This is a genomic window from Sphingomonas faeni (assembly GCF_024273235.1).
Classification (GTDB): domain Bacteria; phylum Pseudomonadota; class Alphaproteobacteria; order Sphingomonadales; family Sphingomonadaceae; genus Sphingomonas; species Sphingomonas faeni_A.
Genome location: NZ_JANBVH010000001.1, coordinates 1 through 113,124 on the forward strand (window position 1 = coordinate 1; position 113,124 = coordinate 113,124).

Below are 113,124 nucleotides of genomic sequence, written 5' to 3' on the forward strand. Positions count from 1 at the left end.
CACTTGCGGACGTTGGCAGCAGCAGTATCGGCACTGCGACGGGATCTTGCCGAGGTCCTGATCCTGCGGCAATAGGCGGGCCGATCGGCGGCCCCTGTTCGGGTTGCAGCGACGATCAGGGGCGGTGCCGTATCGCCTGCAGCGTCGACGATCCGTGAGTATGATCCGTGCAACGACGACTTTTATCGGCCTCGTTCGGCGCAATCTTCGCGATCCTCCCCGTAGAAGGCGCGCAGGCGCAGACGGTGCAGGAATTGCAGGCGCAGATCGATGAACTGAAGGCGACGATCGCCGAGATGAAAGCCGCGCAAAAGGGTAAGGCGTCGCCCGGCCCCGCGCCGACGACGCCCGCGAGTGTGGCCGTCGCAGCGGCGCCAACGACCGCGCCGACCGCGACGACCGCGCCGGCCGCGCCGCGTGCGGAACAACCGACGGTCGCGATCGCTGCCGTCGAGAAACCCGCCAAACAGCAATGGTACGACCGCATCGCCATTCGCGGCTATACGCAATTGCGCTTCAACGAGATCATCAGCGGCGACCGCCGCGCGCCGGACGGAATCTCGCGGTTGCGCTCGGTCGGGGACGGCGGGATCGGCGACGATACCAACTTCACCTTCCGCCGAATTCGCCTGATCCTGCAGGGCGATCTGAGCGACCGCGTCTCCTTCTACTTCCAGCCTGACTTCGCAAACAGCGTCGCCAATCAGTCGGGCGGTGAACGCCGCGAAGGGTTTGTCCAGCTCCGCGACGCGTACGTCGATACCTTCCTCGACCGCGACAAGCGGTTCCGGCTGCGCTTCGGTCAGTCGAAGGTGCCGTTCGGGTGGGAGAACATGCAATCCTCGTCCAACCGCCTGACGCTCGATCGCAGCGACGGCATCAATAGTGCGGTGCCGGGGGAGCGCGATATCGGCGTGATCGCCTATTACACCCCACGCCAGGTCGAACGCATCTGGCAGAGGCTGGAGGAGGACGGGCAGAAGCTGTTCGGCAATTACGGCGCGTTCGGCGTTGGCGTCTTCAACGGGCAAGGGATCAACCGGACCGAAACCAACGACGGCGTGATGACGGTCGCGATGGCGACCTGGCCGTTCGCGCTCGACGGGCTGGGCGGGGCGTTCGACGGGCAGGTGCTCGAACTGGGCGGTGCCCTGTTGCGCAATGGCGTACAGCCTGAAATCCGCAGCGGCGGGACGAGCGACACCGTCTACCGCGAGGAACGCGGCGGGATCCATGCGGTGCTCTACCCGCAACCGTTGGGCTTCCAGGCGGAATGGAACTGGGGGCGTGGTCCCGAATTCGACGTGTCCCGCCAGGCGATCCGCTCTCTTCCGCTGAACGGCGGCTACGTCCAGACGATGGCACGCGTGCGGCGCTCGCCGGTCGGGCCGTTCATGCCCTATGCGCGCTGGCAATATTACCGCGGCGGCTGGAAGGCACTGACCAACGCGCCCCGGCTCGAGACCGACGAGATCGAATTGGGGATTGAGTTCCAGCCGAACCCCGAGCTCGAGCTGACGCTTGCCTATGCCCATATGCAGCGGCGCGAAGGCGACGAACGGCTGGCGGGGCGCGCCGAAGGCGACGTGATCCGTACGCAATTGCAGTGGAATTACTGAGCCGGGGAGGCGCCGTGCGCCGCACCTGGAGCGCGGTGCCTTACCTTCCGTTCACTTGACCGCGCATAACGGCATTCGACACGGTCTATCGCAGGCTGCGGCTCGCTTGAGCCAAGGTTAGGCGGCGTGGCGCCATTGAGTTTGAACATCTGTTTCTCGCTTGCTGCTTGAAAGCGGGCCGGCCGCTATCCTTCCCATTCCGCTCACCGCCTTATTCCTCGTGCGAGGTTCCCAGCGTGGCGGCACCCACGAGTAGCAGCGCGGCGAGCGCCACTGCGATCCACAGCGCCTTCAGATCCAGAATGGGGAACACTGCGGCGCCCGCGGTCGCTCCCGCGATCAACCCCAGCCACAGGAGGAGATAGGGCACCCAGGCAAAGCGGGGACCGCCGGCGAACGCGGTCGTGAGGTGCTGGCCGATCTTGACGAGCGTGCCGGTCATGTAGGTGACGCCCACGCTGACCTCGCCGTCGCGCTGGAACACCGCGTTCGCCGATCCCATCGCCACCGCCATCAGCAGCGGCGCCAGAACGAGGTCGCCACCGCGCGTCGCCGTCGCAGAGGCGATCGCCAGCGCGACCAGCACGAACGCCAGTACCGCCTGCTTCCGCCGTCGTCCCGCCAGTCGCCCGACGGTTTCGCCAGCCATGACCCCGCCGACGAACGCCGCGATCAGCGCACCCGCGAACAGGCTGCCCGGCACGACGCCGGTGATACCTGCCGCCAGCCGCGTCGAATTGCCGCTCATGAACGAAACGAACAGGCCGCCGAGCTTCAGAAACCCCAGCGCATCGACGAATCCCGCCAGCGCGGCGAGCCCGATTGCCAGCAGCCGCTGGCGTTTTTCATAACGGCGCATGGCCCTTCATAGGCTTGGCGCGCTGAAATGGGAGATGGCGTCTCGTCGGTGGGTCGGCGACGGGTTCCGACTGCATTGCGCGCCCTTTCGGACTTGGCGAACGCGGCTTATCCTGTGGCGATGCAGGATATCAGAAACATCGTCGTTCTTACCGGGGCCGGGATTTCGGCGGAGAGCGGGATCGCGACGTTTCGGGGGCCGGGTGGGCTTTGGGAGGGACATCGCGTCGAAGATGTTTGCACGCCCGAGGCGCTCGCGGCGGATCCGGAGTTGGTGCACCGGTTTTACGATCTGCGGCGGGCGGCTTTAGCGGGGGTGGAGCCCAATGCGGCGCACCGGGCGCTGGCGCGGCTGGATGCGGGTTGGGACGGCGAGTTGCTGATCGTGACGCAGAATGTCGATGACCTGCATGAGCGCGCGGGGGCGCCAATCGGTGGGGGGCGGATGCTCCATATGCATGGGGAGTTGCTGTCGGCGCTGTGTGCTGTGTGTGGGGCGCGGGAGGCTACGACGGGGGCTTTGCCCGAGGGGTCGGTGTGTGGGGCTTGCGGTGCGGCGGCGTTGCGGCCCGACATCGTGTTCTTTGGGGAGATGCCATACCAGATGGAGCGGATCGAGGCGGCGTTGGCGAAGGCCGACCTGTTCGTTTCGGTGGGGACTTCGGGGGCGGTGTATCCGGCGGCGGGGTTCGTGCAGACTGCGGCGTATCACGGCGCGCGGACGCTGGAGTTGAACCTGGAGCCGTCGATGGGGAGCGTGTTTTTTGGGGAAACGCGGATCGGGGCGGCGGGGGTGCTGGTGCCGGATTGGGTAGAGGAGGTGCTTTCCTAGTTACCGCTGAGATTCCCTCTCAATCCACCCCGGCGGAGGCCGGGGCCCAATTGGGAAACGGTTCTAACGGCGGACTGCGCTCAGTCACTCCAACCTTTCCAATTGGGCCCCGGCCTTCGCCGGGGTGGTGTTGAGTGGGGGTGTGGTTGCGGCTTACTGCGGATAGCAAGCTTGTTCTCCCGCGAAGGCGGGAGCCCAGGCTGGGCCCCCGCCTTCGCGGGGGAACAAGTTGTTAAGGGTAGCGGGCTGGTGGGTCAGTCGACCCAGTCGAGGCCCATGTCGCGGTAGACTTCGCGGTCTTCGTCCCAGCCGGGTTTTACCTTGACGTGCAGATATAGGTGGACGGGCTTGCCGGTGATCGAGGCGAGTTCGATGCGGGAGCGGGCGCCGATTTCCTTGATGCGGACGCCGCCCTTGCCGAGGACGATCGCGCGCTGGGTGGGGCGCTCGACGAGGATCTGCTGGTGGATCTCCAACGACCCGTCCTGGCGTTCGATATACTGCTCGGTCTCGATCGTGCTGGCGTAGGGGAGTTCGGCGTGGAGCTGGAGATAGAGCTGTTCGCGCGTGACCTCCGACGCGAGCGCGCGTTCGGTCGAGTCGGAGACCTGGTCCTCGGGGTAGTGCCAGGGCCCCTCGGGCATCGCTTTCGCCAGCTCGGTCTTGAAGTGCGCGAGGCCGTCGCCGGTGCCGGCGCTGATGAAGAACGTCTCGGCGAACGGGAGCAGCGCGTTGAGTTTCTCGGCGTGGATCAGCAGCTTGGTCTTGTCGGCGAGGTCGACCTTGTTGAGGATCAGCCAGATCGGCTCGGTGCGGCCGACCAGCGATTCGACGATCGTGGTGACCTTGCCGCCGATCCCGCCCTTGGCATCGACCACCAGCGCGATGATGTCGGAACCCTCCGCGCCGCCCCAGGCGGCGGCAACCATCGCGCGGTCGAAGCGGCGCTTGGGCTCGAAAATGCCGGGGGTGTCGACGAGCAGGATCTGCGTGTCGCCCTCGATCGCGACGCCCATCAGCTTGGCGCGCGTGGTCTGCGCCTTGGGGCTGACGATCGCGACCTTCTGGCCGACGAGCGCGTTGACGAGCGTCGACTTGCCCGCGTTGGGCGCGCCGACGATGGCGACTAGGCCGCAATGCTTGGGGGCGGGCTTGGTGTCGGGCTGGGTATTCGTGTCAGTCATAGGCTCTTTTCGAACTGGTGTTGCTTGCGGCTGTACAGGGAAAACGGCTGTTCGTCATCGCGTCGTGCGAAGGCAGATTGGTTCACGCGAAGGCGCAAAGGCGCGAAGATGGTGTGGATGGGGCTCGCACACGCTTCAATTATACGCCGCCGAATATCTCGGAGCCGTTTGGGGCGAGACCTGATTAGCTGAGCGCATCACCTTCGCGCCTTTGCGCCTTCGCGTGAACGAAATTCTTCCTAGCCGAGCTTCTCCAGCAACGCCTTGGCGGCTGCGGTTTCGGCTTCTTGTTTGCTGGAGCCGGTGGCGGTCGCTTCGGCGAGTTTGCCGATCGAGACCAGCATCGTGAATTTAGGCGCGTGGCCGGGGCCAGTGCGTTCTACGATGGTGTATTCGGGGGGCTTGCGGTTGTGCGCGGCGGCCCATTCCTGGAGCGCGGACTTGGGGTGTTGCGGGGCTTTGGCGCCGGCCTGCACCCTGTCCCCCCAGGCGCCGCGGACGAACTTGCGGGCGGCGTCGAGGCCGGCTTCCTGGTACCAGGCGCCGATCAGCGCCTCCATCACGTCGCCGAGCACGTTGTCGCTGTCGCTGGCGCCGTCGTCGCGGGCCTGCTTGCCGAGCTTCAGGTGCGCGCGGACGCCGAGTTCTCGGGCGACGTCGGCGCAGACGGGGCCGGTGACCAGCGCGTTGAGGCGCTTCGAGAGCGAGCCCTCCGGGTCGGTCGCGAAGAGTTCGTAGAGCCATTCGGCGATGATGAGGCCGAGGACGCGGTCGCCGAGGAATTCGAGGCGCTCATAGTTCGCCGCGGCTTGGCTGCCGTGGGTCAGCGCGCGCTCATAGGGGGCGAGATCGGTGGGGACGCGGCCGAAGAGCGTCTTCAGCCAGCCGGCGAGGTCGCTCAAAAGCCTTCCCCGATGCGGCTCCAGCGCGCGGCACTGACCCAGGTCCAGGGCTTGAGCCATTCGGCGTCGCCGTCGGTCGAGAAGAAGTTGACGACTGCCTTGCCCTCAACGTTTTCGAGCGGGACGTAGCCCATGCCGTTCGGTGCGGGGAACCGGCTGTCGCCGCTGTCGTCGCGGTTGTCGCCCATCACGAAGATGTGGCCGGCGGGGATGGTGTAGAGCCCGGTGTCGTCGCGGTCGGGGAGTTGAGCCTGATCGAGCACTTCGTAGCTGCGGCCGTTGGGCAGCGTTTCGCGGAAGCGGGGGTAGCGGCAGATCTGGACGTTGGCGACGACATCGACGAACGGCGCGCCGCATTTCTCGGCGTTGAAATTGGCGGTCAGCGGGATCGTGAAGTCGGCGATGCGCTGCTTCGGGATCGCCTTGCCATTGAGGTAGACGGTTCCCTGGCGCATCTGGATCGTCTCCCCGGGCAGGCCGATGACGCGCTTGATGACGTCGTGGTCGAGCACTTCGGGCGCGCGGAAGACGACGACGTCGCCGCGGGTCGGCGTGCTGCCGAAGATGCGGCCGGGGATCAGCGGGATGCCGCCGGGGAGCGACCAGCGTGAGTACCCGTAGTTCCACTTCGAGACGAAGAGATAGTCGCCGATCAGGAGGCGGGGCAGCATCGATTCGGACGGGATGCTGAACGGCGCGAAGATGAAGCTGCGCAGGATCAGCACGACCAGCGCGAGCTTCAGCAGGAAGCGGAAGGTCTCGCTCGTTTCGGAACGAGGCGCCTTGGACCGCGCGGGTGTCTTCACGTCATTTGCCATGCTCGCGGGTTTGCTCAACCTGCGCGCGTCGTCAAGCGTATGCGGGATACCTGTCACCGAAAGAGCGTTGTCGCGGTCTCGCGCTTGCAGCATGACCGGCGCGCACGTCTATTCGGAGAAGAAGCATGACCGCCGACTGGTCCAGACTCGAAGCCCTGCCCGCCACCAAGCTGACCGACCTGTTCGCACAGGATTCGGAGCGCCTCTCGAAGCTGAGCCTCGACGTCGCGGGCATTCATTTCGACTGGTCGAAGACGCATCTGACGACCGACATGATCGCGGCGTTTGAGGAGATGGCGAAGGCGCAGGATCTGGCGGGCAAGCGCCAGGCGATGTTCTCGGGCGAGATCGTCAACGTCACCGAGGGCCGCGCGGTCGAGCACACCGCCGAGCGCGGCGAGGGCAAGCCCGAGAGCGTCGCGATCGCGCAGGCGAGCCACGCGCGGATGCGGACGCTGATCGATGCGATCGAGGCGGATGCGCTGGGGCCGGTGCGCCATATCCTGCATGTCGGGATCGGCGGGTCGGCGCTGGGGCCGCAATTGCTGGTCGATTCGCTCGGGCGCGACGACAAGCGGTATGACGTCGGGATCGTCGCCAATGTCGACGGCGTGGCGCTGGAGGACGTGTTCGCCAAGTTCGATCCGGCGGCGACGTTGCTGGTGGTCGCGTCGAAGACCTTCACCACGACCGAGACGCTGATGAACGCCGAGGCGGTGCTGCAGTGGATGACCGAGCATAATGTCGAGGATCCTTACGGCCGGGTGATCGCGCTGACCGCGGCGCCCGAAAAGGCGATGGAATGGGGCGTCGACGAGACGCGCATCCTGCCGTTCTCCGAAAGCGTCGGCGGGCGCTATTCGCTGTGGTCGACGATCGGGTTTCCGGCGGCGATCGGGCTCGGTTGGGACCGGTTCGAGGAATTGCTGGAGGGCGCGGCCGAGATGGACCGGCATTTCCGCCTCGCCGCGCTGCACGAGAACGCGCCGGCGCTCGCGGCGTTCGCCGACCTGTATTACACGCAGATCCGCCATGCCGAGACGCGCGCGACCTTCGCGTATGACGAGCGACTGCGGTTGTTGCCGAGCTATCTCCAGCAGTTGGAGATGGAGTCGAACGGCAAGTCGGTGACCGCGGAAGGCGAGCCGCTCGGGCGGCCGTCGGCGGCGATCACTTGGGGTGGTGTCGGTACGGAAGCGCAGCATGCGGTGTTCCAGCTGCTCCACCAGGGCACGCATCTGGTGCCGGTCGAGTTCGTCGCGTCGATCGAACCGGGCGACACGTTGCCCGAGGAGCATCACAAGGCGCTGTTGCTCAATGCGTTCGCGCAGGGTGCGGCGTTGATGGCGGGCAAGCAGGTCGAGGATCCGGCGCGGAGCTATTCGGGTGACCGGCCGTCATCGACGCTGCTGCTCGACGACCTGGATGCGCGGACGCTGGGCGCGCTGATCGCGTTTTACGAGCACCGGGTGTTCGTGAACGGCGTTTTGCTGGGGATCAACTCGTTCGACCAGTTCGGGGTCGAGCTGGGGAAGGAAATGGCGAAGGCCGCGGAGAAGGGCGGGCAGACGTTCGATCCTTCGACGGACGATCTGATCACGCGCGCGTTTGGGTGATTTTTGGGTGGGGGCTTGCTGAGTGCGCTCCACCCCACTCCGCCACCCCGGCGAAGGCCGGGGTGGTAGTGAGGGAGCGGGCGTTTGGTTAACGTGACGCTATCTTCTGTTCCCTCGCGAACGCGGGGGCCCAGGATACCACGCGTGGCGCCCGTGACCCTGGGCTCCCGCTTGCGCGGGAGAACAAATAGCTCGCGGGAGAACAACAGAAGGTTGCGCGTTACTCTTATATGCCCCTTGTTCTTGCCGTAGCGCTCGCCGCCTCCCCCAACCTCGCGCAGATGAAGTGGGAACGGCGGGTTTTGATAGTGGCAGCGCCGTCTTCGCAAGACGCGGCGCTTGCTGAGCAGCGCCGCATCCTCGCCAACTGGAAGGCAAACAGCGACGACCGCGACCTCACCGTTGTCGAAGTGATCGGCGACCGGGTCCAAGGCGCCGGTGACACCGCTGCAACGATCCGCCGCAAATATCGCCTCCCCGCCACGTTCACCGCGATCCTCATTGGCAAGGATGGCGGCGCGAAACTACGCAGCGCCAAGCCCTTCGCCGCCGCCGTTCTCGAGCAGACGATCGACGCTATGCCGATGCGCAGGGCGGGTCAGCGATAGACCAAAGCGATCAACGTGATCGCTGCGCCGGGGTTGTCCGCGCATCCCCCCTGCCCCAGATGGCATCCAAAGCCGCTCCCCAGCGGCGCGCGACGCATGAGGACTGCCTGTGACCGATACCCAATTCGACTATGACCTCTTCGTCATCGGCGCAGGCTCGGGCGGCACGCGAGCCTCGCGCGTCGCCGCCGCGCATGGCGCGCGCGTCGCGGTTGCCGAGGAATACAGGGTCGGCGGGACCTGCGTGATCCGCGGCTGCGTGCCGAAGAAGCTGCTGATCTACGGCGCGCATTTCGCCGAGGATCTGAAGGACGCCAAGCGCTTCGGCTGGCAGGTCCCCGACGACTGCGCGTTCGACTGGCGCGTGTTGCGCGACAATGTGATGGAAGAGGTCGACCGGATCAACGGCGCCTATACCACCACGCTCCAGAACAACCATGTCGAGATCATCCACCAGCGCGCAGTTGTGTCCGGCCCGAACGAAGTGACGCTCGCCGACGGTAGCGTGAAGAGCGCCGCGAAGATCCTGATCGCGGTCGGTGCGCATCCGTTGACCCCCGAGTTCCCGGGCGCAGAGCACGGCATAACCTCGAACGAGGTGTTTCACCTCGACGACGTGCCGAAGCGCGTGCTGATCGCCGGCGCGGGGTATATCGCCAACGAGTTCGCCGGGATTTTCCACCAGTTCGGGGCGCACGTCACGCTGGTCAACCGGACCGACGTGATCCTGCGCGGCTATGACGAATCGATTCGCGACCGCCTGCTCCAGATCTCGATGAGCAAGGGCATCGACTTCCGCTTCAATGCCGCGTTCGAGAGCATCGAGAAGGACGAAGACGGGTGTCTCACTGTCCGCATGAGCGGGCACGAACCGATCGTCGTCGACCTCGTGATGTTCGCCACGGGTCGCCTGCCCAACACCAAGGGCCTCGGGCTCGAAACCGCGGGCGTCGAGATGGACGCGACGGGCGCGGTGATCGTCGACGAGGACAACAAGTCGAGCTGCGACTCGATCTTCGCGGTCGGCGACGTCACCAACCGGATCCAGCTGACCCCGGTCGCGATCCGCGAGGGCCAGGCGTTCGCGGACACGTTCTTCGGCAACAAGCCGACGCGGGTCGATTACGCCAACGTCCCCGCCGCGGTATTCAGCCACCCGCCGATGGCCGGCGTCGGCATGACCGAGTCGCAGGCGAAGCAGGCGCTGGGATCGGTGAAGGTCTATACGTCCGACTTCCGGCCAATGAAGAACGTGCTGGCCGGCCGCAACGAGCGCTCGCTGTACAAGATGATCTGCGACGGCGAGACCGACCGCGTCGTCGGCATCCACATGATCGGGCCGGACTGCCCCGAAATCCTGCAATCGGCCGCGGTGGCGGTGAAGGCCGGGCTGACCAAGGCCGATTTCGACGCGACGGTCGCACTGCATCCGACGATGGCCGAAGAGCTTGTCCTGATGAAGTGAGGCCTTCGGGCTTTGCGTTGCGGGAACGACGCGGTAGATCGGGCACATACCCGATCCTCGAAAGGTTCCAGCATGCGTGAAGCCGCCATCGTCTCGACTGCCCGTACCGCCATCGGCAAAGCGTATCGCGGCGCTTTCAATGCGACCGAGGCACCGGTGCTTGCCGGGCACGTGATGAACGCGGTGGTCGAGCGTGCAGGGGTCGATCCCGCGCGGATCGACGAGGTGTTCTGGGGCGTCGGCAATCAATGGGGTACGCAAGGGGGGAACGCCGGGCGGATGGCGATCTTCGCCGGCGGGCTGCCGGAGTCGGTGCCGGCGTTCACGCTAGATCGGAAGTGTGGGTCGGGCCTGACCGCGGTGGCGCTCGCCGCGCGGGCGATCATCTGCGACGAGGCCGATGTCGCGCTGGCGGGCGGGATGGAGTCGATCAGCTACACCGTGACCAAGGACGCGCCGCGCTACGTCAATGCGAGCGTCGTGGCGAAGGAGCCGGCGGCGTATATCCCGATGATCGAGACCGCGGAAATCGTCGCGGAGAAATACGGGATCAGCCGCGAGGCGCAGGATGCCTACGCGGCGATGAGCCAGCAGCGTGCTGCCGCTGGGCTTGCGAATGGGGCGTTCGCCGAGGAAATCGTGCCGATCACGGTGGAGAAGGCGCTGTTCGACAAGCAGGGCGCGCATGCCGGGATCGAGAGCGTCACCTTGTCGCAGGACGAGGGCATTCGCGCGGGCACGACGCTGGAGGGGCTGCGCGGGTTGAAAACGGTGTGGCCGGGTGGTGAGTTCTCCGGGCCGGGGGCGAACGTTACCGCCGGCAATGCGAGCCAGTTGTCGGACGGGGCTTCGGCGCAGTTGCTGATGGATCGCAGGACTGCGGAGGCCGAGGGGAAGGACATTCTCGGCATCTATCGCGGGTTCCAGGCGGCGGGGTGCAGCCCGGCGGAGATGGGGATCGGGCCGGTGTTCGCGATCCCGAAGCTGCTGGAGCGCGCGGGTCTGTCGGTGGCCGACATCGGGCTGTGGGAGTTGAACGAGGCGTTCGCGTCGCAATGCCTGTATTGCCGCGATTTTCTGGGGATCGATCCGGAGAAGTATAACGTCAATGGCGGCGCGATCGCGGTCGGTCATCCGTTCGGGATGACGGGGTCGCGGCTCGTCGGACATGCGCTGATCGAGGGGCGCAAGCGCGGCGTGCGCTATGTGGTGGTGTCGATGTGCACCGCTGGCGGGATGGGCGCGGCGGGGTTGTTCGAGATCGTTTGAGGTTCTGCGCCCCTCCCTGGAAAGGAGGGGTTGGGGTGGGTCGGCTTCCGTATCGTCGAACCGTCGCGACCAAGGCTGGCCGACCCACCCCCGGCCCCTCCCTTTCAGGGAGGGGGGAAGAAGCGTTTTCGGGCTTAGTCGGCGAAGAGCAGGACCGGGGTTTCGAGGTACTTCTTCAGGCCCTGGACGAAGCTTGCCGCATCCCAGCCGTCGACGACGCGGTGGTCGCAGCTGATCGACAGGTTCATCAGTTTCGCGCGCACCACTTCGTCACCCTTGAAGATGGGGCGTTCGACGATTTTGTTGGGGCCGATGATCGCGACTTCGGGGCGGTTGATGACCGGCGTGGTGGCGATGCCGCCGAGCGGGCCTAGCGAGGTTACGGTGATCGTGCCGCCGCCCATCTCGCTGGGGGCGAGCTTGCCGGCGCGGGCGGCTTCGGCGAGGCGCGTGATCTCGGTCGCGAGCTGCCAGACGTTGCGGTCCTGTGCGTCGCGGATCACGGGGACGGTGAGCCCGGCGTCGGTCTGCGCGGCCATGCCGAGGTGGATGGCGCCGTGGCGCGTGACCACGCCGGCTTCGTCGTCGTAGCGCGCGTTGAGCATCGGGAAGTCGGGGATCGTCTTGCAGATCGCGACGATCATCAGCGGGAGCATGGTGAGCTTGGGACGGCCGCCGCGGTTGGCGTTGAGGTCGGCGCGCATCGCCTCCAGCGCGGTGACGTCGATCTCGTCGACATAGGTGAAATGCGGGATCGCGCGCTTCGATGCGGCCATGTTCTCGGCGATGCGGCGGCGCATGCCGATGACCTTGATGGGCTGGTCTTCGCGGGCGCGGCTGGCGTGCGGGGGGTGATAGCCCTCGCCTGAGCCGTAGCGGAGATAGGCGTCGAGGTCGGCGTGGCGGACTCGGTCGGAGTCGGTCTTGACCAAGGCCAGGTCGATGCCGAGGTCGCGCGCGCGGGCTCGGACCGCCGGAGATGCAAGCGCGTGGGCCTTATGCTCGATGTCGGTCGCAGCGGCGTGCGCCTTCTGCTCCCTCTCCCCTGCGGGGAGAGCACGTCCTTGCTGCTCCCTCTCCCCATTGGGGAGAGGGCTGGGGTGAGGGGTTGGGGCAGTTGCCGGCGTTTCCGCCTGGGGCTGCCCCTCACCCCGACCCTCTCCCCGGCGGGGAGAGGGAGTTGCCTCGACCACCTCTTCGACGCCCGGGTTTTCGGCTTCGTATTGCTCGGCCGTCTCCGCCTGCGCCGACGTCAGCGGCGCGGCGACGACCTCGTCCGCAACCTCAACCGCATCCGTCTCGATCACCACCAGCGCGGCGCCGATCGAGACCTGGTCGCCGACCTCGCCCGCGAGTTCGACGACGACGCCGGTCACCGGCGATTCCATCTCGACGGTAGCCTTGTCGGTCATCATGTCGGCGATCGGCGAATCCTCCTCGACGCGGTCGCCGATGGCGACGTGCCACGCGACGATCTCGGCCTCGGAGATGCCTTCGCCGATGTCCGGCAGCTTGAAGGTGAAGCGGGCCATTATGCGTCCTTCATGATCTTTTTCAGGGCTTCGCCGATGCGGACCGGCCCCGGGAAATAGGCCCATTCGAGGCTATGCGGGTACGGCGTGTCGAACCCGGTCACGCGCTCGATCGGCGCCTCGAGATGGTAGAAACAGCGTTCCTGGACGATCGCCGACAGCTCCGCGCCGAAGCCGCTGGTGCGAGTCGCCTCGTGGACGATCATGCAACGCCCGGTCTTCTTCACCGATGCCTCGATCGTCTCGATGTCGAGCGGCACGAGCGTGCGCAGGTCGACGATCTCGGCGTCGATCCCGGCCTCGGCGACCACGGCGGTGCAGACATGAACCATCGTGCCGTAGGCGAGGATCGTCAGCGCCTCGCCCGCGCGGACGATCTTCGCCTTGCCGAGCTCGATCTTGTAATAGCCGGTCGGGACTTCGCCGGCCGGATGCTTCGACCAGTTCTGCGACGGGCGATCCCAATAGCCGTCGAACGGGCCGTTATAGATGCGCTTGGGCTCGAAGAAGAGCGTCGGGTCGTTGTCCTCGATCGCGGCGATCAGCAGGCCCTTTGCGTCATAGGGCGTCGACGGGATAACCGTCTTGATGCCGGACATATGGGTGAAGAGCCCTTCGGGCGACTGGCTGTGCGTTTGGCCGCCGAAGATGCCGCCGCCGAACGGCGAGCGGACCGTGATCGGTGAGGTGAACTCGCCGGCGGAGCGGTATCGGAGTCGCGCGGCTTCGGAGACGAGCTGGTCGAGCGCGGGGTAGATATAGTCGGCGAACTGGATCTCGGGGACGGGGCGCAGGCCGTACGCGCCCATCCCGACCGCGACGCCGATGATGCCGCATTCGGTGATCGGGGTGTCGAACACGCGGGTCTTGCCGTACTTGGCCTGGAGCCCGGCGGTCGCGCGGAAGACGCCGCCGAAATAGCCTACATCCTCGCCCATCACGATCACGTCGGGATCGCGCGCCATCATGATGTCCATGGCGGAATTGATCGCCTGGATCATGTTCATGCGAGTGGTGGGCTCGGTGCCCGCTTGGCTCGACGAGCCCGCAGCCGCAGCCGCTTCCTCGGTTGCGTCCGACCCACGTGCTTCTGTCACGTCGCTCATACAAACACCTTCGTCACCCCAGCGAAAGCTGGGGCCTCATGCCGCGAGGGCACGCTCGATAACCGGGATATCCCAGCTTTCGCTGGGATGACGGATGGGGGTGGGGCGACGAGAGGGAGCGATCCGGCGCTCACCACGCCAATGTGTGCGCTCATGCCTTGCGATCCCAGGGACGGCCGGATGCCGATTCCTCGTCGAGCATCTGCTGGCGTTGCTCCTTCAGATGCCAGGGCATCTCCTCGAACACGCCGTCGAACAGCGACTCGAGCGGCTGGTGGAGGCCGTGGCCGAGGATGCCGTTCTTCTCGGCTTCCTTCTGCGCGGCCTTGACCTGCTCGGCGAGTTCCTTGTCCTGCGCGGCGTGCCGTTCCTCGTCCCATTCGCCGATCTGGATGAGGTGGTCCTTGAGGCGCTTGATCGGGTCGCCGAGCGGCCAGGCGTTGGGCTCGCCTTCGCTGCGATACTGGCCGGGATCGTCGGAGGTCGAATGGCCTTCCGCGCGGTAGGTGAAGTGCTCGATCAGCGTCGGGCCCTGGTTGGTGCGTGCGCGCTCGGCGGCCCACTGCGTCGCGGCGTAGACCGCCAGCGCGTCGTTGCCGTCGACCCGGAGCCCGGCGATGCCGTAGCCGACCGCGCGCGCCGCGAACGTCGTCGCCTCAGCACCCGCGAACCCGGAGAAGCTCGAGATCGCCCACTGGTTGTTGACGATGTTGAAGATCACCGGAGCGCGGTAAACCGTCGCGAATGTCAGCGCCGAGTGGAAGTCGCCCTCCGCGGTCGAGCCTTCGCCGCACCACGTCGCGGCGATCCGCGTGTCGCCCTTGGCGGCGGACGCCATCGCCCAGCCTACTGCCTGCGGGTATTGCGTCGTGAGGTTGCCCGAGATCGAGAAGAACCCGGCTTCCTTGACCGAATACATGATCGGCAGCTGCTTGCCGCCGAGCCGGTCCGCCGTGTTCGAGTAGATCTGGTTCATCATGTCGACGAGGCTCCAGCCCCGCGCGATCAGCAGGCCCTGCTGGCGGTACGAGGGGAAGCACATGTCCTCGTAATCGAGCGCATAGGCCGCCGCGACCGCGACCGCCTCTTCGCCGAGCGCCTTCATGTAGAAGCTGGTCTTGCCCTGCCGCTGCGCGCGGAACATGCGTTCGTCGAATGCGCGGAGCAGCGCCATGCTGCGCAGCATGCGGCGCAGCACGTCGGGCGAGAGCTTGGGATCCCACGGGCCGACCGCGTTGCCGTCGTCGTCGAGCACGCGGACCAGCGTATAGGCGAGATCGGTGAAGCCGGACGCCTTGTCCGCGGTGTCGGGACGGCGTGCCTCGCCGGCGGGGGGCACGTCGACCTCCGCAAAGTCCACCGCGTCGCCGGGGCGGAACTTCGGCTCGGGGATATGCAGCGCCAATCTTGGTAGATTCTGGCCGGGCTGCAAATTGGCGCGCGGATGCTCGCTTGCCATCGTGATTCCATCTCCATGAGGCCGCTGTGACCGCGGAACACTCTTACCGAGGCTTGTTATTAAATTTCAACGGCGATTGCGAGGGGATTTTCGAGCGGGCCGGTTTTTCAGCCTAGGTCAGACACCTACATCAACTGCTCCGCTTCCTTGTTCTCCCGCGAAGGCGGGAGCCCAGTCTGGGTCCCCGCCTTCGCGGGGAAACAAGGAGGGGGCGTGACGCCTATTCTACGGTCTGTTCGATGACGCCGAAGATCGGATGGCGCTTGTCGTCCTCGGCCCAGATGCGGACGGTATCGCCCTTTTTCAGGAACGGCGTGACCGGCTTGCCGCCGGTGATCGTCTCGATCGTGCGGACTTCGGCGAGGCAGGAATAGCCGACGCCACCCTCGGCGATCGACTTGCCGGGGCCGCCATCGGGGCCGCGGTTCGATACGGTGCCCGAACCGACGATCGTGCCCGCGCCGAGTTTCCGCGTCTTGGCGGCATGCGCGACCAGCGTGCCGAAGTCGAACGTCATGTCCTCTCCGGCCTCGGCGCGACCGAGCGGCTGGCCGTTGAGATCGACCATGAGCTTGCGGTGCAGCTTGCCGCCCTGCCACCAGTCGCCGAGCGCATCGGGGGTCACGAACACGGGCGAAAAGGCACTCGCCGGCTTCGACTGGAAGAAGCCGAAGCCCTTGCCGAGTTCGCCGGGGATCAGGTTGCGCAAGGACACGTCGTTGGTCAGGCCGACCAGCAGGATCGCGGCCAGCGCCTCTTCGCGGGTCGCGCCCATCGGCACGTCGCCGGTAACGACCACCACCTCGGCTTCCATGTCGCACCCCCAAGCCTCGTCACCGAGCGGGATCGGGTCGCGCGGCCCCAGGAAGCCGTCCGAGCCCCCCTGATACATCAGCGGATCGTGCCAGAAGCTGTCGGACATCTCCGCCGCCCGTGCCTGACGGACCAGCGCCACATGATTCACATAGGCCGACCCGTCCGCCCATTGATACGCACGCGGCAACGGCGACTCGGCGTCATGCTCGTGGAAGCGCCGCATCGGGATCATCTCGTGTTCGAGATCGGTCGACAGATTCTTGAGATCGAGCGACAGCCGGTCCCAGTCGTCGAGCGCGGCCTGCAGCGTCGGCGCGATGTGGCTCGCATCGGCATACCAGGCGAGATCGTTCGACACGACGACGAGCTTGCCGTCTCGTCCGCGCGCTCGTCCCTTGATGGCATCGGGGCGCTTAAGGCTGGCCAGTTTCATGCGGCGGATCCTCTATTGTTTGCACGCATCCTACGCTCGCGACGCAGTTCAAGTCGAGCACGCAGCGCGCGCAGAAACTGATTTTGGTAAGAGCGGAGCGATTGTCGGCCTGTTATCGTCGGGCTTGCGTAACGGTTGAGGAAGTCGAGCATGCCCAGATACTTCTTCGACATCGACAACCACAAACACGTCAATGACGACGACGGCACCGATCTGGCGGACGACGAGGAAGCGCGCGTCCAGGCGGTCATCTTCGCGGGCGATTACCTTAGCGACCATCCGGCCATCGCACGCCACGGCGCACGCTTCCGCGTCACGGTGCGAAACGACCAGGGGAACGTGCTGCTCGCGGTTGCCGTAACGATCGACGAGCCGGGCGACGAACCGGCCGACGAACCCGGCGACACGCCCGCCGGCGCACCCGGATCGCCGCATCTCTGAGCCGATATGGCCAAGCATCGTCGATCGGCGAGCATGCCGGAACGTTCCCGTTGTAATATAACATGGGTTTTGTCAGTCCGCTCAATCCTGGGATAAGGTGCGTTCCGCGCCGACGCGCTATCCAAGAAGGGGTGACAGCGAGAAACGAGTGCTCCTGCACTGGATGCGGAGAGTGCACGTGGATATGTCCACCGTGACTGAACAAGTTATACGAAAGTTCGAGTCGCGGATGGCGATGAGTGCGGACGACCGCGCCCAGATCGCAGCGTTGCCATTCAAAATGCGGACGATCGACGCGTCCACCTATATGCTGCGCGAGGGCCAGCGCCCGACACGGTGCGCGTTCATCCTCGACGGGCTCGCCTATCGACAGAAGCTGACTCCTAACGGCGAGCGCGAGATCGTGTCGATCCTGATGCCCGGCGAGTTCGTCGACCTGCAGAACCTGTTCCTCGACGAATCCGATCACGACATCCAGGCACTGACCCGGCTGACGCTGGCCGAGGTGCCGATCCTGGCATTGCGCCAGTTCATCGAGGCGTGTCCCGCCGCGGGTCAGGCGTTGTGGATCGATGCGCTGGTCGAGGCATCGATCCACCGCGAGTGGCTGCTCAACGTCGGCCGACGCAACGCGCGCAGCCGGCTGGCGCATCTGCTCTGCGAATTCTCGGTGCGGTTCAAGAAATCGACGCTCGGGGATGCGATGGCGTACGAGCTGCCGATGACGCAGGAGCAGCTCGGCGATGCGCTCGGGCTGACCCCCGTGCACGTCAACCGCGTGCTCAAATCGCTCGAAAACGACGGGCTGATCGCGCGCAAGAAGCGGCAGGTGAGCGTGACCGACTGGCCTCGGCTGCGCGACGCCGCGGAATTCAACGAGCGCTATCTGCACCTCGGCCAGATCCGGAGCTGAGGTCGTAAAGGGTGCCGAAACGAGTCGAACTTGACTTTTCGACCATGATACGCCAGATGGCCGTCATCGAGGCGTAATGCAGCGTGATTGGACCTTTACGGTCTTAGCTCCGCCTCGGTCGTTTCCAACGGGCTTCCCTTTTCACGCGGGGTGTCAAAACACCACCGCCCCTCGCGCATCCCTGTGTGGATTCGCGAGCCCGGCACATTTGAGAGACTCTACATGTCATTTGCAAACCTCGGCCTGGCCGAGCCGCTCGTCCGCGCGCTCGAAGCCAAGGGCTATACCGAACCGACGCCGATCCAGGCGCAGTCGATCCCGATCCTGCTCGAGGGCGGCGATCTGCTCGGCATCGCGCAGACCGGCACCGGCAAGACCGCGGCGTTCGTGCTGCCGTCGATCCAGCGCCTGACCGAGAACCAGAAGCGCGTCCTGCCGACGCATTGCCGCATGCTGGTGCTCGCACCGACGCGCGAACTGGCCAGCCAGATCGCCGACAGCGCCCGCGCCTACGGCCAGTTCAGCAAGATGTCGGTGACGACCGTGTTCGGCGGCACCAGCATCAACAAGAACCGCCAGGACATGAGCCGCGGCGTCGACATCCTCGTCGCGACGCCGGGCCGCCTGATCGACCTGATCGAGCAGGGCTTCGTGAACCTGTCGATGATCGAGATCCTCGTGCTGGACGAAGCCGACCAGATGATGGATCTCGGCTTCATCCATGCGCTGAAGAAGATCGTCCGCATGCTGCCGAAGAAGCGCCAGACCTTGTTCTTCTCGGCGACGATGCCGGTCGCGATCCGCGAGTTGGCCAGCCAGTTCCTGCTCGACCCGAAGACGGTGTCGGTGAAGCCGGCCGCGACCACCGCCGAGCGCGTCGACCAGTATGTCACCTTCTGCAACCAGTCGGAGAAGCAGGCGCTGCTGACGATCACGCTGGCCGATCCGGCAATCGACCGCGCGCTCGTCTTCACGCGCACCAAGCATGGCGCCGACCGCGTCGTGAAGCTGCTCGCGGGCAACGGCATCGCGTCGAACGCGATCCACGGCAACAAGAGCCAGGGCCAGCGCGAGCGGGCACTCGGCGAGTTCAAGCAGGGCAAGGTCAAGGTCCTGATCGCGACCGACATTGCCGCGCGAGGGATCGACGTCTCGGGCGTTTCGCACGTCATCAACTTCGAGCTGCCCAACGTCGCCGAGCAGTATGTCCACCGCATCGGCCGTACCGCGCGTGCGGGTGCCAGCGGCATCGCCGTCGCGTTCTGCGCGGATGACGAGAAGGCGTACCTGCGCGACATCGAGCGGATCACCCGCCAGAAGGTCCAGGTGCGCGCATTGCCTGAGGATTTCGTCAACCTGTCCAACCAGATCAAGCAGACGCGTGTGAAGACGATGGGCGCCGATCCCGAGGTCCGGATCGACCGTCCGCGCGATCCGGCACGTCCGCGCGCGACGCATTCGCCGAGGGCGACCGGGTCGACCGGCCGCAACTATGCGGGTGCCAGTCGTGGTGGCCAGGGTGGCGGCCAAGGCGGCGGCGGTCGTCCGCAGGGTGGCGGTCGTCCCGGCGGTCAGGGCGGTGGTCGTCCGGCTGGCGGCGGCAATGGCGGCGGCGGCCGTGGTCCTGCGCGTGGCGCGGGTTCGGGCCCGGCACGCTAAAAGGAGCATTCGTTCGCCTCGCGGGTTTGGTATAGACCAGTCCCGCGAGGAGAATGCTCATGGACGTTTCCACGACCCCCGTTGCCGAACGCGTCGCGCGCGTGCTGGCGGGACAGCGGATCAGCTGCAACGCAGGTGGCGATGCCGAGTCGGCGTCGCGGCTGATCGACGATGCGTGGCCGGATTATCTGCCGGATGCGCTGGCGGTGCTGAAGACGTTGCGCGAGCCTGACAAGGCGATGGCCGCGGCGGGTGACCCTGCGGTCTGGGAGGCGATGATCCTGGCTGGGATCAAGGGCGCGAAGCCGGTGACGGTGGTTCTCTAAAAAGCTTGTTTCCCCGCGAAGGCGGGGACCCGGTCGGGGTTCCCGCCTTCGCGGGTGAACAAACTTGTCGTATGCACACTTGGCACGCACACTCCACCCCGGCGGAGGCCGGGGCCCAATTGGCAAAGCCGGCGTGACCGTGCGCGGCTTCACCATAAGCGTTCCCCAATTGGGCCCCGGCCTTCGCCGGGGTGGTGTTTTGGTTGGCGACGATGGCCGATCTCAGCCAATTGTCGTCAACCAATTCGCTTCGTCTGCACGCCCCGTGCGCAACGCATTGGCAGGCGCGCTCTTGTCTTCGTGGCCGATCGCCATGCCGCAGAAGAGCATGCGGTCTTCCGGTATGCCGAGAAACGATCCGATCGTTTCCGGATACATCGCCCAGCATTCCTGCGGGCAGGTGGCGAGGCCGGCATCCACCGCGAGCAGCATCAGGTTTTGCAGGTACATGCCGAGGTCCGACCATTGCGGTGGGCCCATTCGCCTGTCGACCGTGCAGAAATAGGCGGCGGGCGCACCGAAGAATTCGAAGTTTCGGGCGAACCATTTCTGCCGCGCGGGCTTGTCGTCGCGGGGGATGCCGAGGTGCGCGTACATCGCTTCGCCGACGGCGTAGCGGCGGTCGCGGTAGGGGGCGACTAACTCCTTGGGATAGATGTCGTAGGCTGGTGTTTCGGTAATGCCGGTGGCGATCTTTTCGGCCATGATGGTCTTGAGGCGGGTCATGGGTTCGCCTTGGACTATGGCGATGTGCCAGGGCTGGAGGTTGCCGCCGGTTGCGGCCCGGGATGCTTTTGTGGCCAGGTCGTGGAGGAGAGTTGCGTCGACGGGGGTGTCGAGGAAGCCTCGGACGGAGCGGCGAGCGGCGATGGCTTCGGTCACGTCCATGGCATTCTCCGTCACGTTTCGGTTTTCCTGCGAACGCAGGAACCCAGGTTCACGCACGGAGCGCCTGGGATCCTGGATTCCTGCATTCGCAGGAAAACGTTAGGCTTGGCCTTTACAGCACGAAGCGGCTGAGGTCGGTGTTGCGGGCGATTTCCTTTAGCTGGCTGTCGACGTACGCCCCGTCGATGACGAGGTTCGAGCCGCCGCGGTCCTCCGCGTTGTAGCTCACCTCCTCCAGCAGCTTTTCCATCACCGTCTGCAAGCGCCGCGCGCCGATATTCTCGATCTCCGAATTCACCTCGGCGGCGATGCGGGCGATCGCGGCGATGCCGTCTTCGGTGAATTCGATGCCGACGCCTTCGGTGGCGATCAGCGCCTTGTATTGCAGCGGCAGCGACGCCTTGGTGTCCGACAGGATCGCGACGAAATCGGCTTCGGTGAGCCCCTTCAGTTCGACGCGGATCGGCAGGCGGCCCTGCAACTCGGGGAGCAGGTCGCTCGGCTTGGCGACGTGGAACGCGCCCGACGCGATGAAGAGGATGTGGTCGGTCTTCATCGGGCCGTATTTGGTCGCCACCGTCGTGCCTTCGATCAAGGGTAGCAGGTCGCGCTGCACGCCTTCGCGGCTGATCGAACCGCCGCGGCCGTCCGAGACGGCGATCTTGTCGATCTCGTCCAGGAATACGATGCCGTTGGCTTCCGCGTCCGCCAAGGCGGCGCGGCTGACCTCGTCCTGGTCGAGGCGCTTGTCGGCCTCTTCCTCGACGAGCTTGTCCCACGCAGCGTGGACCGTCAGTTTCCGCCGCTTGAGCTGCTGGCCGCCGCCGAACGACTTCATCATCTCGCCAAGGTTGATCATCTGCGGTGCGCCGCCGGGGATGTCGAACGGCATGGCCGGGGCCTGCTCGATCTCGATCTCGACTTCGGCATTGTTGAGATGACCGTCGAGGAAGCGCTGCTTGAAGCTTTCGCGCGTCGCTTCGCTGGCGTTCTTGCCGGTGAGCGCGTCGAGCAAGCGCGACATTGCCGCCTCCTCCGCCTTGTCCTTGACGGCGACGCGGCGGCGTTCCTTCTCTAGGCGGATCGCTTCCTCGACGAGGTCGCGGGCGATCTGTTCGACATCGCGGCCGACATAGCCGACCTCGGTGAACTTGGTCGCCTCGACCTTCACGAACGGCGCGTCGGCGAGCTTGGCGAGGCGGCGGCTGATCTCGGTCTTGCCGCAGCCGGTCGGTCCGATCATCAGGATGTTCTTGGGCGTGACCTCGTCGCGGAGGTCTTCGCTGAGCTGCTGGCGGCGCCAGCGGTTGCGCATCGCGACGGCGACCGCGCGCTTGGCGGCGGCCTGACCGATGATGTGGGCGTCGAGCGCGGCGACGATTTGTTTAGGCGTCAAGGCGGCCTTGGGGGTGAGCTGGTCGTTCATGGGGCTACTCTGCTCCCCTCCCTGGAAGGGAGGGGTTGGGGGTGGGTCGGTATGGGGCGCGGACGGCGTTTCCTCTCGGGCCGACCCACCCCCGGCCCCTCCCTTCCAGGGAGGGGTGAAGGCAGATCAGGTCGTGCTGTCCATCGTTTCGACCGTGAGGCGGTCGTTGGTGTAGACGCAGAGTTCGGACGCGATGTGCATTGCCTTGCGGCACAACACCTCGGCGTCGGTCTCGTATTCGACCAGCGCTCGGGCGGCGGCGAGCGCGTAGTTGCCGCCGGAGCCGATCGCGGCGACGCCGTTCTCGGGTTCGAGCACGTCGCCATTGCCGGTGAGGATCAGCGTCACGTCCTTGTCGGCGACGATCATCATCGCCTCGAGGTTGCGGAGGAACTTGTCGGTGCGCCAGTCCTTGGCGAGTTCGACCGCGGCGCGCAGCAGCTGCCCCTGGTGCGCCTCGAGTTTCCGCTCGAGGCGTTCGAACAGGGTGAAGGCGTCGGCGGTCGCGCCGGCGAACCCGCCGATTACGCTGCCGTCACCGAGGCGGCGGACTTTCCGCGCGTTGGGTTTCATGACGGTCTGGCCCATCGAGACCTGGCCGTCGCCGATGACGACGACCTTGCCGCCGCGGCGGACCGAGAGGATGGTGGTGCCGTGCCAGGTCGGCATGGCGTGGGGGTCGTTGCTCATGGCAGCGATGTAGGGTTTGGTTTTGGGGGTGCAACGGGGTCCGACCATGTCCGCTTACGCTACCTCCTGCCGTTCGTCCCGAGTAGCGATCGAGCTTGTCGAGAGTGCGTATCGAGGGATTGAGGTTGCGCGCGTCACCTGTACCTCGATACGCGCCCTCGATACGCCCAAGCGGGCTACTCGGTCGCTACTCGGCACGAACGGTTAGGGGGTGGCGGTAATGCGCGCGCGGTTATGGGAGTGGCGGTAAGGGCCGTGGCGGTAAGGGTGCGCGTCACCGCCCCTTCCCCCATTCCCGCGCGACCGTGTAGCCGAGATAGCCGGTGCCGAAGAGCGCGTAGAGCGGTTCGGGGATTGCGTTTAGATATGCCGCCATCCCGGCCGCGATCGCCTGCGCCATTTGCGGGCGGACGGCGGCGATCAGGCCGGCGGGGATCGCGCCGAGCAGCAATGTGTACATCACGTAGAGGAACGTGGGGCGGGCTCGGGTGATCCAGGGGTCTGGCGCTGGATCAAGGGGTTGCGGGGTCATTGGCTGCCTCCGGCAAAAGTGAAGTACAGGAAGTGTAGACGCTGGGAGCGTTTCGCCGGGGCGTCAGGTGCGGTTCGCTAGCCAGCCGTAGAGGAAGGCTTCGTTGGCGGGGCGGGTCTCGGCGAGGGCGACGTAGCGTTCGCCTTGCAGCGCCTCGATCGCTTTCAGGAGCACGGTTTCGCCGCCGGGTTTGCGGCGGGCGAGGAAGGCGTCGAGGGCGGTTAAAGTTGCCGGGCCGATGCGGCCGTCGAGGGTCATGTCGGAATAGTCGGTGGCACCTCGGTTGAGCGCGTTGAGCGCGCGTTGGAGGAAGGTGGCGGCCACCGCGGGGCCCATGTTGACGCCGGTGTCGAAGAGTTCTTCGGCGATTCTGGGCGCTCGGGAGGCGATCTGGTCGAAGGCGGGGCGGGTCCAGTAGAGGCGGCGGTAGATGGTTTCCGCCTGCTCGCGGGGGAAAGTGCGCATGTCGCCGGTGTAGCCGTTGGCGCGGGCTACGCCTTGCGTGATGCCGTAGCGGGTGGGGCCGCCTCGGTCTGCCGGGTGGTTGGTGTAGCCGCCTTCGCGGTCGATGACGGCGTCGATCAGGGTGTCGATGGTCATGGCTGGCTCCCGGTTTTGTCGGCGGGGAGCGAACCATATTGGTTCGTTGTAGGACAGGGATTTTTGGTGTTTGCCTCCCTCCTTGCTCCCCTCCCTGGAAGGGAGGGGTTGGGGGTGGATTGGCCTGCTTGGGTCCTCTTGCGTTCGTATGCGGAAGCCGACCCACCCCCTGCCCCTCCCTTCCAGGGAGGGGGGAAGGCAAAGTGCTTTCCCGACCCTCTCCATCCTCTGAACCGCCCCGGCGGAGGCCGGGGTCCAGTTGGGGGCGGTGCTGGCTGGGGGCGGCGCTTCGTTAGGTCCGACGTTCCAATTGGGCCCCGGCCTTCGCCGGGGTGGTGGCGTATGGTGCCCCCCCCAAACCGACGCTACGTCCGCGCGGGGTTGGCGGATCGCCTCCCCTGCGGCTATGCGCTGCCTTGAACAGTCGCCGCGAGCTTTGCCCGCGCGCTCAACCCGGTCGCCGCCGCGGCCGACAGGTTAGGAAGACCATGGAAGACGATTTCCGCAAGGCCGCGCTCGATTATCACCGCTATCCCAAGCCCGGTAAGCTCTCGGTCGAGGCGACCAAGCGGATGGCGACGCAGCGCGATCTGGCGCTCGCTTACTCGCCGGGCGTGGCGGCTGCGTGCGAGGAAATCGCCGCCGATCCGGACAAGGCGCGCGATTACACCGCACGCGGCAACCTCGTCGCCGTGATCACCAACGGGACCGCGGTGCTCGGGCTCGGCGCGATCGGCGCGCTGGCGTCGAAGCCGGTGATGGAGGGCAAGGCGGTGCTCTTCAAGAAATTCGCCGGCATCGATTGCTTCGACATCGAGATCGACCAGCTCGATCCGCAGGCGTTCATCGAGGCGGTCCGCGTGCTCGAGCCGACCTTCGGCGGGATCAATCTCGAGGACATCAAGGCGCCTGAGTGCTTCGAGATCGAGACGAAGCTGCGCGAGGTCATGAACATCCCGGTGTTCCACGACGACCAGCACGGCACCGCGATCGTGTGCGCCGCCGCGGTGCGCAACGTGCTCGAACTGCGCGGCAAGCGGCTCGACCAGATGAAGCTGGTGACGTCGGGTGCAGGCGCGGCGGCGCTGGCGACGGTCGATTTGCTGGTGTCGATGGGGCTCAACCCCGAGAACGTGACGCTGACCGATATCGCCGGCGTCGCGCATGCCGATCGCGGCGACGTGATGCCGCCGAACATGGCGCGCTATGCACGCAAGACGAATGCGCGGACCTTGCCGGACGTGCTGGAGGGAGCGGACATCTTCCTCGGCCTGTCGGCGCCGCGCGTGCTGAAACAGGAGTGGCTGCATCTGCTGGCGCCCGATCCGCTGATCCTGGCGCTGGCGAATCCCGAGCCGGAGATTCAGCCGGCGCTGGTGCATGCGACGCGGCCCGACGCGATCATCGCCACTGGCCGCTCGGATTTTCCAAACCAGGTCAACAACGTGCTGTGCTTCCCGTTCATTTTTCGCGGCGCGCTCGACGTCGGCGCGACCGAGATCAACGAGGCGATGAAGGTCGCGGCGGTCGATGCGATCGCGGCGCTCGCACGGGCCACTGCATCCGACGTGGTCGTTACCGCTTATGGCGGCGCGACGCCGGTGTTCGGGCCGACCTACATCATCCCCAAGCCATTCGATCCGCGGCTGATCCTGCATGTCGCGCCGGCGGTGGCCAAGGCAGCGATGGATTCGGGCGTGGCGACCCGGCCGATCGAGGATTTCGATGCGTATCTGCGCGATCTCGAAGTGTTCGTGTACCGTTCGGGCCAGCTGATGCGGCCGATCTTCGCGCGGGCCAAGCAGGCGGGGCGATCGATCGCGTATGGCGAGGGCGAGGACGACCGGACGCTGCGCGCGGTGCAGACGGTGATCGACGAGGGCATCGGGCGGCCGGTGCTGATCGGGCGGCGCGACGTGATCGGCCAGAAGATCGAGGCGAGCGGCCTGCGCATGACGATCGGCGGCGATGTCGAGGTGCTCGATCCGGGTACCGACCGCGAGGTGTTCGACCCGTTGCTCGCCGGCTATAATGCGCTGGTCGGCCGTCGCGGCACGCCGCCCGACAGCGCCGAGCGTGCACTGCGGACGCGGCCGAGCGTGGCGGCAGCGATGCTGCTGCGCGAGGGGCGCGTCGATGCGGCGCTGTGTGGCGGCATCGGCGACTGGTGGACGCAGATGACGTACATCATGCCGCTGATCCCGCGGATGCCGGGCGTCTCGCGACTGTACGCGATGTCGGCGGTGATCCTGCGGACCGGCAGTCTGTTCTTCTGCGATACGCACGTGACGGTTGATCCGACTGCCGAGCAGATCGCCGAGATGACGCTGCTGGCGGCCGAAGCGGTGCGCGCGTTCGCGATCGAGCCGAAGGCGGCGTTGCTGTCGCATTCGAGCTTCGGTGCGTCGCGGTCACCGTCGGCGCAGAAGATGCGCGCGGGACATGCGTTGCTGAAGGCGGCGGCGCCGGAGTTCGAGTTCGACGGCGAGATGCACGGCGATGCGGCGCTGTCGGAGGCGCTGCGGCGCCGGCTGGTGGCGGACAGCCCGCTGACGGGCTCGGCGAATTTGCTGGTGATGCCGAACATCGATGCGGCGAACATCGCGGTGTCGCTGCTGTCGGCGTCGACCGAGTCGCTGCCGCTGGGGCCGATGCTGCTGGGGCTTGCGAAACCGCTGCAGATGCTGGTGCCGAGCGTGACGGCGCGGGGGATCGTGAATCTGAGCGCGGTGGCGGTGGGCCATGCGGCGACGGTGAGCGAGACGGCGTAGGGACTTATACGGCTCCTTCCCTTCTTCTTTCGCCCCTCCCTGGAAGGGAGGGGTTGGGGGTGGGTCGGGTTCCGCATAGTCGAACGCTTGGGGCTCGAACCGGCCTACCCACCCCCAGCCCCTCCCTTTCAGGGAGGGGAGCGCGGTTGTGGACGCGGCGAGCGTGGCGCGCATCAACGGCTTGGCTGCCTTGAGCAGCGCCGCGTATTCTCATCAATGTAAGAAAATGGTCGGAGCGACAGGATTCGAACCTGCGACCCCCACACCCCCAGTGTGGTGCGCTACCAGGCTGCGCTACGCTCCGACCGAACGGGCCGCAAGGCGACCCGAGGGGGGCGCACTACGCGGGGTCCGCGCCGGATGCAAGTGCGAACACCGCGGCGATTTCAGCGGCGGGGTCAGCGGGGGAGCCAGATGCGCCCGGTCGCATGACGCCCACGTCTCATCCTGTGGCGATCTGTTGCGCGCGGTTCCAAGCGATGATAGCGGGCGGACCAATGCGGGCGCGATGCGCGACGTCCTGCCCGACCCATCCTTCAAGCCGGACTTGGCCCTCGGCCAGCGACGGCCAGCCAGATACGGAACTCGATGTTCATCTCACCAGCATATGCCCAGGCCGCAGACGGCGCCACAGCCGGGGGCGGGATCGCCTCGTTCCTGAGCCTCGCGCCGCTTTTCCTCGTGTTCGTCGTGTTCTATTTCCTGATGATCCGCCCGCAGCAAAAGCGCATGAAGGCGCTGCAGGCGTCGGTCGCCGCGGTGAGGAAGAACGACAGCGTCGTGACGTCGGGCGGGATCCTCGGCAAGGTGACCAAGGTCGAGGATAATATCGTCGAGGTCGAGATCGCGCCGAACGTTCGCGTGCGGGTCGTCAAGGCGACGCTGACCGACATCACCAGCCCGAACACGAAACCGGCCAACGACTGATGCTGGATTTTCCGCGCTGGAAGGTCGGGTCGATCATCGGGTTGCTGGTGGCATTGTGCCTGCTGGCGATCCCGAGTTTCCTCCCCGAGAGCACCACGAGCAAATGGGGCAACATTCCCCATCCGCACATCAATCTCGGGCTCGATCTCGCCGGCGGCAGCTACCTGCTGCTCGAGGCGGATACAGCCGACCTCGCCGCGACGCGGATCGAGGCGATGCGCGACAGCGTGGCGGGAACGATGCGCAACGGAAGCCCGCGGATCGAGATCGGCGACATTTCGACGCGCGGCGGCCAGCTGACCTTCCTGCTGCGTGACCCGTCGCAGGTCGACGCGGCGCGCGAGCGGCTGCTGGCGATCACCGGCGGTGGCGCCGGGATGAGCGGCCAGCGTGAGTGGGACATCAACGTCGTCGACACGAGCCGCTTCGTCCTCAAGCCGACCGAAGCCGGCCTGACACAGGCGATCGACACGGCGATGAACGATGCGACCGAAGTCGTCCGCCGCCGCATCGACGAACTCGGTACGAGGGAGCCGACGATCGTTCGCCAAGGCGCGACGCGGATCGTCGTCCAGGTGCCGGGGTTGAAGAACCCGCAGGCGCTGAAGGATCTGCTCGGCAAGACCGCCAAGCTCGAGTTCAAGCTGGTCGACGAGACCGCGAACCCGGCCGATCTGGTCAAGGGCATCGCGCCGGTCGGCAGCCAGGTCCTGCCCTACCCAGGCAATCCGCTGGGCGTGCCGTTCATCGCGGTCAAGCGCTCGGTGATCATCTCGGGCGACCAACTCGCCGATGCACGCCAGGAGTTCGAACCGCAGACCAACGCGCCGCAGGTGGCGATCACGTTCAACGCGGTCGGCGGGCGTCGCTTCGCCAAGGTCACGACGGACAATACGGGCAAGCCGTTCGCGATCATCCTCGACAACCAGGTGATCTCCGCACCGAACATCAATGAGCCGATCCTCGGCGGTCGCGCGTCGATCTCGGGCAACTTCACCGTCGAGTCGGCGAACGCGCTGGCGATCACGCTGCGATCAGGCAAGCTGCCGGTCGCGCTGAAGACGATCGCCGAGAGCACCGTCAGCCCCGATCTCGGCAAGGATTCGATCCGTGCCGGCGTGCTCGCGTCGATCGTCGCCGCGCTGCTCGTGATCGTATTCATGTTCGTCACCTATGGGCGGTTCGGCCTGTATGCGAACCTTGCGGTGGTCATCAACATCCTGGTCATCGTCGCCGTCATGGCGATGCTGAACGCGACGCTGACCTTGCCCGGTATCGCCGGGTTCGTGCTGACGATCGGGACCGCGGTGGATGCCAACGTGCTGATCAACGAGCGCATTCGCGAGGAGCGGCGACGCGGGCGTAGCGTCGTCCAGTCGGTCGAACTCGGCTACAAGGAAGCATCGCGCACGATCTTCGAGGCGAACGTGACCCACGCCATCACCGGCGTGATCATGCTGCTGCTCGGCTCGGGTCCGGTGAAGGGCTTCGCGGTCGTGCTGTTGATCGGGATCTGCACGTCGGTGTTCACCGCCGTCACGTTCACGCGGATGATGGTCGCCCTGTGGCTGCGGAAGAACCGCCCCACCACGATCAATATTTGAGGCGGGAGATAACCATGCGCCTGCTGAAACTCGTACCCGACAACACCAACCTCAAGTTCGTCTCGCTCCGTAAATGGGCGTTCGGGCTGACCCTGATCCTTTCGCTGCTCGCGGTCGGCCTCGTCGCATTCCGCGGCCTGAACATGGGCGTCGATTTCGTCGGTGGCGTGCTGATCGAACAGAACTTCGCGACGCCGCCGTCGATCGAGGCCGTCCGGACCGAGGTCGACCGGCTCGGCGTCGGCGAGGCGTCGATCCAGTCGTTCAGCGATCCCAAGACGCTGTCGATCCGGTTGCCCTTGCCCGAAAGCGGTGACGAAGGCGCCACCAACCGACTGGTGAAGAAGGTGTCGGACGACATCGTCACGAAATTCCCGGGCTCGACCTTCTCGAAATACGACACGATCTCGGGCAAGGTCTCCGACGAGCTGATCACCAAGGGGCTGCTTGCGGTGGGTCTCTCGATCCTGGGCATCGCGCTGTTCGCGGTGGTGCGGTTCGAATGGCAGTTCGGCGTGTCGACCATCGTCGCGATCGTCCATGATCTGCTGATGACGCTTGGCTTCTTCGCGCTCATGCGGGACTATTTCGAGGTCGACCTGAACATCGTCGCGGCGGTGCTGACGATCATCTCGTACTCGATCAACGACAAGATCGTGATCGACGACCGCATCCGTGAGAACATGCGCCGGTACCGCAAGATGGACATGCGCGAGATCATCGACCTGTCGGTGAACGAGACGCTGCCGCGCACGGTGATGACGTCCGTGACGATCCTGCTCGCGCTGTTCGCGATGCTGATCCTTGGTGGCCATGTGCTGCGCGGGTTCACCGCGGCGATGATCCTGGGTATCGTCGTCGGGACGTATTCGTCGATCTACGTGTCGTCGTCGCTGCTGATCACGCTGGGGCTGCGCGCCGATCCTGCACCGCGCAAGGGCGGCGTGCAGGACGGTGCCGAGCGGGTGGGTCCGAAGGTCGAGCGTTAAATGAGGATGGACCGCGAGAAGACCGATGGGCCGATGATCTCGGCGATCGGTCGGGCCGGGTTCAAGGTCGACGACGGCTATTATACCGCGTTGTCGATCAGTCCCGAGCGGGCGGATGGCTGGGAACCACCGGCGTTCGAGGCGCTCGGCGAGGCGGACGTGGCGGCGTTGCTGGCGCTCGATCCGCCGCCGGAGTTCCTGTTGCTGGGGACGGGTTCCGCGCTTCGCCAGCCGCCGCTTGCGTTCAAGCGCGCGGTCGAGGCTCGGGGGTTCGGGATCGAGGCGATGGACAGCCGCGCCGCGGCTCGGGCCTGGGCGGTTCTGCGCGGTGAAGGTCGCTGGATCGTGGCGGCGTTGTACCCGCTCGAGGGGTGAACTCCCTATCCTCCCCCGCAAGGGGGAGGTGGCACCGAAGGTGACGGAGGGGGAGGACACGGAACAGGCGTGCCTCTTACCTCCCCCTCCGTCAGGCAAGCGCCTGACACCTCCCCCTGGCGGGGGAGGATCGATTATTTATCGGTTATCGGCGACCAGCCTCGCGAGGTGCTCGTAGAGCGCGGCGGTGTTGGCTTCCCACGTGAAGGGGGCGGCGACGGCGCGCGTTGCTTGCTGGGTCGGCGGGTCTGCGAGCAGTGTGGCGATCGCGGCTGCGAACGCCAGGCCGTCGCGGATCGTGACCCTGCCGGCGTCGGGCGATGTCACCACCTCGTGCGCGCCGCCGGCATCGGTGATCACGATCGGCGTGCCGCAGGCGAGTGATTCGACCCAGGCGTTGGCGAGGCCTTCCGAATGGGAGGCGAGCGCGCTGACGTCTGCGGCGGCGATCAGCTCGGGCAGTTCGGCGTGCGGGACGGCGCCCAGCAGGCGGATGCGGTCGCCGACGCCGAGTCGCGCGATCAACGCCTCCAGGTCGGCGCGCGCGGGTCCGTGGCCGGCGATCAGGAGCGTGACTCCCGGCAATGCGGCGACCGCCTCGATGACGATGTCGTGGCCCTTGCGGGGCAGGAGTCCACCGATGGCGATGACCAACGGACCGCGGACGCCGAGCCTGGCCTTGGCCGCTATGCGGTCGGCTGCGGGGCGGAAGCGATCCTGGTCGACGCCGGTGTGATGCACCGTGATCCGCTCGGCCGGCATGCCGAGCGCTACCATGTCCTCCTTCATCGCCTTGCTGACCGCGAGCACGCCGGCGGCGCCCTGCCCTGCGTTGCGGACCTGCGCGGCGGTGGCGGGTGCCTCGCCCCAATGGTGGATGTCGGAGCCGCGCGCCTTGATCGAGACGGGGACGCCGTAGCGCTTGCCGAGCGCGATCGCGGCGGGGCCGTCGGGGAAGAAGAACGACGCGTCGATCACGTCGAAGGCAAAGTCCGCGCGGATCGCGTCGAGCAGGGGCACGAGCGCGCGTTCGAGGGCGGCGGCGTGGTAGCGGCCCCTGGTGAACGGGAGCGCGGTGAAACGCGGGCGGTGGACGTCGACGCCCTTCCAGGTTTCGCGCGTCGGCAGGGTGGCGAGGCTGGCATAGTGGCCGATGCGGCGGAGTGGGCCTGGGGGGAGGCCGACCGGTGCTATTGCCACCAGCGACACGTCGGGGTGCGCGGCGAGGCCGAGCGTCTGGCGTTCGACGAAGACGCCGAAATTGGGGCGGGTCGCGTCGGGGAACAGCGTGGAGAGGGTGAGAATGCGGAGCATGGTGGCGGGGGTATAGCGGGGCGCGGGTTAATTGGGCGTGAGTTTGGGGGCGTTCCCCCCTGGCTTTCCACCCCGGCGGAGGCCGGGGCCCAACTGGAAAGGTGGCAATAACAGCTTGCTGCCATCCTTTAGCGACGTCCCCAATGGGCCCCGGTCTTCGCCGGGGTGGTGGAGATGCTGGAGGGGTGGTGAGGTAGGGTCTGCGAGGGGACGTTACCCTCGAAAACCTTGTTTCCCCGCGAGGGCGGGGATCCAGACTGGGCTCCCGCCTTCGCGGGAGAACAAGGACGGGCGGCGTTTTGCTTTTGGCCGGCGGCTGCCGAAGGGGTCACCTCCCCGGCGGAGGCCGGGGTCCAGTCGGGGACCTGAATAACGGAACGCCGCGCGCCATTATGGCCACCTTTCCAACTGGGCCCCGGCCTCCGCCGGGGTGGTGCTCTCCCAGGAGCGGCGGAGCTTTCTTGCCCTGCCGCCGATCCTCAGTCAGATCCGCTTCGTGCCCGGGTATGCAAACAGCACGTCTGCGTCGGGGCTCGTCGAGACCGTCTCGCTGCCGGTCATCGTGGCGCATTCGCCGGCCTTGAATGCGACGCCGGCGACGTCGCCCGAGCCGGTGATCGGGATCACCCAGCCGGTCGTGCCCTCGGGCAGGTTGACGACGTGGTCGCCGCCCTTCCAGCGCTCCAGAACGAATTTCGGCCCCTCGACCATGATCGTGCGGCCGGTCTCGATCTCGATCGGCGGTGCAACGGGGACGTAGGGCGTGGGGTCCGCGACGTCGACACCGTCGTCGAGATGCAGTTCGCGGTCGCTGCCGTAGTCGTACAGGCGATAGGTGGTCTCGGAATTCTGCTGGACCTCGATCACGGTCAGGCCGCCGCCGATCGCGTGGATCGTGTCGGACGCGCAATACATGAAGTCGCCCGGCTTCACCGGCTTCCAGTCGAGCTTGTCCTCGATCGTGCCGTCAATCGCCGAGGCGCGCAGTTCGTCCTTGGACATCGGCTGCTTCGTGCCGACCGCGATCGTCGATGTGGGCTCGGCGGCGAGGATCGTCCAGCACTCGTCCTTGCCGCGCGGCAGGCCGCGCGCGTGCGCCTGGTTGTCGTCGGGATGGACCTGGACCGACAGCTTCTGCGACGTGAACAGGTATTTGATCAGCAGGTCGGGCGTGGTGTTGCCGGGCTCCTGGAACCAGACTTCGCCGATCGGCGGCGAGCCGGCGGCCGGGTCTTCGAAACCGGGCCAGAGCGTGTCGCGACCCCAAGGCTTCTCGACGCGGTGGGTGTGCAACAATGTGGCCGGCATGACATGATCCTCGACGTGAATGACGCAATGGGAATGGGGCGCCAACGCACGACTATTGCCGTGTGATCCGGCCGACGGAAAGGCCCAATGCGGGTATGGCGAAAGGGATTGTTCGCCAAGCCCCGCATACGCTAAGGACAACGCCAATGCGTATCCCCCAGTCTCGTGCCCTCGCGGTCACGCTCATCGCCGCGCTTGCGCTCCCCATGGCCGGTTGTGCGAGCGGTCGCGCGTCCAAGGGCGACCTGCCCTATGTCGCGCGTGACGTGGGCACGCTGTATTCGACCGCCAAGGCGCGGCTCGACCAGGGACGCTACAAGGAAGCAGCCCAGCTGTTCGACGAGGTCGAGCGCCAGCATCCCTATTCGATCTGGGCGCGCCGCGCGCAGATCATGTCGGCGTTCAGCTATTACCTCGCCAAGGATTACACCGCGTCGATCAGCTCGGCGCAGCGCTTCCTCGCGGTGCATCCGGGCAACCGCGATGCGCCCTATGCCTATTATCTGATCGCGCTCGGCTATTACGAGCAGATCACCGACGTGACGCGCGACCAGAAGATCACGCGCCAGGCGCTCGATTCGCTCGGCGAGCTGATGCGGCGCTATCCGAACACGCGCTATGCGTCGGATGCGCGGCTGAAGATCGATCTGGTCAACGACCATCTCGCGGGCAAGGAGATGGAGATCGGGCGGTTCTACGAGACGCGCGGCCAGTGGCTCGCCGCGAACGGTCGGTTCCGCACCGTTATCGACAAGTTCCAGCAGACGACGCACACGCCCGAGGCGCTGATGCGGCTGACCGAGACGTATCTGGCGCTCGGCGTGCCCGTCGAGGCCGAGAAGGCCGGTGCGGTGCTCGGGCGCAACTATCCCGGCACCGACTGGTATCAGCATGCGTACGACCTGCTGAAGAAGAACCAGGTGCCGGCCGTGCCGCCGCTGAAGCCTGGCGAGCAGGTGGTGCCGGTCGGAACCAAGGGTACGCCGTCGGTGATGGTCGAGCTGGACGAGCCGGGTTCGACCCCGACCGGCCCGGCCGAGCGCGCGCCGGCGCCGCGGTCGGCCGGGCAGCCGTCCAACACCGGAAGCTGACGCGCGTCGTCGGGCGATAAAGGCGCGGGTCGTCGGGTTGGAACATAGGGGGATCGCATTGCGCGCCCGTTCGTCTAAGGCGGACATACTATGCTGACCGAACTTTCCATTCGCGACGTGGTGCTGATCGAGGCGCTGGATCTGGGATTCGGCGAGGGACTCGGCGTGCTCACCGGCGAGACCGGCGCGGGGAAGTCGATCCTGCTCGATGCGCTGGGGCTGGCGCTCGGTGGTCGTGGCGACAGCGGGCTGGTGCGGCATGGGGCTGCGCAGGCGGTGGTGACCGCGACGTTCGATGCCCCTGCCCCCGAGTCGCCGCTCGCGCTGCTGTTCGACGAGAACGGGCTGGAGATCGAGCGCGGCGAGCCGCTGATCGTGCGGCGGATCGTCAAGGCGGACGGCGGCAGTCGCGGCTTCGTCAACGACCAGCCGGCGTCAGCGGGGCTGCTGCGTGAGATGGCGCCGCACCTGGTCGAGATCCACGGCCAGCATGACGAGCGCGGGCTGCTCAATGCGCGAGGGCATCGGGCGCTGCTGGATATTTTCGGGCGGACCGAGCCTGGGGCTACCGGGAAAGCGTATGCGGCGTTTCGCGCGGCCGAGGCTGAGTTGGCGGCGGCGCGCGCGGATATCGAGACGGCGGCGCGGGATCGCGAGTGGCTGGAGCATACCGTTGCCGAGCTGACCGCGCTGGCGCCGGTCGCGGGCGAGGAAGAGACGCTGGCGGATACGCGGCGCTCTATGCAGCGCGCGGAGAAGATCGCGGACGACCTGGCGGCGATCGACGACTTCCTTGAGGGGAAGGACGGCGGGATGGCGAAGTTGCGCCAGGCCGCGCGGGTGCTGGAGCGGATCGCGGAGGATCATGTCGCGCTGGGCAATGCGCTGGCGGCGGTCGATCGCGCGGTGATCGAGGCGTCGGTGGCGGAGGAAAGCCTGCGCGATGCGCGGGCGGACATGGCGTATGATCCGCGCGCGCTGGAGGATGACGAGGCGCGGTTGTTCGAGCTGCGGGCGATGGCGCGCAAGCACCGCGTGCAGCCGGATGACCTTGCCGCGCTGGCGGACGAGATGCGCGCGCGGCTGGAGCGGCTGGATGCGGGCGAAGGCGGGATTGCGGTGATCGAGGCTCGGGTCGCGGCGGCGCGGAAGGCGTTCGACGTTGCCTCGGATGCGCTGACGAAGCGGCGGCTGGCGGCGGCGAAACGTCTTGATGTGGCGGTGGCGGGCGAGTTGGCGCCGTTGAAGCTGGATGCGGCGCGGTTCCAGACCGTGGTCGCGCCGCTCGGTGAAGAGGGCTGGTCGGCGGCGGGCAAGGATCGCGTCGAGTTCGAGATCTCGACCAATCCGGGCGCGCCGTTTGCTGCGCTGACCAAGATCGCTAGCGGTGGCGAATTGTCGCGGTTCATCCTCGCGTTGAAGGTGGCGCTGGCGGAAGAGGGCGGCGCGTCGACGATGGTGTTCGACGAGATCGACCGCGGCGTCGGCGGCGCGGTGGCGAGTGCGATCGGCGAGCGACTCGCGCGGCTGGCGCAGAGCACGCAGCTGCTGGTGGTGACGCACAGCCCGCAGGTCGCGGCGCGCGGGGCGAAGCATCTGCTGATCGCGAAGAGCAGCGACGGGACGGTCACGCGGACTGGCGTGCGGGCGCTGTCGGAGGAGGAGCGGCGGGAAGAGATCGCACGGATGCTGTCGGGGGCGCAGATCACGGACGAGGCGCGGGCTCAGGCGGAGCGGTTGCTGGAGCGGGCTTGAAGTCGCTACGTTTCGACAACTTCTCCCCCCTCCCTGAAAGGGAGGGGGCGGGGGTGGGTCGGCTTCCGCATATTCGGACGTCTGCGGCACAAGCCGACCTACCCACCCCAACCCCTCCCTTCCAGGGAGGGGAGCTGACATTTCCCGGGGCGGGGTCAGCTATGTTTCGACTCGCTCTCGTTCGGCTCCCCTCTCAATCAGGGCATCGCCTCTCGCGGGTGGCCTAGGTGGATCTTCAGCACCGGCACGACGATGTAATCGCCGCCGGCCTTCCGCAGGCCGTGGAGCGCTCGACTGCCGAAATCGCCGTCTTCGTGGATCGCGGCGCGGACGGGTGCCTGTTCGGTGTGGATCATGTCGTCGAGCCCGGCCGCGCTGGCGTCGGAGCGGGGCCATAGCGATTGCTGGACACGGTCGTCTGCCGAGGAATCGTCGTTCCAGTCGTAGCCGATCGCCGGGGCCGGTGCGGGGGAGATGCGCTGCGCCGTGGCGGGGACCGAGCAGAGCATCACGAACAGTGTAACTGCTGTTTTCATCGCACCCTCCCCATATCCACCCCGGCGAAGGCCGGGGCCCAGTTGGGGAACAGCAATTGGTGAACGCGGTGCTCCGTTACAACAGCCTTGCCAATTGGGCCCCGGCCTTCGCCGGGGTGGCGCGAGGTGCCGGGCCGGGATGGATGCTGCCGGGCGCGTTACAGCACCCCGCTGCCGCCGGTCGCCGCGAAGGCGCTGCCACTGGTGAAGCTCGTGCCCGTCTCCGCGAGCGTGACGAACAGCGACGCCAGCTCGGCCGGCTGGCCCGCGCGGCCGAGCGGGGTGTCCTGGCCGAACTCGCCCATCTTGCCCGGCAGCTGCCCGCCGGCGACCTGGAGCGGCGTCCAGACCGGGCCCGGCGCGACCATGTTGACGCGAATGCCCTTCTTGCCGAGCTGCTTCGCCAGCCCCTTGGTGAAGATCAGGATCGCGCCCTTGGTGGTCGCATAATCGAGCAGTTCCTCGCCCGGATCGACGGAGTTGACCGACCCCGTGTTGATGATCGACGCGCCCGGCTTCATCAGCGGGATCGCCGCCTTGCACAGGTGGAACATCGCATAGACGTTGGTCTTCATCGTCCGGTCGAACTGCTCGAAGCTGATCTCGGCGATCGTCGCCTTCGACTGCTGGTACGCGGCGTTGTTGACGAGGATGTCGAGCCCGCCGAGTTCACGCGCGGCGCGCGCGATCAGGTCGGTGCAGAACTTGGCGTCGGTCAGGTCGCCGGGGATCAGGACGACCTTGCGCCCCTCCGCGCGGAGCAGCTTGGCGACGTCCTGCGCGTCGGGTTCCTCGGTCGGGTAATAATTGATCGCGACGTCGGCGCCCTCGCGCGAGAACGCGATCACCGCCGCGCGGCCGATCCCTGAGTCGCCGCCGGTGACCAGCGCCTTGCGACCCTGGAGACGACCGGAACCGCGGTAGCTGGTCTCGCCGCAATCGGGGACGGGGCGCATGTCGCGCTGGAGGGCGGGCCATTTCTGGCGCTGTTCGGGGAAGGGCGTCGAGACGAAGCGCGTCTGCGGATCGGCGAGTTGCGCCTGCCCCGCCCCCTGCCCTTGCGCGAAGGCGGGGGCGGCGGCGGCGGCGAGGCCGGTGACGGCGGCGCCCTTGAAGAGGTCTCGGCGGCTGGTGTCTGTCATGATCATGGGTCCTGCGAAAAATGTCTTGCGATGTCAGCGCGCAAGTCGGGCGAATGTTCACGCCATGTTGATCCAGGTCTTGTCGAAAGGTGGCGCCCTCCCCTAACCCGGCGCGATGCCCGACCTTCCCGCAACCGAGACCGAAGCCGCCGCCGAGCTGGAGACGCTCGCCGCGCAGATCGCGTATCATAACGCCCGCTATCATACCGACGACGCGCCCGAGATCAGCGATGCCGAGTATGACGCGCTGGTGCGGCGGAATGCGGCGATCGAGGCGGCGTTTCCGGGGGCGGTGCGGAGCGATTCGCCGAGTCGGACGGTGGGTGCGGCGCCTGCGGGGCATCTGGCGAAGGTCGCGCATGCCAAGGCGATGATGAGCCTCGACAATGCGTTCGCGGACGAGGAGGTCGAGGAGTTCGTCGCGCGCGTGCGCCGTTTTTTGAAGCTGGCGGACGATGCGCCGGTGGCGCTGACCGCGGAGCCGAAGATCGACGGGCTGTCATGTTCGCTGCGGTATGAGGACGGGCGACTGGTCCAGGCGCTGACGCGGGGTGATGGGCAGGTCGGCGAGGATGTTACCGCCAATGTTCGCACCATTAGCGACATTCCCCAGACCTTGTTCCCCCGCGAAGGCGGGGGTCCAGACTGGGCCCCCGCCTTCGCGGGGGAACACGAGAGAGGGAGCATCCCGGCGATCTTCGAGGTTCGCGGCGAGGTGTATATGGCGAAGGACGACTTTGCCGCGCTCAACGCGCGCCTGCTCGCCGAAGCCGAAGAGACGGGCAAGGAGGCGCGGCAGTTCGCCAATCCGCGCAACGCCGCCGCCGGGTCGTTGCGCCAGAAGGATGCGAGCGTCACCGCGAGCCGGACGCTGCGGTTCCTTGCGCACGGTTGGGGCGAGGCGAGCGTGGTGTCGGGGGAAACGCAGACCGACGTGGTCGATACGTTGCGCGGTTGGGGCTTCCCGATCGCCGACGGATTCGCGCGGGTCGAGGGGACCGAAGCCGCGCTCGACGTGTATCGGCGGATCGAAGCCGCGCGCGCCGACCTGCCGTTCGACATCGACGGCGTGGTCTACAAGGTCGACCGGCTCGACTGGCAGGCGCGACTCGGTCAGGTCGCCAAGGCGCCGCGCTGGGCGATCGCGCACAAGTTTCCCGCCGAGCGCGCGCAGACCCTGCTCGAACGGATCGACATCCAGGTCGGGCGGACCGGCGCGATGACCCCCGTGGCGCGGCTGTCGCCCGTCACCGTCGGCGGCGTCGTCGTGACCAACGCGACTTTGCACAATGCCGACGAGATCGAGCGGCTCGGCGTACGGCCGGGCGACCGCGTGCTGGTCCAGCGCGCCGGCGACGTGATCCCGCAGATCGTCGAGAACCTGACGCCCGACGCCGAGCGCGAGGCGTACGTCTTCCCCCACACTTGCCCCGAATGCGGGTCGGCCGCCGAGCGCGAGGAAGGCGAGGTCGTCTATCGCTGCACCGGCGGGCTGATCTGCCCGGCACAACGAGTCGAGCGGCTGATCCACTTCGCGTCGCGCCACGCGTTCGACATCGGCGGGCTCGGCCAGACGCTGATCGAGGCATTCTTCCGCGATGGGTTGATCGAGTCCCCCGCCGACATCTTCCGCCTGACCGAGGAGCAGCTCGCCGCGCGCAAGAAGGACGGGCGCGTCTGGGCGGCCAAGGTGATCGCGGCGATCGAGCAGAAGCGGACGATCCCGCTCGACCGCTTCCTGTTCTCGCTCGGCATCCGCCACCTCGGCGAGATTACCGCGCGAGACCTTGCGCGGCGCTATGTGTCGGCGCGCGCGCTAGGCTCGGTACTGCGTCACGCGGTGTTCCTGCGCGGCCGGATCGAACCGGTGATCGGCGAACCCGAGCGGAAGTTCGTCCTTCGTCGCGACAAGCTGCTGGTCGGTGCGATCGAGACCGCGGGGATCGGCCCCGAGGTCGCCAGCGCGCTGGTCGGCTTCTGCGCCGAGCCGCACAACCGCCGAGTCGTGTTCGACCTGTTGCGCGAAGTGAAGCCTGAGGACGTCGTCCACGAAACCCGCGAGTCGCCGGTGACCGGGCAGATCCTGGTCTTCACCGGCAGCCTGGAAACGCTCAGCCGTGACGAGGCCAAGGCGCAGGCGGAATCACTCGGCGCGCGCGTCGCGGCGTCGGTGTCGAGCAAGACCGGGCTGGTGATCGCGGGCCCCGGCGCGGGATCGAAACTGAAGAAGGCCACCGAACTCGGCATCCGCGTCATCACCGAAGCCGAGTGGGCGGAGATCGTCGCGAACAGCTGAAGCGCCGTCCGGTTCCGCGCCGGCAACACTACGGCCGAAACGGTTTCACTGCGTGGCTTTTTTGCAACGCAATATGACCGAGTGCATCTGTGACAATTCACGACTCGCCAATGTCACATAACCGAAATATCCCAAGTGCAGGGGCACGGGTGTGCGGTGGAAAAGCCGACATCCAGAGCTACGGGCTCTAAGGGGACATTATTCAGATGCGTACCATGCTTGCTTGCGGCGTTGCATTCGCCGCGCTCATGATTCCGGCCGCGGCCTTTGCTCAGTCGACCGGATCCCAGTCGTTCGATGAATCGAGCGAAATCGTCGTCAGCGGCAAGAAGGACAAAGCTGTCGGCGGCGTCGAGATTCCCGACTCGCCCAAGGCAAAGGTTGTCATCACGAGCGAGCTGATCCAGCGCCAGCGCGTCGGACAGTCGATCAACGAGGTCCTGAACCTCGTCCCCGGCGTCAGCTTTACCAACAACGATCCCTGGGGTTCGTCGGGCGGTTCGTTCTCGATCCGCGGCTTCAACTCGGACCGTATCTCGCAGACGTTCGACGGTGTCCCGCTCAACGATTCGGGTAACTATGCGGTCTATACGAACCAGCAGCTCGACAGCGAGCTGATCGAGAACGTCAACGTCAACCTGGGTTCGACCGACGTCGACAGCCCGACCGCATCGGCCGTCGGCGGCACCGTCAACATCAACTCGCTCAAGCCGAGCGACACGATGGGCGCACTGGTGACCGGTTCGTACGGCAACATCATCGCACCGGGCGCGGGCGATCGCCCCTATACGCGTGTCTTCGGCATGATCCAGACCGGCGACTTCACGGGCCGTGGCACGAAGGCCTGGCTCGCTGCGTCGAACCTGCATAACGAGCCGGCTTTCGCGAACTATGGCGGGGTCCAGAAGTCGCAGTTCAACGCCAAGCTCTGGCAGGACATCGGCAGCAACGGCGACTTCGTCTCGATTGCCGGCCACTACAACGTCAACCGCAACAACTTCGGTGGCTCGCCGCTGACCGCAGCCGGGTTCGTCGACGCAAACGGTAACATCGTAGTCGACAAGAGCCGTCGTTTCTATGACATCGGCTATGCCACCGGTGCAGGCGCAGCCACCGGCGGCGCTCCGTGCAACACGGCAGCAGCACGCCCGCGCGTTGCAGATTTGCCGAACGCTTGCGGCACTTCGTTCGAGCGCCGCTACAACCCGTCGAACACCGGCAACGCACGCTTCAACTCGCGCTTCACCTTGGCAGAGGGCCTGATCTTCTCGGTTGACGCCGCGTACCAGACCACCAAGGCCAATGGCGGCGGTGTTACGACCAGCGTCAATTCGACGACGGGTGCCATCACCGGCAACGCACGCGAAGGCGCGTATGTGCTGAACGGCCAGAACCTCTACGGTTTCTACAGCGGCGGCTATTATTTCGGTCGCGACCTGAACGGCGATGGCGACATTCTCGACCGCGTCACCCTGGCCAATCCCAGCCAGACGAAGACGGACCGCTACACGGCAGTCGCCAACCTGAGCTACCAGCTGAACGACCAGAACCGTGTCCGCCTGTCGTACACGTTCGATCGTGCCAAGCATCGCCAGACGGGTGAACTCGACTTCATCGACGCCGGTGGCGAGCCGTTCGACGTGTTCCCGGTCAACGAGCCGATCCTCGACGTGAACGGCGTCATCGTGCAGAAGCGCGACCGCAAGTCCTTCGCGACGCTGAACCAGGTCGCAGGCGAATATCGCGGCCAGTTCCTCGAAGAGAAGCTGACCGTGCTGCTCGGCGTGCGGGCGCCGTTCTTCAAGCGCGAGCTCAACCAGAACTGCTTTACCACTGCGTCGAACGGCAACGTGGACTGCCCTTCGAGCGGTTCGCTGGCGACGTACGTCGCGGCAAACCCCTATGTCGTCAACGCAACGACCGGTGCCATCACCGGCTATGCAGCACCACAGGTACGCAACTACAAGTATGACAAGCTGCTGCCGAACATCGGTGCGACCTTCCACCTGACGCCGACCACCAGCGTCGCCGCCAACTATGCCAAGAACATCTCGGTCCCCAGCACGGATACGCTGTACAATGCAGTGTACGTGCCGCTGAGCAGCGATGCCTCGCAGCCGAATGCGGAAACGTCGGACAGCTACGACCTGAGCCTCCGGTATCAGCGCAGCATCGTCCAGGCGGGTATCACCGGCTGGTATTCGAAGTACGTCAACCGCATCGTGTCGGCATTCAACGACGATTGCCAGTGCAGCGTCGACACCAACCTGGGTGCGGTCAAGAAGTACGGCATCGACGGCAGCGTGTCGGTCCGTCCGATCCCGCAGGTCCTGGCCTATGTCTTCGGTTCGTACATCCACTCCGAGATCGAGGACAATGTTGCCGGTGCCAATGGCGCGATCGTCGCCACGGCCGGCAAGCGTGAGCGCGCCACGCCGAAGTTCATGTATGGTGGGCGTCTGCAGGGTTCGATCGGCAACCTCGATGTCGGCGGTCAGGTCAAGTATACCGGTTCGCGCTTCCTGAACGACATCAACACCCAGAAGTTCGCCGGCTACACGGTCGTCGATCTCGACGTTCGCTACTCGCTGGCATCGTTCGGCCTGCCGAAGACGGCGATCCAGCTGAACCTGACGAACCTGTTCGACAAGTTCTACATCGGTTCGTTCAGCGGCGGCCTGACCACCGCAAACTCGACCAACGTGAACTTCGGTTCGCCGCGGGCAATCAGCGGGTCGCTCATCGTCGGCTTCTGAGCCTTCGATACCGCAGCTTGAAAGGCCGCCGTTCCCTTTCGGGGAGCGGCGGCCTTTTTCGTTTCTAGCGGGGGCGGAGGCGGTCGATGGCGAGGACCGTGAGGAGGGTGGCGCCGAACATCGGCATGGCCACGGCGAGCGTGGCGATGCTGCCGATCAGTACGGCCCCATAGCGGGGGCGGGTCAGTTTGAGCGGGGCGCCGAGCGTGCCGGGCTTGCGGCGGCGCCACCACATGACGGTGCCGGAGATTGCGAGGGTGGCGAGCAACGTCGTTACCAGCGTGCCGAGGATCTGGTTCGCGAGGCCGAAGAACGCGCCTTCGTGGATGGCTATGCCATAGCCTATCGCGCGGTCGATCCATTGGCGTTGGGCGAAGTCGCGGCGGTCGAGGATCTGGCCGGTCGTGCCGTCCAGGGTCAGGCGGGTGCGCTGGGGGCGGTTGGCGGATTCGGAGCCTATCGTCCAGTTCGCGGTGCCGGGCTTGGGGGCGATGAGGACCGGGGCGGCGAGCGGGAGGCGCTCGGCCACCGCGACCATGCGGTCGAGGTCGCCGGGGCGCGGCGTTGTCGATACGGCCGATGGCGGGGGCATTGCCATGCCGCGGTGCCCGGCGTGTTCGTCGGCATTGGCCCCGGAGCTTTCGGCGGGCTTGGCCCCGGATCTGGCGGCGGGCTTGCCGGCGATCATCCAGTCGACTGGGCCGTCGGTGGTGCCGGTCGCGGTGCGGACCGCGGCGAGGTAACTGCCCCAGGCATTCGCCCAGGGCAGGCCGGTGGCGATCAGGAACACCGCCGCGAGGCTTACCCAGATGCCGGCGACCGCGTGCGTGTCGCGCCAGAAGAGGCGCCGGCCGCTTCGCCAGCGGGGGTAGAGGACACCGGCGAGGCCCTTCCGCCCCCTCGGCCACCAGAGATAGAGGCCGGTGAGCAGCATCGTGATCGTCCAGCAGGCGGCGATCTCGACCAGCCAGCTGCCGGGTTTTCCGGCGAGCAGCGTGCCGTGGAGTGCGGAGATGGTCTTCATCAGGCGCGCGTCTTCGCGAACGCTGCCGAGGACACGCGAACGGTAGGGATCGACATAGACGCGCGTCTCGACGCCGTCCCTGGCGATCAGGACGCGGACCGCCTGGGCGGGCGTTTCGGGGCGTTCGTATTTGCTCAGGTGCGCGCCCGGTTGCGCGGCGAGTGCGGTGGCGACGATCTGCTCGGGGGTGGCTCGCGTGGCGGTTATCGGGAGGCTGTCATAGGCGCGCTCCTGCCAGGCCTCGATCTGTGGCTTCCATAGGTAGATCGTGCCGGTGACCGACAGCCACAGGATGAACGGCAGGCAGAACAGCCCGGCATAGAAATGCCAGCGCCAGACCGCGTTGTACCAGGAGGTGCCGGGCGCCTTGCGCGTCACAGTTTCCATGTGAGGTCCGCCTGGAAGCTGCGCTGTGGGAAGGGGTGGAACAGGAAATACCGGTCGTTGCCGACGTTATCGACGCCGAGCCCGAGCGTGTAGTGATCGCCGACGCGGAACTGCGCGCGGAGATCGACGACGAGGTATTTGTAGAAGCCCTGATAGGTGTTGCCGACGACGTCGCTGTTGTCGAGCGTGCCGTAGAAGCGGCTGGCGTAGCGGCCGGCGGCGGTGAGCGCGATGCCGTCGGCGGGGCGCCAGGTGCCGACCAGGGTCGCCTTCCATCGGGGGACCTGCGGCAAGCGCTTGCCGACCGAAGCGGGGAACGCAGGGTTCGCCCGCGTGGTCGCGTCGGCATAGGTGACGCTGGCGGAGAGGTCGAACCGGTCGACGATGTCGATGCGCTGGACGACGGCCTCGATCCCTCTCGCGCGGGTGCGGTCGACGTTCTGGACGAAGGTGGCGAGCGTGGTCGTGCCGTTGAGCGGACCGGTCTGCGAGATCAGCGCGTCCTTCACCGATTCGTTGAACAGCGAGACGCGGACGAGGCCATGGTCGTCGTGATGTTCGAGGCTGATCTCCTCCGAAAGCGCGCGTTCGGGGCGCAGGTTCGGGTTGGGGACCGCGGCGACGGGCGTGGTGACGATCTGGTAAAGCTCGCCGACGGTGGGGAAGCGCCATGCCGTTCCGAACGAGGCTCGGGCGGTCCAATTGGCGGTCGCGGTCCACGCCAGCGACGCCTTCGGCGAGAAGCGCGCGGCGGTCAGCTCGGGCTGGGTGGCGGCGATCGCGGGGGACAGCGAATAGTTGCGGCCGTCATAGGCGCGCCACCATTCGTAGCGGCCGCCGAGCGTCAGCGTGACGTCGGGAATCGGCGTCCAGGCATCCTGCGCCCATAAGGCGGCGGTGCGGGTCTTGCCCTTCGACTGGAGGTTGAGCGCGCCGTCGTCCCCGGTCATCCAGTCGGTGGTCGCATAGCGGTTGCTGTTCAGGACGAAGCGATCGAAGTGCGCGCCGGCGCTGACGACGTGGTTGCCGCCATGCCATGCGGCCTTGGCGTCGAGCGTCGTCCAGCCGGTGCCGTCGAGCCGGGCGATCGTCCCTGCCCCGCCAGCGCGTGCGGTCGGGAGCGCGGTGGTCGGGACGCGCTGGACGTCGTGGGCGTAGTCGTAGAGCGTGCCGATGACTTGCCAGTCGACCGCTTCGGACGCGCCGGTCGCGGAAAGCGAATGGCTCCAGTGGCGCTGGTCCTGCGCGTAGGTGCCGCCCGAGAAGGCGCTCGACGCGACCGTGTAGGCGCGGCCGTCGATGGTGAATGCCCCGGCATAAGCGGGCTGGCCGGTGGTCGTGTCGGTCAGATAGGTCTGTGCGACCGCGTCGGTGTCGTTGAGGAACAGCGCGCCGACATAGGTGAGGCGGATGCCGGAGGTGACGTCGAGCGCGGCCTTCAGCTTGAAGCGATCCTGTTGCTGGTGCTCGATGCCGCTCGCCCCGAGCACGCGGATCGGGGCGTTGGTGCGGTTGACGGCGTCATAACCGCCGGTGACGGGCGTCCCCGTGGCGCTGGTCGTGGTCGGGCGCGGGGCGGTGACGAACAGGGCCGGCTGGCTGTTGCTGGTGACGTGGTCGTAGCTCGCGAACAGGCTCAGCGGGCCGAAGCGATCGCCGAGCGTCGCGCCGACCTGGTAGGCGGGCAACGTGTCGTGCGTGCCGTATTGATCGTAGCGCTGGACGTTGGTGCCGGCAGTTATCGTGGCTTCGAGTTGGTCCGGCAGGCGCGTGGTGATGTTGACGACCGCGCCGATCGCGTTGCCGGGATAGGCCGCCGAAAACGGGCCGTAGAGGACATCGACGCGGGCGATCTCCTGCGGGCTGACGAGGCCCCAGCGCGGGGAGGCGTTGGTGTTGTTGTTGCCGATGAGTGCGGAGAGCAGCGCGCCGTCGGCGTAGACGAGGCTGCGGGCGCTGGCGCCGACCCCGGTGGTGCGGGTCGCAAGCGGGGCCTGCGTGTCGCCGATGTGGCGTTTGCGGACGAGCAGGCTCGGCAGGTATTTGAGGCTGTCCTCGGCGTTCATCGCGTTGGTGGTGGTGGCGATCGTCGCGGCATCGACGCTGGCCTGCGTGGCGGGGGCGTTCTCGATCGACTGCGCCTGTTTGCGCGCGAGGATCAGGATGTCGGTCTGTGGCGTGGGGTCGTCTTCGGCGGGTCTGGCGGCAGCCGGGGTGGCGGCGAGCGCAATCAGCGATGCGCAGGCGAACCCGCGGGCTCGCGCGCTGTGGAGCGTTGGCATGGAATGTCCTTCGATACTGGGCGTTGCGGCGTCGCTGGAGAGCGGCGCGCGGCGTCAGGCGAAGGTGGGCGGCCCGGTCTGTGGCGGCGGCGGGGCAGCAAGGCCGTGGCCGATCGTGACGAGCGCGCGAGCGAGCGCCGGCGTCGCGCGGATGCGGACGGGGGGCAGCGGGGCGGCGAGCGGCGGCGTGTCGATCGCGGGCGTGACGCCAGCGAACGCGCACGGATGTTCGGGACCCTGGCTGTGGTGATCGGACGATTTCTCGTGATGCATGCCGGCCATGGCATGATCCATCGGTGCCTTGGCCGAGGGCATCGCCGGGCCGGTGCCGGAGCAGAGCACGATGCGGAAGCCCTGCGCATCGGCGACCGGCATCCACCCGGTCGGGATCAGCGCGCGGACGAGCATGGCGCAGGCGAACAGCAGCAACAGCCAACGGCGATGCGTCGCGGTCAGGGTGCGAAGGGCGGCCATGCTTGCGGCGGTTTGCGCCGGGCGGCCGCGCGCGGCAAGTGGGCGTTTGGTCCGGGGGTGTGGGGGTTTGGTCCGGGGGTTTGGGGGTTTGGGGGTTTGGGGGTTTGGGGGTTTGGGGGTTTGGGGGTTTGGGGGTTTGGGGCGTGAGGCGATGCTGCGCTGCGCGTTCCATCCGTCGCGCATTCGGGGACGGGCCGCTCTTCTCCCCTCCCTGGAAGGGAGGGGTCGGGGGTGGGTCGGCCCGCTTGTGCCGCGTGGGATTGGATTTGCGGACGCCTACCCACCCCCGGCCCCTCCCTTTCAGGGAGGGGGGATAAAGTAGGAGAACGATGCGGATAATGGAGGCGAGCCGGGCGGGCTGACCTTCTCCCCTCCCTGGAAGGGAGGGGTCGGGGGTGGGTCGGCCCGCTTGAGCCGCGTGGGATCGGATTTGCGGAAGCCTACCCACCCCCGGCCCCTCCCTTTCAGGGAGGGGGGAATAAGGTTAGGCGACGATGCCGATGAGGGGGCGAGCCGGGCGGGCTCGCAGACCGATGTGCGGTTCGCGCGCTTTTGGGGCGGGCTGACCTTCTCCCCTCCCTGGAAGGGAGGGGTTGGGGGGTGGGTTGGCCCGCTTGAGCCGCGCGGGATCGGATTTGCGGACGCCTACCCACCCCCGGCCCCTCCCTTTCAGGGAGGGGGGAAGATTGGTGGCGGCTGGTGTTCTGGCGCATTCGTTCTTGTCTTCGCCTGAGAACGGCTGGGAGCCATGTTCCGAACCTCACGACCCCCAAACACCGCAGCTTTTGCGTGTCTCCGTCGCGGCGTGTAAGACCGCGGGCCAATGGCTACCCCTTCCGTCTCGTCTCCCGGCTCGTCCGCGGTCAACTCGTCCGCGCTGAACTCGGCCCGGCGCCTGCCCTTCACTGCGCGGCCGTTCTTCGAGAACAAGGCGCGGGCGTTCTGGATTTTGCAGGCGGTCGGGTGGAGCGGTTACCTACTGCTGCGCGGAGTCGTCTCGATCTCGAACGGGCTGTCGCTCGACGGGGTGATCCCGGTGATCGTCGAGGCGATCGTCGGATACTGCATCACGCTGCTGCTCTCGACGATGTACGGCCAGTATCGCCAGATGAACCGGCTGGTCGGCATCTTCCTGACGATCGCGACGCTCGCCGCGGCGACCTTCCTGTATGCGGTGCTCGATGCGTTCACCTTCTCGTTCATCGCGACGTCGACGCCGGGGGTGACGCTGACGCGGTTGCTGGGGTCGGTGTATGTCACCTTCACCGTGCTGTTCGGCTGGTCGGCGCTGTATTTCGGGATCAATTTCTACCTGATCGTCGAGGCGCAGATCGACCAGATGGAGCATCTGGAGAACCAGGCGTCGTCGGCGCAGCTGGCGATGCTGCGGTACCAGCTCAACCCGCATTTCCTGTTCAACACGCTGAACTCGATCTCGACGCTGGTGCTGCTCAAGCAGACCGAGCGGGCGAATGCGATGTTGTCGCGGCTGTCGTCGTTCCTGCGCTATACGCTGGCCAACGAACCGACCGCGCATGTCACCGTCGCGCAGGAGGTGGACCAGTTGAAGCTGTATCTGGAGATCGAGAAGATGCGCTTCGAGGATCGGATGCGGCCGAAGTTCGACATCGATCCGCGCGCCGAACGGGCGAGATTGCCCTCGCTGCTGCTGCAACCCCTCGTCGAAAACGCGATCAAATACGCCGTCACCCCGCAGGAAGAAGGCGCCGATATCCACGTCGAAGTGCGTCTTGCCGGGGAACGGGTGCAGATCGCCGTATCCGATACCGGTCCGGGCTTGATCGAGGGCCGGATCGGTTCAAGCCATTCGACCGGCGTGGGGCTCGCTAATATTAGAGACAGGTTGGTGCAGGCATATGGCCCCGACCACCGTTTCGAAACCCGCTCCACGCCGGCTGGAGGCTTCTCGGTGGAAATCGAGATCCCGTATCAGCTGGAAGACGTGAACAGAGAGGCCGCATGACCATCCGTACCATTCTCGTCGACGACGAGCCGCTGGCGATCCAGGGGCTGGAACTCCGACTCCAGGCCCATGAAGACGTCGAGATCATCGAAAAATGCTCGAACGGCCGCGAGGCCATCCGCGCGATCAAGACGCACAAGCCCGACCTCGTCTTCCTCGACATCCAGATGCCGGGCTTCGACGGGTTCTCCGTCGTGCAGGGCCTGATGGAGGTCGAGCCGCCGCTGTTCGTGTTCGTCACCGCCTATTCGGACCACGCCTTGCGCGCGTTCGAGGCGCAGGCGGTCGATTACCTGATGAAGCCGGTCGAGGAGTCGCGGCTGGCGGACACGATCGAGCGGGTTCGGCAGCGTCTGTCCGAAAAGCGCGGCGTCGAGGAAGTCGATCGGTTGCGCGAAGTGCTCGCCGATGTCGCGCCGGATGCGGCGGCCGACATGCCGGATGGCGACGCGGTGTCGGCGAACCGGTTCGAGAAGCTCATCAACATCAAGGATCGCGGGCAGATCTTCCGTGTCGATGTGGATACGATCGAGCGGATCGATGCCGCGGGCGATTACATGTGCATCTATACTGGCGATAATACGCTGATCCTGCGCGAGACGATGAAGGATCTGGAGAAGCGGCTCGATCCGCGCAGGTTCCAGCGGGTGCATCGGTCTACGATCGTGAATTTGGATCTGGTGAAGCAGGTCAAGCCGCATACCAACGGCGAATGCTTCCTGGTGCTGAATTCGGGCGCGAGCGTGAAGGTTTCGCGGTCGTATCGCGATGTGGTGGCGCGGTTCGTTCATTGATTTTGATCCTCCCCTGGAAGGGGAGGTGGATGCCGAAGCCAGACGCAGGGGTATCGACCTCTCGATAGCGTGATACCCCTCCGTCAGCCCTGCGGGCTGCCACCTCCCCTTGCAGGGGAGGATTGAGGGAGCGCATTAACCAGTCCCTAAACCCCCGCGTCCTAGGGCGGGGGAATGAAGAACTCGGGTTTCGGCCTTTACCGCCACGCGCTGATTAGCCTGCCCGCGTTGGTGATGGCGACATCGTGCGTGCCGGCCGAGCGGCCTGCGGCGGTCGCCCGGGTTCAGCCGGAGCGCAATTCACGCGCTCTGTTGCAACGGATGGCGCTGCATGTGCCGGATGATATTTCGGCGAAAATCGCGACCGCCGCGCCTGATGCTCCTTTTGCGGTCGCGGCGGCGTTCGTTGCGCCGCCCTTTGTGACTTCGACCTCCGTAGACGACGCAAGCCGGGCGGCGGAGTGCCTGACCGCGGCGGTGTATTATGAGGCGCGGTCGCAGTCGGTGGAGGGGCAGCGGGCGGTCGCGCAGGTCGTGTTGAACCGGGTGCGCGACCGGGCCTTTCCGAACAGCGTTTGCGGGGTCGTGTATCAGGGGGCCAAGCGGCGAACGGGGTGCCAGTTCAGCTTTACGTGCGATGGTTCGATGAACCGGCCGCGGGAATTGGGGGCTTGGGACCGCGCGCGCGCGGTTGCGGCGGCGGCGCTTGGCGGGAGCGTGTATGCGCCGGTCGGGGCGGCTACGTCGTTTCATACGACGAGCATTTTGCCGTGGTGGGCGTCGAGTCTGGCGCGGATCACGACAGTCGGGGCGCACGTGTTTTACCGCTGGCAGGGGGCGCTGGAGCAGGCGCTCACGTTTCGGCAGGCTTATGCTGGGGTGGAGCCTGGAGTTCGGAGTGGTTTTGCGGGTGGTGGCGTGGCGACGGTGGCGGCGCAGGTTGCCGGCGTTTCGGTGCATTATGGCAATCGGGAGATCGCCGCGGACTTGGGTGCGGGGCCGGACGATGCGGTGCATGGGGTGACGGTACACCGGGGGGTGCCGCGCGCTGGCTCGACGATGGCGGGTGCGGCGATTGTGCCTACGCGGCTGGTTTCGGGGGTCCGGGTTCACGTTGGTGGCCGGGCTTCGGCGCTGCTTGGCGGCGGTGAAGGCGCGGACGCGATCGTTTCTGACGAGACCTAACCTACCCACAGCACCACCCCGGCGGAGGCCGGGGCCCAGTTGGGGGACGGCGTCAACGGCGGACCGCGCCTCATCACGACGGCCTTTCCACTTGGGCCCCGGCCTTCGCCGGGGTGGTGGTAGGAGGGAAACTCTCCTTCTTGTTGCTCCCGCGCAAACGCTGCGCAACCCTCCGGAAGCCCGTTCAAGCTACGTCCGGCAGGGTGACACCCCGGTTGGCTGGAACGTCTTCTCCCCTCCCTGGAAGGGAGGGGCCGGGGGTGGGTCGGGTTCCGCGTGGTCCGTCCGTCGTGGCTCACACCGGCCTACCCACCCCCTACCCCTCCCTTTCAGGGAGGGGGGCGCGGCTCGACCTTGGCGGGCTTGCGCGCGCCCTTCCCCCGACCCTCGCAAAACCATGCTGCATCTGCTAACGGCTCGCGCATGCTGAACCTGAACAATATCACGGTGCGCCTGGGCGGACGCGTTATCCTCGATGGCGCCACCGCCGCGTTGCCGCCGGGCTCGCGCGTCGGGCTGATCGGGCGCAACGGCGCGGGCAAGTCGACGATGGTGCGCGTGATCGCAGGGCAATTGGAGCCAGACGACGGCTCGGCGGACATGCCGCGGGGCGCGCGGATCGGCTACCTCGCGCAGGAAGCGCCGCACGGTGTGAAGACGCCGTTCGAGACCGTGCTCGAAGCCGATCTGGAGCGCGCCGCGCTGATGATCGAGAGCGAGACGAGTGAGGATCCCGACCGGCTCGGCGACGTGTACGAGCGGCTGATCGCGATCGACGCCTATACCGCGCCCGCGCGCGCCGCGCAGATCCTGCTCGGGCTCGGGTTCGACGAGGATATGCAGGCGCGCACGCTCGACAGCTTTTCGGGTGGCTGGAAGATGCGCGTGGCGCTGGCCGCGCTGCTGTTCTCGCAGCCGGACCTGCTGCTGCTCGACGAGCCTTCGAACCATCTCGATCTCGAAGCGGTGATGTGGCTGGAGGACTTCCTCAAGGGCTACAAGGCGACGATCGTGGTGGTGAGCCACGAGCGCGATTTCCTCAACAACGTGGTCGATCACATCCTGCATCTGCAGGGCGGCAAGATCACGCTGTATCCCGGCGGCTACGACGCGTTCGAGCGGCAGCGTGCCGAGCGTCTCGCGCAGATCGAGGCGGCGCGGGCGAACCAAGCGGTGCAGCGCGAGAAGCTGCAGGAATATATCGCGAAGAATTCCGCGCGCGCTTCGACCGCGAAGCAGGCACAGTCGCGGCAGAAGATGCTGTCGAAGATGCAGCCGATCGCCGAGAGCTATAACGATCCGACGCTGTCGTTCGGCTTCCCCAACCCGACCGAGCTGCGTCCGCCGTTGATCACGCTGGACATGGCGACGGTTGGCTATGCCGACGTGCCGATTTTGAAGCGGCTCAACATGCGGCTCGATCCCGACGACCGGGTCGCGCTGCTCGGGCGCAACGGCAACGGCAAGACCACGCTTGCGCGGCTGCTGGCGGCGCAGCTGACGCCGATGGACGGCGAGATGTCGTCATCGGGCAAGATGAAGGTCGGGTATTTCACCCAGTATCAGGTCGAGGAACTCGATCCGACCGATTCGCCGATCGAGCACATGTCGCACCTGATGAAGGGCGCGACGCCGGCCGCAGTGCGGGCTCAGCTTGGGCGATTCGGCTTCTCGGGCGATAAGGCGACGACCAAGGTCGGCAAGCTGTCCGGCGGCGAGCGGGCACGCCTCGCGCTGGCGCTGATCACGCGCGATGCGCCGCATCTGCTGATCCTCGATGAGCCGACCAACCATCTGGACGTCGATGCCCGCGAGGCGCTGGTGCAGGCGCTCAACGCCTATACCGGCGCGGTCGTGCTGGTCAGCCATGACCGGCACATGCTGGAACTGACTGCGGACCGGCTGGTGCTGGTCGATGACGGGACGGCGAAGGAATTCGACGGCAGCCTCGACGATTACATCGCGTTCGTCCTGAAGGGCGACAGCGGCAAGGGCGATGCGGCGTCGAAGGCCGACAAGAAGGCGGGGAAGAAGGCTGCGGCGGATGCGAAGAGCAACGACGCGGCGTTGCGGAAGGCTTTGCGCGAGATCGAGGAGCAGACCGCGAAGTTCACCAAGGAGCGGAACGCGCTCGATCGTGCGATGGTCGATCCGGCGAATGCGGAGCCGCGGTTTTCGCGGATGACGATGGGGGATCTGAGCAAGCGTCGCGCAGAGGTGAACGCGAAGCTGGAGGCCAGCGAGGCGAAGTGGCTTGAGGCTAGCGAGGCGCTGGAGGGGGTGGAGGCTTAAGCCTCTACGTCCAGTTCTCGCTCTCGCCTTCGTCACCACCCCGCCGTCATCCCAGCGAAAACTGGGATCTCCCCATTCGGGTCGCTGCGTTCGCCAATTGGGATACCCCAGCTTTCGCTGGGGTGACGGGATTTGGTGCACCGGCCAACTTCCGTTTCCCCATCCGTCGTCCCGGCGAAAGCCGGGATCTCCCCGTTCGGGTCGCGGCATCCGCCAAACGGGATACCCCAGCTTTCGCTGGGGTGACGGGATTTGGTGCACCGGCCAACTTCCGTTTCTCCATCCGTCGTCCCGGCGAAAGCCGGGATCTCCCCGTTCGGGTTGCAGCATCCGCCAAACGGGATACCCCAGCTTTCGCTGGGGTGACGGGACTTGGCTGGGGTGACGGGACTTGGCTGTGGCGGCGGGATTGGGTCAGGGCGACGGGATTTGGTCAGGATGCCGGCATCGGGCCACAACTACGGGATTTGGCGGGTGAGCGGATTTGGCTGAATGACGGGTTCAGCTATCCGCTGTTGAGAAGTCCCGACCGAGCGTCGGGACGTGCTTGCTCCCCTCCCTGGAAGGGAGGGGTTGGGGGTGGGTCGGGTTCCGCGTGTTCAGGCGGTTGCGGCACAAGCGGCATACCCACCCCCGGCCCCTCCCTTTCAGGGAGGGGGGAAGATCAGGTTAGCCCTCAGCTTCGTCCGTAGCTGCCGGCCGTTCGAACCAGGCCTCTACAGGCCCTACCAGCTTCAACGTCAGGGGATTGCCGTTGCGATCCACCTTCTTGCCGAGCGCGACGCGGATCCAGCCTTCCGAGATGCAATATTCCTCGACGTCGTGGCGCACCTTGTCCTTGAAGCGGATGCCGATGCCGCGTTCGAGCAGGTCCTGCTGGAAGAACGGGCTGCGCTGGTTGATCGAGAGGCGATCGGGGGGCGTGTCGCCGGTTGCGGCCGGGGTGACGGCGGCTTCGGTCTCGGGCGTGTTGGGCGTGTCGGTCATGGTCGCGCGTCTAGCGGCAAGCGCCTGCCCCGCGCCAGAAAAAAGCACGCGCCAGGAATAAGCATGGAACGCAAAAGAGGCGCCGGGATTGCTCCCGACGCCTCCTTGCGATTGGTGTGTTGGGATCAGCTGCAGACCTGCACCGATACCCGGTCGCCGTAATAGGGATCGACGCGCCACTCGTTCCAGCACCGCGGACGATAATCCTCGCGGTAATAGGTTCGCACCGGCGGGTTGTAATAGGCCACGGGCGGTGGCGCGTAATAGCCGCCATTGTAATAGCCGCGGTCGTAATAGCGGTTGCGATTGTTGCTGCTCGCGATCGCTGCGCCGACACCCAAGCCGAGGATGCCGCCGAGCACTGCCGCACCGGCTGCATTGCCGCCGCCACGATGACCATGCCAGCCGCGGCCATAGCCGCCACGGCCCCAACGCTGCGCATCGGCCGGTACCGCCGCCGTCAGCGCGGTCGCTGCGAGGGCCACGCCCAAACCTGCCTTCTTCAAAAATCCGTTCATCATCCGAACTCCGTTACTAGTTACGCCCGGTCCGCCTGAGACAAACGCATAAGTGTCCGACCGTGTTTCAGGCTCTAGGCGATTCGGTCTGAACTGCGCCGGAACGGGCTGTTAACCCACGGTATAACTGTGTGGTCCCGCGCAGGGACACCCGGTGGCGGCGCACGTCTGGGCTTCGTTCACGATTTTGGGATAGGGTGGCGCCATGCGCAAAACCATGACGATGCGATCGATCGCCTTTGCCGTTCTAGGGGGTAGTGCCGTGCTGATCGGCGGGCTGGCCTTGTCGGGATCGCCGGTAAAGGTGCGGGCGGCGGAAGCGCCGGCGCGGGTGGCCAGGGCGCAGGTCGCGCCGCCTGCCCCGAAAGCCGTGCCGAAGCCCGCGCCGATAATGGCCGCGGCGGAGCCGGACGAGGGGTATGTCGTGAAGCGGGTGCTGGATGTGCCCGAGCCGCTGCGACATGGCGCCTATTACTGGGATACGGAGGGCGTGCCCGAGGGGCCGATCGTGATCACCGTCGACCTCGTCGCGCAGACCTTGTCGATCTTTCGCGCGGGGTACGAGATCGGGACGGCGGCGGTGATCTACGGCGCGGACGAGAAGCCGACGCCGCTGGGGGTGTTCACGGTCACGCAGAAGGACGCGCATCATGTGTCGAACCTGTACGGCGCGCCGATGCCGTACATGCTGCGGCTGACCAATGACGGGATTTCGATCCATGGCAGCAAGCTTATGGAGGGGAAATATGCGACGCATGGCTGCGTGGGCGTGCCGACCGCGTTTGCGAAACTGATCTTCGGGCAGGTTAAGCTGGGGGATCGGGTGATCGTGACGAGTGGCGAGATGTTGGAGCGGGGCGGGCGGATTACTGCTGCCTGATTGCGCGCTGTTTCGGGCGGTGGCGCGCCTTGCCCTCACCTTCGCCGCCTTCGGCGTCTCTTCCTCTATCGGTGGGTGAGGAACCTTTAGTTTCCTAGACTAGATTTGATTCGCCACGTCACCGTGGAGGGCGCCGCTCCCCCCTCCCTGGAAGGTAGGGGTTGGGGGTGGGTCGGTCGGCTTTAGCCACTGGCGTTCGATAATGCGGAAGCCGACCCACCCCCGGCCCCTCCCTTCCAGGGAGGGGGAAAAGCTGGGCTGGTCATATCTTCACGCACGAACGAAAAGGGCCGGAGGTTTCCCCCCGGCCCTTCTGCATTTCCTAGCCAGCGCGCCGCGGCAAAGCCGCGTCGTCGGACCTCGCCTGAGCGAGGCCGGCCGAGCTTGTAAGCTTGGCCGGCTTCGCCGTGCCAGGCTTACGCGCTCTGCTTAGCCCGGCTCGCGCGCTTGCGCTCGTTGGCGTCCAGGAAGCGCTTGCGCAGGCGGATCGACTTCGGCGTGACTTCGACCATCTCGTCGTCGTCGATGTACGCGATCGCCTGCTCCAGCGTCGCGCGCTTCGGTGGGGACAGGCGGACCTGGTCGTCCTTGCCGCCGCTCGCGCGGAAGTTGGTCAGCGCCTTGGTCTTCATCGGGTTGACCTCGAGGTCGTCCGGCTTGGCGTTCTCGCCGACGATCATGCCCTCATAGAGAGCCTCGCCGTGGCCCACGAACAGGATGCCGCGCTCTTCGAGCGGACCCAGCGCGTAGTTGTTCGCCTCGCCCGAACCGTTCGAGATCAGCACGCCGTTCTTGCGACCCTCGATCGGACCCTTGTGCGGGCCATACTTCTCGAACAGCCGGTTCATGATGCCCGTGCCGCGCGTGTCGGACAGGAATTCGCCATGATAGCCGATCATCCCGCGCGACGGCGCCGAGAAGGTGATGCGGGTCTTGCCGCCGGTCGACGGACGCATGTCGGTCATCTCGGCCTTACGGGTGTTCATCTTCTCGACGACGGTGCCCGAATGCTCCTCGTCGACGTCGATGATGACGGTCTCGTACGGCTCGGTCTTCTTGCCGTTCTCGTCCTCGCCGAACAGCACGCGCGGACGCGAGATGCCCAGCTCGAAGCCCTCGCGGCGCATCGTCTCGATCAGCACGCCCAGCTGAAGCTCGCCGCGGCCGGCGACTTCGAAGCTGTCCTTGTCGGCCGCCTCGGTCACCTTCACGGCGACGTTCGACTCGGCTTCGCGGAACAGGCGCTCGCGGATCATGCGGCTCGTCACCTTGGTGCCCTCGCGGCCTGCCATCGGCGAATCGTTCACGGCAAACCGCATCGACAGCGTGGGGGGATCGATCGGCTGCGCATGCAGCGGCTCGGTCACCGTGATGTCGGCGATCGTGTCGGCCACGGTCGCAACCGAAAGCCCTGCGAGCGAGATGATGTCGCCGGCCTTGGCTTCGTCGACCGGCACGCGGTCGAGACCGCGGAACGACATGATCTTGGAGGCGCGCCCGGTCTCGATGATCTTGCCGTCGTTGTTCAGCGCGTGGATCGGCTGGTTGGTCTTCACGGTACCCGAATTGACGCGACCGGTGAGGACGCGGCCGAGGAACGGATCGCGGTCGAGCAGCGTGACGAGGAAGGTGAACGGCACGCCGGCGACTTCCACGGCGGGCGGCGGCACGTGCTTCACGATCGTCTCGAACATCGGGATCAGCGTGCCTTCGCGCGCGTCCATGTCGGTCGAGGCATAGCCGTTGCGACCCGATGCGTAGAGCACGGGGAAGTCGAGCTGGTCGTCGTTCGCGTCGAGCGACACGAACAGGTCGAACACTTCGTCGAGCACTTCCTGGATGCGCGCGTCGTTACGATCGACCTTGTTGACGACGACGATCGGCTTCAGGCCGAGCGCGAGCGCCTTGCCGGTGACGAACTTGGTCTGCGGCATCGCGCCTTCCGACGAATCGACCAGCAGGACGACGCCGTCGACCATCGACAGGATGCGCTCGACTTCGCCGCCGAAATCGGCGTGGCCGGGCGTGTCGACGATGTTGATGCGGATGCTCTCGGACTCGCCGGGAGGGGTCCAGTCGACCGAGGTCGGCTTGGCGAGAATGGTGATGCCACGCTCTTTTTCGAGGTCGTTCGAATCCATTGCGCGCTCTTCGACGCGCTGGTTGTCGCGGAAGGTGCCGGACTGGCGGAAGAGCTGGTCGACCAGCGTCGTCTTGCCGTGATCGACGTGCGCAATGATCGCCACGTTGCGGAGGCTCATGAATGTATTCTCTTAATCGAGGAACGGGGTTGGCGCGCGCCATAGCGTAATTGTTGCGCCGCGGGAAGACGCAGCGGGATTTCGTCGCCTTTAGAGGGAACCTCCGCGGCGCTTGTATGTTCCGGCGGCGAGAATGGCACGAGGATCGCGGACCGCCAGCATTGCCCTCAGCGCGGCGTGCTTGTCGGGCGTGGCGGCGTAGTAGCGCTGCCAGATCCGCAGCCCCATCCAGTAGCCGAGTTCGGGCGGCCAGCCGGCGGGCGGGGTGGAGTAGTTGCCGATCCAGCGGGCATACGCCTTGGCTTCGAGTGAGCCTTCCTCCGGGTCGTCCTTGTCGGTGAGCTTGCGGGTGAGCGCGATGTCGGCCTGCATCTGGCGCCAGAGTTCGGCCTCGCGTGGCGTGGCCCAGGCGGCGCGGACGGCGTCGGGTTCCTCGCCGGTGACGAGCTGCGCGATGAAGTCGGCCGCGCCCTCGACGAGGATCGCGGTGAGCAGGGGGTCGCGGGCGAGCGTCATCCCGGCGTCCTGCTGGAAGGAATGCACCGTCTCGTGTGCGAAGAAATGGCGGAGCGTCTGGCGGAGTTTCTCGGGCGTCGGCGACATGCGGCAGAGGACTTCGAGGCCGAGCACCTGTGCGCCGGGCTTCGCCGTACCGCCGGAGGTGTTCGCGCCGAAGACTATATAGACTTGGGGAAGCTTCACGTCGGGGAGTGCGCCGTGGAGGCCGAGATAGATCGCGCGGAGATCGGCGGTGGCGGTCTTGGCGGCGGGGAGGCAGGTCTTGATCGCCTGCGTGTAGCGGGCAGGGTTGGCGGCGATGGCGCGCGCGAGATTGTCGGCGTCGACGATCCGGCCAGGGGTGAAGACGCCGATCCCGAAGCTGCCCTTGTCGAGATAGTCGCGCTTCAGTTGCGCGGCGGTGGGTTTGCCCTTGGTCTTGGCGAAAAGGGTCGCGAAGCGGTCGGCGTCTTCGGTGTGGAGGGTGACGGTGAGCGGGTCGGCAGGCGGGGGACGATTCGTGGCGGCCGCGGCGGGGAGCAGGGCGAGCGCGAGGATCAGCGGGCGGAGCATGATGTAGAGTATCGCGTGTTTGCCGGGGCGCCAGAGGGGATATCGCAATCCTCCCCGCCAGGGGGAGGTGTCGCCGAAGGTGACGGAGGGGGAGGACACGGAACCGGCGTGGTCGCCTACCTCCCCCTCCGTCAGGCTGACGCCTGCCACCTCCCCCTTGCGGGGGAGGATCGTGAGGTGCGGTAATAGGAAAGCCCACGTACTCTCCACCCCGGCGGAGGCCGGGGCCCAATTGGGAAGGTGGTAACAATGACGTGCTGCCATCCGTTAGTGACGTTCCCCAATTGGGCCCCGGCCTTCGCCTGGGTGGTGTCTAAGGCTCAGAACCCGTCCAGCACGATCTTACCCTTGGCCGTATGGCTCTCGATCCGCTCGTGCGCCCGCCGCAAATTCGCCGCGTCGATCTTCCCGAAATTCTCCGCAAGCGTCGTCCGGATCGTGCCGGCATCCACCAGCCGCGCGACCTCGTCGAGCAACACCCCCTGCTCGCCCATGTCCGCGGTCTGGAACAGCGAGCGCGTGTACATCAGCTCCCAATGCACCGAGATCGACTTCTGCTTGAGCGGCACGATGTCGAGCGTCTTGGGGTCGTCGATCAGCGCGAGGCGGCCCTGTGGCGCGATCAACGTCGCGATCTCGGCGATGTGCTCGTCGGTATGCGTCGTCGAGAACACGAACCCCGGAGCCCCCAGCCCGAGCGCCTCGACCTGCGCGGCGAGAGGCCTGCGGTGATCGATCACGTGATGCGCGCCGAGCTCCTCGACCCACCGCCGAGTCTCGTCGCGCGAGGCGGTGGCGATCACGGTCAGGTCGGTGAGCTGCCGCGCGAGCTGGATCGTGATCGAGCCGACCCCGCCTGCCCCGCCGATGATCAGGATCGCGTTCGCCGCACCGGCAACGGGTTTGCGCACGTCGAGCCGGTCGAACAGCGTCTCCCATGCGGTGACCGACGTCAGCGGCAATGCCGCCGCCTGCGCCCAGTCGAGCGACTGCGGCTTGTGGCCGACGATACGCTCGTCGACGAGATGATATTCGGCATTGGTACCGGGCCGGTCGATCGCGCCTGCGTAGAACACCTCGTCGCCGACCGCGAAGCCCGTCACGTCCGAACCGACCCCAACGACGACGCCCGATGCGTCCCAGCCCAGCACTTGCGGCTTGCCGTCGGGATCCGCGCGGCGCTGGCGGATCTTGGTGTCGACCGGGTTGACCGACACCGCCTTCACCTCGACCAGCAGGTCGCGGCCGGTCGCCTCGGGCTTGGCGATGTCGAGATCGACGAGCGACTGCGGATCGTCGATCGGGAGCGACTGGGTGTAGCCGATGGCGCGCATGCTGGAACTCCTGTGATGTCGGCCCCAAGCTGTCGACGCCGTCCCTTGGTTTCAAGGCGAGGTTGGCAAGTCGGGTGTGTTATCTATATACGCCACTTGAACGCGGGGCGGGTTGCAGCCACCATGTCCCAACGAACGGAGATTACGCATGGCCACGACACCCGAGACGCTGAACGAAGAGCCGGGCCTGGTGCTGACCCCGCCCGATCCGGTGCCGACCGTGGCCGCCTCAAAGGCCGCCGGACTGGTGCCGGTCGATGCCGGCGTGAAGTCGCAACTCGAGGAGCGCGTGTCGGGGTTCGTCACCGATCTCGTTGCGCAGGACGTCAATTCACCGGAGTTCGGCAAGCGGGTCGATGCGATCACCGCGATGGGCGCGAAGGAAATCCGCGAGGCCGCCGGCCAGTCGAACCGCTTCCTCGATCGCCCGGTCAAGGCGATGGATCAGGAGACCGGCGTCGGCAAGGACCTCGCCGAGCTGCGCCGCGTCGTCGAGGATCTCGATCCCGGCAAGAAGGGCAATCTGACCGCGCCGCAGAAGCTGTTCGGGATCATCCCGTTCGGTGGCAAGATGCGCAATTATTTCGACGGCTATAAATCGTCGCAGACGCATATCGCGCAGATCCTGAAGAGCCTCGGCTCGGGCAAGGACGAGCTGCTGATGGACAACGCCGCGATCGATACCGAGCGCGCGAACCTGTGGGCGGCAATGGGTCGGCTCGAGCAGATGATCCATCTGTCGAAGACGATGGACGCAAAGCTCGAGGACGTCGCGAACGACCTCGATCACTCCGATCCCGCCAAGGCTAAGGCGATCCGCGAGACGGCGTTGTTCTACACGCGCCAGAGGACGCAGGACCTGCTGACGCAGATGGCGGTGACCGTGCAGGGGTATCTCGCGCTCGATCTGGTCAAGAAGAACAATGTCGAGCTGGTGAAGGGCGTCGATCGCGCCTCGACCACGACCGTCTCGGCGCTGCGCACCGCGGTGACGGTGGCGCAGGCGCTGACCAACCAGAAGCTGGTGCTGGAGCAGATCACCGCGCTCAACACGACGACCGCGAACATCATCGATTCGACCGGCAAGCTGCTGAAGTCGCAGACCGCGCAAATTCACGAGCAGGCGGCGTCGGCGACGATCCCGCTGGAGACGCTGCAACGCGCGTTCCAGAATATCTACGACACGATGGACGCGATCGACGTGTTCAAGCTGAAGGCGCTCGATTCGATGAAGGTGACGGTCGGCGCGCTGTCGAACGAGGTCGACAAATCTCGTGGCTATATCGCGCGTGCCGAGGGGGCCACGCAGGGTCAGTTGGGCGGACCGTCGGCCAGTCCGTTCAAGCTGGAGGCGATGTAACCCTCGTGAGCGAAGTCGACGACGCCATCGCCAGCGCCCGCGCCTCCTGGTCGCGCATTTCCGACGACCGGACGGGCACCGTCATCGGGCGCGTGCCGTCGCGGGGACGGGCGCGGCAGACGCAGGCGATCGGCAAGCGGCTGACCCGGATCGCGATCGCCGACGTGTCGATCGTGATCGCGGCGATGGTGATCGGCTGGATCTTGCCGCTCGGGATCGGCGGGGCGATGCTGGTGATGGCGCTGCTGGTCGCCGCTACGGTGTTGTTCGCGGTCTGGCCCGCGGAACGCGCGCCGACGCCCGAGCGGCTCGCCGCGGTCGATATCCGCGCGCTGCCGGCGCAGACCGAACGCTGGCTGGAGGCGCAACGCCCCGCCCTCCCCGCGCCGGCGATGACGCTGGTCGACCGGATCGGCCTGCGGCTCGAAACGCTGACGCCGCAACTCGCGACGCTCGACGCGAACACGCAGGAAGCGGTCGACGTGCGCAAACTGATCGGCGAACAATTGCCCGCCTTCGTCAAGGATTACGAAAAGGTCCCGGCGTCGCTGCGCACCACCCCGCGCAACGGCCGCACGCCCGACGCCGAACTGGTCGACGGGCTGAAGCTGATCGAACAGGAAATCGGCGAAATGACCGCGCGGCTGGCGCAGAGCGACCTCGACAATCTGTCGACTCGAGGGCGTTTCCTGGAGATGAAGTACAAGGAGTGAGCGGGTGAAACGCACCCGGCTCAGCGTATGCCGTCGCAAGGCACGGTTCGTGTCCGAACGCGACGCGCTCACCGTAGCGCAAGCCGGCCGCGTCCCTCTCAGGGCCTATCGCTGCGACCGATGCCTGCATTTCCACCTGACCAGCCGGACGAAGGGCAAGCGCTTATTGCAATCCCGATTATTGCTTCCAGTAGATGTATAGATCATTCATTATGCGCAGCGACGGTATGCACAGCGTTCTCAATGATTGACATAATTTCAGCACTACCGCTTGAGCCGATCCAGTAAAGCACTGGCAACCTGATGCAGGTGACCAGATTTAGTAAGCTACTAAAGGCTGATGATGCAAAATCCTCCCCGTCGTCATCATTACATACCGGAGTTCTATCAACGGAAATGGATTGGAGAGGACAAGCAGGTGGAGAGGTACGAACGCATCAATGGCGCCGTGATCCGCCGCCGTGTTTTCCCAAGCGCAGCCGGTTTTCAAGAAGATTTATACCGGCACCCGAGAGCTGAGATGGATGAGTGGGACGCGCAGGCGCTTGAGTGGGCTATCTTCAAAAAAATTGACGATGCCGGCGCAAGCGCACTCGAAGCGCTGATATCGGATCAAGCGGCGCTCCGTGACAATGTTGTCCGTAGTAATTGGGCTGTGTTCCTGCGGACCATGCTAATGCGCACGCCATACCAAATGACCGGTGTGCTGGCTTCTCTCGAACAGATATGGCGAAACACCGATATTTCTCAAAAGTACGCTTCTATGCGCAAACCTGGGATGCCTGAGACTGCTACCGAGTTTCTTGAAATGCTCAACCCGGATGAAGCGAAAGAGAGCGCTTTCCGAATGTTTGCTGACGCAATCGGGAGTGACCGAACAACGCGGCACATCATGAAATTGCCTTGGAAGATATTCGACTGCTCAACAGCGGATCACGGTCTCCTGCTTTCAGATCATCCTGTGGTGCTTGTTCCACTTGAAACGAATGATGGCCACATTGCAATGCCACTCAGCCCTACAAAGCTACTGATTGCCGCAGCTAACGATCGAATAAAAGCTATCGCAGATTCTCTACAACCGAAATTGACGGTTCGAATAATGAACAAACTTGTGGTCCAACGAGCTCAGCACTGCGTAATTGCACGAAATAAAGCGCAGGACTTCTTTATAAATAAGCATTTCGGAACCAATCCAATTCCGCCATTTCTATCACCTAAGGCGCTTGAGCGAAGTGCTTTTGCACCAAAGACAGCAATTTCAAGTCAGTAGATTACGCGCGCGATCGGCCAAGCGGCCTACTGCCGACTTGTGGATTCCAGGCGTAGACGCCAACACACCAAATGCCTGCGGTCGCGGCTTGTTGAACACCAGCGGCACGCCGAGCGCATCGCTCACCGTCGCCCCCGCTTCGCTCGCGACCAGCACGGCCGCGGCGATGTCCCATTCGTTGCCCCAGCGGAGCGTCGCGACGAGGTCGGCTTCGTCGGCGGCGACCATTGCTATGCGTAGGGCGATCGAGTTGGGCTTGTGGACCATGACGAGGTCGCGGTCGGCTTTGGGGAGGGCGTCGACGGGGGTGCGGCTGCCGGCGAATTCCGTGCGGGTGCCGGTCCGGAGCGTCACGCCGTTGCGGGTGGCGCCCTGCCCGGCGACGGCGCGCCAATGTTCGCCGCGCGTGGGAGCGTCGAGGATGCCGATCACCGGGCGGCCGCGGTCGACCAGCGCGATCGAGACGCACCAGCCGGGACGGGCTCGGATATAGTCCCGCGTTCCGTCGATCGGGTCGACCACCCAGAGCAGGTCGTGCGCGAGGCGGTCGGCGTTGTCGGCGGTTTCCTCGGAGAGCCAGCCGGCTTCGGGCAGCAGCGTCGACAGGCGGGACTTGAGCATCCGGTCGATCGCGATGTCGAGTTCGCAGACCGGGCTGCCGGGGGTCTTTTCCCAGCGCTGGAAATCGGTGTCGAAGCGGTCGTACGCCATCGCGCCGGCCTCCATGGCGATCTTCGCGACCGCGTCGGCCATCGCGCGCAGCCATTCCGGCGACCGTTCCGGCCCGCGGCGGCGGCGGTCAGCCACTCGCCACCGTCATGCCCTCCACGCGGAGGGTCGGCACGTTGACGCCGTAGCGGAACTCGAGGTCGTTGGCGGGCGTCATCGCGAGGAACATGTCCTTCACGTTGCCGGCGATCGTGAACTCCGCGACCGGCGTGGTGATCTGGCCGTTCTCGATGCGGAAGCCGGCCGCGCCACGGCTGTAGTCGCCGGTCACGCCGTTCGCGCCGCCGCCCATCAATTCGGTGACGTAGACGCCCGACGTGATGTCGGCGATCAGCGTTTCGAGCGGGACATGGCCCGGCTCCATGAACACGTTGCTGGTCGCCACGCCGGGGCCGCCGCCGACACCGCGGGCGGCGTGGCCGGTCGGCTCGAGGCCGAGCTGGCGTGCCGAGGCGGAGTCGAGCAGCCAGCGTTCCAACATGCCGTCCTCGATGATGTCGCTCGGCGAGACGGGCAGGCCCTCGCCGTCGAACGGGCGCGAGCGCAGGCCGTGCGGGCGGTGCGGATCGTCGCGAATGGTGATGCCGTGCGCGAAAACCTGGCTGCCGAGCGAATCGAGCAGGAAGCTGGTCTTCCGCGTGATCGCCTGGCCGGAGATCGCGCCGAGCATGTGGCCGACCAGCGATCCGCCGACGCGACGGTCGTAGACGATCGTGGTGGGCCCGCTGACGAGGCGACCGGGGTTGAGCCTCGCGACCGCCTGTTCGCCGGCGCGGCGGCCGATCGCTTCGGGCGATTCGAGATGCGCGCGGAGGCGAGCGCTGTGGTGCGCGTAATCGCGCTGCATATTGCCGCCCTCGCCTGCCAGGACGCTGGCCGAGACGCCGTAGCCGGTTGCGGCATAGGCGCCGGCGAAACCGTGGCTGGTGGCGAGTGCCCAGACGCTGCGCGAGGCGCTGGCGCCGCCGCCTTCGCTGTTCGAGACGCCGGGGACCGCGCGGGCGGCGTCCTCGGCTTCGAGGGCGGCGTCGCGGAGTTGCTCGGGGCTGGCTTCGCCGCCGTCGTCGAGGCCCAGCATCGGGACGATGCCGTGGAGAAGGCGGTCGGCGGGGGCGAGCCCTGCCCAGGGATCTTCGGGGGCTTCGCGCGCCATCGCCACCGCGCGGTCGACCAGCGCGTCCATCGCGGCGGTCGACAAATCGGAGGTGGAGACGCTGGCGGAGCGCTGGCCGACGAACACGCGCAGGCCGAGATCCTCGCTTTCGGAGCGGCCGATATCCTCGAGCTTGCCGAGGCGGATCGACACGTCGAGCGCGGCGTCGGCGGCGAAGACCGCGTCGGCGGCGTCGGCGCCGGCTGCCCTCGCGCGCTGGACGATGTCGTGGGCGCGGTCGCGGGCTTGGTCTGGGGTCAGCATAGCAGCGACTTAAGGATGCAGGCTGGTCCCGACAACCACGCAGGCGAGGAACATGAGCAGTCCGGCGAAACGGTTCGCGCGGAAGCGGGCGAGTGCGGCGGTGCCGGCGCCCTCGTGCGTGTCGGGTTTGAGGGTCGCGACCTGCCAGGCGAGGTGGAGCGCGACGGGGACGAGCGCGGAGATCGCGAGCGGATCGGGGCGGATTTGCCAGAAGGCGGCGGCCCATAGGGCGACGGCGGCGATATAGAAGGTACCGACGCCGGTCTTGACGTGCGCGCCCATGCGGAGCGCGGACGAGCGGATGCCGATCATCGCGTCGTCCTCGCGGTCCTGCAGCGCGTAGATCGTGTCGTAGCCGATCACCCAGGCGATCGAACCCGCGTAGAGCAGCCACATCGGCGCATCGAGCGCGCCTGCGATGTCGCTCCAGCCAACTAGGAGCGCCCAGGAGAAGACGATGCCGAGCCACGCCTGCGGCCACCAGGTGATGCGCTTCATGAACGGGTAGGCGGCGACGGGGGCGAGGCTGGCGAGCGCGACGAGTCCGGCGAAGGGGGTGAGCTGGAGGAGGACGACGAGCCCGATCAGGCAGAGCGCGACGAGCCAGATCCAGGCGAGCTTGATCGAGACGAGCCCGCTCGGGATCGGCCGGGCGCGGGTGCGCGCGACCTGCGCGTCGAGGTCGCGGTCGACGATGTCGTTGAACACGCAGCCCGCGCCGCGCATCGCGATGCTGCCGAGGAGGAGCCAGAGGATCAGATCCCAGCGTTCGAGCGCCCCGCCGGCGAGCGCGACGCCCCAGGCGCCGGGCCAGAACAGCAGCCACCAGCCGATCGGACGATCGAAGCGGGCGAGCAGCGCGAGACCGCGGAGGGTTGGCGGGAGGCGGCCAACGAGACCTCGGTGTTCGCTGTCGGGGACGATTTCCGCGTGGCTCGGCTTGGTCTGCATGGCGGAGGCGTAGGAAGACGGGGTTTGGCGCGCAAGCCTTTGACGGCTACCGGTGGGCCGTGTCGCGTGTGGAGCCTCTTTTGTGATCGGCCTTTCGGTCGCGGTCGGGCGATTCGTCGAGGCGTTGTTCTGGGGGATTTTCCGGGTCGCCGGGGCGGTGGCTGGGGTTTTGATTCTCGGCGTCGTGGTTCTGGTTGTCGCGTGGGTGGTGGCGCGGAAGATGTGGGCGCGGCGGAAGCGCTGATCTGGATATGTGGGCGCAAGGGAGCGCGGATATTCCCCCCTCCCTGGAAGGGAGGGGGCGGGGGTGGGTCGGCTGCTTGGCGGGCGTGTCGGCAATCACAGGCCGACCCACCCCCAGCCCCTCCCTTCCAGGGAGGGGAGCTAGAAGGGCGCGAAAATCCTCCCCGGCACGGGGAGGGGGACCAGCACAGCTGGTGGAGGGGGGGCTTCCGCGAGCGTCACACTCGCGTCCGGCCTTGAAGTCTCGACGCTCCCGCTGAGATCTTCATTGCAGCGTTACGCCCGGTGCGATCCCCCTCCACCCTTCGCCGATGGCGAACGGTCCCCCTCCCCGTCCGGGGGAGGATTTAGCTGCTCCCTTGATCCTCCCCGTCAGGGGGAGGTGTCGCCGAAGGTGACGGAGGGGGAGGACACGGAGCAGTCGTTTCGCTTACCTCCCCCTCCGTCTGGTAAGCGCCAGCCACCTCCCCCTTGCGGGGGAGGATCGATCGGGCCCGAACCCTGGAACCGCGAGCATCATCATCGCGGCCTCTCCCCGTGCGGAAGAGGATTTGCTAGGATGCCCCCATGCCTGCAACTCCCGCCTGGCCGCCGCAATCCACGCCGCGCCTCTTCGTCGACAGCCCCCTCGCGCTCGGCCCGCTCCACGTCGATGGCCCGGCGGCGCATTATCTCGTCGGGGTGATGCGGATGAAGGTCGGCGATCCGGTGAAGCTGTTCGACGATCGGACCGGCGAGTGGCTCGGCGTCGCGTCCAGCGTCGGCAAGCGCGATCTGGTGCTCGACGTCACCGCATTGCTGCGGCCGCGCGAGGACGTTCCCGACCTGTGGCTCTGCGCCGCGCCGCTGAAGAAGGGACGGGTCGACTGGATGGCGGAGAAGGCATGCGAGCTGGGCGTCGCGCGACTGCAACCCGTCGTCACGCGGCGGACGATCGTCGACAAGCCCAATACCGATCGCCTGCGCACGCAGATGATCGAGGCCGCCGAGCAATGCGGGCGCACGGCGCTGCCCCAAGTTACCGAGCCGGTGAAGCTGGCCGCGCTGCTGCGCGAGTGGCCCGAGGATCGCGCGCTGTTCTTTGCCGACGAGACTGGCGGCGTGCCTGCGCTGGAGGCGATGCGATCGCGGCCGGGTCCGGCGGCAATCCTGATCGGGCCCGAGGGCGGCTTCGATGCGGACGAGCGCGAGGCGATCCGCGCGCATCCGCAGGCGGTGGGGATCGGGCTCGGTCCGCGCATCCTGCGGGCTGAAACCGCGGCGGGGGCTGCGATTGCCGTGTGGATGGCGGCGGCGGGCGACTGGCACGGTGGCGAAAACCCGGAAGGCGGCGGGGCTGGCGCGTAATACCTACCGATTGGTCCGAATCCCCTCTAGCCCCCTCGTTCATCGGCGCGTAAGGCGCGATGATGACGACCGATTACGCTCCGAAAAAGACCAGCCCGACGATCGAGTCGCGCGACCAGTTGATCGCCAGCTTCGCGCGCGGCGAAAAACCGAAGGACGCGTGGCGGATCGGCACCGAGCACGAGAAGTTCGTCTATACGAACGGCGATCACCATGCGCCGTCCTATGACGAGCCGAGCGGCATCCGCGCGCTGCTCGGCGAGCTGGAGCAATATGGCTGGAAGCCGGTCATGGAGGGTGGCAACGCGATCGCCATGTCGGGTCCCGACGGCAGCATCAGCCTGGAACCCGCAGGCCAGTTCGAGCTGTCGGGCGCGCCGCTCGACTCGCTGCACGAGACGTGTGCCGAGACCGGACGTCACCTGGAACAGGTGAAGGCCGCGGGCGAGAAGCTCGGCATCGGCTTCCTCGGGCTCGGCATGTGGCCGGACAAGACGCGGGCCGAACTGCCGATCATGCCGAAGGGGCGCTATGCGATCATGCTCCGGCATATGCCGCGCGTCGGCAGCATGGGGCTCGACATGATGCTGCGGACCTGCACGATCCAGGTGAACCTGGATTATGCGTCCGAGGCGGACATGGTGAAGAAATTCCGCGTGGGGCTGGCGCTCCAGCCGCTCGCGACCGCGCTGTTCGCGAACTCGCCGTTCACGGAAGGGCGGCCGAACGGCATGCTGTCGTATCGCAGCCATATCTGGTCGGATACCGATCCGCACCGCACCGGCATGCTGCCGTTCGTGTTCGAGGATGGCTTCGGGTATGAGCGCTACGCCGAGTATGCGCTCGATGTGCCGATGTACTTCGTCTACCGCGAGGGCAAGTATATCGACGCCGCCGGGCTTTCGTTCCGCGATTTCCTGAAGGGCGAATTGTCGGTGCTGCCGGGCGAGAAGCCGACGCTCGACGACTGGACGGATCATCTGTCGACCGCGTTCCCCGAGGTGCGGCTGAAGACTTTCCTCGAGATGCGTGGCGCCGATGGCGGACCGTGGAACCGGATTTGCGCGCTGCCGGCGTTGTGGGTCGGGCTGCTGTACGATCAGGGTGCGCTCGATGCGGCGTGGGATCTCGTCAAGGACTGGTCGATCGACGAGCGCCAGGCTCTGCGCGACGCGGTGCCCAAGCTGGGGCTGGACGCGCCGATCGCGGGCGGCGGCACGCTGCGCGATATTGCGGCACAGGCGCTCGACATCGCCGGGGCCGGGCTGACGGCGCGGGCGCGGTTCAACCGGGCGGGCGACAACGAGAGCGGCTTTCTCGATCCGCTGCGCGAGATCGTCCGCAGCGGCAAGGTGCCGGCGGAAGTGCTGCTGGAGAAGTATCACGGCGTCTGGGGCGGCGACGTCTCGAGGGTGTACGACGAATCGAGCTTCTGAATGCTCCCCTCCCGTTTACGGGAGGGGTCGGGGGAGGGCTTGCCCGCGAGCGATCCGGTCCCCGGCACAGGTCAGCCCCTCCCCTAACCCCTCCCGCAAGCGGGAGGGGAATTAGCCGCGCAACTTCGCGAACAGCCGCGGGACCCAGCCGTTGCGGGTCATCCAGTCGAAATAGGCGCGGTAGTCGGGGTCGAGCTTCAGATGCCGCTCCTCGGTTTTCGCGCGCCAGTAATAGACGCCGCTGACCGCTGCCATCAGCAGAGTCGCACGTGCGGCGTCGACGACGCTGCCGAGCGTCAGGACGGGGATCGTCGAAATCCACCAGAACAGGTTTTTCGACAGATAGGCGGGGTGACGCGACACTGCGTAGGGCCCGTGCGTCAGGATCCCGCGGTTGGTGAGGTTCGAAAAGCGGAAGCCGAACGCCATCGTCGCCCAGGCATAGATCGCGGTCAGCCCGACCAGTACCGCACCGATCAGCGCGAGCAGAACCGGGTGCCCCTGGAACCAGTACGCCCAGTCCGACGTGCCGGGGTGGTAATCGAGCGGTCCGCCGGGGGTCATCAGGATGAAGGGCGGGTAGCACATCAGCGCGGGCATCCAGGCTGCCGCGAAGGGGTTGGCGCTGCGGATGTGTGAATCGAGCGGGCGGAAGGTCAGCAGATAGCCGACCGTCGCGAAAGCCACGTCGATCAGGAACATCAGCGTCACCAGCCAGCTCGCCAGTGCGACCGGATCGCGGAGAACGACCGAGACATCGCCACGGACAAAATCGCCGAATCCCGGCGGCACGATCGCAAGCATGAAGGCGAGGAAGAACGTCTTCACCCCCCAGGCGCGGAGATGGCCATAGATCGCCTCACGGTCGACACCCGCCTGCCCCGTTAGCCACGCGCCGAGATGCCAGGCGCCGTCGCGCGGCTCGACCAGATAGCGGTCGATCCAGAGGACGTACGGGATCGACGCGACGAACAGGATCGGCGCGGCATTGGTGAAACACCACATCGCGAACGCGAAATTACCCTGCCAATAGAAACGCCCGGCGCCATAGATCACCGCAATCGCCGCCCAGGTCGCCCATAGTCCGGCCAGCTTGGTAAGGCTGAGATCCAGCGTCTCTCGCAACTGCTTCCCCGCAGACCAGTCGATCCCGGTGCTGGGGCTCCGATGGACCTTGTCGACGAGCAGCGACCAGATAACCATGGGGGCGCCACACGCAGCGACGTTGATCAGTGCCGAATATGGCCCGTCCATGCCGAAATGCCGCGCGATGCCGATCCAGGCGAGTACGCCGGCGAGCCCCGCAAGCCCCGCCCCATGGCTGACCGCGGATCGTGGGCGCGGGTCGGGCGCGACATGATCGGGGGGCGGTGGGTCGTGATCCATGGTGGCCGTCTAGCGCGGATTGGTAAGCAACGGGTGAAGTCTATCGCCGCCGCCGCCGCGGCTACCAACTCTCAGCAGGCGAGACCGCTAGCGCCGGCCTCGGCCTTATAGTCGGCTGAGAAGGGCTACCATCCGGCGTTGTCCGAGCGCTGTCAGTTGCACGTGCGAACGGCGTGCGTCCCGCTCATCGCGCGTCCGCTCGACCAGATCGGCGTCCTGCAGCATCGTCAGATAGCGGAGTGCGGTGGCGGACGGGGCACGCGCACCGATGCAGACCGCCGAGACGCTGAGCCGTCGACGCTCGTACCCCGAGATGAACAGATCGAGCAGCATGTTCCACGCGGGTTCCGAGAACAGTGCGTCGCCGAGCAGCTCGTCGCGAACCTTTCTCAGGGCATAAAGCCGCCGGGCGACGTCGATCAACGCCTCGGTGACCGCGGGCGGCGACACGCCGACGAGCGGCACGTCGGCGATGGTCAGGTACGTCGCGCACTTGGCAGCGGCGGTAGGCAGCATGGCGATTGCGTATGTCATATACGTCTTCCGAAAATGCTTCAGCGCAGGGTCGGGTCCTGGCGGCTCCAGTCGAGATCCCAGCCCCGTGCCCGGATCCGTCTCGAGTGCCTGACCGTCCCGATCACGAGAAGCAGAACGATGGGGTAGCTCCACGCCGCGGATAGAACGGCGTTGACGAGGCGGATCACGTCGGGGCTGATCGCCCGGATCAGATGGGCCCCCGTCCCCAATGCGTGGAGGGCGGTGGCCCATGCCGGCCAGAACCGATCGGCCTTGAGCGTGATCACGATCATCACGACCAGCAGGAGAAGATCGACGATCATCACGCCCGCCTCCAGCCCTGCGAACAGGATCGGGATGTTGCGCTGGACGATCCCGGTCGACACCGCTGCGAGCAGCAGCGCCAACCCCGTCAGCCGCTCCGGCGCGCCGCCCCGCAGGAGCGCATAGCCGGACGCCGCCACCTGTATCGTGTAGAACAACCAGACCCGGTCCAACTCTTACCTCCAAAGCAGGACCGCGAAGGGCCGTTCAGGCGACCGCCGCGAGACGGACCGACGTAGCGGCCGGCAACGCGCCTTCGTTGGGCGGGCATTGCGCGGTATCGCCATAGCCGTAGAACTGGCCGAGCCCGATCTCGTGGCGGACGTCGACCAGCGCGCGGTGCGCCTCGACGAAACGCTGGCGTGCGTTGATCATGTCGAAGGAGGCCTGCGAGACCATCTGCAGTGCCGCGGCCCCGGTGCCGAGCGGCAGATTGGCGGCGACCCGCTGCTGCAACAGCGTCGATACGCACGACGCGGCCAGCATCGCGGCGTGATCGATCGCCGCCTCGGCCTTCAGGAATTCGGTGGTGACCGTGTCGGTCGCGTCGCGTCGTTGTTTCAGCATCGTCGTTCTCCCCATCGGCGTCGTCGTCGCGGTGCCATGTATGGGGGCGGTGCTATCCCGGTTCGATCGCAACAGGCTGGTCAGCGTCATCGCCAGGTTCACGAGCGCCATCGAGGTGATGGCGATCAGGCCCATGAGAGCGATCAATCTGACGAGCCGGTCGCCCATCGAAAACCGATTGCGCGCCGCCCCCACCGATCCGCTGTCTCCGGCCAGGCCGAGGAAGCGGCGAACAAACCCCCAAGGCTCGATCTGCGTATCGTTTGAGGGCTTGGGAGCGGGAATGGGAACGTCGATTGGTTCGGATGGTAGCCGTTCGTATGTGGCCACGGGCTCGTCGGGCGGGGCTGCCTTGCGGCTCGGCACGGCGTCGATTGCCGTGCCGCGCTCGTGCTCCTGGAGCCGCCTAGCCGCTTCGAACCGCGTGCCGACGCCGAGGACCTGGATGGCACGCTCGATCCGCTTGTCGATCGCCGACGGGGACACGCCGAAGATCGCAGCGATCTCCTTCGAATTATGGTGGGTCAGCACGAGTCGGAGACAGGCGCGCTGGGCTTCGGTCAACTGATCGATGCGTCCTGCGGTCATAATACGGTGGTAGCGCGAACGCGCGACGGTTGCACCTGTCACGTTCGAGATATCGGCGCGGGAAACGTTGGCGGGCCAAGTGGGGCTGGAGGCACCGGACGCGAACGCGGTCGAGGACGGGGCGGCCCGACGGGTTTCAGTCTCGGGCGAAGATTTCCGTGTGCGGGATGACGAGATCGAGCGAGGGGAGCGCGACGTCGTGCGGCTGCGCGAACATGTCGTCGCGCCAGGTGGTCGGCCCGAGCCGTTGAACGACGCGGGTGAGTTCGTTCTCGGGGTCGGCAAAGACGATCGTGTCGACCGAGGCGAGTTCGCGATATTCGGCTAGCTTGCTGCCCTGGTCGATCTTTGCGGTCGAGCCGGAGAGGACTTCGAAGATTACCGTCGGATCGGTGAATGCGCGTTGCTCTTCGCGCTCGCGGGTCGCGGGGTTGCCACAGAAGACGCTGACGTCGGGGTAGCGCAGGTCGGTGTCGTTGACGCGGACGCCCATGTCGGAGTTGTAAGCGCGGCAGCCTGTGCCGCGGAGCTTCATGCCCAGGTAAATGAGGATGTTACTCGCCACGCGAGAATGAGCGGGGGTGCCGCCGGTCATCATGCGGATGACGCCATCGACCAGCTCGAACTTGCGGTCCGTGCCGAAGTCGATTGCGAGGAACTCGTCGACCGTGATCTTCTTGTAGAGGGGATCGTGCCGCATGGGTGGGTTTTACCACTTGTCGGTGGACAAACAAAGGGCCGGGGATTGCTCCCCGACCCTTTGCTTTGGTCGGTTTGGCTTGGAACCGAGCAGCGGCGAAGCCGCTGCTTTCGTCGTACGGGATCGGTGGCTTGCGCCGCCGACCCGCCGGCCGTTCTGATCTTGTGTCCGGGCCAGCTCTCGCTGGTCCGGTCCAAGATCAGAAGTCCATGCCGCCCATGCCGCCCATGCCGCCGCCGCCCATGGGCATGGCGGGCTTGTCTTCGGCCATTTCGCTCACGGCCGCTTCGGTCGTGATCAGGAGGCCTGCGACCGATGCTGCGTTCTGCAGCGCGGTGCGGACGACCTTGGTCGGATCGATCACGCCGGCTTCCACCAGGTTCTCGTAGGTGTCGGTCGCGGCGTTGAAGCCGATCGACGTGTCGTTACCGTCAAGCAGCTTGCCCGAAACCACCGCACCGTCATGACCCGCATTCTGAGCGATCTGGCGAACCAGAGCGGTCAGCGACTTGCGCACGATGTCGATACCGCGCGTCTGGTCCTCGTTCGCACCGGTCAGGCCGTCGAGGGCCTTGGTCGCGTACAGCAGCGCCGTACCACCACCGGGGACGATGCCCTCTTCGACGGCTGCGCGGGTTGCGTGCAGCGCGTCGTCGACGCGGTCCTTGCGCTCCTTGACCTCAACCTCGGACGAACCACCGACCTTGATCACGGCAACGCCGCCGGCAAGCTTGGCGAGACGCTCCTGGAGCTTCTCCTTGTCGTAGTCGCTGGTCGTGTTCTCGATCTGCTGACGGATCGCCTCGGTGCGGCCCTTGATCGCGTCGTGATCGCCGGCACCGTCGACGATGACGGTGTTGTCCTTGTCGATCGTGACGCGCTTGGCGGTGCCGAGCATGCCGAGCGTGACGGTCTCGAGCTTGATGCCGAGGTCTTCCGAGATCATCTCGCCCTTGGTCAGGATCGCGATGTCCTCGAGCATCGCCTTGCGACGATCGCCGAAGCCCGGTGCCTTGACCGCTGCGACCTTCAGGCCGCCGCGCAGCTTGTTGACGACGAGCGTGGCCAGAGCCTCACCCTCGATGTCCTCGGCGATGATCAGCAGCGGACGACCCGACTGGACGACGGCTTCCAGGATCGGGAGCATCGCCTGCAGGTTCGACAGCTTCTTCTCGTGGATCAGGATGTAGGGATCCTGAAGCTCGACGGTCATCTTCTCGGGGTTAGTGATGAAGTAGGGCGACAGATAGCCGCGATCGAACTGCATGCCTTCGACGACGTCGAGCTCGAACTCGAGACCCTTCGCTTCCTCGACGGTGATCACGCCTTCCTTGCCGACCTTCTCCATGGCTTCGGCGATCTTCTCGCCGACTTCACGGTCGCCATTGGCCGAGATGATGCCGACCTGCGCCACTTCCTTCGAACCCGAAACCGGCTTCGAACGCGCCTTGACGTCCTCGACGACCTTGACGACGGCGAGATCGATGCCGCGCTTCAGGTCCATCGGGTTCATGCCCGCTGCAACCGACTTCATGCCCTCGCGGACGATGGCCTGCGCCAGAACCGTCGCCGTGGTGGTGCCGTCGCCGGCGATGTCGTTGGTCTTCGAGGCCACTTCGCGCAGCATCTGCGCACCCATGTTCTCGAACTTGTCCTTGAGCTCGATCTCCTTGGCGACGGTGACGCCGTCCTTGGTGATGCGCGGTGCGCCGAAGCTCTTGTCGATCACGACGTTGCGGCCCTTGGGGCCCAAGGTCACCTTGACCGCGTCGGCGAGGATGTCGACGCCGCGGAGGATGCGCTCACGCGCGTCACGACCGAATTTTACGTCCTTGGAAGCCATGTCAGCTGCCCTTTCGATTGAGTGAAGTATAGGAAGTGCAGACGCTGGCGCAGAGTTCGCTGCCAGCCTTTCTCGGCCCGTTCACGTCAGCAGACGCCGACGATCCCGAGCCCGTCGGGTCAACCGACGATACCGAGAATGTCCGATTCCTTCATGATGAGGAGGTCCTCACCGTCGACCTTGACCTCGGTGCCCGACCATTTGCCGAACAGGATCTTGTCGCCGGCCTTGACGTCGAGCGGCGTGATCGTGCCGTTCTCGGCGCGGGTCCCGGTGCCGACGGCGACGACTTCGCCTTCCTGCGGCTTTTCCTTGGCGGTGTCGGGGATGATGATGCCGCCAGCCGTCTTCTCTTCGGCTTCGAGGCGCTTCACCAGCACGCGATCATGCAACGGACGAAAGTTCATGGGGTCCATGTCCTTTTGGGATTGTGACAGATTTCTGGCACTCAGGGGACCCGAGTGCCAACGGACGGCATATGTGCCTCGGGGTGCGGCATGTCAAAGGTTGCGCGGGTGAAATTTTTTCGGGCGGGCTTGGGTTTCGCGCGTCGTGGCGGAAGGGGGTGGGGTAACCGCACTGGTAACGCGCTGCCGTTCTCCTGCGCACGCAGGAGTCCAGGGTAACGGAGAGCGGCGCTTGTGATCCTGGGCTCCTGCGTTCGCAGGAGAACGCGAGTGGGGCGAACCTTTACTTCTGCTCCCCTTCCGCTTGCGGGAGGGGTCGGGGGAGGGGCTTTTCCGAGGCGGCGCGTTTGGGGGACGCCCCTCCCCTAACCCCTCCCGCAAGCGGAAGGGGGATGCTGTGGCGTTCGGACGGATGTGCGTGGCTACAACGCCCCTGTGTTGGCACGGTAACACAGGCCATTTACCTCGGTCCGCGCATGCTCTAGCTCTCGTCCCATGACCGATACCGCAGCGCCGTCCTACGCCCCTCCCCCGTCCTATACCGACCCGACGCGGCCTCGCCGCAAATGGCGGCTGGTGCGGGGCGTGTGGAAGTTCCTCGTGGCGATCAAGGATGCGCTCGTCCTGATCGCGATGCTGTTGTTCTTCGGGCTTATTTTCGCGGCGCTCAATGCGCGGCAGAGCACCACGGCGATCAAGGACGGCGCGCTGGTGCTCGACCTCAATGGCTCGATCGTCGAGCAACCCGAGGAGCAGGCCGCGTTCGCCGCACTGTCGGGGCAGAACACGACTCGCCAGTTCCGCCTGCGCGACGTGGTCCGCTCGATCGACACGGCAAGAACCGATGCGCGCGTGAAGGTCGTCGTGCTCGATCTCGACAGCTTCGGTGGCGCCTATCCCGCGGCGCTGGGCGAAGTCGGCGATGCGTTGGCGCGGGTGCGGGCGAGCGGCAAGCCTGTCCTCGCCTATGCGACCGCGTACACCGATGGCGGATACCGGCTGGCGGCGAATGCGAGCGAGATCTGGGTCAACCCGCTGGGCGGCACGATCTTCATGGGGCCGGGCGGTAACCAGCTCTATTACAAGGGCCTGATCGACAAGCTCGGCGTCAACGCGCACGTGTACCGCGTCGGCCGCTACAAGTCGTTCGTCGAGCCCTACACGCGGGCGGACCAGAGCGAGGACGCGAAGGCGGCGAGCACCGCGCTGTACGGCACGCTGTTCTCGCAGTGGCGCGAGGCGGTCGCCAAGGCGCGACCCAAGGCACAGATCGCGCAGTTCATGAGCGCGCCCGACAAGGTGATCATCGCCGCGAACGGCAACATCGCGCAGGCCAATCTGCGCGCCGGCATCGTCGACAAGCTCGGCGACCGGACCGCGTTCGGGCGCCGCGTCGCGGAGATCGCCGGGTCCGACGACAAGAAGCCGGCGGGCAATTTCAACACGATCAAATACGATGCCTGGGTGAAGGCGAACCCGCTGCCGACGGCAGGCGACGCGATCGGCGTGCTGACGATCGCCGGCGAGATCGTCGACGGCGAGAGCGGCCCCGGCAAGGCGGCGGGCAAGACGATCGAGAAGGCAGTGCTCGATGGGCTCGCCAAGAAGGATCTGAAGGCCCTCGTGGTCCGCGTCGATTCGCCCGGTGGCTCGGTGCTGGCGTCGGAGCAGATCCGGCTCGCGATCCTCGAGGCCAAGCGGCAGAAGCTGCCGATCGTGGTGTCGATGGGCGGTCTGGCGGCGAGCGGCGGTTACTGGGTGTCGACGCCCGCCGACGTGATCTTCGCCGAGCCGGGCACGATCACCGGCTCGATCGGCATCTTCGGCGTGATCCCGACCTTCGAGAACGCGCTCGCCAAGATCGGCGTGACCAGCGACGGCGTGAAGACGACGCCGCTGTCGGGCCAGCCCGATATCGTCGGCGGCACCACGCCGATGTTCGACGCGATCGCGCAGGCCGGCATCGAGAACGGCTATCGCGAGTTCATCGCCCGCGTCGCCGCGTCGCGGAAGATGACGCCGGCGCGGGTGGACGAGATCGGCCAGGGACGCGTCTGGGATGGCGGCACGGCGCGGCAGATCGGGCTGGTCGACCGGTTCGGGACGCTCAAGGACGCGATCGACGAGGCAGCCAAGCGCGCCAAGCTCGATCCGGCCAAGGTGCATGCCGAGTATCTGGAGAAGAAGCCGGGCTTCCTCGCGACGATCGCGCAGGACTTCGGCAACGACGGCTCCGATGATGACGCGGGCGGCGGCGATGCGTTCGCGCATGTCGCGGCGGATCGTCGCCAGATGCTCGCGCAGGCGGTCGGCGACATGAAGCGGCTGGCGACGTCGGGCTCGATCCAGGCGCGCTGCCTGGAGTGCGGCGGGATGGGACCGACGACGGCGGGCATCGGCGATGCGAAGCTGCTCGACCTGTTGCTGGCGCGGATCGGCTTCTGATGGTTCCCGCGTCTCGGCCAGCTTCGGGCAACGGGGGCGGGATCGTGATCCGGGCCGCGGTCCCCGAGGATGCCGCGTCGATCGCGGCGATCTATGCGCCGCACGTGCTGGTCGGGACGGTGTCGTTCGAGACCGAGGCCCCGGATGCGCGGCAGATGCGGGCGCGGATGGCGGCGTCGGACGGGCTGTACCCGTGGCTGGTCGCGACGATCGGCCCCGAAGGTGGTGTGCTGGCCTATGCCTATGCCGCGCCGTTCCACAAGCGCGAGGCGTACCGGTTCGCGTGCGAGACCACGGTGTATGTCGCGGATGCGGCGCAGCGGCAGGGCGCGGGGCGGCTGTTGTACGAGGCGCTGATCGATACGCTGCGGGCCCAGGGGTTCACGCAGGCGATCGGGGCGATCGCGTTGCCGAACGATTCGTCGATCAAGCTGCACGAGGCGGTCGGGTTTCGGCGCGCGGGGGTGTACCGCGAGGTCGGGTACAAGAACGGGCAGTGGATCGATGTCGGGCATTGGCAGTGCGAACTGAACGAGCCTGCGGTGCCGCCGGTCGAGCCGAAGCGGTTTGCGGATGTTGGGGTTGTGCGGGGGTAGGCGCTGGGGTTTGGTTTGGCGCGGGTGATGTGGTTTTTGTCGTTGGTCGACTGGTTCTTGGTCGCGGAGACGCGACAGGATTTTGGGAGCGCGCGGAGCCTGACGTAGCGGTTTCTACCTGACCAACCCTGCCTGAGCAGTTCCTCCTCGAAGCGCAGTCCCTCGTTGAAGAGCAGCGCGGCTTCTTCTTCGCCCCTCCCTGGAAGGGAGGGGTTGGGGGTGGGTTGGTTTCCTTGTGTCTCGACGGTGGCGACACAAGCGGGCCTACCCACCCCCGGCCCCTCCCTTTCAGGGAGGGGAGCGGTTTGGGGTCTCGGGTGCCTTTGCGTCTTATCACTGCTCTTCGTGCGAACCGCGGCCGGGGCAGATGATCGGCAGCCGGTGATCGCCTGAGCCCCGGCATAAACACCTATACCACCCCGGCGGAGGCCGGGGCCCAATTGGTGAGGTTATAGTAACTTAGCGCAGTCCGTCGTTAGCAACGTCCCCCAATTGGACCCCGGCCTTCGCCGGGGTGGTAGAGGTGGGGGGAGATGTCTCGCCGACGAGTAGAGATCAGCCCAACGTATAACGATCGGACCGTCGACTTCAGTCCGCACGCCGGCCCTCTCCTCCTTGTTCTCCCGCGAAGGCGGGAGTCCAGTCTGGGTCCCCGCCTTCGCGGGAGAACAGTCGCGCCTGCGGTACGCTAGCGTCGGCCGCCATAGGCCGGCAGCGCCAGATGGAAGCGGATCGCCGCGGCACGCAGCGTGAACCCGGCGCTGGCGGCGATCACCGCGGACCAGCTCAGCGGGACCCCCAGCAGCACCAGCCCCACATAGCTCGCCGCCGCCAGCGCCGCCGCGGTCACGTACAGCTCGGGTCGCATCAGGATCGACGGTTCGCCCGCCAGTACGTCGCGGATGATGCCGCCGACGCAGGCGGTCATCACGCCCATCAGCGCGGCCGGCACCGGCGGCACGCCGTAGCCGAGCGCCTTGGCCGCGCCATACACTGCGTACGCCGCGAGCCCTACCGCATCGAACCAGCCGAGCGCCTCGTCCTTCCACCAGCGCTGCGGCGTCACCCAGATCAGCAGCGCCACACCGAGGCACACGCTCGCCGCCCGCGCGTCGTGCACCCAGAAGACCGGCGCGTCGATCAGCAGGTCCCGCACCGTGCCGCCGCCGACCCCGGTGATCAGCCCGAAGAAGACGAGCGTCACGAACGTCTGGCCGCGCTTCGCCGCCGCCAGCGCGCCCGAGGCGGCGAACACCGCGAGACCGGCGAGGTCGAACCACGGCGCGGCGACGGGCAGGATCTCGACGGGCAAGGGGACGGGCAACATCGGGGCGGCGTAACCGGCGCGCCTGGAGCGGTAAAGCAGAAGCGGCGCGCGACGTCGCAACACCGGCGGGCGAATACCCTGAACGAACATGAACGCGATGTTGTTTTCGGTTCATGCAACTCGCCGTATAGTCACATCGTTACACCACCAGATCAATTCACTAGGGAGTTAAACATGCGTAAGTTCATCCTCGCACTCGGCTGCAGCGCCATGGTCCTGCCGACCGTCCTCATCCCGGTTTCGGCCGCAGATGCCCGCGATCGTCGCGAATGGCGTGGTCGTGACGGCCGCGTCTATTGCAAGAAGAGCAACGGCACGACCGGCACGATCATCGGCGGCGTCGGCGGCGCCCTGCTCGGCCGCACGGTCGACACCCGCGGCGACCGCACGGTCGGCACGCTCGGTGGTGCAGTCCTGGGTGGCCTCGCCGGCCGCGCGATCGACAAGAGCACGAGCAACAACAATCGTCGTTGCCGCTAAAGAAACGCCGCTAAAAAAAACCGCGCCGCCATTTTGCCGGTGGTGCGTTGAAGACGGGCGTCGTGGGGAACCACGGCGCCTTTTTTCATTTCCCGAAAGGACCCATCATGACCACACGCAGCGGTTCGGCAAAATATGAAGGTCTCGGCAAGAGCGGCAAGGGCCATGTCTCGACTCAGTCGGGCGTGTTGTCCGACAGCCCCTACGGCTTCAACACGCGGTTCGAGAACGAGCCCGGCACCAACCCCGAGGAGCTGATCGCGGCGGCGCATGCGTCGTGCTTCACGATGGCGCTGAGCTTCGCACTCGCAGGCAAGGGCTATGAGGCGGGTACGCTGGAGACGTCAGCGAAGGTGACGCTCGACAAGGATGGCGACGGTTTCAAGATCACCAAGTCGGCGCTGACGCTGAACGCCAAGGTCGACGGCGTCTCGAAGGAAGAGTTCGAGGTGATCGCCGCGGACGCCAAGGCGAACTGCCCGGTGTCGAAGGTGCTCAACGCCGAGATCACGCTGGAGCACACACTGGCCGCTTAAAATCGCCTGATCTCAAAGACCTGTCGGCCGGCTGAATGCGACGTAGTTTGCGGTTCACGCAACCCCCGCATCGGCCGGCCGTTCAGTACGCACAGCATTTGGGAGAGAGATAATGCGTATTGCTATATTGTCGGCGGCCCTTGCCGCTACCGCGTTCAGTGCGATGCCCGTCGCTGCGCAGTCGACGATCCGGGGCGCCAATCGCGAATATAACAACGAGGTCCGCGACGCGCAGCGCGACTATCGCCGCGACGTCCGCGACGCGGATTCGCGCGGTGACGTCCGCGATGCGCGCCGCGAATATCGTGAAGAGGTGCGGGATGCACGGCAGGACCGCCGCGGGGACGTTCGCGACATCCGGCAGGACCGCCGGAACGACGGGCGCAACTGGCAGCAGTATCGCGGCTATGACTATAACCGCTACGAGCGCGGGCAGCGCGGGTATTTCGCCGACCGCTATTACCGTGATGGGCGCTATTACCAGGAGCGTCGCCTGGGCCGGAACGACCGCATCTATCGCGGCGGCAACGGGCGCTATTACTGCCGTCGCAACGACGGGACGACGGGGCTGATCGTTGGTGGCCTGGCCGGCGGTGCGCTCGGCAACATCATCTCGAGCGGTGGTTCGCAGTTGCTCGGCACGTTGATCGGTGCGGGCGGTGGCGCCGTGCTGGGGTCGTCGATCGACCGGGGCAACGTGCGCTGCCGTTGAGGGTTAGATTACAATCCTCCCCCGCAAGGGGGAGGTGGCTGGCACTTGCCAGACGGAGGGGGAGGAACGGGTAACGGCCGTTACGTGTCCTCCCCCTCCGTCACCTGCGGTGCCACCTCCCCCTGGCGGGGGAGGATTTAGGATTGAACAGGGCCTGGTGGGAACGCCGGGCCCTTTTCGCGTCAGATGATGCCGCCGCCGAGGCTCAGGCGGAGCGCGAAGATGATGATCAGGACGATGTTGAGGTTGCGGCCGCCGCTGCTCGACGAGAGCGCGCCGACCGCAGCGCCGACGATGCCGATCGGGATGACGAGCCAGTTCATCCAGCCGAGCAGCGGGATGAAAGCGACGAGGCCGAGCACCAGGGTGACGAGGCCGATGAGGATCGAGACGATGTTCAGCATGGGTGGAACATGGCGGGTCGGATCGGTTCGAGCAAGGCTTGCCGGATGCTTGCGATCCTCCCCCGCCAGGGGGAGGTGGCGCCGGAGGTGACGGAGGGGGAGGCACGCGACCACGTGGGTTCCGTGTCCTCCCCCTCCGTCTGGCGAGTGCCAGCCACCTCCCCCTGGCGGGGGAGGATCGGAGGGGAGCGGAAAACGCTTTCTTCACCGTCTTTCGCGCATAGGATGCGGGTGATGACTTTCCCCCTGCGCTCCGCCCTTCTCCTCCCGCTCGCGCTGGCCGCCTGCAACCGGTCCTCGACCGACCAGCAGGATCTCAACAGCCTGGATGCCGAGCTGACTAACGGCACGGTGCGCGATCCGGCGCTGACGTCGGCGCTGGGCGGGCAGATCATGGTCGACCCCCGGTTGACCCAATCGTCCAACACCGATGCGGTGCGGCCGCCGACGCGGCCGGAGGGCGGCGCGGTGCCGCCCGAGGGTCCGCTGAAGGCCGATCCGGTCGACCCGAAGACGTTGCAGCGCGCGCCGGCGCCGTCGAACGATTGCCCCGAGTGCAAGACGGCGAACGGCGCGCTGACGCTGGGGGCGCTGGCGAAGCGACAGAAGACGCCGGACGCGGGGGCGTGTGCGCAGAAGATCGGCTATTCGGCGGGGTGGGCGAACCGGTTGCCGGCGGACCTGCCGCTGTATCCGGCGGCGCGGTTGACCGAGGCGGCGGGGGCGGACCGCGACGGGTGTCGGCTGCGGGTGGTGAGTTTCGCGAGCGCTGCGCCGATGCAGAAGATGCTCGACTGGTATTTCACGAAGGCGACCGCGGCGGGGTATTCGGCCGGGCACAGCACGGACGGCAAGCAGCATGTGCTGGGCGGGGTCCGGGGGAACGACGCGTATGTGGTGTATGTGACGGCGCGGGCTGGTGGCGGGAGCGATGTGGATATGGTTTCCAACGCCGGGCGGTGAGTTCCAAGCTGAAGCCATTCTAAGAGTGCACCACCCCGGCGGAGGCCGGGGCCCATTTGGGAAACGTCGCTAACTGAGCGCGGTCCTTCGTTACTGCGACCTTTCCAATTGGGCCCCGGCCTCCGCCGGGGTGGTGGTGATCGAGGATGGCGTCACTCCTCCTTGTTCTCCCGCGAAGGCGGGAGCCCAGTCTGGGTCCCCGCCTTCGCGGGGAAACAATTTTGGGGGAGATGCCGCGCCTATTGTGCATGAGAGCGCAGGCGAACGCGCCCTCCCAACCGCACCTTTCCGTTTTCCCCGATTCACGCTAGGGCGCGGGGATGCTTCCCCTTCTCTACGTCATGGTCGGTGGTGCGGTCGGTTCCGGCGCGCGCTATCTGACGGGTAGCGCGGTGACGGCGCTGCTCGGGCCGGACTATCCCTTCGGGACGCTCGCGGTGAACATCGTCGGCGGGTTGCTGATGGGCGTGCTGGTCGGCGTGCTGGCGCAGAACAGCGCGTCGGAGACCTGGCGCCTGCTGCTCGCGGTCGGCGTGCTTGGGGGATTCACGACCTTTTCGGCGTTCTCGCTGGAGGTCGTCACGATGATCGAACGCGGCGCATTCGGCGTCGCGTTCGGCTATGTTTTGGTGTCGGTGATCGGTTCGGTCGCCGCGTTGTTCGCGGGTCTCTCCGCAGTAAGGGCCGTCGCATGACTGCGGGCAAAAGCGATAGCGATATGGGTTTCCGCGAGTTCAACGTCGGGTTCGACGATGACGGCATCCGGCTCGACCGGTGGTTCAAGCGGCATCTGCCCGATACGAGCTACACCACGGTGGCGATGTGGGCGCGCACCGGGCAGCTCCGCGTCGACGGCGCGCGCGCGACGCCGGGCGACCGGATCACGGCGGGCCAGATGCTCCGCGTTCCCCCGCCCGAGGCCGACAAGGCCACCGCCGACCCGGACAAGCCCCAGCGCGTCCGCGAACGCGTGATCCTGTCCGACGAGGAGACCGAACTCGCGCAAGGCATGGTCATCCACAAGGATTTCCAGGCGTTCGTGCTGAACAAGCCGCCGGGTCTCGCCACGCAGGGCGGGACCAAGACGACGCAGCATGTCGACGGGCTGCTCGATGCGCTCCAGTACGACAATGAGGGTCGGCCGAAGCTGGTCCACCGGCTCGACAAGGATACGTCCGGCGCACTGCTGGTGGCGCGGACGTCGCGCGCGGCGGCGTTCTTCGCGAAGGCGTTTTCGGGGCGGACCGCGCGTAAGGTGTATTGGGCGCTGGTGGTCGACGTGCCGTCGATCGAGGACGGCATGATCGAGCTGCCGATCGCGAAACAGCCGGGCACCGGTGGCGAGAAGATGCACATCGACGAGGCCGAGGGCGCACCGGCGCGGACGCGCTACCGCGTGATCGAGCGCGCTGGCAACCGGGCAGCGTGGGTCGAGTTGCAGCCGTTTACCGGGCGGACGCATCAGTTGCGCGTGCACATGGCGGCGATCGGGCATCCGATCGTCGGTGACGGCAAATACGGTGGCGCGGCGGCGTTCTTGACCGGCGGGATCTCGCGGAAAATGCATCTGCATGCGCGGCGGATCAAGGTGGATCATCCGGATGGCGGGTCGATCGACGTGACGGCTGAGTTGCCGACGCATTTCGCTGAAAGCCTCAAACAATTGGGTTTCGAGGAGAAGCTGGGCGACGACCTGGTGCTCGACGAGAAGACCGCGCCGACGCGCGAGCAGATGAAGTCGCGGGCGAAGGCGCATGCGAAGTCTGTTCGGAAAGACCGCAAGGGTGAGCGGCGTGGGCGTGGGGTTGTCGAGGAGAAGAAGCCGGGCAAGCCTGCGCCGAAGACGGGTGGGCCTCGGACTGGAGCCGGGTCCAAGTTTGGGGCACCGCGGAATGGGCCTCGGGTCGAGGGGGCCAAGCCTGCCGGGCGGGGTCGCTCGGGTGGCGCTGGGAAGCCTGGGCCTCGGAGTGGTCCTGGGACCCGGTAGGTGATGCCTGCCGACTAACGTGCCCTCACCCTTCCCACGGCCAAGCGGCCGCGGGCCCCTTCCCTCTCCCCCGAGGGGAGAGGGAGAGCCTCCGGAGGCGTCTCGGGGTGGGGTCGAGTCTAATCTCACTCCACCCCGGCGAAGGCCGGGGCCCAGTTGGGGGACGTCGCTAGCGAAGGGCGGCGCTCCATCATTGCCACCTCTCCAACTGGGCCCCGGCCTTCGCCGGGGTGGGGCCGCTGGTTGAAAACACCCCTCGCCCATCCCCGTTCCCCCGCGAAGGCGGGGGTCCAGGAGTCGGGGGGGCTGTCGGTGTTTAGCTGGGCCCACGCGTCCGCGGGGGAACATGGGTGGTGCGGTTGCGCTAACGCTATGCATCTAGCGCGTAGCTCATGGTCCATGGCTCCTAGCCCCCCGGTTTGACGTTCCCCTTCCGCACCTCGTGATCTACGACGCCACCCATGTCTTTCCGGAAAATCTCATGATCCGTCTTGCCGTGTTCGATTGCGACGGGACGCTCGTCGACAGCCAGGCGAATATCTGCGTCGCATGCGAGCGTGCGTTCGAGGGCGCCAAACTGATCCCGCCCCCGCGCGCGAAAATTCGGCGGATCGTCGGGCTCAGTCTCGTCGAGGCGATGCAGGTGTTGCTGCCGCAAGCGGACGAGGCGCTGCACCGGTCGCTCGCCACCGATTACAAGAACGCGTTCCATGCGATGCGGGCGAGCGGCGAACTGGCCGACGAGCCGTTGTTCGAGGGGATCGCCGAGGTGCTCGGGACGCTGGCCGACGACGGCTGGGTGCTCGGCGTGGCGACGGGCAAGTCCGATCGTGGGCTCGCGCATATCCTTGCCGCGCACGGGATCACCGAGCGGTTCGTGACGTTGCAGACCGCGGACCGCCATCCGTCGAAGCCCGATCCGGCGATGCTGTTCGCGGCGATTGCGGAGGCGGGCGCGACCGCGGAGACGACGGCGATGATCGGCGACACGAGCTTCGACATGGCGATGGCGCGCGCGGCGCGGGTGCGGGCGGTCGGGGTCGCTTGGGGGTATCACGACGTGCACGAGCTTTCCGACGCGGGGGCGGACGTCGTCGCGACCGCGGTGCCGGACTTGCTGCACATGGTGGCGCGGCCATGACCGAAGCCGACAAATTGGCGCAGCGGCGCTGGATGGTGCTGGTCGGGATCCGGCTGGCGGGTGTGGCCGGGGCATTGCTCGGGCTGATTTTGGTGGCGCGCGCGCATGACTTCGCACCGAAAATCCTGGGCGTGGCGATCATATTGTCGGCGCTGGTGATGATCGGACTCGTCCCGCGCAGCCTGGCACATCGCTGGCGGACGCCCGAATGAACGGAATGGGCGAATGAAACGCTTCTGGAAAGACGTCGCGATCGATGCGGACCGGGTGGTGACGCTCGACGGCAAGCCGGTGCGGACGCCCGGGCGGCGGCCGCTGGCGTTGCCGAGCGATGCGCTGGCCGAGGCGGTCGCGGAGGAATGGCGCGCGGTCGGCGAGACGATAGATCCGCGGACGATGCCGCTGACGGGCTTGGCGAACGCGGCGACCGATCCGATCGCGAACGATCCGGCGCAGTTCGCTGCGCGGCTGGCGGCGTATGGCGAGAGCGACCTGCTCTGTTATCGCGCCGATGGGCCGCCGCTGCTGGTCGAGCGGCAGGCGGCGGCGTGGGATCCGCTGCTGGCGTGGGCGCGCGGGCGGTATGACGTGACGTTCGCGGTGACGGCGGGGGTGATGCACGTTGCTCAGCCAGATGCGACGATCGCGCGGCTGCACGAGGCGGTCGCGGCATATGACGATTTCCGGCTGGCGGGGTTGTCGCCGGTGGTGACGCTGACCGGATCGCTGGTGATCGGGCTGGCGCTGATCGAGGGGGAGATCGATGCGGATGCGGCCTGGGCGGCGGCGGGGATCGACGAGGACTGGTCGGTCGAGATGTGGGGCGAGGACTGGCAGGCGACCCAGTTGCGCGAGTTGAAGCGCAAGGAGTTCGGGGTCGGGGTCGAGTTTCTGGGACTGCTGTAACTTGCTCCCCTCCCTGGAAGGGAGGGGTTGGGGGTGGGTCAGCCGGTTGGCTGAGGCTTCGATCCCCAAGCAGCCGACCCACCCCCGGCCCCTCCCTTTCAGGGAGGGGGGGAAGATCAGCGGGTCAGGCGGGTGTGAGGCCAGTCAGTGCCAGTCGCCGGAAGTGCTTCAAAGACCTGTCACCCCAGCGGAAGCTGGGGTATCCCGGTTGGCGAACGCTGCGCCCCGGAACGGGGAGATCCCAGCTTTCGCTGGGATGACGGGTTGGGATAACTAGCGGGTCAGGCGGCGGATGAAGCCGATCAGGCCGGTCTGGCGCGAGCGTTTCAACCGTTCCGCCGCCAAAATCGTCTTCACGCCGCGGATGCAGCTGTCGACGTCGTCGTTGACCAGCACATAGTCATAGCCGTCCCAATGGCTGACCTCGTTCGCCGCGCGCGACATGCGGGCGTCGATGACCTCGGTCGAGTCGGTGCCGCGGCTGGTGAGTCTCCGGTGGAGTTCCTCCATCGACGGCGGGAAGATGAAGACGCGGACGACGTCGCCGCCGGCGATCTGGAACAGCTGTTGCGCGCCCTGCCAGTCGATATCGAACAGCACGTCCTTGCCCGCGGCCAGCAGCTCCTCGACCTGCGCGCGCGGGGTGCCGTAGCGGTGATTGAAGACGTGCGCCCATTCGAGGAATTCGTCCTTCGCGACCATGTCGCGAAAGCCCTCGAGGTCGGTGAAATGGTAATCTTTGCCGTCGACTTCGCCTGGCCGCATCGGCCGGGTGGTCACCGAGACCGACATCTCCAGTTCGTGCTCGTCCGCGAGCAATCGGCGCGCGATGGTCGATTTGCCGGCGCCGGACGGCGAGGACAGGACGAACAGGACTCCGCGGCGACGGAAACCATGCGGGTCGGACGGAAGTGTGTGGGGCATGCGCGCCCTTGCCGCGGACTGCGCATGGGCGTCAACCCATCCGCAGTCCGCGCGTGTCATTCTGGCGCCCGAATTCCGGGGGCGAATTCCGGGAGCGGATCAGTAGCCCGTCTTGCGCGCCTTGTTGCGGTCATACGCCTTCTTGGCCGCGTAGCCGCCGCCGAGGATCATGCCGAGCGGGCCCATGCGGCGCATCAGGCCCATCGCCACCACGCCCTTCACTGCGCCCGAAGCGCCGCCCGTGCCGTTGCGACGGCCCATCTCGCGGCCGACCAATGCGCTGATAATACGTCCGATCATGCTTTTACCTCTCCGAAAACCTGGTCCTTGAGTTCCGCTGCACCGCGCAGCACTGCCCAGCCGATCGCGTAGGTCACGGCCATGGGCACGACGATCTTGAGTACGTTGGCGGTGATCGCACCGATGATCGCGCCGTCCGCGTTGCCGTCGTCGCCGCTCAGCGAGTCGATGCCTGCGCCGATCAGCGCGCCTATGGTCGTTGCGCCCACGTAATTTTCTCCTGCCCGTGTGGCGGGTTAGCGCGCGAAAGGCGTTTGGGTTCCCTGCCTCGTGTTCTCCTGCGCACGCAGGAGCCCAGGGTACCAAGCGCGCCGTCCGTGACCCTGGACTCCTGCGTGCGCAGGAGAACGGTCAGCGGCCGAGCATCGATTCGGGTTTGACGACTCGGTCGAAGGTTTCGGCGTCGACCAGGCCGAGCGCCAGGCCGGCTTCCTTGAGCGTCAGGCCTTCGGCGTGGGCGTATTTGGCGATCTTCGCCGCCGCGTCGTAGCCGATCTCCGGGGCGAGCGCGGTGACCAGCATCAGCGAACGGTCGAGCAGTTCGGCGATGCGGCCGCGGTTCGGTTCGATGCCGTCGACGCAGCGTTCCGCGAACCCTTCCATCGCGGTCGCGAGCAGGTCGATCGAGCGCAGCACGTTGGCGCCGATCAGCGGCTTAAAGACGTTCAGTTCGAGATGGCCCTGCATCCCGCCGACGGTGACCGCGACGTGATTGCCCATTACCTGCCCGGCGACCATCGTGAGCATCTCGCACTGCGTGGGGTTCACTTTCCCCGGCATGATCGAGCTGCCGGGCTCGTTGGCGGGAAGGTCGATCTCGCCGAAGCCGCAACGGGGGCCCGAGCCGAGCAGGCGGATATCGTTGGCGATCTTGGTCAGCGCGACCGCTAGCGTGTTGAGCGTGCCCGAGAGGTGGACGAGCGGGTCGTTCGACGCCAGCGCCTCGAACTTGTTGCGTGCGCTAACGAACGGGAGGCCGGTGATTTCGGCGAGTTCGTGCGCGATCGCGTCGCCGAAGCCGGTGGGCGCGTTGAGGCCTGTGCCTACCGCGGTGCCGCCCTGCGCGAGGATGACCATGCCGTGGCTGATCGCGGGCTCGATACGATGACGGCAGCGGTAGAGCTGGTTCGCATAGCCGGAAAACTCCTGGCCCAGTGTCAGCGGCGTTGCGTCCTGCAGGTGCGTGCGGCCGATCTTGACGATGTCGTCCCAGGCATTGGCCTTGGCGTCGAGCGCGGCATGCAGCTTGTCGAGTGCGGGAATCAGGCGGTGGGTCGTGGCGATGGCGGCGGCGATGTGGAGCGCGGTGGGGAAGCTGTCGTTCGACGACTGGCTCATGTTGACGTGGTCGTTGGGGTGGACCGGTGACTTGCCGCCGCGGGTGCCGGTGAGGACCTCGTTGGCGCGGCCGGCGATGACCTCGTTGACGTTCATGTTCGACTGCGTGCCGCTGCCGGTCTGCCAGATGACGAGGGGGAACTGGTCGTCGAGCTTGCCGTCAATGATTTCCTGCGCGGCGGAGTCGATCGCGTCGGCGATTTTCGGGTCGAGGCCGTGGGCGCGATTGACGCGGGCGGCGGCCTGTTTGACGAGCGCGAGCGCGTGGACGATCTCGATCGGCATGCGTTCGCGGGTGGCGAAGGGGAAGTTCTCGATCGAGCGTTCGGTCTGTGCGCCCCAATAGGCGGCTGCGGGGACTTCGATTGGGCCGATCGTGTCGGTTTCTGTGCGGGTGGTCATGGGGAAAGAACCTTCCGGGCTTGCGTGGGTCCCTCGCCCCTCCGGGGAGAGGGAGGGAGGAGCGCTTGCGACGGAAGGGAGAGGGGCGTTGGGATGAACCGTCCCGAGCCTCACTCCCCTCTCCCTTCCCACCGCAAGTGCGGCGGGCCCCTTCCCTCTCCCCGTAGGGGCGAGGGAGTTCGGGTTACTTCTTCCGTTTGAAATCCACCGCCACGACATTCGAGCCATCCTCGATCGGGACCGCGGTCGGGCCGTCGTTTTCCGCTTCGTCATGGTCGCCGAGCGCGTCTTCCGCACCTTCCTGTGCCTGGAAGCGGAGTTCGAAGCTTACCGCGGGATCCTGGAACGCGGTGATCGCCGAGTAGGGGATGACCAGCTTCGAGGGGACCTGGTTGAAGCTGAGCCCGATCGAGAAGCGCTCGTCGTCGACGATCAGGTCCCAATAGCGGTTCTGCATGACGATCGTCATCTCGTCCGGGAAGCGCTCGATCAGGCGCTTGGGGATGTCGACGCCGGGGGCCTGCGTCTTGAAGGTGATGTAGAAATGATGCTCGCCGGGCAGCCCGCCGGCCTCCGCGACGGAACCCAGCACGCGGCCGACGACGGCACGCAGGGCTTCTTGCACGATCTCGTCGTACGGAATCAGGCTATCGGGCAGTCCATCGGTCATTCCCCTTGGGTAGCGTCATTCGATTGGCGGTCAAGATTGCATGCGTCGCGGCGCACGTTATGGGAGGTGGCATGCGCACCGCCACGATCACCCGCTCCACCGCCGAGACGGCGATCGACGTCACCGTGAACCTCGATGGGACCGGCGTGTACGACGTCGAGACCGGGGTCGGTTTCTTCGACCACATGCTCGAGCAACTCTCGCGTCACTCGCTGATCGATCTGCGCGTGCGGACCAAGGGCGATCTGCACATCGACGAGCACCATACGGTGGAGGACACCGGCATCGCGATCGGGCAGGCGTTCGCGCAGGCGCTCGGCGACAAGAGGGGCATCGCGCGGTACGGCGATGCGCTGTCGCCGATGGACGAGACGCTGACGCGGGTGGCTCTGGATATTTCCGGGCGGCCCTGGCTGGTGTGGAAGGACCTGTTCTCGCAGAAACGCCTCGGTGGCATGGATACCGAGATGTTCGAGCATTTCTTCCACAGCTTCGCGCAGGCGGCGGGGATCACGCTGCACGTCGAGACTTTGTACGGGACGAACAACCACCATATCGCCGAGGCGGCGTTCAAGGGTGTCGCGCGGGCGCTGCGGACCGCGATCGAGATCGATCCGCGCAAGGCCGACGCGATTCCGTCGACCAAGGGAATCTTGTGACTTCCCCCCTCCCTGGAAGGGAGGGGCCGGGGGTGGGTCGGCTGCTAGGGAAGCACGACGCCTGCCAACCGGCCGACCCACCCCCTGCCCCTCCCTTCCAGGGAGGGGGGTTATGTTAGCGCTCATCGACTACGGCGCGGGGAACCTGCATTCGGTCGAAAACGCGTTGCGGACGGCCGGGTGTGTCGATCTGGTCGTGACTTCGGACGCCGACGTGGTCGCCAAGGCCGAGCGGATCGTGCTGCCGGGTGTCGGCGCGTATGGTGCTTGTTCAGCGGCTTTGCGCGCGGTGCCGGGGATGGTCGAGGCTTTGAACCGGCGGGTGCGCGATGAAGGCATGCCGTTTCTCGGGATCTGCGTCGGCATGCAACTGATGGCCGATGCGGGTGAGGAGATGGGGACTCATGCCGGGCTCGGATGGGTGCCGGGGCGCGTGCGACGGCTCGAGCCGGGTACGATGGAAGCGAAGGTGCCGCATATGGGGTGGAACGACGTTGTCCCGACCGTCGCGCATCCGCTGATCGAGCCGGGCGAGGCGTATTTCCTGCACAGTTTCGCCTTCGAGGGCTCGGACGTGCTCGCGACGACCGACCATGCCGGTGCGGTCACCGCGGCGATCGGCCGCGACACGATGATCGGCGTGCAGTTTCACCCCGAGAAGAGCCAGCGCTACGGCCTGGCGTTGCTCGAACGATTCCTGGAGTGGCGGCCGTGACCCTCGCAGCGTTCCAACTCTGCTCTACCCCGTCATCCAGCCCCAATCCGTCACCCCAGCGGAAGCTGGGGTATCCCACGATCGCTAGCGCGCCCTTGCCGCACGAGACCCCAGCTTTCGCTGGGGTGACGGGCTTGGGTTGCGGGCTGGGTTGCGACGGCGGGCCGGGATTGATTATCGAACAGGATTGCCGCGCATGAGTCTCATCATTTTCCCCGCAATCGACCTCAAGGCGGGTCAGGTCGTGCGTCTTGCCGAAGGCGATATGGACCGGGCGACCGTCTACGGCGACGATCCCGCGGCGCAGGCGATGCTGTTCGCCGAGGCGGGCGCGGAGCATCTGCACGTGGTCGATCTCGATGGCGCGTTCGCTGGGGCTTCGGTCAACGGCGATGCGGTGCGGGCGATCGTCGCGCAGTTTCCGGGGCATGTGCAGCTTGGCGGCGGGATCAGGACGCGGGCCAGCGTCGAGGGCTGGTTCGACCTGGGCGTGTCCCGCGTCGTGATCGGAACCGCGGCGCTGGAGGACCCCGAGTTCGTGCGCGGCGTGGCGAAGGACTTTCCCGGCGGGATCGTCGTCGCGGTCGACGCGAAGGACGGCATGGTCGCGACCAAGGGCTGGGCGGACGTTTCGGCCACGAGCGCGGTCGATCTCGCGCGGCGGTTCGAGGATGCGGGGGTGGCGTCGTTGCTGTTCACCGATGTCGGGCGCGACGGGATGCTGAAGGGGTGCAATGTCGACGCGACGGTCGATCTGGCGCGGGCGGTGGACATTCCGGTGATCGCTAGCGGTGGCGTGAAGGGGATCGCCGAGATCCATGTGCTGGCCTTGCATGTTCGGGACGGGGTCGAGGGGGTCATCACGGGGCGCGCTCTGTACGATGGCCGGCTCGATCTTGCGGCGGCCTTGAGTGTGGCGAAGGCAGCAGGATGATTCACGCGGAGACGCGGAGACGCGGAGGAAGTGAGAGCTTTTCGCGCAGAGGCGCAGAGAGCGCGGAGGCAGTGCGCGGCAGCATTCATTGTTTCCTCACTGGCGACAGAACCCCGCCCGCCCCGGCGCGCTCCTTCTTCTCTGCGTCCTCTGCGCCTCTGCGCGAAAAATTCTTAGCGGCTTTGCCGCGTCTCCGCGTCTCCGCGTCTCCGCGTGAACCAATTCTACGGCGCAACGCATGACGGTTCGTGCACGTGTGATTCCGTGTCTCGACGTCGCCGATGGGCGTGTCGTGAAGGGCGTGAACTTCGTCGAACTGCGCGATGCGGGTGATCCGGTCGAGCAGGCGCGGGCGTATGATGCCGCCGGGGCGGACGAACTGTGCTTCCTCGATATCGGGGCCTCTCACGAAGGCCGGGGTACGATCCTCGACGTGGTGCGACGGACGGCGGCGGTGTGCTTCATGCCGTTGACGGTCGGCGGCGGCGTACGGACGGCGGACGATGCGCGCGCGCTGTTGCTGGCGGGGGCGGACAAGGTGGCGGTCAATTCCGCGGCGGTCGAGCGGCCGGAGCTGGTCGCGGATATCGCCGAGCGGTTCGGCAGCCAGTGCTGTGTCGCGAGCGTCGATGCGCGGCGATCTGGTGAGGGCTGGGAAGTGTTCACGCATGGCGGCCGACGCGCGACGGGAATCGATGCGATCGCGCATGCCTTGCGGCTCGCCGAGCTAGGCGCGGGCGAGTTGCTGGTCACGTCGATGGACCGCGACGGGACCCGCAGCGGTTACGACCTCGACCTGATCCGCGCGATTTCGGACCGCGTCGGCGTGCCGGTGGTCGCGAGCGGCGGAGTCGGTGGGCTCGACGATCTGGTGGCGGGCATCCGCGACGGGCATGCGAGCGCGGTGCTCGCCGCGTCGATCTTTCACTTCGGGCAGGCGTCGATCGGCGACGCGCATGCTGCGCTGGCGGCGGCGGGGATTCCGGTGCGGACGCCGGTTGGCGCTGCGCTTCCCCTAGGCGCCTGACGGGCGTGTCGGCGCTCGCCATACTCGCGGTCGAATCGGGGCATAGCGGCGTCGCGCATCCGCCGACCGGGCTGGCGATGTCGGACGTCGCGCTGTTCGTGTTCGCGGCGATCGGCGTTTGGCTCGTGCGCCGGGCGTTGCGGAAGCGGTTCATCGAGGCCCGTCGCCGCAACCTTGCCGATCGTGAAGCAGCCGGACAGCCCAAGAAGGATTGACCCGCCTGCCCGGCTGCGTCAGCACGCCGCGCATGGCAGACCCTGTATTCGACCGCCTCGAAGCGACCATCCGCGCGCGCCGCGATGCGCCCGCCGATACCAGCTATACCGCGAGCCTGTTCGCGAAGGGGCGGCCGAAGATCGCGCAGAAGCTTGGCGAGGAAGCCGTCGAGACGGTGATCGCCGCGTGCTCGGGCGACGAGGCCAGCATCGTGCCCGAAGCAGCGGACCTGATGTTCCATCTGGCGGTGTTGCTGGCCGATGCGGGGCTGAGCCTGGACGACGTGCGCGCGGAACTGGAGCGGCGCGAGGGTGTCGGTGGGTTGGTCGAGAAGGCGGGGCGGACGGCGTAATCTGCTCCCCTTCCGCTTGCGGGAGGGGTCGGGGGAGGGCATGACCCACACGCTCCGCCGGGATCGGGAAGGCACGCCCCTCCCCTAACCCCTCCCGCAAGCGGAAGGGGGATTTATGCCGATCGACGCCACCCAGCCCTATGACGACCAGAACATCTTCGCGAAGATCCTGCGCGGCGAGATCCCGTCGAAGCGCGTCTACGAGGACGACTTCGCAATCGCCTTCCACGACATCAACCCGCAGGCGCCGACGCACCTGCTCGTGATCCCCAAGGGCGCGTACGTATCCTGGGACGACTTCTCCGCGCGGGCGCCCGATGCCGAGATCGCCGGGTTCGTCCGCGCGGTCGGCGCTGTCGCGCGGACCGCGGGACTGGTCGAACCGGGCTATCGCCTGCTCGCCAACATCGGCCGGGACGGGCACCAGGAGGTGCCGCACCTGCATGTTCATGTCTTCGGCGGGCGCCCGCTCGGGCCGATGCTCGCGCAATAGCGCAGCTTTCCGCCACTAAAGGATTGCACGTAATAAAATTGCCATTAGGCTCGCCGGCTTGAGCAAGGGGGCCATGTTGACCCGGCCCTCGTCATCCCCGGGGGGTACCGAATTGATTTTTGGTCGCGTAAAATCGCTGGACGCCATTCTGGCGACGGCGGAGAAGAAATCGCTCCACCGATCGCTGGGTGCGTTCCAGCTTACCATGCTCGGCATCGGCTGCGTGATCGGGACGGGCATCTTCGTGCTGACGTCCGCCGCCGCGCAGAAGGCCGGGCCGGGCATGATCCTGAGCTTCATCGTCGCCGGCGCGGTCTGCGTCGTGGCGGCGCTCTGCTATGCCGAGATCGCGGCGATGGCCCCGGTCGCCGGCTCCGCCTACACCTATACCTATTCGGTGATGGGCGAGTTGCTCGCCTGGACCGTCGGCTGGGCCCTGATCCTCGAATATGCAGTGGCCGCCAGCGCCGTGTCGGTCGGGTGGTCCGGCTATTTCTCGGGCTCGATCCTGCGAGAAACGTTCGGGATAGACCTGCCGCTCTGGCTGGCCGCGGGGCCGTACGTGCCGGGCGGTTTCATCAACCTGCCCGCGGTCGTCATCTCGCTGCTCGTCACCTGGCTGCTGATGATCGGCACGACCGAGAGCGCACGCGTCAACGCGGTGCTGGTGACGATCAAGGTCGTCGCGCTGACCGCCTTCGTCGCGCTCACGCTGCCGAAGACGCATGGCGGTAATTTCGAGCCGTTCCTTCCCACCGGCATCCTCGGCAGCAACGGCCTCGGCGTGGTCGGTGCGGCGGCGACGATCTTCTTCGCCTATGTCGGGTTCGACGCGGTCTCGACCGCCGCCGAGGAAACCAAGGATCCGCAGCGAAATGTGCCGATCGGCCTGATCGCGTCGCTTGGCATCTGCACCGTGTTCTACATGCTGGTCGCGGCAGGCGCGATCGGGACGATCGGTGGCCAGCCGCTGTTCGGGCCTGACGGGGTGCCCTTCACGACCGGTTCGCCCGAACTGGCGCGTGCCTGCCTGATCCCTGCCAATGCGCAGGCGCTGGTGTGTTCGAACGAAGCGCTGGCACACGTGCTGCGCCAGATCGGCTATGCGAATGTCGGCAACTGGATGGGCTATGCGGCGGGGCTCGCGCTGCCGTCGGTGATCCTGATCCTGATGTTCGGCCAGACCCGCATCTTCTTCGTGATGAGCCGCGACGGCCTGTTGCCGGAAGTGCTGAGCCGCGTGCATCCGAAGTGGAAGACGCCCTATATCGTGACCGCGATCACCGGGCTGTTCGTGGCGTTCGCCGCGGCGTTCCTGCCGGTCGGCCAGCTGGCGGACATCGCCAATGCGGGCACGCTGTACGCGTTCATGATGGTCGCGATCGCGCTGCTGATCCTGCGCAAGCGCGAGCCGAACCGGCATCGTCCATTCCGCACGCCGGCCGCGTGGATCGTCGCGCCGCTGACGATCGTCGGCTGCATCGGGCTGTACTTCTCGCTGCCGTACGAGGCGATGGCGGTGCTGCCGATCTGGGGCGCGGTCGGGCTCGTGATCTACTTCCTGTACGGCTACCGGAAGAGCTATCTGGGTCGCGGGATGGCCGATGGCGGCGAGCCGATCGACATGGCGCCGCCGGGCTCGCACTGAGACCCGACGCGAAAAGGGCCGCGGGAGGAAACTCCCGCGGCCCTTTTTCTTGCTTCCGTCATGCCGGGCTCGTTCCGGCATCCACCGTTCCGCGTACCCACAGCCCGTGAATTTGCGGGACGGTGGACCCCGGAACAAGTCCGGGGTGACGGAGGTGCGAGTCAGCCGATGTGTTTGGCGGCGAGCGCCTTCATGTCGACCATCGGGCGGGCGCCGACATGGCTGATGATCTCGGCCGCGCAGACCGCGCCGAGCTTCAGCGAGGCGTGCAGGTCGTAGCCCTGCGCCTGGCCGTGGAGGAAGCCGGCCGCAAACAGGTCGCCGGCGCCGGTGGTGTCGACGACCTTGGCGATCGGCTCGGCCTTCACCTCGGCGCGATTGCCGTTCTGGAGCGCGCAGGCGCCGTGCTCGCCGCGGGTGACAACCAAAGTCGGGACCTGCGCGGAGATCTTGGCGACGGCTGCGTCGAAGTCGTCCGTCTCGGCGAGCGCGGCGAGTTCGCTCTCGTTGGCGAACAGGATGTCGACCAGGCCGTCGCTGAGCAGCTGGCGGAAATCGCCGCCGTGGCGCGAGATGCAGAACACGTCGCTGAGCGTGAAGGCGACTTTCCGGCCGGCGTCGCGCGCGCAATCGATCGCGGCGCGCATCGCGGCGCGCGGCTCCTCGGGATCCCAGAGATAGCCTTCGAGGTACAGGATCGCGCTGTCGGCGATCATCGCGGTGTCGATCGCCGCGGCGGGGAGGAACTGCCCTGCGCCGAGGAAGGTGTTCATCGTGCGCTGGCCGTCGGGGGTGACGAAGATCAGGCAGCGGCCGGTGGTCGGGTCGCCGGCGCGGACGGGCGTCGCGAACTCGATGCCGATGCTGCGGACGTCGTGCGCGAAGACCTGGCCGAGCTGGTCGTCAGCGACCTGGCCGATGAACCCGCATTTGCCGCCGAGCGCAGCGATGCCGGCGACCGTGTTGGCAGCCGACCCGCCGGAGATTTCCATGCCCGGGCCCATCTTGGCGTAGAGCGCGTCGGCTTCCTCGGACGAGAACATGAGCTGCATCGAGCCCTTGGCGACGCCGATCTCCGCGATGAACGCGTCGTCGGCGGTGCTGAGGATGTCGACGATGGCGTTGCCGATCGCGACGACGTCGTAAGTGGGTGTGCTCAAGGGGGAACTCCGGGGATGCGGGAAAGCCTTGCCGTAAATGGCGGGGGGGATTGGTGCAACCGGCGTGGGGGGTGGTGCGTGCGGACGCGGGGGACGTGGCCGACGCCATCGGGACCGTTGGAGCTGGAACAGGCCACCACCCCGGCGGAGGCCGGGGCCCAATTGGAAAGGTGGTAGTAACGGAGCACCGCGTCACGTCATCGGCGTCCCCCAATTGGGCCCCGGCCTCCGCCGGGGTGGTAGCCTTTGTTGCTGGCTTCCGCGACCTACTCGATTCTAGCGATCACGACGATCACCCCGGTCACGGCGGTGACGGCGGTGACGCCTGTGCAGCAGGTGTTGGTCGATCCATGCGCCCGTTGCAGCCGCGCGCCCCTCTGTTCCCTCGCGAACGCGGGGGTCCAGGGTCTCGGGCGGTGTTCGTGGTTTAGCTGGGCCCCCGCGTCCGCGGGGGAACGGGTTATGTTATGCGTTCTTTCAGAGATCGCGCTTTCGGGGATCGCGCTCTCAGATATCGCGCACCTACAAAACTCGGAGCTTCGTTGACCTTGCGCCGCCCCCGCGTCATCCCGTCCACATGATCCGCGCCTTCCTCCTCTCGCTCCGGCAGCTCACCGATCCCCCGATTCTCCGCGTGTTCGTGAAGTCGATGGCGGTGACGTTGCTCGTGTTCGCCGTGGCGGGCGTCGGCACATGGTGGGGGACGCAGGCGGCGCTGGCGGCGTGGCTTGGGTGGGATGCGGACGGGCTGGCGGCGGCGTTCGCGCTATTCGTCACGATCCTGGCGCTGTGGCTGCTGTTCCGCGCGGTCGCGATCGCGGTCGTCGGGGTGTTCGCGGACGAGGTCGTCGCGGCGGTCGAGGCTCGGCATTACCCCGACGCGCTGAAGACCGCGCGGCCGGTGCCGTTCGCCCGGAGCGTCGCGATGGGGCTCCGGTCGGCGGGCCGTGTGGTGCTCGTCAACCTGCTGATGTTGCCCGTCTACATCGCGCTGCTCGTCACCGGAGTCGGTACCGCGGCCGCGTTCTTCGTCGTCAATGGCTGGCTGCTCGGGCGCGATCTCGGCGACATGGTGGCGGCACGGCATATGGATGCGGCGGCGATGCGGGGCTGGCGTGCGACGACGAAGGGCGGGCGGTTCGTGCTGGGGCTTGCGAACACCGGGCTGTTCGTGGTTCCGATCCTCAACATCGCCGCCCCGGTTCTCGGCGCGGCGATGGCGACGCATTATTTCCACACCCGGTATTCACTCAAAGGCCGATCATGACGCGACTGACAACTATCGGCATCGCGCTGGCACTCGGCGGCGGCCTCGCGGGTTGCGCGGCACCGGTCGCCAAGCCCGCGGTCGGGCGTCCGGCGATCCCGTATACGAGCGTCGGCCTGGAGCGCGTGCTGGGGCAGGACGCCGCCGGCCTGACCAAGCTGTTCGGCCAGCCCGACGCCGATGTCCGGGAAGGCTCGGCGCGCAAGCTCCAGTTCCAGAGCGGCATCTGCGTGCTCGACGCGTATCTCTATCCCAAGGGCTCGGAAGCCCCCCGCGTCACCTATATCGACGCCCGCGAACCCGACGGCAGCACCATCGACCGCGCCAGTTGCGTCGCGGCGCTGACCCGGCGCGAGGGGGGACGGTAGGCCTTACCCGTCTCGGTCGCTGGCTCGCCATTTTTGCGCGCTATCGATATCCCGATCACCGCGATCACGCAGCCGGCGGCAATGTCGATCAAATAATGCCCGCCGATAGGAACCGCGGACAGGAGCATGGCGCCGTTGAGCAGGATCGCAGGCCAGCGGATCGCACGCACCGGCCACGCACCCCAGGCGAGGATGACCGCCGCGGCGGCATGGAAGCTGGGAAAGGTAACGATCCCGTCAAGATCGACAAAGCCGATATGATGCAGCGTTCCGGCGCGCAATTCGGCGAGCAGTGCCGCCTGGTGCCATGGCGTGGGATCGCGCATCGCAGGGACATCCGCCGCCGCCAGACCGAAATAGGCATAGGCGCCGACCCCGGGAAACAGCGCGAAGAGCAGGCAAGTGACGGACAACGTCACCAGCCATGCCGTCAAGAACGCCCACACCCGGTCCGTTCGACCCGACAAACCAAGCATCGCGATCAGAACCACGGGTTGCCAGCCGATGCTTTCATACACCCAGTTCGCGGCGCCCATCAGCGCGCGTCGATGCGACAGCCACAGCATTGCTGCCCGCCAATCGAGCGTCGGGACCGCCACATGATCGATTGCCGCCAGCATCGGGTCGACCAGCGGCCGATCGCCCGTTGCCAGAACGAACGTCAGCAGCGTGACACCGACACATCCAGTCATGAACAAACCGCACCCTTGCGCGATCGTCGCGAGCCGGTCGAATCCACGGCCACGGAGGCATAGGCCCATCAAGATCGGCGTACCGATGATCGCCACTGCCATGGCGAATTCGTCCACGGCGATCGTCAGGTGGCGGGCGACCATGCCAAGCAGCGCAACGATCCACGCGATCGCGACCATCGCATAGGCGGGGGCCGCTCCGTTCGTCATGATCGGTCGCGACAATGGCTCCAACCGGGCGAACGATACGATATTCACGCGCATGCAACCTCCCCTTGTCGCTACCCGGTAGCAGTGGAGATGTTACGAACCCGGTAAGAGCGCCATCATGCGGCGAGTGTACCAAGCCGTTGAAGCGCCCAACCGGCGGCTTCGCGGACCACGGCGTTTTCGTCCGAGAGCAAGTGTTGCACGAGGGGCGCCAGTTCCAGGTCGCCGCTGTTGCCCGCTGCGATCAGGGCGTTGCGGATCATGCGGTCGCGGCCGATGCGCTTGATGGGGGAGCCGGCGAACACCGTGCGGAAGGTGGGGTCGTCCAGCGCGAGGATGTCGGCCAACTCCGGCGCGACCAGTTCCGCGCGAGGATGAAAGGCGAGGTTGGCGTTGGCCGCGGCGGCGAACTTGTTCCAGGGGCAGACGGCGAGGCAGTCGTCGCAGCCGTAGATGCGGTTGCCGATCGCGGCGCGGAATTCGTGTGGGATCGGGCCGGCATGCTCGATCGTGAGGTAGGAAATGCAGCGGCGGGCGTCGAGCTGGTATGGCCGCGGGAAGGCGTCGGTCGGGCAGGCGGTCTGGCACGCGTCGCAACTGCCGCAGGTGTCGACGCCGCCGCGGTCCGGTTCCAGGTCCAGCGTCGTGTAGATCGCGCCGAGGAACAGCCAGCTTCCGTGGTCGCGACTGACGAGGTTGGTGTGTTTGCCCTGCCAGCCGAGGCCGGCGGCTTCGGCGAGCGGCTTTTCCATGACCGGCGCGGTGTCGACGAACACTTTTAGATCGAACGGCGGCATGTCGCGGCCCGCTTCCTGCGCAAGCCAGCGGCCGAGCGCCTTCAACTGGCGCTTCACGACGTCGTGATAATCCGGGCCCTGCGCATAGACCGAGATGCGCCCTACCCCGCCCTCGTCCGCCAGCCGCAACGGATCGTCCTTCGGTGCGTAGCTCATCCCGAGCGCGATCACGCTGCGGACTTCGGGCCACAATCCGGCTGGGCTCTCGCGGTGGTGCTTGCGCTCCTCCATCCAGATCATGTCGCCGTGGCGGCCGTCCGCGAGCCATTGGTGGAGGCGTTCGCCGGCACGTGGTGCTGCATCGGCGTGCGCGATTCCGCAGGCGGCAAAACCCAATTCGGCCGCTTTGGCCTTAAGTCGGTGTTCCAGCTTGTCTTGCGCCACGTACGCCCGCTACCACGACGTCACCCTCGGGAGGAAGATTGCGCGTGAACGATGAATGGGCAGTCGCCGCGAGCGGGATCGTGAAGCGGTTCGGCGACCGGCGCGTGGTCGACGGGGTGGACATCATGGTGCCGCGCGGCTCGGTGTACGGCGTGCTCGGGCCCAATGGCGCCGGCAAGACGACCACCCTGCGCATGCTGCTCGGGATCATCGAGCCCGACGAGGGATCGCGGACACTGCTCGGCTATGACAATCCGCGCGATGCGAGCGACCGGGTCGGCTATCTGCCCGAGGAGCGCGGGCTGTATCCGGCGATGAAGGCGCGCGAGGCGATCGCGTTCCTGGGGGCGCTGCGCGGGCTCGACTGGAAGACCGGGCGCGAGCGCGCGGTGGTGCTGATGGAGGCCGCCGGGCTCGGCCATGCGGTCGACGAGAAGATCCGGAAACTGTCGAAGGGCATGGCGCAGCTGGTGCAGCTGCTTGGGTCGGTGGTGCACCAGCCCGACCTGCTCGTGCTCGACGAGCCGTTTTCCGGGCTCGATCCGGTCAACCAGGAGCGGCTCGAGGCGCTGATCCTTGCAGAGCGGGACCGCGGTGCGACGATCCTGTTCTCGACGCACATCATGAGCCATGCCGAGCGGCTGTGCGACCGGCTGGCGATCATCGCCGGCGGCAAGCGGCGGTTCGAGGGGACGGTGGCCGACGCGCGGGGAATCCTGCCGCAACGGGTGCATTATACGCCGCATCGGCCGGACCCGGCGGTTCGCGGCGTGTTGCCTGCGGATGCGGTGGCGGACGGGGATAGCTGGCGGTTCGAGCTGCCGAACGAGGGGATCGAGAGTTTGCTCGTGAGGTTGATCGACGCGGGGTACGGGATTTCGGGGCTGTCGATCGAGCGGCCCGGGCTGCACGAGGCGTTCGTCCGGATCGTCGGCCAGCATGGCGACGTCGCGCAGGAGCAGGCGGCATGACGCGCTTCCGTCGAACGCTCCGCCAGACCATGACGATCGCACGCCGTGATTTCATCGCCACGGTGTTCACGCCGATCTTCCTGCTGTTCCTGTTCGCGCCGCTGATCATGGGATCGTTCGGCGCGATCGGTGGGCTGGGCGCGGCGAGCGTCAGCGGCGGCGCGCAGGACAAGACGCGGATCATCGCGATCGTCCCCGCGGCGACATCGCGGCCGATCGCCGAGGCCGATACGCGATTGCGCGGGGTGTTCCGCGAGGACGAAGCCCCGCCGGCGCTGACCATTGTCGCACCGTTGGCCGATCCGGCGGCGCAGGCGCGCGCGGCCTTCGAGACGAAGGATATCGATGCGTCGGCCGTGATCTATGGTCCGCTCGACGCGCCGCAGATCCTGTACGGACCGCGCGGGAAGCGATCGGCGGATTATCTCGGGTTGCTCGCGCAGACGACGCTGGCGGCGGAGAAGCTCGGCGGTACGCTGCCGACGATCGCGGCGACCAAGACGCGGATCACGCGATCGACCACCTCGGTCGGGGGGCAGCACCAGTCGGCGTTCTTCGCGGTGTTCGGGATCTTTTTCCTGACCTTGTTCCTGTCGGGGCAGGTCGTCGGCACGATGGCCGAGGAGCGCAACAACAAGGTGATCGAGGTGCTGGCCGCTGCTGTGCCCTTGGAATCGGTGTTCTTCGGCAAGCTGATCGGGATGTTCGGCGTGGCGGTGCTGTTCGTCGCGTTCTGGGGCACCGTCGTCACGCAGATCACGACGCTGATGCCCGCGGGTGCGGCGGCGGCGCTGGGCGACCTGACGCCGGCGATCGGTGGTCCGATGTTCGCGCTGCTGTTCGCGGCGTATTTCAGCATGGCGTATCTGCTGCTCGGATCGGTGTTCCTGGGCGTGGGGGCGCAGGCGTCGACGATGCGCGAGATCCAGATGCTGTCGCTGCCGATCACGATCCTGCAGGTGGCGATGTTCGGGCTATCGTCGGCGGCGGTCTCGCATCCCGGCACCTGGATCGCGACGGTCGCCGAGCTGTTTCCGCTGTCCTCGCCGTTCGCGATGGCCGGGCGGGCGGCGAACTCGGCCGAACTGTGGCCGCATGTCGCGGCGCTGGCGTGGCAGGCGTTGTGGGTGACGATCTTTATCTCGGTCGGGGCGCGGCTGTTCCGGCGGGGCGTGCTGCAATCCGGGAGCGCGCGGCCTTTCTGGCGGCGGAAGGCGAAGGCGGCCGCTTAGGATTTTGGATTCCTCCCCCGCCAGGGGGAGGTGGCGCCGAAGGCGACGGAGGGGGAGGCAGGCGCCACACCTGTTCCGTGTCCTCCCCCTCCGTCTGGCAAGTGCCAGCCACCTCCCCCTGGCGGGGGAGGATCGCTTAGGCACAATCCGGAGGAGCCTGTTGACATAAGTGTCAGCTAGGCCTTTCCTGTGGCAAAACACGGGAGAGAGACGATGGCGACTCTGGTGAGAGACGTGGCGCAGCATGCGGTCGATCCGCTCGATGTGAGCCGCGCCGAGCTGTACCGCGACGATGTGTGGCAGGCGCCGTTCGCCAAGCTGCGGGCCGAGTCGCCGGTCCATTATGTCGAGCATTCCGACTATGGGCCGTACTGGTCCGTCTCCACCTACAAGGGCATCGTCGAGGTCGAGTCGCTCCCCGATCTCTATTCCTCCGAGGCGGGCGGGATCACGATCGCGGATTTCGTCGCCGAGCGTGACGTCCGCATGCCGATGTTCATCGCGCGCGACCGGCCCGTGCATACCGGCCAGCGGCGGACCGTCGCGCCGGCCTTCACGCCGAGCGAGATGACGCGGATGTCGGGCGATATCCGGCGGCGGACAGCGGACATGCTCGACAGCCTGCCGTGGAACACGCCGTTCGACTGGGTGGATACGGTGGCGATCGAACTGACCACGCAGATGCTGGCTATCCTGTTCGATTTTCCCTGGGCGGACCGGCGGAAACTTACGTTCTGGTCGGACTGGGCGGGGGATATCGAGCTGGTGAAGACCGAGGAACTGCGCCAGCAGCGCCTCGTCCACATGTTCGAATGCGGATCGTATTTCAAAAACCTGTGGGATGCGAAGCTCGGCAAGGATCCGACGCCCGACCTGATCTCGATGATGATCCATTCGGACGCGATGAGCCACATGGATCACAACGAATTCATCGGGAACCTCATCCTGCTGATCGTCGGCGGCAACGACACGACGCGCAATTCGATGTCGGCGCTGGCGTATGGGCTGGACAAGTTTCCGGAGGCGCGCGCGAAGCTGGAGGCGGATCCGGGGCTGATCCCCAATGCGGTGAGCGAGATCCTCCGCTGGCAGACGCCGCTCGCGCACATGCGGCGGACCGCAACGGCCGACGCGGAACTGATGGGACAGCAGATCAAGGCGGGCGACAAGCTGGCGCTCTGGTATATCTCGGCGAACCGCGACGAGAGCGTGTTCGGGGACGATGCGGACGCGATCGTGGTGGATCGGCCGAACGCGCGGCGGCATCTGGCGTTCGGGCACGGCATCCACCGGTGCGTCGGTGCGCGGCTGGCGGAAATGCAGATCGCGATCCTGCTGGAGGAGATGGCCGCCCGCCGCATGCGGATCAACGTGCTGGCCGAGCCTACGCGGGTCGCGGCGTGCTTCGTCCACGGGTATCGCACGCTGCCGGTGGAAATCAGCAAATACTGAGGCTTGGCGTCACCTTATCGGTCGGTTCGCGCGTACCTATATCCCGAACCATGGAGACCGATATGACCCAGGACCGCCGCGCTTTTCTCACGCTTGCCGGGGCGGGCGCCGCCGGCTTTGCCTTGTGGGGGTGCTCGTCGCAGCCTGCGCAGGCGGCGGAGCGGTTCGAGGTTACGCTGACCGACGCGCAGTGGCGCAAGAAGCTCTCGCCGGATGCGTATAATACGCTGCGCAAGGAAGGTACCGAGCGCCCCTATTCGAGCCCGCTGAATGGCGAGCATCGTGCGGGGATCTTCTCGTGCGGCGGGTGCGCGTTGCCGAACTTCTCGTCGAAGACCAAGTTCGAAAGCGGGACCGGGTGGCCGAGCTTCTGGCAACCGCTGCCTAACGCGGTGCGGACGCGGGTGGATTCGACGCTTGGGATGGCGCGGACCGAGGTGCATTGCCGGCGGTGCGGGGGGCATCTCGGGCACGTGTTCGACGATGGGCCCAAGCCTACGGGCAAGCGGTACTGCATGAATGGCGATGCGCTGACGTTCAAGGCGGCTTGAGGGGGAGCGCCGTGAGCTTGTTCGGTGCGTATCGTTCCTGAGCACGTAAAGCTTGTTTCCCCGCGAAGGCGGGGATCCAGACTGGGCTCCCGCCTTCGCGGGAGAACAAGCGAGATAAGCTACCCGACACACTGTTCCCCCCCGGCGAAGGCCGGGGTCCAATTGGGAAACGTTGCTCATTGAGGGCTGCGACTCGTTACTGCGACCTCACCAATTGGGCCCCGGCCTTCGCCGGGGTGGTGCCTTTTGGGGGACGGTTGGAGTGCTGAACTAATTGGAGGCGATCAGTAGCGAAACACTCGACTGCTGATGTCAGAGCCGGCCGGGAGTGCCGCAGCGAGCCTCGCACCCAACCGCAAAAACAAACCTCAGTTCGCCTCGTTCACCAGCGTGAAGATGCCGCGGGGGTCGGTCGGGCCGTGCTGGATCGTGGCAAGCTGCGCGGCGTTGGCGCGCTGCGTTGCGGTGATGGTGCGGGTGGCGCTGGCCATCTGGTACGTGGGCTGTGCAGGCGCATCGATCGTGTCGCCGGCGGGCGCGTGGCCCGAATAGATGAAGCCCTTGGTCGGGTAGACCGAGGTGCCGAGGTCGCCCTGCGGACCGTACCAGACCTTGACCTTGCTCCAGTCGCCGGCGTCCGAGACGTCGATCGCGCGGACGTTGGTCTCGATCGCGCCGCGACGCGACCAGTTGGCGTGGGTGAGGAGGACTTCACGATCGCTGACGACCTTAGACACCATCGCGACATGGCCGACGCGCATCCGCGAGGTCGGCGAGAAAGCGAGAACCGCGCCTGCCTTCGGAGCATGGCCACGCTCGTAGCGGCCAGCGGCCTGATCCCACCAAGTGTTTGCGTTGCCGCGGATTTCGATCCCCGAAACCGAGCGGGCGAACGTGACACACTGCCAAAACTGGGCTGCTGCCGGTGTGGCCGTCATCAGGCCGCACGATACCACCAGCGCAAAACGCGCTGCTAACGCCTTGAAATTCATCGAGACCCCCCGGCCAAAACCCGTTCGTCACAGTCTGGCTACGGGAGGTTCGAATTAATTGAAATACGTGGCGGAACCATATCCGACGAAGCGTGTTACCGCGCCGACCAACGCCCAAAACATGGCCCCGCCAGGCTCAGTTCATCAGTTTCCAGCCGGTTATGCGGTCCACGGTGACCTGCGTGACCGCATGATAGCCCGGCCGCGCCTTGCCGTAGATGTCCATCGCCAGCTTGTGGCCCCAGTCGCCCGAGTCCATCATCTGCTGGAACAGCGGCGCGACGAACTTGCGCCTCCCCTGCGAGGTCAGGAACTGCTCGGCCGAGGCGTCGGCGGGCGCATAGTGGTTGGCGAGCGCAAGTTGCAGCCAGGCGAAGCGGATCTCCGAATTGCCCGTCGTGTTCCAGCCGAACGTGGCGTCGAGTGTCTTCAACCGCTCGGCCGGGAGTTTGCGCGGCAATTGCGTGATGAAGCGCGTGATCTCCTGCGTGGTCGCCTTGCCCGGAACGGCGGACACCGGACCGCCTGCTGCGTATGCCTTGGCCGCCGCATCGACCGCGGGGAACGCGGCGGACGTCACATGCACCGCGTTCGCCGGGATACCGGGTTGGTAGACCCAGGTGTCGACGCCGATCGTCTTGGCTTCGGCGGGGGTCAGCAGCTTCGACTTGAGGTCGGCGAGGAAGCCGGCGCTGGTCTGCGGCTGGAAGGCGTGGCGGTCGAAATAGCTGCGGAGATACGCGTCCCACCGCGCGCGGCCGACCTGCTTCTCGATCGTGCGGAGGAAGGCCGCGCCCTTGTCGTAGGCGATCTGCGTCATCCCGTCGTCGGGGTCGCGCGATGCGTCGAGTTCAAGGTGGAGTTGCGTGTCCTTCGCGGAGGGGCCGCCGGCCTCCTTCACCGCGGCGAGCATGTCGGTCCAGGCGAGGTCGGCCTCCATGTCGGCGCGGCGCTTGCCGTGTAGCGCCTCCATGATCCGGTTCTCGAAATAGCTGGTGAAGCCTTCGTTGAGCCAGAAATCGTCCCAGGTGGCGTTCGTCACGAGGTTGCCGGACCAGCTGTGTGCGAGTTCATGCGCGATCAGCGAGACGAGGCTGCGGTCGCCGGCGATCGCGGTCGGCGTGGCGAAGGTGAGCGTCGGGTTCTCCATGCCGCCGAACGGGAACGACGGCGGCAGGACCAGCACGTCGTAGCGGCCCCAGCGATATGGGCCGTACAGCCCCTCGGCGGCGGCGACGAACTTCTCGAGCTCGCCGAATTCATAGGCGGCCTTGGGCAGGGTCGCGGGTTCGGCCCATATGCCGGTGCGCGGGCCGGTCGACTTGAACGCGATGTCGCCGACCGCGAGCGCGATCAGATAGGGCGCGACGGGCTTGTCCATCTTGTATTCGAACGTGCAGCGATCGGCGGTGCAGGTTTTACCCGCAGCATCGGCGGCACGGTCCCCGCTCATCACCGCGGTGAGTTGCTTGGGAACGGCGATCTTCGCTTCCCAGGTATGGCGGATGCCGGGGGAGTCCTGCGTCGGGATCCAGCTGCGATTGAGGATCGCCTCGCCCTGGCTGAACAGGAAGGGCTGCTTCTTGCCCGCGGTCTGCGCGGGGGTGAGCCATTGCAGCGCGTTCGCGTCGGGGGAAGAGGCGTAGGCGATGCGGATTTTCTTGGCGCCGTTGAGCGTGACGGTGAGCGGCGCGCCGTGGATCTTGTCGACCGCGCCGACCGAGTAGGGGAGCGGTTTGCCGGCCATGTAGTTGATGTTGACGATCTTCAGGCCGTTGTCGTCGAGTACGACTTGCTTGGCACCGGGGGCCGCGAGGATGTCGAGGGTGGCGATGCCGCGGATGACGTGGGTGTCGAAGTCGGCGGCTAGATCCAGCGCGACGTGCGTGACGCGGGCTTCGGTCGGGCGGGCGTAGCTGTGCGGGTCGCGGGCGTCGGGGGTGGTGAGGATCGGGGCGATCGTCTGGGCGACGGCGGGGCTGGCGAGGACGAGCGTCAGGGCGGTGGCTAGTGCGGGGATGCGCATGGGAACTCCGATGGTGCCGTTCCTAGAGGGGGGAAGGCCAAGCTTAGGTCCTACCGTGCGGGTCCGCTTGCTGGAAGGGTGACAGCCCCCTGTTTTGCTCCCCTCCCTGGAAGGGAGGGGGGAAGATTAGGGTTCGCGTGGGGCGGCGTCGATGCTGGGCGCGCCGGCCAGTCTCGCCAACCTCGCCTCATGCTCCACCCGCCCGAACGGAAAGCGCGAGAAGAAGAACGCCGACACGCAGGCAAGTGCGATGTAGAGGCCCGCGTAGATCAGCGTGAGGCGGTCGATCGTGGCGACAGGAACCGTGCCCGGCGTCGCCTTGGCAGGGAAGCCCGCCACCGCGAGGATCATGCCGGCGAAGAATATCCCGATCCCGCTCGTGCATTTCTGGACGAAGAACGAGCCGGCGAAGAACACGCCTTCGGAGCGCCGGCCCGTCTTCGCCTCCGAATCCTCGACCACGTCCGCCATCATCGACGCGCCGAGGATGAACCCGGTGACGTTCGACGCGGTGCCGAGGATGAAGAACCCGAACAGCATCGGCAGCAGCGTGGACTCGCCGACCTCCGGAAACACGCCGAGCATGCGCAGCCAATAGGGCGTGGTGTTGAGCGCCGCACCGCATAAGACCGCGGTCATCGCAGCCTTGGGCTTGCTGGCGGATTTTCCGAGCCGGGGTGCCGCGAGGAACGCGAGAAAGACACCCGAAAACAATGCGATGGTCAGATACACGAAGGTCGGGCCCTTGAAGCCCCATACGTAGATATAGAGGTAATTCGACATCGCGTAGCTGATGCCCTGGATCGTGTAGGCGCAGACGCCCGCCGCCATCAGGATCGCAAAGGCGCGGTTCTTCACCGTTTCGCGCAGTTCGGCGAAGGAATCGCGCAGAGTCTGGCGGGCGATCGGGGCGTTGGGGAGATGCTTGATCTCGTGGTGCGTGCCGAGCGCCGACACGAGGATCGCGACGCCGATGAGCAGCGCGCCCGCGAGCGCGAAGCCGCTGTAACCGGCGCGGTTGAGCAAGCCGTTGGGGAACGCGGCGGTGGGCGCGAGGAAATATTTATACGCGGACAGCAGCATCAGCAGCCCGCCGACCCAGCCGAACAGATAACGATACGCCATGATCCGCGTGCGCTCGTCATAGCCGGAGGTGAGTTCGGGGGTCAGCGCGACCGAGGGGACCTCGTAGCAACTCACCGCGGTGCGCACGAGCACCGCCATCGCGAACAGCCAGACCAGCGTCTGCGGCTGCGACATGACCGAGGGCGGGTTCCACAGCAGCAGCCAGCCGACCATGATCGGCAGTGCGGACGCATACATCCAGGGATGCCGCCTGCCCCACTTCGTCCGCGTGCGATCGGAGAAGAAGCCGACCGCGGGATCGACGAACGCGTCGATCAGCAGCGCCATCATGATGACGAGGCCGACGGTGGCGGAGGGCAACCCGACGACCTGGTTGTAGAACAACAGCAGGAACGTGCCGAACCCGGCGTCCTTCACCCCGTAGGCGACCGCGCCGAAGCCGTAGCTCGCCATCGTGCCGTTCGAGAGGCGGCGACCCGGAGCGGTCATTTCAGTTTGTCGAGAAGTGCGAACAGCGAGGGTTGCGCCGGGTCCCAGCTTGGCCGCGTGCCGATCGTCATGCCGCCGTCGACGAGGATGTGCGTGCCGGTGATGAAGCTCGCGTCGTCGCTGGCGAGGAACGCGACCGCGGCGGCGATGTCGTCGCCAGTACCGGGGCGGCGGATCGGCTGCGCATCGGCGGCGATGTGCGTGATCATCGCGTCGGCCTTGCTGGTCTTGTCCTCGTCCAGCTCGAGCGCCCGCGTGAAGATGTTGGTGACGATGAAGCCGGGGACGACCGCGTTCACGCGGATCCTGTGCTGCGCGAGATCCGCGGCGGCCTGTTTGGTGAGGTGGAGCACGCCGGCCTTGGCGGTGGAGTAAGCGGTCGGCGCGTAGCCGGTGCCGAGCGCGGACACCGACGAGGTATTGACGATCGCGCCGCCGCCACGTTTCGCCATGAGGGGTGCTGCGTAGCGGATGCCGAGCGCGACCGAGCGAAGGAGGAGTGCCTGGGTTCGGTCCCAATCCTCCGGGGAAATCTCGCCGATCGGATCGCGCGAGCCGCCGGCGCCGGCATTGTTGAACAGGATGTCGAGCCCGCCTGCGTCGTCGGCGGTCTGCATCAGCGCCTCGATATCGCCGGCCTGGAGGACGTCGGTGCGCTGGAACAGGATGCGGCCGCCGGATGCGTCGGCGAGCGCGTGGCCACCGGCCTCGTCGATGTCGCCGATCAGGACGGTGGCGCCTTCGTCGGCGAGTCGGAGCGCGGTCGCCCGGCCGATGCCGGACGCGCCGCCGGTCACGACGGCACGCTTGCCTGAAAACCTCACACGCACTCTCCTGCTCTTTTTTGCGAGCATAGTATGGCTTGTGCACTCGTCAATGATGCCGCGTTCGAAAAACGGGTTTGCGGCGGACGGCACTCGGCGATACCAAGCGGGCAAACATTCGGAGGATGCGTGATGGATACGACCAACCTGTTCCGGCTCGACGGGCGCGTCGCGCTGATCACCGGCGGCAGCCGCGGGATCGGCAAGATGATCGCCACCGGCTTCATCGCGCAGGGGGCCAAGGTGTATATCTCGTCGCGCAAGGCCGATGTGTGCGAGGCGGCGGCGGCGGAACTGGGGCCGAACTGCATCGCGTTGCCGCAGGACGTCTCGACGGTGGCGGGGTGCAAGGCGCTGGCCGCGCAGTTCGCCGAGCATGAGACCCAGCTCGATATCCTCGTGAACAATGCGGGGGCGGCGTGGGGCGTGCCGTTCGAGGAGTTCTCGGAGATCGGCTGGGACAAGGTCATGGACCTGAACGTGAAGTCGCCGTTCTTCCTGACGCAGGCGCTGCATGCGGCGCTGAAGGCGTCGGGATCGCGCGCAAAGCCGGCGAAGGTGATCAACATCACGTCGATCGACGGGCAGCGGCTGAACCCGTGGGAGACGTATAGCTATCATGCGTCGAAATCGGCGCTGATCTATCTGACGAAGCGGATGGCGGCGCGGCTGGTGACGGATTCGATCAACGTGACCTCGATCGCGCCGGGGGCGTTCGCGAGCGACATGAACAAGGCGGCGCGGGATCATGGGGACGCTGTGGCGCAGGGGATTCCGGCGAAGCGGGTCGGGGTGGACGAGGATATGGCTGGGGCGGCAATTTATCTGGCGAGCCGGGCTGGGGATTATGTGATCGGGGAGACGATTACCGTGGATGGCGGGCTGGTGCATGCGTCGCTGGGGACGAGCATCGACGCCTGAACTGATTCCCTCGCCCCTCCGGGGAGAGGGAGGGAGCGGCCTCTTGGCTGCGGAAGGGAGAGGGGCGGTTGGGACTAGCCGCCCACGTCCCAACTCCCCTCTCCCTTCCCACGGCAAGCGCCGCGGGCCCCTTCCCTCTCCCCGGAGGGGCGAGGGAAATTTACCTCGCTATGCCGCCTGCTGCGAGGACGGCCAGCGTAACCAGTTCGCTGGCCGTGCTCGTCATCGGGGCCACCTGGACGGGCTTTTCCATGCCGATGAGCATTGGGCCGATTACCGAATCCCCGCCTAGTTCGCGGAGCAGCTTGGCCGAGATATGCGCCGACTGGAGCCCCGGCATGATCAGCACGTTCGCCGGCCCGGACAGCCGCGCAAAGGGGTAGTTGGCCAGCTGCTTCGGG

105 protein-coding genes, 1 tRNA gene and 1 pseudogene (1 of these 107 only partly in view) are annotated in these 113,124 nt (G+C 66.5%); 56 read left to right on the forward strand and 51 right to left on the reverse strand.

From position 1 onward, the window contains the following. The first annotated feature begins 167 nt into the window (after nt 1-167). The gene (locus tag NLI89_RS00005) at nt 168-1,619 is read left to right on the forward strand and encodes a porin (protein WP_254685105.1); all 1,452 of its coding nucleotides are present in this window, start codon (nt 168-170) and stop codon (nt 1,617-1,619) included. A gap of 211 nt (nt 1,620-1,830) precedes the next feature. Here the strand turns inward: NLI89_RS00005 and NLI89_RS00010 are convergent, their stop codons facing one another. Further along, on the reverse strand, nt 1,831-2,478 hold the full coding sequence (locus tag NLI89_RS00010; protein ID WP_254685106.1) for a YoaK family protein: 648 nt from the start codon (nt 2,476-2,478) through the stop codon (nt 1,831-1,833). A 120-nt stretch (nt 2,479-2,598) separates the two neighbouring features. Here NLI89_RS00010 and NLI89_RS00015 point away from each other — a divergent pair, with 120 nt between their 5' ends. Continuing rightward, a complete protein-coding gene (locus tag NLI89_RS00015; RefSeq protein WP_254685107.1) occupies nt 2,599-3,309 on the forward strand; it encodes an NAD-dependent deacylase in 711 nt (236 codons plus the stop codon). A gap of 254 nt (nt 3,310-3,563) precedes the next feature. Here the strand turns inward: NLI89_RS00015 and era are convergent, their stop codons facing one another. The 3 genes from era to lepB all read right to left on the reverse strand — a co-directional run bounded on the left by era (nt 3,564) and on the right by lepB (nt 6,213). Continuing rightward, on the reverse strand, nt 3,564-4,493 hold the full coding sequence (gene era, locus NLI89_RS00020; RefSeq protein WP_254685108.1) for a GTPase Era: 930 nt from the start codon (nt 4,491-4,493) through the stop codon (nt 3,564-3,566). 239 nt (nt 4,494-4,732) lie between these two features. Beyond that, a complete protein-coding gene (gene rnc, locus NLI89_RS00025; protein WP_254685109.1) occupies nt 4,733-5,395 on the reverse strand; it encodes a ribonuclease III in 663 nt (220 codons plus the stop codon). Beyond that, nucleotides 5,392-6,213, reverse strand: a complete 822-nt coding sequence (gene lepB / locus NLI89_RS00030; protein ID WP_254685110.1) for a signal peptidase I — start codon at nt 6,211-6,213, stop codon at nt 5,392-5,394. The genes rnc and lepB overlap by 4 nt, the downstream gene beginning before the upstream one ends. Nucleotides 6,214-6,338: 125 nt before the next feature. Between lepB and pgi the strand changes: the two genes are divergently transcribed. The 4 genes from pgi to NLI89_RS00050 all read left to right on the forward strand — a co-directional run bounded on the left by pgi (nt 6,339) and on the right by NLI89_RS00050 (nt 11,171). Further along, entirely contained in the window at nt 6,339-7,829 is a 1,491-nt protein-coding gene (pgi, locus tag NLI89_RS00035; RefSeq protein WP_254685111.1) for a glucose-6-phosphate isomerase, read from the forward strand. A 230-nt stretch (nt 7,830-8,059) separates the two neighbouring features. Next, nucleotides 8,060-8,437 carry a DUF4174 domain-containing protein gene (locus NLI89_RS00040; protein WP_254685112.1) on the forward strand — a complete coding sequence of 126 codons (378 nt, stop codon included), beginning with the start codon at nt 8,060-8,062 and terminating at the stop codon, nt 8,435-8,437. A gap of 109 nt (nt 8,438-8,546) precedes the next feature. Continuing rightward, nucleotides 8,547-9,902 carry a glutathione-disulfide reductase gene (gorA, locus tag NLI89_RS00045; RefSeq protein ID WP_254685113.1) on the forward strand — a complete coding sequence of 452 codons (1,356 nt, stop codon included), beginning with the start codon at nt 8,547-8,549 and terminating at the stop codon, nt 9,900-9,902. A gap of 72 nt (nt 9,903-9,974) precedes the next feature. Beyond that, the gene (locus tag NLI89_RS00050; protein ID WP_254685114.1) at nt 9,975-11,171 is read left to right on the forward strand and encodes a thiolase family protein; all 1,197 of its coding nucleotides are present in this window, start codon (nt 9,975-9,977) and stop codon (nt 11,169-11,171) included. 134 nt (nt 11,172-11,305) lie between these two features. On the opposite strand, the gene NLI89_RS00055 is transcribed toward NLI89_RS00050, so the two are convergent. From NLI89_RS00055 to NLI89_RS00070, 4 genes are all read right to left on the reverse strand, one after another. Then, nucleotides 11,306-12,703: a dihydrolipoamide acetyltransferase family protein gene (locus NLI89_RS00055; RefSeq protein WP_254685115.1), complete on the reverse strand. Its 1,398-nt coding sequence runs from the start codon at nt 12,701-12,703 to the stop codon at nt 11,306-11,308. Next, nucleotides 12,703-13,710: an alpha-ketoacid dehydrogenase subunit beta gene (locus NLI89_RS00060; RefSeq protein ID WP_254685279.1), complete on the reverse strand. Its 1,008-nt coding sequence runs from the start codon at nt 13,708-13,710 to the stop codon at nt 12,703-12,705. The genes NLI89_RS00055 and NLI89_RS00060 overlap by 1 nt, the downstream gene beginning before the upstream one ends. Before the next feature lie 250 nt (nt 13,711-13,960). After that, nucleotides 13,961-15,268, reverse strand: coding sequence for a thiamine pyrophosphate-dependent enzyme (locus NLI89_RS00065; protein WP_254685116.1), 1,308 nt, complete (start codon nt 15,266-15,268; stop codon nt 13,961-13,963). A gap of 220 nt (nt 15,269-15,488) precedes the next feature. Then, a complete protein-coding gene (locus NLI89_RS00070; protein WP_254685117.1) occupies nt 15,489-16,517 on the reverse strand; it encodes a fumarylacetoacetate hydrolase family protein in 1,029 nt (342 codons plus the stop codon). A gap of 150 nt (nt 16,518-16,667) precedes the next feature. Between NLI89_RS00070 and NLI89_RS00075 the strand changes: the two genes are divergently transcribed. The 4 genes from NLI89_RS00075 to NLI89_RS00090 all read left to right on the forward strand — a co-directional run bounded on the left by NLI89_RS00075 (nt 16,668) and on the right by NLI89_RS00090 (nt 19,856). After that, nucleotides 16,668-16,958, forward strand: a complete 291-nt coding sequence (locus NLI89_RS00075; RefSeq protein ID WP_254685118.1) for a DUF6894 family protein — start codon at nt 16,668-16,670, stop codon at nt 16,956-16,958. Between the two features lie 280 nt (nt 16,959-17,238). Beyond that, complete coding sequence (locus tag NLI89_RS00080; protein ID WP_254685119.1) at nt 17,239-17,871, forward strand: Crp/Fnr family transcriptional regulator; 633 nt, start codon at nt 17,239-17,241, stop codon at nt 17,869-17,871. 222 nt (nt 17,872-18,093) lie between these two features. Continuing rightward, nucleotides 18,094-19,530, forward strand: a complete 1,437-nt coding sequence (locus tag NLI89_RS00085) for a DEAD/DEAH box helicase (protein ID WP_254685120.1) — start codon at nt 18,094-18,096, stop codon at nt 19,528-19,530. Between the two features lie 59 nt (nt 19,531-19,589). Then, a complete protein-coding gene (locus NLI89_RS00090) occupies nt 19,590-19,856 on the forward strand; it encodes a hypothetical protein (protein ID WP_254685121.1) in 267 nt (88 codons plus the stop codon). 222 nt (nt 19,857-20,078) lie between these two features. On the opposite strand, the gene NLI89_RS00095 is transcribed toward NLI89_RS00090, so the two are convergent. The 5 genes and pseudogenes from NLI89_RS00095 to NLI89_RS00115 all read right to left on the reverse strand — a co-directional run bounded on the left by NLI89_RS00095 (nt 20,079) and on the right by NLI89_RS00115 (nt 23,992). Next, nucleotides 20,079-20,744, reverse strand: coding sequence for a nitroreductase (locus NLI89_RS00095; RefSeq protein WP_254685122.1), 666 nt, complete (start codon nt 20,742-20,744; stop codon nt 20,079-20,081). 112 nt (nt 20,745-20,856) lie between these two features. Further along, nucleotides 20,857-22,170 (reverse strand): ATP-dependent protease ATPase subunit HslU, encoded by a 1,314-nt coding sequence (gene hslU / locus NLI89_RS00100; protein WP_254685123.1) that lies wholly within the window; start codon nt 22,168-22,170, stop codon nt 20,857-20,859. 126 nt (nt 22,171-22,296) lie between these two features. Further along, entirely contained in the window at nt 22,297-22,839 is a 543-nt protein-coding gene (hslV, locus tag NLI89_RS00105; protein WP_056053053.1) for an ATP-dependent protease subunit HslV, read from the reverse strand. A 295-nt stretch (nt 22,840-23,134) separates the two neighbouring features. After that, a pseudogene (locus NLI89_RS00110) lies at nt 23,135-23,368 on the reverse strand (3TM-type holin); the annotation flags it as partial. 87 nt (nt 23,369-23,455) lie between these two features. Further along, nucleotides 23,456-23,992 carry a glycoside hydrolase family 108 protein gene (locus NLI89_RS00115; RefSeq protein ID WP_254685124.1) on the reverse strand — a complete coding sequence of 179 codons (537 nt, stop codon included), beginning with the start codon at nt 23,990-23,992 and terminating at the stop codon, nt 23,456-23,458. A 488-nt stretch (nt 23,993-24,480) separates the two neighbouring features. Here NLI89_RS00115 and NLI89_RS00120 point away from each other — a divergent pair, with 488 nt between their 5' ends. Beyond that, a complete protein-coding gene (locus NLI89_RS00120) occupies nt 24,481-26,763 on the forward strand; it encodes an NADP-dependent malic enzyme (RefSeq protein ID WP_254685125.1) in 2,283 nt (760 codons plus the stop codon). 227 nt (nt 26,764-26,990) lie between these two features. Here the strand turns inward: NLI89_RS00120 and NLI89_RS00125 are convergent. After that, nucleotides 26,991-27,067: transfer RNA gene (locus NLI89_RS00125), tRNA-Pro, on the reverse strand. Between the two features lie 284 nt (nt 27,068-27,351). Here NLI89_RS00125 and yajC point away from each other — a divergent pair. From yajC to NLI89_RS00145, 4 genes are read left to right on the forward strand one after another with little or no spacing between them, the layout of a single operon-like run. Continuing rightward, on the forward strand, nt 27,352-27,690 hold the full coding sequence (gene yajC / locus NLI89_RS00130) for a preprotein translocase subunit YajC (RefSeq protein ID WP_254685126.1): 339 nt from the start codon (nt 27,352-27,354) through the stop codon (nt 27,688-27,690). Then, complete coding sequence (secD, locus tag NLI89_RS00135) at nt 27,690-29,294, forward strand: protein translocase subunit SecD (RefSeq protein ID WP_254685127.1); 1,605 nt, start codon at nt 27,690-27,692, stop codon at nt 29,292-29,294. Before yajC ends, secD begins: the two co-directional genes overlap by 1 nt. Before the next feature lie 14 nt (nt 29,295-29,308). Then, nucleotides 29,309-30,283, forward strand: coding sequence for a protein translocase subunit SecF (gene secF / locus NLI89_RS00140; protein WP_254685128.1), 975 nt, complete (start codon nt 29,309-29,311; stop codon nt 30,281-30,283). Further along, entirely contained in the window at nt 30,284-30,658 is a 375-nt protein-coding gene (locus NLI89_RS00145) for an Mth938-like domain-containing protein (RefSeq protein WP_060526420.1), read from the forward strand. A gap of 138 nt (nt 30,659-30,796) precedes the next feature. Here NLI89_RS00145 and NLI89_RS00150 read toward each other — a convergent pair whose 3' ends face one another. Then, a complete protein-coding gene (locus NLI89_RS00150) occupies nt 30,797-31,972 on the reverse strand; it encodes a glycosyltransferase (protein WP_254685129.1) in 1,176 nt (391 codons plus the stop codon). Between the two features lie 483 nt (nt 31,973-32,455). Beyond that, complete coding sequence (locus NLI89_RS00155) at nt 32,456-33,280, reverse strand: class I mannose-6-phosphate isomerase (RefSeq protein ID WP_254685130.1); 825 nt, start codon at nt 33,278-33,280, stop codon at nt 32,456-32,458. A gap of 146 nt (nt 33,281-33,426) precedes the next feature. Between NLI89_RS00155 and NLI89_RS00160 the strand changes: the two genes are divergently transcribed. Continuing rightward, nucleotides 33,427-34,371: an outer membrane protein assembly factor BamD gene (locus NLI89_RS00160; RefSeq protein ID WP_254685131.1), complete on the forward strand. Its 945-nt coding sequence runs from the start codon at nt 33,427-33,429 to the stop codon at nt 34,369-34,371. Between the two features lie 90 nt (nt 34,372-34,461). Further along, nucleotides 34,462-36,126, forward strand: a complete 1,665-nt coding sequence (recN, locus tag NLI89_RS00165; protein ID WP_254685132.1) for a DNA repair protein RecN — start codon at nt 34,462-34,464, stop codon at nt 36,124-36,126. A gap of 197 nt (nt 36,127-36,323) precedes the next feature. Here the strand turns inward: recN and NLI89_RS00170 are convergent, their stop codons facing one another. Both NLI89_RS00170 and NLI89_RS00175 read right to left on the reverse strand, forming a co-directional pair. Then, on the reverse strand, nt 36,324-36,662 hold the full coding sequence (locus tag NLI89_RS00170) for a hypothetical protein (protein ID WP_254685133.1): 339 nt from the start codon (nt 36,660-36,662) through the stop codon (nt 36,324-36,326). A gap of 158 nt (nt 36,663-36,820) precedes the next feature. Further along, nucleotides 36,821-37,804, reverse strand: a complete 984-nt coding sequence (locus tag NLI89_RS00175; RefSeq protein ID WP_254685134.1) for an SDR family oxidoreductase — start codon at nt 37,802-37,804, stop codon at nt 36,821-36,823. 115 nt (nt 37,805-37,919) lie between these two features. On the opposite strand from NLI89_RS00175, the gene ligA reads away from it, so the two are divergent. Continuing rightward, entirely contained in the window at nt 37,920-40,100 is a 2,181-nt protein-coding gene (gene ligA / locus NLI89_RS00180; protein ID WP_254685135.1) for an NAD-dependent DNA ligase LigA, read from the forward strand. Between the two features lie 206 nt (nt 40,101-40,306). Beyond that, nucleotides 40,307-42,856 (forward strand): TonB-dependent receptor, encoded by a 2,550-nt coding sequence (locus NLI89_RS00185; RefSeq protein WP_254685136.1) that lies wholly within the window; start codon nt 40,307-40,309, stop codon nt 42,854-42,856. A 64-nt stretch (nt 42,857-42,920) separates the two neighbouring features. Here the strand turns inward: NLI89_RS00185 and NLI89_RS00190 are convergent, their stop codons facing one another. From NLI89_RS00190 to NLI89_RS00200, 3 genes are read right to left on the reverse strand one after another with little or no spacing between them, the layout of a single operon-like run. Then, nucleotides 42,921-44,267: a PepSY-associated TM helix domain-containing protein gene (locus tag NLI89_RS00190; RefSeq protein WP_254685137.1), complete on the reverse strand. Its 1,347-nt coding sequence runs from the start codon at nt 44,265-44,267 to the stop codon at nt 42,921-42,923. Further along, nucleotides 44,255-46,549, reverse strand: coding sequence for a TonB-dependent receptor (locus NLI89_RS00195; protein ID WP_254685138.1), 2,295 nt, complete (start codon nt 46,547-46,549; stop codon nt 44,255-44,257). The genes NLI89_RS00190 and NLI89_RS00195 overlap by 13 nt, the downstream gene beginning before the upstream one ends. A 54-nt stretch (nt 46,550-46,603) precedes the next feature. Beyond that, nucleotides 46,604-47,023, reverse strand: coding sequence for a hypothetical protein (locus tag NLI89_RS00200; RefSeq protein WP_254685139.1), 420 nt, complete (start codon nt 47,021-47,023; stop codon nt 46,604-46,606). A gap of 823 nt (nt 47,024-47,846) precedes the next feature. Between NLI89_RS00200 and NLI89_RS00205 the strand changes: the two genes are divergently transcribed. The 4 genes from NLI89_RS00205 (at nt 47,847) to NLI89_RS00220 (ending at nt 53,278) form a co-directional block, all read left to right on the forward strand. Beyond that, complete coding sequence (locus NLI89_RS00205; protein WP_254685140.1) at nt 47,847-49,007, forward strand: sensor histidine kinase; 1,161 nt, start codon at nt 47,847-47,849, stop codon at nt 49,005-49,007. Continuing rightward, entirely contained in the window at nt 49,004-49,801 is a 798-nt protein-coding gene (locus NLI89_RS00210) for a LytR/AlgR family response regulator transcription factor (protein ID WP_031393111.1), read from the forward strand. The genes NLI89_RS00205 and NLI89_RS00210 overlap by 4 nt, the downstream gene beginning before the upstream one ends. A 174-nt stretch (nt 49,802-49,975) precedes the next feature. Further along, complete coding sequence (locus NLI89_RS00215; RefSeq protein ID WP_254685141.1) at nt 49,976-50,986, forward strand: cell wall hydrolase; 1,011 nt, start codon at nt 49,976-49,978, stop codon at nt 50,984-50,986. Between the two features lie 423 nt (nt 50,987-51,409). Further along, a complete protein-coding gene (locus NLI89_RS00220) occupies nt 51,410-53,278 on the forward strand; it encodes an ABC-F family ATP-binding cassette domain-containing protein (RefSeq protein WP_254685142.1) in 1,869 nt (622 codons plus the stop codon). Between the two features lie 669 nt (nt 53,279-53,947). On the opposite strand, the gene NLI89_RS00225 is transcribed toward NLI89_RS00220, so the two are convergent. Both NLI89_RS00225 and NLI89_RS00230 read right to left on the reverse strand, forming a co-directional pair. Next, the gene (locus NLI89_RS00225; RefSeq protein ID WP_254685143.1) at nt 53,948-54,265 is read right to left on the reverse strand and encodes a DUF3297 family protein; all 318 of its coding nucleotides are present in this window, start codon (nt 54,263-54,265) and stop codon (nt 53,948-53,950) included. A gap of 125 nt (nt 54,266-54,390) precedes the next feature. After that, on the reverse strand, nt 54,391-54,783 hold the full coding sequence (locus NLI89_RS00230) for a hypothetical protein (protein WP_248522655.1): 393 nt from the start codon (nt 54,781-54,783) through the stop codon (nt 54,391-54,393). A gap of 205 nt (nt 54,784-54,988) precedes the next feature. Here NLI89_RS00230 and NLI89_RS00235 point away from each other — a divergent pair, with 205 nt between their 5' ends. Further along, a complete protein-coding gene (locus tag NLI89_RS00235; protein WP_254685144.1) occupies nt 54,989-55,663 on the forward strand; it encodes a L,D-transpeptidase family protein in 675 nt (224 codons plus the stop codon). Between the two features lie 416 nt (nt 55,664-56,079). On the opposite strand, the gene typA is transcribed toward NLI89_RS00235, so the two are convergent. The 3 genes from typA to NLI89_RS00250 all read right to left on the reverse strand — a co-directional run bounded on the left by typA (nt 56,080) and on the right by NLI89_RS00250 (nt 60,329). Continuing rightward, entirely contained in the window at nt 56,080-57,924 is a 1,845-nt protein-coding gene (typA, locus tag NLI89_RS00240) for a translational GTPase TypA (RefSeq protein ID WP_254685145.1), read from the reverse strand. Between the two features lie 90 nt (nt 57,925-58,014). Further along, complete coding sequence (locus NLI89_RS00245; protein ID WP_254685146.1) at nt 58,015-58,995, reverse strand: DUF2268 domain-containing putative Zn-dependent protease; 981 nt, start codon at nt 58,993-58,995, stop codon at nt 58,015-58,017. Between the two features lie 320 nt (nt 58,996-59,315). After that, nucleotides 59,316-60,329 carry a zinc-binding alcohol dehydrogenase family protein gene (locus NLI89_RS00250; protein ID WP_254685147.1) on the reverse strand — a complete coding sequence of 338 codons (1,014 nt, stop codon included), beginning with the start codon at nt 60,327-60,329 and terminating at the stop codon, nt 59,316-59,318. A gap of 148 nt (nt 60,330-60,477) precedes the next feature. Here NLI89_RS00250 and NLI89_RS00255 point away from each other — a divergent pair, with 148 nt between their 5' ends. From NLI89_RS00255 to NLI89_RS00270, 3 genes are all read left to right on the forward strand, one after another. Next, nucleotides 60,478-61,689 (forward strand): toxic anion resistance protein, encoded by a 1,212-nt coding sequence (locus NLI89_RS00255; RefSeq protein WP_254685148.1) that lies wholly within the window; start codon nt 60,478-60,480, stop codon nt 61,687-61,689. Nucleotides 61,690-61,694: 5 nt separating this feature from the next. Further along, nucleotides 61,695-62,402 carry a hypothetical protein gene (locus NLI89_RS00260; protein WP_254685149.1) on the forward strand — a complete coding sequence of 236 codons (708 nt, stop codon included), beginning with the start codon at nt 61,695-61,697 and terminating at the stop codon, nt 62,400-62,402. Nucleotides 62,403-62,742: 340 nt separating this feature from the next. Next, a complete protein-coding gene (locus NLI89_RS00270; protein WP_254685151.1) occupies nt 62,743-63,672 on the forward strand; it encodes a DUF4238 domain-containing protein in 930 nt (309 codons plus the stop codon). Here the strand turns inward: NLI89_RS00270 and NLI89_RS00275 are convergent. The 3 genes from NLI89_RS00275 to ubiA are packed head-to-tail and all read right to left on the reverse strand — an operon-like array spanning nt 63,661 to nt 66,769. Beyond that, complete coding sequence (locus tag NLI89_RS00275) at nt 63,661-64,425, reverse strand: 3'(2'),5'-bisphosphate nucleotidase CysQ (protein WP_254685280.1); 765 nt, start codon at nt 64,423-64,425, stop codon at nt 63,661-63,663. The two genes, NLI89_RS00270 and NLI89_RS00275, sit on opposite strands and share 12 nt — an antisense overlap. A gap of 46 nt (nt 64,426-64,471) precedes the next feature. Then, on the reverse strand, nt 64,472-65,818 hold the full coding sequence (locus NLI89_RS00280; RefSeq protein WP_254685152.1) for a TldD/PmbA family protein: 1,347 nt from the start codon (nt 65,816-65,818) through the stop codon (nt 64,472-64,474). 9 nt (nt 65,819-65,827) lie between these two features. Continuing rightward, nucleotides 65,828-66,769 carry a 4-hydroxybenzoate octaprenyltransferase gene (ubiA, locus tag NLI89_RS00285; RefSeq protein ID WP_254685153.1) on the reverse strand — a complete coding sequence of 314 codons (942 nt, stop codon included), beginning with the start codon at nt 66,767-66,769 and terminating at the stop codon, nt 65,828-65,830. 82 nt (nt 66,770-66,851) lie between these two features. Here ubiA and NLI89_RS00290 point away from each other — a divergent pair, with 82 nt between their 5' ends. From NLI89_RS00290 to NLI89_RS00300, 3 genes are all read left to right on the forward strand, one after another. Continuing rightward, entirely contained in the window at nt 66,852-67,013 is a 162-nt protein-coding gene (locus NLI89_RS00290; RefSeq protein WP_165899558.1) for a hypothetical protein, read from the forward strand. Between the two features lie 566 nt (nt 67,014-67,579). Further along, on the forward strand, nt 67,580-68,359 hold the full coding sequence (locus NLI89_RS00295) for a 16S rRNA (uracil(1498)-N(3))-methyltransferase (RefSeq protein ID WP_254685154.1): 780 nt from the start codon (nt 67,580-67,582) through the stop codon (nt 68,357-68,359). Between the two features lie 62 nt (nt 68,360-68,421). Further along, nucleotides 68,422-69,795, forward strand: a complete 1,374-nt coding sequence (locus NLI89_RS00300) for a glutamate--cysteine ligase (RefSeq protein ID WP_254685155.1) — start codon at nt 68,422-68,424, stop codon at nt 69,793-69,795. Nucleotides 69,796-69,906: 111 nt separating this feature from the next. Here NLI89_RS00300 and NLI89_RS00305 read toward each other — a convergent pair whose 3' ends face one another. The 7 genes from NLI89_RS00305 to groES all read right to left on the reverse strand — a co-directional run bounded on the left by NLI89_RS00305 (nt 69,907) and on the right by groES (nt 76,126). Beyond that, nucleotides 69,907-71,181 carry a methyltransferase family protein gene (locus tag NLI89_RS00305; protein ID WP_254685156.1) on the reverse strand — a complete coding sequence of 425 codons (1,275 nt, stop codon included), beginning with the start codon at nt 71,179-71,181 and terminating at the stop codon, nt 69,907-69,909. Nucleotides 71,182-71,286: 105 nt separating this feature from the next. After that, complete coding sequence (locus NLI89_RS00310) at nt 71,287-71,715, reverse strand: winged helix DNA-binding protein (RefSeq protein WP_254685157.1); 429 nt, start codon at nt 71,713-71,715, stop codon at nt 71,287-71,289. Nucleotides 71,716-71,735: 20 nt separating this feature from the next. Beyond that, nucleotides 71,736-72,194, reverse strand: a complete 459-nt coding sequence (locus NLI89_RS00315; protein ID WP_254685158.1) for a hypothetical protein — start codon at nt 72,192-72,194, stop codon at nt 71,736-71,738. A gap of 34 nt (nt 72,195-72,228) precedes the next feature. Further along, nucleotides 72,229-73,176: a helix-turn-helix transcriptional regulator gene (locus NLI89_RS00320; protein WP_254685159.1), complete on the reverse strand. Its 948-nt coding sequence runs from the start codon at nt 73,174-73,176 to the stop codon at nt 72,229-72,231. 136 nt (nt 73,177-73,312) lie between these two features. Continuing rightward, nucleotides 73,313-73,876 (reverse strand): Uma2 family endonuclease, encoded by a 564-nt coding sequence (locus NLI89_RS00325; protein WP_254685160.1) that lies wholly within the window; start codon nt 73,874-73,876, stop codon nt 73,313-73,315. 199 nt (nt 73,877-74,075) lie between these two features. Further along, complete coding sequence (groL, locus tag NLI89_RS00330; RefSeq protein ID WP_254685161.1) at nt 74,076-75,719, reverse strand: chaperonin GroEL; 1,644 nt, start codon at nt 75,717-75,719, stop codon at nt 74,076-74,078. A 119-nt stretch (nt 75,720-75,838) separates the two neighbouring features. Next, entirely contained in the window at nt 75,839-76,126 is a 288-nt protein-coding gene (gene groES, locus NLI89_RS00335) for a co-chaperone GroES (protein ID WP_254685162.1), read from the reverse strand. A 495-nt stretch (nt 76,127-76,621) separates the two neighbouring features. On the opposite strand from groES, the gene sppA reads away from it, so the two are divergent. Beyond that, nucleotides 76,622-78,571, forward strand: coding sequence for a signal peptide peptidase SppA (sppA, locus tag NLI89_RS00340; RefSeq protein WP_254685163.1), 1,950 nt, complete (start codon nt 76,622-76,624; stop codon nt 78,569-78,571). After that, nucleotides 78,571-79,167, forward strand: a complete 597-nt coding sequence (locus tag NLI89_RS00345) for a GNAT family N-acetyltransferase (RefSeq protein WP_254685164.1) — start codon at nt 78,571-78,573, stop codon at nt 79,165-79,167. The genes sppA and NLI89_RS00345 overlap by 1 nt, the downstream gene beginning before the upstream one ends. Nucleotides 79,168-79,855: 688 nt before the next feature. On the opposite strand, the gene NLI89_RS00350 is transcribed toward NLI89_RS00345, so the two are convergent. After that, nucleotides 79,856-80,494 (reverse strand): trimeric intracellular cation channel family protein, encoded by a 639-nt coding sequence (locus tag NLI89_RS00350; RefSeq protein WP_254685165.1) that lies wholly within the window; start codon nt 80,492-80,494, stop codon nt 79,856-79,858. Between the two features lie 174 nt (nt 80,495-80,668). Here NLI89_RS00350 and NLI89_RS00355 point away from each other — a divergent pair, with 174 nt between their 5' ends. The 3 genes from NLI89_RS00355 (at nt 80,669) to NLI89_RS00365 (ending at nt 82,222) form a co-directional block, all read left to right on the forward strand. Then, entirely contained in the window at nt 80,669-80,974 is a 306-nt protein-coding gene (locus tag NLI89_RS00355; RefSeq protein WP_254685166.1) for a glycine zipper 2TM domain-containing protein, read from the forward strand. Nucleotides 80,975-81,081: 107 nt separating this feature from the next. After that, on the forward strand, nt 81,082-81,510 hold the full coding sequence (locus NLI89_RS00360) for an OsmC family protein (protein WP_254685167.1): 429 nt from the start codon (nt 81,082-81,084) through the stop codon (nt 81,508-81,510). Nucleotides 81,511-81,622: 112 nt separating this feature from the next. After that, nucleotides 81,623-82,222 carry a glycine zipper 2TM domain-containing protein gene (locus NLI89_RS00365; protein ID WP_254685168.1) on the forward strand — a complete coding sequence of 200 codons (600 nt, stop codon included), beginning with the start codon at nt 81,623-81,625 and terminating at the stop codon, nt 82,220-82,222. Nucleotides 82,223-82,404: 182 nt separating this feature from the next. Here NLI89_RS00365 and NLI89_RS00370 read toward each other — a convergent pair whose 3' ends face one another. Further along, entirely contained in the window at nt 82,405-82,626 is a 222-nt protein-coding gene (locus NLI89_RS00370) for a hypothetical protein (RefSeq protein WP_056052052.1), read from the reverse strand. A gap of 234 nt (nt 82,627-82,860) precedes the next feature. Between NLI89_RS00370 and NLI89_RS00375 the strand changes: the two genes are divergently transcribed. The 6 genes from NLI89_RS00375 (at nt 82,861) to NLI89_RS00400 (ending at nt 87,623) form a co-directional block, all read left to right on the forward strand. Beyond that, on the forward strand, nt 82,861-83,589 hold the full coding sequence (locus tag NLI89_RS00375; RefSeq protein ID WP_254685169.1) for a hypothetical protein: 729 nt from the start codon (nt 82,861-82,863) through the stop codon (nt 83,587-83,589). A gap of 320 nt (nt 83,590-83,909) precedes the next feature. Continuing rightward, complete coding sequence (crcB, locus tag NLI89_RS00380; RefSeq protein ID WP_254685170.1) at nt 83,910-84,284, forward strand: fluoride efflux transporter CrcB; 375 nt, start codon at nt 83,910-83,912, stop codon at nt 84,282-84,284. Beyond that, on the forward strand, nt 84,281-85,576 hold the full coding sequence (locus NLI89_RS00385; protein WP_254685171.1) for an RluA family pseudouridine synthase: 1,296 nt from the start codon (nt 84,281-84,283) through the stop codon (nt 85,574-85,576). The genes crcB and NLI89_RS00385 overlap by 4 nt, the downstream gene beginning before the upstream one ends. A 481-nt stretch (nt 85,577-86,057) precedes the next feature. Then, nucleotides 86,058-86,717 (forward strand): HAD-IA family hydrolase, encoded by a 660-nt coding sequence (locus NLI89_RS00390; RefSeq protein ID WP_254685172.1) that lies wholly within the window; start codon nt 86,058-86,060, stop codon nt 86,715-86,717. Then, complete coding sequence (locus NLI89_RS00395; protein ID WP_254685173.1) at nt 86,714-86,929, forward strand: hypothetical protein; 216 nt, start codon at nt 86,714-86,716, stop codon at nt 86,927-86,929. Before NLI89_RS00390 ends, NLI89_RS00395 begins: the two co-directional genes overlap by 4 nt. A gap of 13 nt (nt 86,930-86,942) precedes the next feature. After that, the gene (locus tag NLI89_RS00400) at nt 86,943-87,623 is read left to right on the forward strand and encodes an ATP12 family chaperone protein (RefSeq protein WP_254685174.1); all 681 of its coding nucleotides are present in this window, start codon (nt 86,943-86,945) and stop codon (nt 87,621-87,623) included. 273 nt (nt 87,624-87,896) lie between these two features. Here NLI89_RS00400 and gmk read toward each other — a convergent pair whose 3' ends face one another. The 5 genes from gmk to NLI89_RS00425 form a co-directional block, all read right to left on the reverse strand. Beyond that, complete coding sequence (gene gmk / locus NLI89_RS00405) at nt 87,897-88,547, reverse strand: guanylate kinase (protein WP_254685175.1); 651 nt, start codon at nt 88,545-88,547, stop codon at nt 87,897-87,899. 99 nt (nt 88,548-88,646) lie between these two features. Then, complete coding sequence (locus NLI89_RS00410; protein WP_254685176.1) at nt 88,647-88,847, reverse strand: hypothetical protein; 201 nt, start codon at nt 88,845-88,847, stop codon at nt 88,647-88,649. Further along, nucleotides 88,844-89,056, reverse strand: coding sequence for a hypothetical protein (locus NLI89_RS00415; RefSeq protein WP_254685177.1), 213 nt, complete (start codon nt 89,054-89,056; stop codon nt 88,844-88,846). Before NLI89_RS00415 ends, NLI89_RS00410 begins: the two co-directional genes overlap by 4 nt. Before the next feature lie 142 nt (nt 89,057-89,198). Beyond that, a complete protein-coding gene (gene fumC / locus NLI89_RS00420) occupies nt 89,199-90,587 on the reverse strand; it encodes a class II fumarate hydratase (RefSeq protein WP_254685178.1) in 1,389 nt (462 codons plus the stop codon). A gap of 184 nt (nt 90,588-90,771) precedes the next feature. Then, nucleotides 90,772-91,257 carry an SspB family protein gene (locus tag NLI89_RS00425; protein ID WP_056489744.1) on the reverse strand — a complete coding sequence of 162 codons (486 nt, stop codon included), beginning with the start codon at nt 91,255-91,257 and terminating at the stop codon, nt 90,772-90,774. A gap of 71 nt (nt 91,258-91,328) precedes the next feature. Between NLI89_RS00425 and hisB the strand changes: the two genes are divergently transcribed. The 8 genes from hisB (at nt 91,329) to NLI89_RS00465 (ending at nt 97,301) form a co-directional block, all read left to right on the forward strand. Beyond that, complete coding sequence (gene hisB, locus NLI89_RS00430; protein WP_254685179.1) at nt 91,329-91,916, forward strand: imidazoleglycerol-phosphate dehydratase HisB; 588 nt, start codon at nt 91,329-91,331, stop codon at nt 91,914-91,916. Between the two features lie 112 nt (nt 91,917-92,028). After that, entirely contained in the window at nt 92,029-92,631 is a 603-nt protein-coding gene (gene hisH, locus NLI89_RS00435; RefSeq protein ID WP_254685180.1) for an imidazole glycerol phosphate synthase subunit HisH, read from the forward strand. Between the two features lie 196 nt (nt 92,632-92,827). Then, complete coding sequence (gene hisA / locus NLI89_RS00440; protein ID WP_254685181.1) at nt 92,828-93,565, forward strand: 1-(5-phosphoribosyl)-5-[(5-phosphoribosylamino)methylideneamino]imidazole-4-carboxamide isomerase; 738 nt, start codon at nt 92,828-92,830, stop codon at nt 93,563-93,565. Between the two features lie 238 nt (nt 93,566-93,803). Next, nucleotides 93,804-94,592: an imidazole glycerol phosphate synthase subunit HisF gene (gene hisF, locus NLI89_RS00445; protein ID WP_254685182.1), complete on the forward strand. Its 789-nt coding sequence runs from the start codon at nt 93,804-93,806 to the stop codon at nt 94,590-94,592. Between the two features lie 5 nt (nt 94,593-94,597). Next, complete coding sequence (locus NLI89_RS00450; protein WP_254685183.1) at nt 94,598-94,807, forward strand: hypothetical protein; 210 nt, start codon at nt 94,598-94,600, stop codon at nt 94,805-94,807. Nucleotides 94,808-94,839: 32 nt separating this feature from the next. Beyond that, nucleotides 94,840-95,160 carry a phosphoribosyl-ATP diphosphatase gene (locus tag NLI89_RS00455; protein WP_254685184.1) on the forward strand — a complete coding sequence of 107 codons (321 nt, stop codon included), beginning with the start codon at nt 94,840-94,842 and terminating at the stop codon, nt 95,158-95,160. Nucleotides 95,161-95,275: 115 nt separating this feature from the next. Then, nucleotides 95,276-95,653, forward strand: coding sequence for a histidine triad nucleotide-binding protein (locus tag NLI89_RS00460; protein ID WP_254685185.1), 378 nt, complete (start codon nt 95,276-95,278; stop codon nt 95,651-95,653). A gap of 112 nt (nt 95,654-95,765) precedes the next feature. Further along, entirely contained in the window at nt 95,766-97,301 is a 1,536-nt protein-coding gene (locus tag NLI89_RS00465; RefSeq protein ID WP_254685186.1) for an amino acid permease, read from the forward strand. Between the two features lie 161 nt (nt 97,302-97,462). Here NLI89_RS00465 and NLI89_RS00470 read toward each other — a convergent pair whose 3' ends face one another. Next, a complete protein-coding gene (locus tag NLI89_RS00470; RefSeq protein WP_254685187.1) occupies nt 97,463-98,461 on the reverse strand; it encodes an adenosine kinase in 999 nt (332 codons plus the stop codon). 577 nt (nt 98,462-99,038) lie between these two features. Between NLI89_RS00470 and NLI89_RS00475 the strand changes: the two genes are divergently transcribed. Next, nucleotides 99,039-99,728, forward strand: a complete 690-nt coding sequence (locus tag NLI89_RS00475; protein ID WP_254685188.1) for an EI24 domain-containing protein — start codon at nt 99,039-99,041, stop codon at nt 99,726-99,728. Then, a complete protein-coding gene (locus NLI89_RS00480) occupies nt 99,725-100,096 on the forward strand; it encodes a hypothetical protein (protein WP_254685189.1) in 372 nt (123 codons plus the stop codon). The genes NLI89_RS00475 and NLI89_RS00480 overlap by 4 nt, the downstream gene beginning before the upstream one ends. Here the strand turns inward: NLI89_RS00480 and NLI89_RS00485 are convergent. Together NLI89_RS00485 and queG are read right to left on the reverse strand one after the other, a co-directional pair. Further along, a complete protein-coding gene (locus NLI89_RS00485) occupies nt 100,009-101,052 on the reverse strand; it encodes a phosphatase PAP2 family protein (protein ID WP_254685190.1) in 1,044 nt (347 codons plus the stop codon). The two genes, NLI89_RS00480 and NLI89_RS00485, sit on opposite strands and share 88 nt — an antisense overlap. 62 nt (nt 101,053-101,114) lie before the next feature. Next, complete coding sequence (gene queG / locus NLI89_RS00490) at nt 101,115-102,179, reverse strand: tRNA epoxyqueuosine(34) reductase QueG (protein ID WP_254685191.1); 1,065 nt, start codon at nt 102,177-102,179, stop codon at nt 101,115-101,117. A gap of 44 nt (nt 102,180-102,223) precedes the next feature. Here queG and NLI89_RS00495 point away from each other — a divergent pair, with 44 nt between their 5' ends. The 4 genes from NLI89_RS00495 to msrB all read left to right on the forward strand — a co-directional run bounded on the left by NLI89_RS00495 (nt 102,224) and on the right by msrB (nt 106,385). Then, nucleotides 102,224-103,150 carry an ABC transporter ATP-binding protein gene (locus NLI89_RS00495; RefSeq protein ID WP_254685192.1) on the forward strand — a complete coding sequence of 309 codons (927 nt, stop codon included), beginning with the start codon at nt 102,224-102,226 and terminating at the stop codon, nt 103,148-103,150. Then, the gene (locus NLI89_RS00500) at nt 103,147-104,382 is read left to right on the forward strand and encodes an ABC transporter permease (RefSeq protein ID WP_254685193.1); all 1,236 of its coding nucleotides are present in this window, start codon (nt 103,147-103,149) and stop codon (nt 104,380-104,382) included. The genes NLI89_RS00495 and NLI89_RS00500 overlap by 4 nt, the downstream gene beginning before the upstream one ends. 213 nt (nt 104,383-104,595) lie before the next feature. Further along, a complete protein-coding gene (locus NLI89_RS00505) occupies nt 104,596-105,834 on the forward strand; it encodes a cytochrome P450 (protein ID WP_254685194.1) in 1,239 nt (412 codons plus the stop codon). A gap of 62 nt (nt 105,835-105,896) precedes the next feature. Then, nucleotides 105,897-106,385: a peptide-methionine (R)-S-oxide reductase MsrB gene (gene msrB / locus NLI89_RS00510; RefSeq protein WP_235983014.1), complete on the forward strand. Its 489-nt coding sequence runs from the start codon at nt 105,897-105,899 to the stop codon at nt 106,383-106,385. A 368-nt stretch (nt 106,386-106,753) separates the two neighbouring features. On the opposite strand, the gene NLI89_RS00515 is transcribed toward msrB, so the two are convergent. The 4 genes from NLI89_RS00515 to NLI89_RS00530 form a co-directional block, all read right to left on the reverse strand. Beyond that, nucleotides 106,754-107,377 carry a CHAP domain-containing protein gene (locus NLI89_RS00515; RefSeq protein WP_254685195.1) on the reverse strand — a complete coding sequence of 208 codons (624 nt, stop codon included), beginning with the start codon at nt 107,375-107,377 and terminating at the stop codon, nt 106,754-106,756. 136 nt (nt 107,378-107,513) lie between these two features. Then, nucleotides 107,514-109,403: a M1 family metallopeptidase gene (locus tag NLI89_RS00520; RefSeq protein ID WP_254685196.1), complete on the reverse strand. Its 1,890-nt coding sequence runs from the start codon at nt 109,401-109,403 to the stop codon at nt 107,514-107,516. A gap of 126 nt (nt 109,404-109,529) precedes the next feature. After that, a complete protein-coding gene (locus NLI89_RS00525) occupies nt 109,530-110,978 on the reverse strand; it encodes an MFS transporter (protein ID WP_254685197.1) in 1,449 nt (482 codons plus the stop codon). Continuing rightward, a complete protein-coding gene (locus NLI89_RS00530; RefSeq protein ID WP_254685198.1) occupies nt 110,975-111,802 on the reverse strand; it encodes an SDR family NAD(P)-dependent oxidoreductase in 828 nt (275 codons plus the stop codon). The genes NLI89_RS00525 and NLI89_RS00530 overlap by 4 nt, the downstream gene beginning before the upstream one ends. Nucleotides 111,803-111,934: 132 nt before the next feature. Here NLI89_RS00530 and NLI89_RS00535 point away from each other — a divergent pair, with 132 nt between their 5' ends. Then, a complete protein-coding gene (locus tag NLI89_RS00535; RefSeq protein WP_254685199.1) occupies nt 111,935-112,723 on the forward strand; it encodes an SDR family oxidoreductase in 789 nt (262 codons plus the stop codon). A gap of 160 nt (nt 112,724-112,883) precedes the next feature. Here the strand turns inward: NLI89_RS00535 and NLI89_RS00540 are convergent, their stop codons facing one another. Next, nucleotides 112,884-113,124, reverse strand: the 3' portion of a protein-coding gene (locus tag NLI89_RS00540; protein WP_254685200.1) for an NADP-dependent malic enzyme. 2,015 nt of this gene lie beyond the right edge of the window; the window shows 241 of its 2,256 coding nt (coding positions 2,016-2,256); its start codon lies off the right edge, out of view; its stop codon occupies nt 112,884-112,886.

Bases quoted from the DNA above. Each gene is read 5' to 3' on its own strand.
- hisB (WP_254685179.1), top strand. From the start codon at position 91,329: ATGCGCACCGCCACGATCACCCGCTCCACCGCCGAGACGGCGATCGAC.
- NLI89_RS00080 (WP_254685119.1), top strand. From the start codon at position 17,239: ATGCGGACGATCGACGCGTCCACCTATATGCTGCGCGAGGGCCAGCGC.
- crcB (WP_254685170.1), top strand. From the start codon at position 83,910: ATGCTTCCCCTTCTCTACGTCATGGTCGGTGGTGCGGTCGGTTCCGGC.
- NLI89_RS00250 (WP_254685147.1), bottom strand. From the start codon at position 60,329: ATGCGCGCCATCGGCTACACCCAGTCGCTCCCGATCGACGATCCGCAG.
- NLI89_RS00200 (WP_254685139.1), bottom strand. From the start codon at position 47,023: ATGGCCGCCCTTCGCACCCTGACCGCGACGCATCGCCGTTGGCTGTTG.
- NLI89_RS00095 (WP_254685122.1), bottom strand. From the start codon at position 20,744: ATGGACGTGACCGAAGCCATCGCCGCTCGCCGCTCCGTCCGAGGCTTC.
- NLI89_RS00520 (WP_254685196.1), bottom strand. From the start codon at position 109,403: ATGCGCATCCCCGCACTAGCCACCGCCCTGACGCTCGTCCTCGCCAGC.
- NLI89_RS00355 (WP_254685166.1), top strand. From the start codon at position 80,669: ATGCGTAAGTTCATCCTCGCACTCGGCTGCAGCGCCATGGTCCTGCCG.
- NLI89_RS00145 (WP_060526420.1), top strand. From the start codon at position 30,284: ATGAGGATGGACCGCGAGAAGACCGATGGGCCGATGATCTCGGCGATC.
- NLI89_RS00075 (WP_254685118.1), top strand. From the start codon at position 16,668: ATGCCCAGATACTTCTTCGACATCGACAACCACAAACACGTCAATGAC.
- NLI89_RS00235 (WP_254685144.1), top strand. From the start codon at position 54,989: ATGCGCAAAACCATGACGATGCGATCGATCGCCTTTGCCGTTCTAGGG.
- NLI89_RS00195 (WP_254685138.1), bottom strand. From the start codon at position 46,549: ATGCCAACGCTCCACAGCGCGCGAGCCCGCGGGTTCGCCTGCGCATCG.
- yajC (WP_254685126.1), top strand. From the start codon at position 27,352: ATGTTCATCTCACCAGCATATGCCCAGGCCGCAGACGGCGCCACAGCC.
- hisH (WP_254685180.1), top strand. From the start codon at position 92,029: ATGTTAGCGCTCATCGACTACGGCGCGGGGAACCTGCATTCGGTCGAA.
- era (WP_254685108.1), bottom strand. From the start codon at position 4,493: ATGACTGACACGAATACCCAGCCCGACACCAAGCCCGCCCCCAAGCAT.
- NLI89_RS00115 (WP_254685124.1), bottom strand. From the start codon at position 23,992: ATGACCATCGACACCCTGATCGACGCCGTCATCGACCGCGAAGGCGGC.
- NLI89_RS00255 (WP_254685148.1), top strand. From the start codon at position 60,478: ATGGCCACGACACCCGAGACGCTGAACGAAGAGCCGGGCCTGGTGCTG.
- NLI89_RS00065 (WP_254685116.1), bottom strand. From the start codon at position 15,268: ATGGCAAGCGAGCATCCGCGCGCCAATTTGCAGCCCGGCCAGAATCTA.
- NLI89_RS00370 (WP_056052052.1), bottom strand. From the start codon at position 82,626: ATGCTGAACATCGTCTCGATCCTCATCGGCCTCGTCACCCTGGTGCTC.
- NLI89_RS00225 (WP_254685143.1), bottom strand. From the start codon at position 54,265: ATGACCGACACGCCCAACACGCCCGAGACCGAAGCCGCCGTCACCCCG.
- NLI89_RS00515 (WP_254685195.1), bottom strand. From the start codon at position 107,377: ATGAATTTCAAGGCGTTAGCAGCGCGTTTTGCGCTGGTGGTATCGTGC.
- NLI89_RS00070 (WP_254685117.1), bottom strand. From the start codon at position 16,517: ATGAAACTGGCCAGCCTTAAGCGCCCCGATGCCATCAAGGGACGAGCG.
- NLI89_RS00215 (WP_254685141.1), top strand. From the start codon at position 49,976: ATGAAGAACTCGGGTTTCGGCCTTTACCGCCACGCGCTGATTAGCCTG.
- secF (WP_254685128.1), top strand. From the start codon at position 29,309: ATGCGCCTGCTGAAACTCGTACCCGACAACACCAACCTCAAGTTCGTC.
- NLI89_RS00015 (WP_254685107.1), top strand. From the start codon at position 2,599: ATGCAGGATATCAGAAACATCGTCGTTCTTACCGGGGCCGGGATTTCG.
- NLI89_RS00485 (WP_254685190.1), bottom strand. From the start codon at position 101,052: ATGCGCGTGAATATCGTATCGTTCGCCCGGTTGGAGCCATTGTCGCGA.
- NLI89_RS00280 (WP_254685152.1), bottom strand. From the start codon at position 65,818: ATGCTGACCCCAGACCAAGCCCGCGACCGCGCCCACGACATCGTCCAG.
- groES (WP_254685162.1), bottom strand. From the start codon at position 76,126: ATGAACTTTCGTCCGTTGCATGATCGCGTGCTGGTGAAGCGCCTCGAA.
- gmk (WP_254685175.1), bottom strand. From the start codon at position 88,547: ATGCCCCACACACTTCCGTCCGACCCGCATGGTTTCCGTCGCCGCGGA.
- sppA (WP_254685163.1), top strand. From the start codon at position 76,622: ATGACCGATACCGCAGCGCCGTCCTACGCCCCTCCCCCGTCCTATACC.
- NLI89_RS00120 (WP_254685125.1), top strand. From the start codon at position 24,481: ATGGAAGACGATTTCCGCAAGGCCGCGCTCGATTATCACCGCTATCCC.
- NLI89_RS00185 (WP_254685136.1), top strand. From the start codon at position 40,307: ATGCGTACCATGCTTGCTTGCGGCGTTGCATTCGCCGCGCTCATGATT.
- msrB (WP_235983014.1), top strand. From the start codon at position 105,897: ATGACCCAGGACCGCCGCGCTTTTCTCACGCTTGCCGGGGCGGGCGCC.
- NLI89_RS00170 (WP_254685133.1), bottom strand. From the start codon at position 36,662: ATGAAAACAGCAGTTACACTGTTCGTGATGCTCTGCTCGGTCCCCGCC.
- fumC (WP_254685178.1), bottom strand. From the start codon at position 90,587: ATGACCACCCGCACAGAAACCGACACGATCGGCCCAATCGAAGTCCCC.
- NLI89_RS00475 (WP_254685188.1), top strand. From the start codon at position 99,039: ATGATCCGCGCCTTCCTCCTCTCGCTCCGGCAGCTCACCGATCCCCCG.
- NLI89_RS00320 (WP_254685159.1), bottom strand. From the start codon at position 73,176: ATGACCGCAGGACGCATCGATCAGTTGACCGAAGCCCAGCGCGCCTGT.
- NLI89_RS00245 (WP_254685146.1), bottom strand. From the start codon at position 58,995: ATGCTCCGCCCGCTGATCCTCGCGCTCGCCCTGCTCCCCGCCGCGGCC.
- NLI89_RS00205 (WP_254685140.1), top strand. From the start codon at position 47,847: ATGGCTACCCCTTCCGTCTCGTCTCCCGGCTCGTCCGCGGTCAACTCG.
- NLI89_RS00040 (WP_254685112.1), top strand. From the start codon at position 8,060: ATGCCCCTTGTTCTTGCCGTAGCGCTCGCCGCCTCCCCCAACCTCGCG.
- hslU (WP_254685123.1), bottom strand. From the start codon at position 22,170: ATGAACGACCAGCTCACCCCCAAGGCCGCCTTGACGCCTAAACAAATC.
- typA (WP_254685145.1), bottom strand. From the start codon at position 57,924: ATGAGCCTCCGCAACGTGGCGATCATTGCGCACGTCGATCACGGCAAG.
- ligA (WP_254685135.1), top strand. From the start codon at position 37,920: ATGCCCGACCTTCCCGCAACCGAGACCGAAGCCGCCGCCGAGCTGGAG.
- hisA (WP_254685181.1), top strand. From the start codon at position 92,828: ATGAGTCTCATCATTTTCCCCGCAATCGACCTCAAGGCGGGTCAGGTC.
- NLI89_RS00455 (WP_254685184.1), top strand. From the start codon at position 94,840: ATGGCAGACCCTGTATTCGACCGCCTCGAAGCGACCATCCGCGCGCGC.
- secD (WP_254685127.1), top strand. From the start codon at position 27,690: ATGCTGGATTTTCCGCGCTGGAAGGTCGGGTCGATCATCGGGTTGCTG.
- NLI89_RS00505 (WP_254685194.1), top strand. From the start codon at position 104,596: ATGGCGACTCTGGTGAGAGACGTGGCGCAGCATGCGGTCGATCCGCTC.
- hisF (WP_254685182.1), top strand. From the start codon at position 93,804: ATGACGGTTCGTGCACGTGTGATTCCGTGTCTCGACGTCGCCGATGGG.
- NLI89_RS00150 (WP_254685129.1), bottom strand. From the start codon at position 31,972: ATGCTCCGCATTCTCACCCTCTCCACGCTGTTCCCCGACGCGACCCGC.
- NLI89_RS00220 (WP_254685142.1), top strand. From the start codon at position 51,410: ATGCTGAACCTGAACAATATCACGGTGCGCCTGGGCGGACGCGTTATC.
- NLI89_RS00410 (WP_254685176.1), bottom strand. From the start codon at position 88,847: ATGATCGGACGTATTATCAGCGCATTGGTCGGCCGCGAGATGGGCCGT.
- NLI89_RS00190 (WP_254685137.1), bottom strand. From the start codon at position 44,267: ATGGAAACTGTGACGCGCAAGGCGCCCGGCACCTCCTGGTACAACGCG.
- NLI89_RS00305 (WP_254685156.1), bottom strand. From the start codon at position 71,181: ATGGATCACGACCCACCGCCCCCCGATCATGTCGCGCCCGACCCGCGC.
- NLI89_RS00300 (WP_254685155.1), top strand. From the start codon at position 68,422: ATGACGACCGATTACGCTCCGAAAAAGACCAGCCCGACGATCGAGTCG.
- NLI89_RS00275 (WP_254685280.1), bottom strand. From the start codon at position 64,425: ATGGCCGACGCGGTCGCGAAGATCGCCATGGAGGCCGGCGCGATGGCG.
- NLI89_RS00155 (WP_254685130.1), bottom strand. From the start codon at position 33,280: ATGCCGGCCACATTGTTGCACACCCACCGCGTCGAGAAGCCTTGGGGT.
- NLI89_RS00210 (WP_031393111.1), top strand. From the start codon at position 49,004: ATGACCATCCGTACCATTCTCGTCGACGACGAGCCGCTGGCGATCCAG.
- NLI89_RS00270 (WP_254685151.1), top strand. From the start codon at position 62,743: ATGATGCAAAATCCTCCCCGTCGTCATCATTACATACCGGAGTTCTAT.
- NLI89_RS00400 (WP_254685174.1), top strand. From the start codon at position 86,943: ATGAAACGCTTCTGGAAAGACGTCGCGATCGATGCGGACCGGGTGGTG.
- NLI89_RS00295 (WP_254685154.1), top strand. From the start codon at position 67,580: ATGCCTGCAACTCCCGCCTGGCCGCCGCAATCCACGCCGCGCCTCTTC.
- NLI89_RS00425 (WP_056489744.1), bottom strand. From the start codon at position 91,257: ATGACCGATGGACTGCCCGATAGCCTGATTCCGTACGACGAGATCGTG.
- NLI89_RS00480 (WP_254685189.1), top strand. From the start codon at position 99,725: ATGACGCGACTGACAACTATCGGCATCGCGCTGGCACTCGGCGGCGGC.
- recN (WP_254685132.1), top strand. From the start codon at position 34,462: ATGCTGACCGAACTTTCCATTCGCGACGTGGTGCTGATCGAGGCGCTG.
- NLI89_RS00085 (WP_254685120.1), top strand. From the start codon at position 18,094: ATGTCATTTGCAAACCTCGGCCTGGCCGAGCCGCTCGTCCGCGCGCTC.
- NLI89_RS00175 (WP_254685134.1), bottom strand. From the start codon at position 37,804: ATGACAGACACCAGCCGCCGAGACCTCTTCAAGGGCGCCGCCGTCACC.
- NLI89_RS00055 (WP_254685115.1), bottom strand. From the start codon at position 12,703: ATGGCCCGCTTCACCTTCAAGCTGCCGGACATCGGCGAAGGCATCTCC.
- NLI89_RS00535 (WP_254685199.1), top strand. From the start codon at position 111,935: ATGGATACGACCAACCTGTTCCGGCTCGACGGGCGCGTCGCGCTGATC.
- NLI89_RS00395 (WP_254685173.1), top strand. From the start codon at position 86,714: ATGACCGAAGCCGACAAATTGGCGCAGCGGCGCTGGATGGTGCTGGTC.
- NLI89_RS00060 (WP_254685279.1), bottom strand. From the start codon at position 13,710: ATGAACATGATCCAGGCGATCAATTCCGCCATGGACATCATGATGGCG.
- pgi (WP_254685111.1), top strand. From the start codon at position 6,339: ATGACCGCCGACTGGTCCAGACTCGAAGCCCTGCCCGCCACCAAGCTG.
- ubiA (WP_254685153.1), bottom strand. From the start codon at position 66,769: ATGCAGACCAAGCCGAGCCACGCGGAAATCGTCCCCGACAGCGAACAC.
- NLI89_RS00310 (WP_254685157.1), bottom strand. From the start codon at position 71,715: ATGACATACGCAATCGCCATGCTGCCTACCGCCGCTGCCAAGTGCGCG.
- NLI89_RS00375 (WP_254685169.1), top strand. From the start codon at position 82,861: ATGACTTTCCCCCTGCGCTCCGCCCTTCTCCTCCCGCTCGCGCTGGCC.
- NLI89_RS00525 (WP_254685197.1), bottom strand. From the start codon at position 110,978: ATGACCGCTCCGGGTCGCCGCCTCTCGAACGGCACGATGGCGAGCTAC.
- NLI89_RS00160 (WP_254685131.1), top strand. From the start codon at position 33,427: ATGCGTATCCCCCAGTCTCGTGCCCTCGCGGTCACGCTCATCGCCGCG.
- NLI89_RS00500 (WP_254685193.1), top strand. From the start codon at position 103,147: ATGACGCGCTTCCGTCGAACGCTCCGCCAGACCATGACGATCGCACGC.
- NLI89_RS00360 (WP_254685167.1), top strand. From the start codon at position 81,082: ATGACCACACGCAGCGGTTCGGCAAAATATGAAGGTCTCGGCAAGAGC.
- lepB (WP_254685110.1), bottom strand. From the start codon at position 6,213: ATGGCAAATGACGTGAAGACACCCGCGCGGTCCAAGGCGCCTCGTTCC.
- NLI89_RS00325 (WP_254685160.1), bottom strand. From the start codon at position 73,876: ATGCGGCACGATCCCCTCTACAAGAAGATCACGGTCGACGAGTTCCTC.
- NLI89_RS00050 (WP_254685114.1), top strand. From the start codon at position 9,975: ATGCGTGAAGCCGCCATCGTCTCGACTGCCCGTACCGCCATCGGCAAA.
- NLI89_RS00390 (WP_254685172.1), top strand. From the start codon at position 86,058: ATGATCCGTCTTGCCGTGTTCGATTGCGACGGGACGCTCGTCGACAGC.
- groL (WP_254685161.1), bottom strand. From the start codon at position 75,719: ATGGCTTCCAAGGACGTAAAATTCGGTCGTGACGCGCGTGAGCGCATC.
- NLI89_RS00090 (WP_254685121.1), top strand. From the start codon at position 19,590: ATGGACGTTTCCACGACCCCCGTTGCCGAACGCGTCGCGCGCGTGCTG.
- NLI89_RS00345 (WP_254685164.1), top strand. From the start codon at position 78,571: ATGGTTCCCGCGTCTCGGCCAGCTTCGGGCAACGGGGGCGGGATCGTG.
- NLI89_RS00460 (WP_254685185.1), top strand. From the start codon at position 95,276: ATGCCGATCGACGCCACCCAGCCCTATGACGACCAGAACATCTTCGCG.
- NLI89_RS00230 (WP_248522655.1), bottom strand. From the start codon at position 54,783: ATGAACGGATTTTTGAAGAAGGCAGGTTTGGGCGTGGCCCTCGCAGCG.
- NLI89_RS00350 (WP_254685165.1), bottom strand. From the start codon at position 80,494: ATGTTGCCCGTCCCCTTGCCCGTCGAGATCCTGCCCGTCGCCGCGCCG.
- NLI89_RS00365 (WP_254685168.1), top strand. From the start codon at position 81,623: ATGCGTATTGCTATATTGTCGGCGGCCCTTGCCGCTACCGCGTTCAGT.
- NLI89_RS00385 (WP_254685171.1), top strand. From the start codon at position 84,281: ATGACTGCGGGCAAAAGCGATAGCGATATGGGTTTCCGCGAGTTCAAC.
- hslV (WP_056053053.1), bottom strand. From the start codon at position 22,839: ATGCCGACCTGGCACGGCACCACCATCCTCTCGGTCCGCCGCGGCGGC.
- NLI89_RS00010 (WP_254685106.1), bottom strand. From the start codon at position 2,478: ATGCGCCGTTATGAAAAACGCCAGCGGCTGCTGGCAATCGGGCTCGCC.